This window comes from Lacinutrix chionoecetis (assembly GCF_053604665.1).
On sequence record NZ_JBSHNQ010000084.1, the window covers coordinates 57,672 to 173,014 of the forward strand.

At 33.4% G+C, this 115,343-nt stretch carries 105 protein-coding genes (2 of these 105 cut by a window edge); 38 read left to right on the forward strand and 67 right to left on the reverse strand.

What is annotated here, in order from left to right; translation table 11 throughout:
* From ACVC43_RS10165 to ACVC43_RS10175, 3 genes are all read right to left on the reverse strand, one after another.
* Window positions 1-1,539, reverse strand: partial view of a DNA topoisomerase 3 gene (locus tag ACVC43_RS10165; RefSeq protein ID WP_452224639.1) — the 5' portion only. The gene continues 756 nt to the left of window position 1, outside the view; 1,539 of the gene's 2,295 nt are visible here — the first part of the coding sequence; it begins with the start codon at window positions 1,537-1,539; the stop codon falls past the left edge of the window.
* A gap of 93 nt (window positions 1,540-1,632) precedes the next feature.
* A complete protein-coding gene (locus tag ACVC43_RS10170) occupies window positions 1,633-2,364 on the reverse strand; it encodes a DUF6928 family protein (protein WP_452224407.1) in 732 nt (243 codons plus the stop codon).
* Window positions 2,365-2,456: 92 nt separating this feature from the next.
* On the reverse strand, window positions 2,457-3,269 hold the full coding sequence (locus tag ACVC43_RS10175) for a DUF1853 family protein (RefSeq protein ID WP_452224408.1): 813 nt from the start codon (window positions 3,267-3,269) through the stop codon (window positions 2,457-2,459).
* Window positions 3,270-3,371: 102 nt separating this feature from the next.
* Between ACVC43_RS10175 and ACVC43_RS10180 the strand changes: the two genes are divergently transcribed.
* The 3 genes from ACVC43_RS10180 (at window position 3,372) to ACVC43_RS10190 (ending at window position 7,383) form a co-directional block, all read left to right on the forward strand.
* On the forward strand, window positions 3,372-4,925 hold the full coding sequence (locus ACVC43_RS10180) for a DEAD/DEAH box helicase (protein ID WP_452224409.1): 1,554 nt from the start codon (window positions 3,372-3,374) through the stop codon (window positions 4,923-4,925).
* Window positions 4,926-5,024: 99 nt separating this feature from the next.
* Window positions 5,025-6,146, forward strand: coding sequence for a DEAD/DEAH box helicase (locus tag ACVC43_RS10185; RefSeq protein WP_452224410.1), 1,122 nt, complete (start codon window positions 5,025-5,027; stop codon window positions 6,144-6,146).
* Window positions 6,147-6,150: 4 nt separating this feature from the next.
* A complete protein-coding gene (locus ACVC43_RS10190) occupies window positions 6,151-7,383 on the forward strand; it encodes a class I SAM-dependent rRNA methyltransferase (protein WP_452224411.1) in 1,233 nt (410 codons plus the stop codon).
* A 69-nt stretch (window positions 7,384-7,452) separates the two neighbouring features.
* Here ACVC43_RS10190 and ACVC43_RS10195 read toward each other — a convergent pair whose 3' ends face one another.
* On the reverse strand, window positions 7,453-7,755 hold the full coding sequence (locus tag ACVC43_RS10195; protein ID WP_452224412.1) for an HPF/RaiA family ribosome-associated protein: 303 nt from the start codon (window positions 7,753-7,755) through the stop codon (window positions 7,453-7,455).
* Window positions 7,756-7,839: 84 nt separating this feature from the next.
* Window positions 7,840-8,166 carry a hypothetical protein gene (locus ACVC43_RS10200; RefSeq protein WP_452224413.1) on the reverse strand — a complete coding sequence of 109 codons (327 nt, stop codon included), beginning with the start codon at window positions 8,164-8,166 and terminating at the stop codon, window positions 7,840-7,842.
* 106 nt (window positions 8,167-8,272) lie between these two features.
* Between ACVC43_RS10200 and ACVC43_RS10205 the strand changes: the two genes are divergently transcribed.
* The 5 genes from ACVC43_RS10205 to ACVC43_RS10225 are packed head-to-tail and all read left to right on the forward strand — an operon-like array spanning window position 8,273 to window position 14,438.
* The gene (locus ACVC43_RS10205) at window positions 8,273-10,072 is read left to right on the forward strand and encodes an SLC13 family permease (RefSeq protein ID WP_452224414.1); all 1,800 of its coding nucleotides are present in this window, start codon (window positions 8,273-8,275) and stop codon (window positions 10,070-10,072) included.
* A gap of 3 nt (window positions 10,073-10,075) precedes the next feature.
* Window positions 10,076-10,942 carry a mechanosensitive ion channel family protein gene (locus ACVC43_RS10210; RefSeq protein ID WP_452224415.1) on the forward strand — a complete coding sequence of 289 codons (867 nt, stop codon included), beginning with the start codon at window positions 10,076-10,078 and terminating at the stop codon, window positions 10,940-10,942.
* Between the two features lie 49 nt (window positions 10,943-10,991).
* A complete protein-coding gene (locus ACVC43_RS10215) occupies window positions 10,992-12,743 on the forward strand; it encodes a hypothetical protein (RefSeq protein WP_452224416.1) in 1,752 nt (583 codons plus the stop codon).
* A 1-nt stretch (window position 12,744) separates the two neighbouring features.
* Window positions 12,745-13,704 (forward strand): hypothetical protein, encoded by a 960-nt coding sequence (locus ACVC43_RS10220; protein WP_452224417.1) that lies wholly within the window; start codon window positions 12,745-12,747, stop codon window positions 13,702-13,704.
* A gap of 5 nt (window positions 13,705-13,709) precedes the next feature.
* Window positions 13,710-14,438, forward strand: coding sequence for a hypothetical protein (locus ACVC43_RS10225; protein WP_452224418.1), 729 nt, complete (start codon window positions 13,710-13,712; stop codon window positions 14,436-14,438).
* Window positions 14,439-15,438: 1,000 nt separating this feature from the next.
* On the opposite strand, the gene ACVC43_RS10230 is transcribed toward ACVC43_RS10225, so the two are convergent.
* The 5 genes from ACVC43_RS10230 to ACVC43_RS10250 form a co-directional block, all read right to left on the reverse strand.
* Entirely contained in the window at window positions 15,439-15,579 is a 141-nt protein-coding gene (locus tag ACVC43_RS10230) for a hypothetical protein (protein WP_452224419.1), read from the reverse strand.
* A 95-nt stretch (window positions 15,580-15,674) separates the two neighbouring features.
* Window positions 15,675-17,456, reverse strand: a complete 1,782-nt coding sequence (locus ACVC43_RS10235; RefSeq protein WP_452224420.1) for an SAVED domain-containing protein — start codon at window positions 17,454-17,456, stop codon at window positions 15,675-15,677.
* 2 nt (window positions 17,457-17,458) lie between these two features.
* On the reverse strand, window positions 17,459-18,331 hold the full coding sequence (locus ACVC43_RS10240; RefSeq protein ID WP_452224421.1) for an AAA family ATPase: 873 nt from the start codon (window positions 18,329-18,331) through the stop codon (window positions 17,459-17,461).
* Complete coding sequence (locus ACVC43_RS10245; protein WP_452224422.1) at window positions 18,325-18,816, reverse strand: HORMA-1 domain-containing protein; 492 nt, start codon at window positions 18,814-18,816, stop codon at window positions 18,325-18,327. Before ACVC43_RS10245 ends, ACVC43_RS10240 begins: the two co-directional genes overlap by 7 nt.
* Window positions 18,817-18,819: 3 nt before the next feature.
* On the reverse strand, window positions 18,820-19,842 hold the full coding sequence (locus ACVC43_RS10250) for a CBASS oligonucleotide cyclase (protein ID WP_452224423.1): 1,023 nt from the start codon (window positions 19,840-19,842) through the stop codon (window positions 18,820-18,822).
* 206 nt (window positions 19,843-20,048) lie between these two features.
* Between ACVC43_RS10250 and ACVC43_RS10255 the strand changes: the two genes are divergently transcribed.
* The 7 genes from ACVC43_RS10255 to ACVC43_RS10285 all read left to right on the forward strand — a co-directional run bounded on the left by ACVC43_RS10255 (window position 20,049) and on the right by ACVC43_RS10285 (window position 23,941).
* Window positions 20,049-21,329 carry an AAA family ATPase gene (locus ACVC43_RS10255; RefSeq protein WP_452224424.1) on the forward strand — a complete coding sequence of 427 codons (1,281 nt, stop codon included), beginning with the start codon at window positions 20,049-20,051 and terminating at the stop codon, window positions 21,327-21,329.
* 16 nt (window positions 21,330-21,345) lie between these two features.
* Window positions 21,346-21,558: a hypothetical protein gene (locus ACVC43_RS10260; protein WP_452224425.1), complete on the forward strand. Its 213-nt coding sequence runs from the start codon at window positions 21,346-21,348 to the stop codon at window positions 21,556-21,558.
* 398 nt (window positions 21,559-21,956) lie between these two features.
* Window positions 21,957-22,517 (forward strand): helix-turn-helix domain-containing protein, encoded by a 561-nt coding sequence (locus tag ACVC43_RS10265; protein ID WP_452224426.1) that lies wholly within the window; start codon window positions 21,957-21,959, stop codon window positions 22,515-22,517.
* A gap of 96 nt (window positions 22,518-22,613) precedes the next feature.
* Entirely contained in the window at window positions 22,614-22,739 is a 126-nt protein-coding gene (locus ACVC43_RS10270; RefSeq protein ID WP_452224427.1) for a hypothetical protein, read from the forward strand.
* A 273-nt stretch (window positions 22,740-23,012) separates the two neighbouring features.
* Window positions 23,013-23,354 (forward strand): cupin domain-containing protein, encoded by a 342-nt coding sequence (locus tag ACVC43_RS10275; protein WP_452224428.1) that lies wholly within the window; start codon window positions 23,013-23,015, stop codon window positions 23,352-23,354.
* A 10-nt stretch (window positions 23,355-23,364) separates the two neighbouring features.
* Window positions 23,365-23,514 (forward strand): hypothetical protein, encoded by a 150-nt coding sequence (locus ACVC43_RS10280; protein WP_452224429.1) that lies wholly within the window; start codon window positions 23,365-23,367, stop codon window positions 23,512-23,514.
* A gap of 103 nt (window positions 23,515-23,617) precedes the next feature.
* Window positions 23,618-23,941, forward strand: coding sequence for a phosphoribosylpyrophosphate synthetase (locus tag ACVC43_RS10285; RefSeq protein ID WP_452224430.1), 324 nt, complete (start codon window positions 23,618-23,620; stop codon window positions 23,939-23,941).
* A gap of 243 nt (window positions 23,942-24,184) precedes the next feature.
* On the opposite strand, the gene ACVC43_RS10290 is transcribed toward ACVC43_RS10285, so the two are convergent.
* The 3 genes from ACVC43_RS10290 to ACVC43_RS10300 all read right to left on the reverse strand — a co-directional run bounded on the left by ACVC43_RS10290 (window position 24,185) and on the right by ACVC43_RS10300 (window position 29,450).
* Complete coding sequence (locus tag ACVC43_RS10290; RefSeq protein ID WP_452224431.1) at window positions 24,185-25,615, reverse strand: hypothetical protein; 1,431 nt, start codon at window positions 25,613-25,615, stop codon at window positions 24,185-24,187.
* 220 nt (window positions 25,616-25,835) lie between these two features.
* A complete protein-coding gene (locus tag ACVC43_RS10295; RefSeq protein ID WP_452224432.1) occupies window positions 25,836-28,127 on the reverse strand; it encodes a TonB-dependent receptor family protein in 2,292 nt (763 codons plus the stop codon).
* Between the two features lie 39 nt (window positions 28,128-28,166).
* The gene (locus ACVC43_RS10300) at window positions 28,167-29,450 is read right to left on the reverse strand and encodes a PQQ-dependent sugar dehydrogenase (protein ID WP_452224433.1); all 1,284 of its coding nucleotides are present in this window, start codon (window positions 29,448-29,450) and stop codon (window positions 28,167-28,169) included.
* A 156-nt stretch (window positions 29,451-29,606) separates the two neighbouring features.
* Here ACVC43_RS10300 and ACVC43_RS10305 point away from each other — a divergent pair, with 156 nt between their 5' ends.
* Window positions 29,607-30,731: a peptidoglycan DD-metalloendopeptidase family protein gene (locus ACVC43_RS10305; protein ID WP_452224434.1), complete on the forward strand. Its 1,125-nt coding sequence runs from the start codon at window positions 29,607-29,609 to the stop codon at window positions 30,729-30,731.
* Between the two features lie 120 nt (window positions 30,732-30,851).
* Here the strand turns inward: ACVC43_RS10305 and ACVC43_RS10310 are convergent, their stop codons facing one another.
* A complete protein-coding gene (locus ACVC43_RS10310) occupies window positions 30,852-31,700 on the reverse strand; it encodes an NAD(P)H-binding protein (protein ID WP_452224435.1) in 849 nt (282 codons plus the stop codon).
* Between the two features lie 332 nt (window positions 31,701-32,032).
* Between ACVC43_RS10310 and ACVC43_RS10315 the strand changes: the two genes are divergently transcribed.
* Window positions 32,033-33,874 carry a beta strand repeat-containing protein gene (locus tag ACVC43_RS10315; protein WP_452224436.1) on the forward strand — a complete coding sequence of 614 codons (1,842 nt, stop codon included), beginning with the start codon at window positions 32,033-32,035 and terminating at the stop codon, window positions 33,872-33,874.
* Between the two features lie 75 nt (window positions 33,875-33,949).
* Here ACVC43_RS10315 and ACVC43_RS10320 read toward each other — a convergent pair whose 3' ends face one another.
* Together ACVC43_RS10320 and ACVC43_RS10325 are read right to left on the reverse strand one after the other, a co-directional pair.
* Complete coding sequence (locus ACVC43_RS10320) at window positions 33,950-34,450, reverse strand: hypothetical protein (RefSeq protein ID WP_452224437.1); 501 nt, start codon at window positions 34,448-34,450, stop codon at window positions 33,950-33,952.
* A 2-nt stretch (window positions 34,451-34,452) separates the two neighbouring features.
* Entirely contained in the window at window positions 34,453-35,055 is a 603-nt protein-coding gene (locus tag ACVC43_RS10325) for a hypothetical protein (RefSeq protein WP_452224438.1), read from the reverse strand.
* Window positions 35,056-35,268: 213 nt separating this feature from the next.
* Between ACVC43_RS10325 and ACVC43_RS10330 the strand changes: the two genes are divergently transcribed.
* A complete protein-coding gene (locus ACVC43_RS10330) occupies window positions 35,269-36,090 on the forward strand; it encodes an SDR family oxidoreductase (protein ID WP_452224439.1) in 822 nt (273 codons plus the stop codon).
* Window positions 36,091-36,136: 46 nt separating this feature from the next.
* Here ACVC43_RS10330 and ACVC43_RS10335 read toward each other — a convergent pair whose 3' ends face one another.
* The 7 genes from ACVC43_RS10335 to ACVC43_RS10365 are packed head-to-tail and all read right to left on the reverse strand — an operon-like array spanning window position 36,137 to window position 41,995.
* A complete protein-coding gene (locus ACVC43_RS10335) occupies window positions 36,137-37,618 on the reverse strand; it encodes a geranylgeranyl reductase family protein (RefSeq protein WP_452224440.1) in 1,482 nt (493 codons plus the stop codon).
* A 4-nt stretch (window positions 37,619-37,622) separates the two neighbouring features.
* On the reverse strand, window positions 37,623-38,651 hold the full coding sequence (locus ACVC43_RS10340; protein ID WP_452224441.1) for a polyprenyl synthetase family protein: 1,029 nt from the start codon (window positions 38,649-38,651) through the stop codon (window positions 37,623-37,625).
* A gap of 4 nt (window positions 38,652-38,655) precedes the next feature.
* A complete protein-coding gene (locus tag ACVC43_RS10345) occupies window positions 38,656-39,330 on the reverse strand; it encodes a hypothetical protein (RefSeq protein WP_452224442.1) in 675 nt (224 codons plus the stop codon).
* Window positions 39,320-40,000, reverse strand: a complete 681-nt coding sequence (locus tag ACVC43_RS10350) for a COG1470 family protein (protein ID WP_452224443.1) — start codon at window positions 39,998-40,000, stop codon at window positions 39,320-39,322. The genes ACVC43_RS10345 and ACVC43_RS10350 overlap by 11 nt, the downstream gene beginning before the upstream one ends.
* A 12-nt stretch (window positions 40,001-40,012) precedes the next feature.
* Window positions 40,013-40,696: a hypothetical protein gene (locus tag ACVC43_RS10355; RefSeq protein WP_452224444.1), complete on the reverse strand. Its 684-nt coding sequence runs from the start codon at window positions 40,694-40,696 to the stop codon at window positions 40,013-40,015.
* On the reverse strand, window positions 40,680-41,483 hold the full coding sequence (locus tag ACVC43_RS10360) for a COG1470 family protein (RefSeq protein WP_452224445.1): 804 nt from the start codon (window positions 41,481-41,483) through the stop codon (window positions 40,680-40,682). The genes ACVC43_RS10355 and ACVC43_RS10360 overlap by 17 nt, the downstream gene beginning before the upstream one ends.
* Before the next feature lie 23 nt (window positions 41,484-41,506).
* Window positions 41,507-41,995 carry a hypothetical protein gene (locus tag ACVC43_RS10365; RefSeq protein ID WP_452224446.1) on the reverse strand — a complete coding sequence of 163 codons (489 nt, stop codon included), beginning with the start codon at window positions 41,993-41,995 and terminating at the stop codon, window positions 41,507-41,509.
* Window positions 41,996-42,231: 236 nt separating this feature from the next.
* Between ACVC43_RS10365 and ACVC43_RS10370 the strand changes: the two genes are divergently transcribed.
* Together ACVC43_RS10370 and ACVC43_RS10375 are read left to right on the forward strand one after the other, a co-directional pair.
* Window positions 42,232-43,230 (forward strand): NADP-dependent oxidoreductase, encoded by a 999-nt coding sequence (locus tag ACVC43_RS10370; RefSeq protein ID WP_452224447.1) that lies wholly within the window; start codon window positions 42,232-42,234, stop codon window positions 43,228-43,230.
* Between the two features lie 2 nt (window positions 43,231-43,232).
* Window positions 43,233-44,039, forward strand: coding sequence for a type 1 glutamine amidotransferase domain-containing protein (locus tag ACVC43_RS10375; protein WP_452224448.1), 807 nt, complete (start codon window positions 43,233-43,235; stop codon window positions 44,037-44,039).
* A 205-nt stretch (window positions 44,040-44,244) separates the two neighbouring features.
* On the opposite strand, the gene ACVC43_RS10380 is transcribed toward ACVC43_RS10375, so the two are convergent.
* Complete coding sequence (locus ACVC43_RS10380) at window positions 44,245-45,441, reverse strand: acyl-CoA dehydrogenase family protein (RefSeq protein WP_452224449.1); 1,197 nt, start codon at window positions 45,439-45,441, stop codon at window positions 44,245-44,247.
* A 181-nt stretch (window positions 45,442-45,622) separates the two neighbouring features.
* Here ACVC43_RS10380 and ACVC43_RS10385 point away from each other — a divergent pair, with 181 nt between their 5' ends.
* Window positions 45,623-46,543, forward strand: a complete 921-nt coding sequence (locus tag ACVC43_RS10385; protein ID WP_452224450.1) for a glutaminase — start codon at window positions 45,623-45,625, stop codon at window positions 46,541-46,543.
* Window positions 46,544-46,969: 426 nt separating this feature from the next.
* Here the strand turns inward: ACVC43_RS10385 and ACVC43_RS10390 are convergent, their stop codons facing one another.
* On the reverse strand, window positions 46,970-47,161 hold the full coding sequence (locus ACVC43_RS10390; RefSeq protein ID WP_028282170.1) for a cold-shock protein: 192 nt from the start codon (window positions 47,159-47,161) through the stop codon (window positions 46,970-46,972).
* Between the two features lie 356 nt (window positions 47,162-47,517).
* Here ACVC43_RS10390 and ACVC43_RS10395 point away from each other — a divergent pair, with 356 nt between their 5' ends.
* Window positions 47,518-47,796 carry a hypothetical protein gene (locus tag ACVC43_RS10395; protein ID WP_452224451.1) on the forward strand — a complete coding sequence of 93 codons (279 nt, stop codon included), beginning with the start codon at window positions 47,518-47,520 and terminating at the stop codon, window positions 47,794-47,796.
* Between the two features lie 87 nt (window positions 47,797-47,883).
* On the opposite strand, the gene ACVC43_RS10400 is transcribed toward ACVC43_RS10395, so the two are convergent.
* The 3 genes from ACVC43_RS10400 to ACVC43_RS10410 all read right to left on the reverse strand — a co-directional run bounded on the left by ACVC43_RS10400 (window position 47,884) and on the right by ACVC43_RS10410 (window position 51,386).
* Window positions 47,884-48,807, reverse strand: coding sequence for a mechanosensitive ion channel family protein (locus tag ACVC43_RS10400; RefSeq protein ID WP_452224452.1), 924 nt, complete (start codon window positions 48,805-48,807; stop codon window positions 47,884-47,886).
* A 96-nt stretch (window positions 48,808-48,903) separates the two neighbouring features.
* The gene (locus tag ACVC43_RS10405) at window positions 48,904-50,301 is read right to left on the reverse strand and encodes an NAD-dependent succinate-semialdehyde dehydrogenase (protein WP_452224453.1); all 1,398 of its coding nucleotides are present in this window, start codon (window positions 50,299-50,301) and stop codon (window positions 48,904-48,906) included.
* Window positions 50,302-50,318: 17 nt separating this feature from the next.
* Window positions 50,319-51,386 (reverse strand): alkene reductase, encoded by a 1,068-nt coding sequence (locus ACVC43_RS10410; protein ID WP_452224454.1) that lies wholly within the window; start codon window positions 51,384-51,386, stop codon window positions 50,319-50,321.
* A gap of 274 nt (window positions 51,387-51,660) precedes the next feature.
* Between ACVC43_RS10410 and ACVC43_RS10415 the strand changes: the two genes are divergently transcribed.
* Window positions 51,661-52,593: a DUF302 domain-containing protein gene (locus ACVC43_RS10415; protein ID WP_452224455.1), complete on the forward strand. Its 933-nt coding sequence runs from the start codon at window positions 51,661-51,663 to the stop codon at window positions 52,591-52,593.
* Between the two features lie 60 nt (window positions 52,594-52,653).
* Here the strand turns inward: ACVC43_RS10415 and ACVC43_RS10420 are convergent, their stop codons facing one another.
* From ACVC43_RS10420 to ACVC43_RS10445, 6 genes are all read right to left on the reverse strand, one after another.
* Window positions 52,654-53,967 (reverse strand): DEAD/DEAH box helicase, encoded by a 1,314-nt coding sequence (locus ACVC43_RS10420; protein WP_452224456.1) that lies wholly within the window; start codon window positions 53,965-53,967, stop codon window positions 52,654-52,656.
* Between the two features lie 65 nt (window positions 53,968-54,032).
* On the reverse strand, window positions 54,033-54,953 hold the full coding sequence (locus ACVC43_RS10425) for a YihY/virulence factor BrkB family protein (RefSeq protein WP_452224457.1): 921 nt from the start codon (window positions 54,951-54,953) through the stop codon (window positions 54,033-54,035).
* 87 nt (window positions 54,954-55,040) lie between these two features.
* Window positions 55,041-55,439, reverse strand: coding sequence for a GlcG/HbpS family heme-binding protein (locus tag ACVC43_RS10430; protein ID WP_452224458.1), 399 nt, complete (start codon window positions 55,437-55,439; stop codon window positions 55,041-55,043).
* 22 nt (window positions 55,440-55,461) lie between these two features.
* Entirely contained in the window at window positions 55,462-56,511 is a 1,050-nt protein-coding gene (locus tag ACVC43_RS10435) for an NAD(P)-dependent alcohol dehydrogenase (protein ID WP_452224459.1), read from the reverse strand.
* A gap of 24 nt (window positions 56,512-56,535) precedes the next feature.
* Complete coding sequence (locus ACVC43_RS10440) at window positions 56,536-57,042, reverse strand: redoxin domain-containing protein (RefSeq protein ID WP_452224460.1); 507 nt, start codon at window positions 57,040-57,042, stop codon at window positions 56,536-56,538.
* Window positions 57,043-57,053: 11 nt separating this feature from the next.
* Window positions 57,054-57,554, reverse strand: a complete 501-nt coding sequence (locus ACVC43_RS10445) for a pyridoxamine 5'-phosphate oxidase family protein (protein WP_452224461.1) — start codon at window positions 57,552-57,554, stop codon at window positions 57,054-57,056.
* A gap of 227 nt (window positions 57,555-57,781) precedes the next feature.
* Here ACVC43_RS10445 and ACVC43_RS10450 point away from each other — a divergent pair, with 227 nt between their 5' ends.
* Complete coding sequence (locus tag ACVC43_RS10450) at window positions 57,782-57,937, forward strand: YqaE/Pmp3 family membrane protein (RefSeq protein WP_452224462.1); 156 nt, start codon at window positions 57,782-57,784, stop codon at window positions 57,935-57,937.
* A 67-nt stretch (window positions 57,938-58,004) separates the two neighbouring features.
* On the opposite strand, the gene ACVC43_RS10455 is transcribed toward ACVC43_RS10450, so the two are convergent.
* The gene (locus tag ACVC43_RS10455) at window positions 58,005-58,433 is read right to left on the reverse strand and encodes a PepSY-like domain-containing protein (RefSeq protein ID WP_452224463.1); all 429 of its coding nucleotides are present in this window, start codon (window positions 58,431-58,433) and stop codon (window positions 58,005-58,007) included.
* Window positions 58,434-58,647: 214 nt separating this feature from the next.
* On the opposite strand from ACVC43_RS10455, the gene ACVC43_RS10460 reads away from it, so the two are divergent.
* Both ACVC43_RS10460 and ACVC43_RS10465 read left to right on the forward strand, forming a co-directional pair.
* Window positions 58,648-61,551 (forward strand): PEP/pyruvate-binding domain-containing protein, encoded by a 2,904-nt coding sequence (locus ACVC43_RS10460; protein ID WP_452224464.1) that lies wholly within the window; start codon window positions 58,648-58,650, stop codon window positions 61,549-61,551.
* Window position 61,552: 1 nt separating this feature from the next.
* The gene (locus ACVC43_RS10465; protein WP_452224465.1) at window positions 61,553-62,878 is read left to right on the forward strand and encodes a serine hydrolase; all 1,326 of its coding nucleotides are present in this window, start codon (window positions 61,553-61,555) and stop codon (window positions 62,876-62,878) included.
* On the opposite strand, the gene ACVC43_RS10470 is transcribed toward ACVC43_RS10465, so the two are convergent.
* Window positions 62,875-65,640, reverse strand: a complete 2,766-nt coding sequence (locus ACVC43_RS10470) for an Npt1/Npt2 family nucleotide transporter (protein ID WP_452224466.1) — start codon at window positions 65,638-65,640, stop codon at window positions 62,875-62,877. The two genes, ACVC43_RS10465 and ACVC43_RS10470, sit on opposite strands and share 4 nt — an antisense overlap.
* A gap of 83 nt (window positions 65,641-65,723) precedes the next feature.
* Complete coding sequence (locus tag ACVC43_RS10475) at window positions 65,724-66,638, reverse strand: serine hydrolase (protein ID WP_452224467.1); 915 nt, start codon at window positions 66,636-66,638, stop codon at window positions 65,724-65,726.
* A 334-nt stretch (window positions 66,639-66,972) separates the two neighbouring features.
* On the opposite strand from ACVC43_RS10475, the gene ACVC43_RS10480 reads away from it, so the two are divergent.
* Window positions 66,973-67,254 (forward strand): DUF3817 domain-containing protein, encoded by a 282-nt coding sequence (locus ACVC43_RS10480; protein ID WP_452224468.1) that lies wholly within the window; start codon window positions 66,973-66,975, stop codon window positions 67,252-67,254.
* Between the two features lie 21 nt (window positions 67,255-67,275).
* Here the strand turns inward: ACVC43_RS10480 and ACVC43_RS10485 are convergent, their stop codons facing one another.
* Entirely contained in the window at window positions 67,276-67,866 is a 591-nt protein-coding gene (locus tag ACVC43_RS10485) for a hypothetical protein (protein WP_452224469.1), read from the reverse strand.
* 481 nt (window positions 67,867-68,347) lie between these two features.
* Between ACVC43_RS10485 and ACVC43_RS10490 the strand changes: the two genes are divergently transcribed.
* From ACVC43_RS10490 to ACVC43_RS10520, 7 genes are all read left to right on the forward strand, one after another.
* Window positions 68,348-68,800, forward strand: coding sequence for a hypothetical protein (locus ACVC43_RS10490; RefSeq protein ID WP_452224470.1), 453 nt, complete (start codon window positions 68,348-68,350; stop codon window positions 68,798-68,800).
* Between the two features lie 225 nt (window positions 68,801-69,025).
* On the forward strand, window positions 69,026-70,324 hold the full coding sequence (locus tag ACVC43_RS10495) for a hypothetical protein (protein WP_452224471.1): 1,299 nt from the start codon (window positions 69,026-69,028) through the stop codon (window positions 70,322-70,324).
* Window positions 70,325-70,411: 87 nt separating this feature from the next.
* On the forward strand, window positions 70,412-71,875 hold the full coding sequence (locus ACVC43_RS10500) for a T9SS type B sorting domain-containing protein (RefSeq protein ID WP_452224472.1): 1,464 nt from the start codon (window positions 70,412-70,414) through the stop codon (window positions 71,873-71,875).
* Between the two features lies 1 nt (window position 71,876).
* Window positions 71,877-74,405 (forward strand): PorP/SprF family type IX secretion system membrane protein, encoded by a 2,529-nt coding sequence (locus ACVC43_RS10505; protein ID WP_452224473.1) that lies wholly within the window; start codon window positions 71,877-71,879, stop codon window positions 74,403-74,405.
* 64 nt (window positions 74,406-74,469) lie between these two features.
* Entirely contained in the window at window positions 74,470-82,689 is an 8,220-nt protein-coding gene (locus ACVC43_RS10510) for a T9SS type B sorting domain-containing protein (RefSeq protein WP_452224474.1), read from the forward strand.
* A 25-nt stretch (window positions 82,690-82,714) separates the two neighbouring features.
* Window positions 82,715-83,722 (forward strand): PorP/SprF family type IX secretion system membrane protein, encoded by a 1,008-nt coding sequence (locus tag ACVC43_RS10515; protein ID WP_452224475.1) that lies wholly within the window; start codon window positions 82,715-82,717, stop codon window positions 83,720-83,722.
* Between the two features lie 98 nt (window positions 83,723-83,820).
* Window positions 83,821-85,032, forward strand: a complete 1,212-nt coding sequence (locus ACVC43_RS10520) for a thioredoxin-like domain-containing protein (protein ID WP_452224476.1) — start codon at window positions 83,821-83,823, stop codon at window positions 85,030-85,032.
* A gap of 2 nt (window positions 85,033-85,034) precedes the next feature.
* Here ACVC43_RS10520 and ACVC43_RS10525 read toward each other — a convergent pair whose 3' ends face one another.
* Both ACVC43_RS10525 and ACVC43_RS10530 read right to left on the reverse strand, forming a co-directional pair.
* The gene (locus tag ACVC43_RS10525) at window positions 85,035-85,424 is read right to left on the reverse strand and encodes an acyl-CoA thioesterase (protein ID WP_452224477.1); all 390 of its coding nucleotides are present in this window, start codon (window positions 85,422-85,424) and stop codon (window positions 85,035-85,037) included.
* A gap of 3 nt (window positions 85,425-85,427) precedes the next feature.
* On the reverse strand, window positions 85,428-86,315 hold the full coding sequence (locus ACVC43_RS10530; protein WP_452224478.1) for a DUF72 domain-containing protein: 888 nt from the start codon (window positions 86,313-86,315) through the stop codon (window positions 85,428-85,430).
* Window positions 86,316-86,471: 156 nt separating this feature from the next.
* On the opposite strand from ACVC43_RS10530, the gene ACVC43_RS10535 reads away from it, so the two are divergent.
* From ACVC43_RS10535 to ACVC43_RS10545, 3 genes are all read left to right on the forward strand, one after another.
* Window positions 86,472-86,912 carry a hypothetical protein gene (locus ACVC43_RS10535; RefSeq protein ID WP_452224479.1) on the forward strand — a complete coding sequence of 147 codons (441 nt, stop codon included), beginning with the start codon at window positions 86,472-86,474 and terminating at the stop codon, window positions 86,910-86,912.
* A gap of 13 nt (window positions 86,913-86,925) precedes the next feature.
* Window positions 86,926-90,534: a fibronectin type III domain-containing protein gene (locus ACVC43_RS10540; RefSeq protein WP_452224480.1), complete on the forward strand. Its 3,609-nt coding sequence runs from the start codon at window positions 86,926-86,928 to the stop codon at window positions 90,532-90,534.
* A gap of 95 nt (window positions 90,535-90,629) precedes the next feature.
* On the forward strand, window positions 90,630-91,046 hold the full coding sequence (locus ACVC43_RS10545) for a glyoxalase (RefSeq protein ID WP_452224481.1): 417 nt from the start codon (window positions 90,630-90,632) through the stop codon (window positions 91,044-91,046).
* Here ACVC43_RS10545 and ACVC43_RS10550 read toward each other — a convergent pair.
* The 6 genes from ACVC43_RS10550 to ACVC43_RS10575 form a co-directional block, all read right to left on the reverse strand.
* A complete protein-coding gene (locus ACVC43_RS10550) occupies window positions 91,043-91,717 on the reverse strand; it encodes a DUF2461 domain-containing protein (RefSeq protein WP_452224482.1) in 675 nt (224 codons plus the stop codon). The two genes, ACVC43_RS10545 and ACVC43_RS10550, sit on opposite strands and share 4 nt — an antisense overlap.
* A gap of 92 nt (window positions 91,718-91,809) precedes the next feature.
* Window positions 91,810-91,941: a hypothetical protein gene (locus tag ACVC43_RS10555; protein WP_452224483.1), complete on the reverse strand. Its 132-nt coding sequence runs from the start codon at window positions 91,939-91,941 to the stop codon at window positions 91,810-91,812.
* 119 nt (window positions 91,942-92,060) lie between these two features.
* Entirely contained in the window at window positions 92,061-92,216 is a 156-nt protein-coding gene (locus tag ACVC43_RS10560) for a DUF1328 family protein (RefSeq protein WP_452224484.1), read from the reverse strand.
* A 41-nt stretch (window positions 92,217-92,257) separates the two neighbouring features.
* Entirely contained in the window at window positions 92,258-93,172 is a 915-nt protein-coding gene (locus ACVC43_RS10565; RefSeq protein WP_452224485.1) for a mechanosensitive ion channel family protein, read from the reverse strand.
* A gap of 55 nt (window positions 93,173-93,227) precedes the next feature.
* Entirely contained in the window at window positions 93,228-93,731 is a 504-nt protein-coding gene (locus ACVC43_RS10570; RefSeq protein ID WP_452224486.1) for a Dps family protein, read from the reverse strand.
* 146 nt (window positions 93,732-93,877) lie between these two features.
* Window positions 93,878-94,654 carry a tRNA pseudouridine synthase A gene (locus ACVC43_RS10575; RefSeq protein WP_452224487.1) on the reverse strand — a complete coding sequence of 259 codons (777 nt, stop codon included), beginning with the start codon at window positions 94,652-94,654 and terminating at the stop codon, window positions 93,878-93,880.
* A gap of 99 nt (window positions 94,655-94,753) precedes the next feature.
* On the opposite strand from ACVC43_RS10575, the gene ACVC43_RS10580 reads away from it, so the two are divergent.
* A complete protein-coding gene (locus tag ACVC43_RS10580; RefSeq protein ID WP_452224488.1) occupies window positions 94,754-95,173 on the forward strand; it encodes a hypothetical protein in 420 nt (139 codons plus the stop codon).
* A 49-nt stretch (window positions 95,174-95,222) separates the two neighbouring features.
* Here ACVC43_RS10580 and hisIE read toward each other — a convergent pair whose 3' ends face one another.
* The 21 genes from hisIE to ACVC43_RS10685 all read right to left on the reverse strand — a co-directional run.
* A complete protein-coding gene (gene hisIE, locus ACVC43_RS10585) occupies window positions 95,223-95,822 on the reverse strand; it encodes a bifunctional phosphoribosyl-AMP cyclohydrolase/phosphoribosyl-ATP diphosphatase HisIE (RefSeq protein ID WP_452224489.1) in 600 nt (199 codons plus the stop codon).
* Window positions 95,823-95,948: 126 nt separating this feature from the next.
* Window positions 95,949-96,704 carry an imidazole glycerol phosphate synthase subunit HisF gene (gene hisF / locus ACVC43_RS10590; protein ID WP_452224490.1) on the reverse strand — a complete coding sequence of 252 codons (756 nt, stop codon included), beginning with the start codon at window positions 96,702-96,704 and terminating at the stop codon, window positions 95,949-95,951.
* A 96-nt stretch (window positions 96,705-96,800) separates the two neighbouring features.
* On the reverse strand, window positions 96,801-97,535 hold the full coding sequence (hisA, locus tag ACVC43_RS10595) for a 1-(5-phosphoribosyl)-5-[(5-phosphoribosylamino)methylideneamino]imidazole-4-carboxamide isomerase (RefSeq protein ID WP_452224491.1): 735 nt from the start codon (window positions 97,533-97,535) through the stop codon (window positions 96,801-96,803).
* Window positions 97,536-97,648: 113 nt separating this feature from the next.
* Entirely contained in the window at window positions 97,649-98,236 is a 588-nt protein-coding gene (gene hisH / locus ACVC43_RS10600; RefSeq protein ID WP_452224492.1) for an imidazole glycerol phosphate synthase subunit HisH, read from the reverse strand.
* A gap of 26 nt (window positions 98,237-98,262) precedes the next feature.
* Window positions 98,263-99,396 carry a bifunctional histidinol-phosphatase/imidazoleglycerol-phosphate dehydratase HisB gene (hisB, locus tag ACVC43_RS10605; RefSeq protein ID WP_452224493.1) on the reverse strand — a complete coding sequence of 378 codons (1,134 nt, stop codon included), beginning with the start codon at window positions 99,394-99,396 and terminating at the stop codon, window positions 98,263-98,265.
* 29 nt (window positions 99,397-99,425) lie between these two features.
* A complete protein-coding gene (gene hisC, locus ACVC43_RS10610) occupies window positions 99,426-100,481 on the reverse strand; it encodes a histidinol-phosphate transaminase (protein WP_452224494.1) in 1,056 nt (351 codons plus the stop codon).
* Between the two features lie 111 nt (window positions 100,482-100,592).
* The gene (gene hisD / locus ACVC43_RS10615) at window positions 100,593-101,876 is read right to left on the reverse strand and encodes a histidinol dehydrogenase (protein WP_452224495.1); all 1,284 of its coding nucleotides are present in this window, start codon (window positions 101,874-101,876) and stop codon (window positions 100,593-100,595) included.
* 90 nt (window positions 101,877-101,966) lie between these two features.
* Window positions 101,967-102,824, reverse strand: coding sequence for an ATP phosphoribosyltransferase (gene hisG, locus ACVC43_RS10620; RefSeq protein ID WP_452224496.1), 858 nt, complete (start codon window positions 102,822-102,824; stop codon window positions 101,967-101,969).
* Window positions 102,825-103,113: 289 nt separating this feature from the next.
* Complete coding sequence (locus ACVC43_RS10625; protein WP_452224497.1) at window positions 103,114-103,929, reverse strand: prohibitin family protein; 816 nt, start codon at window positions 103,927-103,929, stop codon at window positions 103,114-103,116.
* A gap of 13 nt (window positions 103,930-103,942) precedes the next feature.
* The gene (locus tag ACVC43_RS10630; RefSeq protein ID WP_452224498.1) at window positions 103,943-105,976 is read right to left on the reverse strand and encodes a VWA domain-containing protein; all 2,034 of its coding nucleotides are present in this window, start codon (window positions 105,974-105,976) and stop codon (window positions 103,943-103,945) included.
* 8 nt (window positions 105,977-105,984) lie between these two features.
* A complete protein-coding gene (locus ACVC43_RS10635) occupies window positions 105,985-106,512 on the reverse strand; it encodes a hypothetical protein (RefSeq protein WP_452224499.1) in 528 nt (175 codons plus the stop codon).
* Window positions 106,513-106,543: 31 nt separating this feature from the next.
* Window positions 106,544-107,503: a hypothetical protein gene (locus ACVC43_RS10640; protein WP_452224500.1), complete on the reverse strand. Its 960-nt coding sequence runs from the start codon at window positions 107,501-107,503 to the stop codon at window positions 106,544-106,546.
* A 28-nt stretch (window positions 107,504-107,531) separates the two neighbouring features.
* Complete coding sequence (gene fabG / locus ACVC43_RS10645; protein WP_452224501.1) at window positions 107,532-108,278, reverse strand: 3-oxoacyl-[acyl-carrier-protein] reductase; 747 nt, start codon at window positions 108,276-108,278, stop codon at window positions 107,532-107,534.
* A gap of 181 nt (window positions 108,279-108,459) precedes the next feature.
* On the reverse strand, window positions 108,460-109,332 hold the full coding sequence (sucD, locus tag ACVC43_RS10650; protein WP_452224502.1) for a succinate--CoA ligase subunit alpha: 873 nt from the start codon (window positions 109,330-109,332) through the stop codon (window positions 108,460-108,462).
* A 117-nt stretch (window positions 109,333-109,449) separates the two neighbouring features.
* Window positions 109,450-109,854: a nuclear transport factor 2 family protein gene (locus tag ACVC43_RS10655; protein ID WP_452224503.1), complete on the reverse strand. Its 405-nt coding sequence runs from the start codon at window positions 109,852-109,854 to the stop codon at window positions 109,450-109,452.
* On the reverse strand, window positions 109,855-110,790 hold the full coding sequence (locus ACVC43_RS10660; protein WP_452224504.1) for a UDP-3-O-(3-hydroxymyristoyl)glucosamine N-acyltransferase: 936 nt from the start codon (window positions 110,788-110,790) through the stop codon (window positions 109,855-109,857).
* Window positions 110,791-110,863: 73 nt separating this feature from the next.
* Window positions 110,864-111,430: an elongation factor P gene (efp, locus tag ACVC43_RS10665; RefSeq protein ID WP_452224505.1), complete on the reverse strand. Its 567-nt coding sequence runs from the start codon at window positions 111,428-111,430 to the stop codon at window positions 110,864-110,866.
* A 77-nt stretch (window positions 111,431-111,507) separates the two neighbouring features.
* Window positions 111,508-112,293: an acyl-ACP--UDP-N-acetylglucosamine O-acyltransferase gene (gene lpxA / locus ACVC43_RS10670; RefSeq protein WP_452224506.1), complete on the reverse strand. Its 786-nt coding sequence runs from the start codon at window positions 112,291-112,293 to the stop codon at window positions 111,508-111,510.
* Window positions 112,294-112,314: 21 nt separating this feature from the next.
* Complete coding sequence (locus ACVC43_RS10675; protein WP_452224507.1) at window positions 112,315-113,721, reverse strand: bifunctional UDP-3-O-[3-hydroxymyristoyl] N-acetylglucosamine deacetylase/3-hydroxyacyl-ACP dehydratase; 1,407 nt, start codon at window positions 113,719-113,721, stop codon at window positions 112,315-112,317.
* Window positions 113,708-114,736 (reverse strand): UDP-3-O-(3-hydroxymyristoyl)glucosamine N-acyltransferase, encoded by a 1,029-nt coding sequence (gene lpxD / locus ACVC43_RS10680; protein ID WP_452224508.1) that lies wholly within the window; start codon window positions 114,734-114,736, stop codon window positions 113,708-113,710. The genes ACVC43_RS10675 and lpxD overlap by 14 nt, the downstream gene beginning before the upstream one ends.
* A gap of 22 nt (window positions 114,737-114,758) precedes the next feature.
* Window positions 114,759-115,343, reverse strand: partial view of an HD domain-containing protein gene (locus tag ACVC43_RS10685; protein WP_452224509.1) — the end only. It continues 645 nt past the right edge of the window; the window shows 585 of its 1,230 coding nt (coding positions 646-1,230); the start codon falls outside the window, past its right edge; it ends in the stop codon at window positions 114,759-114,761.

The following is a 115,343-nucleotide window of genomic DNA, read 5'->3' on the forward strand; positions in this document are numbered from 1 at the left end:
TATGTATTTTCTTCTAAAAAGGGTTTCAATAATGTTTGCACGCGTAGATGGACGACCAATACCGTTTTCCTTCATGATCTCTCTTAACTCATCGTCATCTACCTGTTTACCTGCAGTTTCCATGGCGCGTAGGAGGGAAGCCTCGGTAAATTGCTTTGGTGGTTTGGTTTGTTTTTCTAAAAACGAAGGTTCGTGTGGACCTTTTTCGCCTTTTTCAAAAGTGGGTAAAATACCAGTCTCCTTGGTTGGTTTTTCGGGCGTTTCAAAAACCACTCTCCAGCCTTTTTCTAAAATTTCTTTTCCTGTGGTTTTAAACTTTACTTTTTCGGCTTTACCAATAACAGTGGTGTTAGACACTTTACAATCCGGATAAAACACAGCAATAAAGCGACGCACGATAATATCGTAAACCTGTTGTTGATTGTATTGCAAATTTATTTGCACACCTGTTGGGATGATGGCGTGGTGATCTGTAACCTTAGCATCATCAAAAACCTTTTTTGTTTTCTTTAGTTTTTTACCATGAAGTGGTTGGGTTAATGTAGCATACTTTGTTAAGTTTTTTAAAATCCCTGGCACTTTTGGGTAGACATCGTTTGGTAAAAACGTGGTATCTACTCTTGGGTAGGTGACTACTTTTTGCTCGTATAATTTCTGAACAATTTTCAAGGTTTCGTCTGCACTAAATCCAAATTTAGTGTTACAATACACTTGTAAACCCGTTAAATCGAATAATTTAGGTGCATATTCGTTTCCTGCTTTTTTCTTAACAGATACAATTTCGAAATCGTGTTTCTTAACAATATTGGCCAGTTTTTCGCCATCTTCAACTTTTAAAAAACGACCCTCCTCGTAACTAAACAACGTGTCGCGATATAGTGTTTGTAATTCCCAATACGGTTGTGGTTTAAAGTTTTCAATCTCTTTAAAACGATTGACTAACATCGCCAGCGTTGGTGTTTGCACACGACCAACAGAAAGCACTTGCTTGTAACCACCATGTTTTACGGTGTATAATCGTGTAGCATTCATGCCCAGTAACCAATCGCCAATGGCACGAGAAAACCCTGCATAGTATAAGTTGTCGTAATTGCTGGCTGGTTTTAAGTTATTAAAACCTTCTTTTATGGCTTCGGTTGTTAAAGAAGATATCCAAAGTCTTTCTACCTTTCCTTTATAATTTGCCTGATTTAATACCCAGCGTTGTATAAGTTCTCCTTCCTGTCCTGCATCACCACAGTTTATTACCACATCTGCCTTATCAAACAAACTTTTTACAATATTAAACTGCTTTTTAATACCTGAATCTTTAGACACTTTGGTCTCAAAACGTTCTGGTAACATGGGTAAATTATTTAAATCCCAGCTTTTCCAATACGGTTTATAATCGTTTGGTTCTTTAAGTGTACAAAGATGCCCAAAAGTATAAGTTACTGCATAGCCATTACCTTCGTAGTAACCATCACGTTTGGTGTTGGCTCCAAGAACAGCAGCAATTTCTCTTGCTACAGACGGTTTTTCGGCAATACAGACTTTCAACAATTTTTCTATTTTTTGGAATTGCAAAGTAGGGATTTTGATTGTAGTTTTAAAAGGAAGTTTTTGGGAGTTATTAACCAATACTTTTATTAATTATAAATCGAAAATATATTTAACTATAAACCTAATAATAAAGAATAACACAATGTAGATAACATATTTAAGCCATTGTGTTCTTTTCTTTATTTTTTTAGTTTCTTTAATTTGCGCTTCAGTATCTGTATAACTATAACCTCTAAATGTTGTTTCGAATAGTAAATCTTCTGCCGAATCTAAAGTCTCACCAATGTAGCGTTCACTTAATTCAAACACAAAATTTTCACCTAATTGATCTTCTGTAAAATCTTCATCTGGATAATCGTCTAACCTATAAATCCGATCGCCATCTGCATTAAGTTTAGATTTTTTAAGTATTGCTATTTCTTCTTGTAAAGGCGGACCAAAATCTACAACAACACCATCATCGGCTGAACCTCCTTTTACTCTTATTTTTTCACCATTTTTAATTAGCGTATAGCCATAGAAGTTAACCACACTATGCAACATCAAACCTGATATTTCAGTGTCGGGAAACGCATTTACCAGAACAACCTCTTCTTGCTTTAAACCTTCTTCTAAAAAGGAATAGGGAAGTGCTGGTATACATAAAATAGTAGTGCCTTTATAACTGCCAATATATAATTCGCCTTCAACTGGATTTAAAATTTCTTCGAAAGCTTTAGAGGCTATTGGCTTAACGTTCTCAAAACCTAAATTTTGAAATAATTCGATTTCATCAATTTGCTTATTTGTATTTATAAATATTGCAGACAGTTTCCAACCCATATGTTGATCGTTTTATACTGCAAAATAGGAAATTCAAGTCTCTATATACAGTGAAGTTATGTAGAGTTATTAACTAAAACACGAATTAAAACCTACCAAGCCACCACAAAACACTTAGTAATCTCTCCATTTTCAAACTTTAGCCATAATATAGGCGCATACTTTTCAGCTTCAAAAACTTTCAGTTCGGGTAAGATAGCATTGTAGGTTTTCCAACTTACATTTGGCGAAACATCTAGTAACCAATCTGTTTTTTTCGGTCTGAAAAATTTACACTTCTTAAAAAAGGGCAACTCAGAATACTTAAAATAAAAACCATAAATACAGTCTGGATTTAATGCTTTAAGTTGAATAGTATGACCATATGCCACAAAAATTTGTGCTTTAAAATAAATTTTCTGAATACACTCTTCGGCTTTAATATTACAATTCTTTAATAACGCTTTGGTTTCACTGGCATAGAGTAGTGGTAATTGCTTCTCTTTTAGTTTGGTTAATTTTTCTAATAAACTATCACGACGCATGGGACCAATACAACAGTCTATTTCGGTATTACCAAGCGTTTTATCAAACAAATAAAATTTAAACTGAATTTCTAAATGCACAGCCTGTTCGCCATCTAAATACAAACAATCCAATTCACCAATTGTGTGTTTCTCTTGGGTTTGTATTTGAGGGTTTTCGCATAGCATATTTATGTTTTTATTTTGAAGCAACTCTGTAGTAACAAAACGTTCCACGCGCTGTCCAAGCCGTATGCGTTCTAATCCAAGACCATTAAAAACTGGTGTTTTCTGCTTGTGTGTTAGTAATGGTTGCATGCCCATAACAGGCTCTAAAAACAAATGTGGTGTATTGTAGAATCCACTAAATTGAGCTTGTAAGTTATCTGAGTTATCTGCCATAAGAAGCATCAAAAATAGTCAATTAAAAATTTTTTTAATATTATTCGTCAAAAGCCTTTAATTCGTTGTATTTTTGCACATCGCAAATTTCAAAAAAAATTAATGAAGGTTACAGCTTTAGAATTAGAAGAAAGACAGGAAGGCAAGAGCTTATACAGCTATCAAAAAGGCGCCATTAGCAAGATTTTCAGGTGTTTTGAAGAAGCTCCAGAAGATTATCACTTATTATACCAACTACCAACTGGAGGTGGAAAAACCGTTATTTTCTCTGAAATTGTACGTCAATACTTAAAGCATCACAAAAAACAGGTTTTAGTGATGACTCACAGAATTGAGTTGTGCAAACAAACCTCTAACATGTTGTCTGAATTTGGTGTTACCAATAAAATTGTAGACTCTAAAGCCGATTTAAGCGACCAAGGCGATTATAATTGCTTTGTTGCCATGGTAGAAACACTTAACAATCGTTTAAACGACGATAAACTTGATATTAGCGATATAGGTTTAGTAATTATTGACGAAGCACACTATAACTCGTTTACCAAATTATTTAAGTTTTTTGAAAAGTCTTTCATTTTAGGTGTTACAGCAACACCTTTAAGTAGTAATATTAATCTACCAATGAAAGACAATTACAATGAGTTAATAGTTGGTGAAACCATTCACTCGTTAATTGAAAACGAATTTTTAGCACGTGCAGAAGTCTATTCTTACAATGTAGGTTTAACTTCTTTAATTGTTGGTGCCAATGGTGACTACACCGTAAAATCTTCAGAAGATTTATACACCAACACAGATATGCTTACCAAGCTTATACAGGCTTACGAGGAGCGTTGTAAAGGCAAGAAAACATTAATATTTAACAATGGTATTAACACGTCTCTACATGTGTACGATACCTTTAGGCGCGCAGGTTATCCAGTAGCGCATTTAGATAATAATAACACCAAAAAAGAGCGTAGAGCCATTTTAAAGTGGTTTAAAGAAACACCAGACGCTATTTTAACTTCGGTTAGTATATTAACCACTGGTTTCGATGAACCAACTGTAGATTGTATTATACTTAACAGAGCGACTAAGTCCTTAACCTTATATTACCAGATGATTGGTCGTGGTTCGCGTATTCTTAAAAATAAAAATACGTTTACAGTGGTGGATTTAGGGAATAATTTACACCGTTTTGGACCTTGGGGAAGCGACCTGGATTGGCATAAAATATTTAGATCTCCAAACTTCTATTTAGATGGTATTTTAAGCGATGAAGATTTAGAGGAAAACTTTAGATATGAAATGCCAGACGAGCTTCGTGCGGAGTTTGCAAAATCTAAAGATGTTTATTTCGACATTAAAGCCATGTACATACAATCGGTTAGAGAAGGTGATTCTTCTAAAGTAATTTTAGAGCGTTCAATTAAGCATCATGCTAAAATTTGTATTGAAAACAGTGAAGATTTATGGGATGCATTAGCCTTGGCTAAATTATTAAAAGACGATATCGATTACCGTATTCAGCGTTATACCAAATGTATTAGTAAAAGTACATTTAACTTTGTAGAATGGCTTAAAGACGACTACAAAAAGAAGTTAAACGCTTATTTACGCAAGAATTTCGATGAGGTTTTTGAAGAAATTCATGGGTTCCCACCTGAGGATTAATTAGTTTACAGTATTCAGTCTTAGTTGGCAGTATTTACGTGAATAGCTAACGTTTTAGTGTTACCAACTCCACAAAAAACAACTTAACAACAAAAACCAATGAGTACTTTTAGAGATTTAGGCATCACAAAAAACTATATAAAATCGCTTAAAGAATTAGGCATTAAAACACCTACCGAAATTCAAGCGCAAGCCATTCCCGTTTTAATAAATTCTAAAGTCGATTTTGTTGGTTTAGCCCAAACAGGAACAGGAAAGACTGCCGCTTACGGCTTGCCTGTATTACATAAAATAAATCCTGGTAAAAATGCTGTTCAAGGTCTTATAATTGCTCCCACTCGGGAATTGGTACAGCAAATAAAAAAGCAGCTTTTTAAATTCACTAAATACAACGACAAAAAAATTTTTGTTGAAGGTGTTTATGGTGGCGAAAAAATAGACATTCAAATTAGTAATTTAAAACGCCCAACGCATGTTATTGTTGCAACGCCAGGACGTTTAGTCGATTTGTTGGATAAGAATATTATCGATTTAAAACATATTAACACCTTAGTATTAGACGAGGCAGACGAGATGTTGAGTATGGGCTTTAAAAAAGATTTAAACACCATTTTAGATGCCACTACTAAGAGTGCCAGAAATACATGGTTGTTTTCTGCAACCATGCCTAACGATTTAAAAACTATAGTTAACCGTTACATTTCTAAAGATGCTGTTCGCGTGGAAATTAACAGAAATAGTATTGTTAATGCTAATATTTCGCATCATTTTGTGCAAACAACTATTGTAGATAAAGCGCATACCATTATGCGTTTATTGGACGATAGGGCAGATGAGCGTGGTATAATATTCTGCAGGACCAAAGCTGGTACACAGGCTTTAAAACAACATTTACAAAAGGAAGGTTTTAATGTCGATGCCTTAGAAGGTGATATGACGCAAAAAGAGCGCGACAAGGTTATGCGTGCTTTTAAGAATACGAATTTGCAGATATTAATTTCAACAGATGTTTCTGCACGTGGTATAGACGTAAATAATTTAGCATTTATCATTCACCACCAACTACCAGAACATTTAGAGTATTATACACACCGAAGCGGACGAACAGCAAGGGCCGGAAAAAAAGGTGAATCTATTGCATTAGTATTACCAACAGAACTTAAAAGGGTTGCCGAAGTAGAAAAAGCTTTAGGCATAAAAATTAAGGAATTGACACTTTAAAAACATGTCTTTATTTTCTGAAAGTATCACTTCATGTTACAAGCCTAAGCGGTTAGCAATCAAACTAAATGCTAAAGGTGAGCAATTTGTATTGCAAGGTCATCCTTGGGTATTTAGCGATAACATTGTTAAAGTTAATAACGATGCAAAAAACGGTGATTTAGCTATTGTTTTTAGTAAAAATAAAAATAGGGTTATTGGACTTGGATTATACGATGCTAATTCGCCTATTCGTATTAAAATGCTGCATAGCGGAAATACACCTGCGACTATTAACGCTGAGTTTTTCGACAACAACATCCAAGAAGCCTTTGCCAAACGTAGCGGATTACTGCAAACAAACACCAACAGTTACAGGCTACTTTTTGGTGAAAACGATGGGTTTCCGGGATTAATTGCAGATGTTTATGCCCATGTGCTGGTGGTTAAAATCTATTCTGAAATATGGCTACCGTATTTAGAAACCTTATTAAAAAGTCTGCAATCGGTTTCCAAGGCGCAAACCATTGTTATTCGCCTAAGTAGAAGTTTGGAGCAATCTAAACTTAATAAGCTTAAAAATGGCGAAGTCGTTTATGGTGTTTTAGAAGATGAGGTCGTGCAGTTTGTAGAGCATGGTGTTCAATTTTCTGCAAATGTTATTAAGGGTCATAAAACCGGCTATTTTTTAGACCATAGAGCCAACAGAAAGCAAGTAGGTGAGTGGAGCAAGAATAAAACGGTGTTAGATGTATTTAGTTACGCTGGAGGATTTTCGGTACATGCCTTGGCTAATGGTGCAAAGGAAGTTACAAGTCTGGATATTAGCAAGCAAGCTTTGGACATCGCCATTGAAAACGGAAAACTAAATACCTATTCTGGTACACATAAAACGATTGCAGAAGATGCCTTTGTTGCTATGAAACGCCTGATTAATAATAAACAAACTTTCGATGTTGTAGTTATCGATCCTCCAAGTTTTGCAAAACAACAAAGTGAAATAGAATTGGCAAAAAAGAAATATGCTCAACTCGCCACATTAGGCATACAACTTACTTCTAAAAAGGGATTGCTGGTTTTAGCCTCATGTTCTTCACGCGTTTTGGCACAGACTTTCTTCGATATAAACGCTCAGGTGTTAAGAGAAAGCAGTAGAACTTCAGACTGTATTTTAAAGACCTTTCATGACAGCGACCATCCTATTGGTTTTCCTGAAGGTGCTTATTTAAAGTGTGGGTTTTACAGATTAGACAGTTGATTTTTTATCTGTATCTATTAAAAAAAGCCACTCGTGAGAGTAGCTTTTGTATACACTAAATTATAATTCTTAATGCGTTTGCATAGCACCTTTTCGTTTGTCCAGTTGTCGCTCTAAAGCACTTACCGAATCGGATGCACTTTTATGAAAAGAATCGGTTGCGGTTTCTGCAAATAATCTTGGTCCCGGAGCGCTTAGTCTTATAGATGTTTTCATTTTAGAGTTTCTGTTGCTTGTGTTCTCTGTCTTAAAAAAAACGTCTGCACGCACAACAAATTCATATTTATTAAATAATTTCTCTAATTTTCCGTTTACGTAACCTTCTAGTTCTGGGCTCGCAGTTACGCCATCATATTCATAATTCACTGTCATATATTTTCGTTTTTTAGTTCATTTATAAATATACAAAACTTAATGCGCTAATTTTCAGTTTTAGTATAAATTTAATATTTGCCTTTATTGCTTTTTAAAATCGTTAAGCCAATGCCTGTGTTCTATCTTTAAGGCATTATAAATAGAATCTGATTCAAGAATTTCTCGACGGATAGAATGATCTTTCTCTAATGTTCCAATGGCATCGTAAACCTTTGATTTCAGTTCATTATGGCGCTTTTCTATAGTCTGTAAATTTTTATTAAAAACTGAACGTTCAAGTTTAGAAATAGAATCTACATAAAACTTATAATAATCAGATTTTTGCTTTATTTCCAAAAGATTATCATAATTACAAGCCACAACAGTTAAGCAAACAATTAATATGAGAATAGGTTTCTTTAAGTGCATCTTTTTTTATACTTTTCTTAAAGTAAATATATCGATATTTATCATTAGAATAAAAACTAAAATCCAAAAAGCGCACTTTAACTAAGTATCAAAATTATATTTAATTATGGATATTCAAATTTTGTTAGTATTTATAATTATTGCTGTCACTGTAGTCATGTTTATTACAGAGATTATGCCTGTTGATAAAATTTCGTTTATCATTATTGTTGCGCTGGTATTGTTGGGTTTAACCACACCTGAAGAAGCCGTAAGCGGCTTTTCTAACGCGGCAACAATTACTGTGCTCATGCTTATGATTATTGCCATAGGTTTAGAGGATAACGGTGTGATAACATTACTAAGTAATGGTATTAAAAAACTGAATGTTCTTCCGCTTATTTTAATGGTTCCTGTGTTTATGCTTGTCTCGGCTGGAATTTCTTCGGTTATAAGTACCACAGCTGTGGTGGTTATTTTTTTAAAGGTGATGTCGCAATTGTCTTCAAAATTTAATTTTTCAGAATCTAAATTACTCATGCCTATTTCTTTTGCAGGTATTTTAGGTGGTAGTTGTACACTTATGGGAACCTCTACCAACTTATTGGTAAATGCCGTTGCTAAAAACAGAGGAGCAGAGGCCATAGGCTTTTTCGAGTTTTCTCTTTACGGATTAATATTTCTTGCTATAGGTGTGGTTTTTATGACGATTGCCAGTAGGTGGTTACCAAAAGGAACAGAACGAAAGCTAAATAACTACAACGAATCTTCGGAGTTTATTTTTACACTGTCGGCTAAGGAAGATTCCGAATTTATAGGCAAACCTTTTTCATCGTTGTCTTTTTACGATAAGTCTGGTATTAAAATTCTTAAACTGCTAAGAGATGGCAATGTACACACCGCTCCAGGAAAAAACACAACCTTACGTGCTGGTGACGAGATTGTTTTACTTAGTGATTTAGAAGATTTTTCTCTTATTTCTGAAGAACATTTCGAATTGTCCTTAAAAAAAGATAATATTGTTGTGGATGAAAACGACGAAAAAAATATAAAAACCTATTTTATTGAAATGCTGGTTTTACCAGGATCGGAATTTATTGGGAAGACCTTAAACGAATTAAAATGGAAACTTGCTGGCGATGGTGTGCCTATGGGCATTCAAAAAAGTAAAATGCTCACCAACAAAAACCTGTATTTACCAAAAGCTTTTAATAAAATGCACGTAAAATCTGGTGATCGTATTCTGGTTAAGGTAAATGAGGCCAACTTAGGCAGGTTTTACGGGTTAGAAAATGTGGTGGTTTTAAGAAGCCATGAAGATAATTTTGAGGTCGATAACAGAAAAAAAATCTGGTGTATTGTAACCATCCTTTGCGTTATAGGTTTAGCAGCAAGTGGTACTTTATCTATTTTAGCCAGCTCTATTGCAGGCGTTGGCGCTTTATTACTTGGTAATTGCATAAACCTATCTAAAATATACAAACGTGTAAACTGGCAAATTATCTTTCTATTGGCAGGGATGATTCCTTTAGGTATTGCTATGAGTAATTCTGGCACAGATACTTGGGTATCTACAAAATTAATTGCACTCTTACACGGACAAAACCAAATGCTTGTTTTAGGCGCCACCTTTGGAATTACCATGCTGTTTAGTGGTTTTATTTCTAACAATGCTACTGCTGTTATTATGACGCCTATTGCGATAGCGCTTGCCAGCGGACTCAATTTACCTCTAAAACCATTTATTTTTGCGGTAATGTTTGGCGCCAATTTTAGCTTTTTTACTCCAATGGGCTACCAAACCAATGCCTTAATTTATGGTACTGGTGCCTACAGGTTTAAGCATTTTTTAATTATTGGAGGTTTGCTGTCTTTTATATTACTTATCGCAGGAACACTTATTTTATCTACACTATTTAAAACGTAAATTATGCTATTATTCATTCAGGAAACAGACAAAGCTGTAAGCAAATTATGGGATAAATTAAATGGGTGGTATGAGGCCATTATTTTAAGATTACCCAATCTCTTAATTGCCATTTTAGTAATGGTTGCGTTTTATTTTATAGCGCGTATTTTATCCTCTCTATTGCGTAAAGTTTTACGAAAAAAATTAAGTAATCAATCGGTTAGGCGCATTATAGTTAAACTTATTTATCTGGTACTGTTATCGGTTGGTTTTTTTATCGCGTTAGGTGTTTTAGATTTAGACAAAGCCTTAACCTCAATATTAGCAGGTGCTGGAGTAGTGGCATTAGCTATTGGTTTGGCACTACAAGGCACTTTAAATAACACCTTTTCCGGTGTTTTACTATCTTTTTTACCAAGAATAAGAATTAATGATTATGTGGAAACTTCAAGCCATAGTGGGTTTGTAGAAGAAATTAGTTTAAGAAATGTGGTGTTGCGTCGTCCGGACAATCATATTGTAGTTATGCCAAACTCTTTGTTTATAGAAGAGCCTTTTGTTAACTACTCGTACACCAGCAGAGGTCGTATTACCATATCTTGTGGTGTTGGGTACGAATCTAATTTAAGAGCTGTAAAACAGCTTGTTTTAGAGGTGATTGAAAAAAACTTTCCGCAGAAAAACAACGAAAAAATTGAGTTTTACTTTACCGAGTTTGGTGACAGTTCCATTAATTTTATTACGCGTTTTTATATCGATTATATAAAGAAAAGCCAGATGTACACCAATCAAAGTGAAGCTATTATGCTTATTAAAGAGGCATTCGATGCTAATGATATAAACATTCCTTTCCCAATTCGTACAGTAAAAATGGAGAAAGAGGAGTAGTTTGTTAGTTATTTTGTAAATTTCAGAAACAACCTGAAATAGCCAGCATATGGACAACAAACCAATTTCCGATTTACATAACCATCCCAGTTTAAAACCCTATGGCAATCCTGCTGATATAAAAAACATATGGGATTTTTTCACCAATAAAAAGCCCAAAGATTATTTTAAAGATATTAGTCCGCGAAAATGGATAATAAATATCGTGTTAAAAAAGATGGCAACCTATTCTCAGTCTAATTTAGACAGTTGCTTTCAAGGCCATAACAGATTAGTGTTTTGCTCGGTTTATCCTATAGAAAAACCCTTTTTAAAACCTGTTAGACCTTTTAAAAAAAGTAAAGGTATTCACCGGTTTATTTTAGGCTTAATTTTCGGGAAAAAAATTACGATAAGTAATATCAATGTCGATAAAAAAATTGTCTCGCTTCTGTCGGGTATTTCAATTAAAACCGCAAGCAGATTAATAGATCCTATTCATGACGACACTGTTGACACCATCGATTATTTTAACGATTATATTTTAGAATATCAGTTTCTACTCAATGCTAATAAAAGTCTTTCAGATAAATTAATACACGGCAAACAGCCAAAATTTCAATTGGTTAAAAATTATGAGCATTTTTTAGAAACCCAAGCCGAAGATACCATTTGTGGCATCATGACTATAGAAGGTATGCATGCTTTAGGTGTTTACAACAAACAGGATTTGTTTGAAAATGCTAAAATTGAAAACCTGCCTTTAGAGCGCCAAAGCAAATTAAAGTTATCGTTTATAGAAAATATAAAAGCACTTAAAGAAGAAGAGTTTCCGCCGTTTTTTATCACCTATGCGCATCATTTCAATAATTTATTAGTTGGGCACGCTAAAAGTTTTATGGATGCCAAAGGGACTTTCGATCCTGGTTTTGCCGATATTTTCGACCAAACCATTGGTCAGGATTTGGGTATTTCAACCTTTGGAATGCTATTGATAATAGACCATTTATTAACTCGTGAAAATGGTCAGCGTATTTTAATAGACGTTAAACACATGTCGGTTTTAGCGCGAAAAAGTTATTACCAGTTACTGGAAAGTATGCGAAGCGAAAGCGATGCACAACAAGATAATGTACCAGTAATTGTTAGCCATGCAGCAGTAAGTGGTCTTGCTACTTTAGACCAGGCTTTAGCCACCAAAGACAGTTTTAACCTCGATAAAAACTCGTATGTGAGTATTTGGGATATTAATTTAACAGACGAGGATATCGTTGAGGTATTTAAGTCGGACGGTTTAATTGGTATCTGTATGCACGATGGCAGGATGCCTGGCAATAAGTTTAGAAAACAACTCAAGAAAGCCGATGATGAAACCACCAGAAAACTGCACGTACAGATGTTTTTAACCAACGTGTTCCATATTGTAAAAGTGAATTTGGCTTATATAAGAAAAGAGAACCAAACACGTACCACCTCAAAAATACCCGAAATCGATGCCTGGAAAACGGTTTGTTTAGGTAGCGATAATGATGGTATTGTAGATCCATTCGATCATTATAAAACGTCTGCCGATTTACCTGCATTTAGAGCAAAAATAACCGAAGCGCTAAACAACTACGTCTTTCTGGAATACCAAGGCTATAATGTGGTAAATTTACCAAGTGAAACGCAATTTACGCTTAAAGAATTAGACGATTTAATGATGAAACAACCCTTTGTAGAGGTTATAGACAAAGTGTTTTACAACAATACAGATGCTTTTTTAAAGAAATATTTTAGTAAAGCATATTTAGCACAACGCGAAGATGATTTAATTGTGTAATATGAAAAAAATCGTGTTAATATTAATAGTATTTGGTTTGCAGATTGGAAGTGCACAATCCGGAACTATCGATGATTTAAGATTAGGTTTTGGTGTCATGCTTTCTGCCGAAGTGCAAAATGGATATCATCTAAAATTTAGAGCGAGTGCCACTGGAGGTATAGGGCATTATCTCGCCATAAATAACAACGGCTTTGGTGCATTGCCCACAGCGCACTTAGGTGTTATGGTTTATAATCGTGGTATTTTAGGGAGCAATTTAAGTGAGGATTATAAAAACTGTGTGTTTTTAGATTTTTTTACCAATGCGACAGTTAATGTTGGTGGTAAGCATATTAATGCTGTAAACAGGATAGAGGAGCGGTTAGTACCTTTATACCATTTTGCAGACTTTACCGCGAATCCGTTGCAGAATACCTTTAAACATTCGGTAGGGATAGGCTCGAATTTAATTTTAAATCCGGATAAAAACCGAAGCACGCAGCTGGTTGGTTTCTTTAATTTTAATATTGCGCGAACGGTTCAAATCTCGTATTATAATGATGGTGGACCCGTTTTAAATGTCTTTGGCGATAAGAAAGACCGTTATTACACAGGTGGTGTCGTGCTTTCCACACATTTTAAAACAAAGGCGTATGTAAACCAAGTAGAGCTGAGTTTCCATAAATTTACAGGCTGGCAACCGTTTGCTTTCGATGCGTCTGATAAATTACAATTAGACCATATTCCTTATAAAAATAAAGAGGTGTTTGGCTTTAACCAACAACAGTGGAAATTAGCTGCAAGAAGTTTTGCTCATAGCTATTCGGCATACCTAACGGCTTACGATGTTAATGTTTGGGACGTACAGGATATTTTGCATTTTTCGCGTGATAATCCGTATCATCCCGATTATTTTTATGGGTATCGTATTGCGTTTGGTGGTGCTTTCGAGCAGTTTAACTATAAAAATAATTTATGAAATTCATGCGTTATATACTCGTTGTTGGCATAGGTGTTTTTCTACTTGCTGCCTGTTCCAATCGTTATAAAATTTCGACGGTAGCCTCTGTAAATGTAGCCGATTATAACATGTATGTGTTCCGGTTATGCGAAAAAATTAAAGTAGAAGGTACCACGCGTTTTATATTATGCGACCAAGGTTGCGAGCCAGACGATATTTTGGCAAATAAGGATATTCAGGTGCGTGAAGAGTTGTATGTACTTGTAGCAAAACAAGGCAACAGCGTTATTTACTTAACCACAAAAACCGATAGGAGTTTCGATTTAACGCCAGATATTTTTAATACCGAAGCGCATAAAGATTATATTTTTGCCAGTGATATCGAGAATATTTATTTTGGGGTTGTAGCTAACAACAACATGGTGTTCACCAATAAGAACGAAACACTAACATTCGACTTACTACCACAAAGCGCCACAGCCTGCGATTTTGTAATTGCGACGTTACTAAGTAAAACCAAAGACGACACACCAATAAACAACCGTTTGGTTACTTTAGATGCTGTGTATAGCGAACCAATACGGTTTGTAGCTTCAAAACGCAATTTGGTAATGCACGTTAAAAAAGCAGATACTTTAGAAACAATAAAAACCATAGACTTAACTGGTAAACAAGTACTTTTTAATACAGGTACAAATTATATAAGCCGTTCGCAACGCAGACGCTTAAAATACCATCCAGAGTTTGATTGATTAGTAGCAAGTTTTTTTTTTAAATGAATAACTACTTATTTAAAAGAGTGCAAGTATTAATTATTAGTAGCGACGTATAATAGAGGTAATATGTTTTGGATAACAATAAATCCTATTTTACATAATATTAATTATAGTACATTTTACAACAATTAGCGAAATAGCGCTTTTGGGCGATATTTGACATAATTACAGATATAATGGCTGCCAGACTTATATCGAGTAATTATGTAAAGTTAATTGTGGCTTTTAATTTGAGAATGATTAAATAGAAATACAATTTGAAAAAAATTTCATCCTGTATAGTTTTTATATCCTGTACAAACCTTCTTAAATTTAAAATACGCGATTCGAATTAATATAGCTGTATTTCATCATTATTTTATTTATTTTTAGTTCTACTACTCTATAAATTGCTTAATTGATCGCTTATTTCGGCTTTATTTTTTTTAACATAGTTGAATGATAAACAAATTTTATCAACCAGTAAGGGAAATAAACTATTTTATCAAATACACTCATTTTCTTTAAAACTTCAAATCTGTATGTGTAGTATAAACATTTATTTTCATGATAAGTTTTATCTTTATCCTCTTCGTAATAATCTATTCCATTTTGATAAGACATGTTTTCGTTTATTTATACTCTTGATTATTCCTAATAAAGCTCTTATATTAAATAAAGGGAGAGTTTAAATATAGTGAATTTTGCAGGAATATATTTGTGGGTAAAACGTAAAGATTTAAACAATTACGGCTCGTTACGCTATATTTTAGACTATTTAGCGTTAAAAAAATGTACCCAAAGTACATTTTTAGCTAAATACAATTTAAAACGAGCTTTTAGTAAAGTGTTGTATCCAAATACAATCATCCGCAGGATAATTGCATTTGTATAGCCTAAAATATTTACGCTCCACTCTCCTATTGTTTTACCAAAATTTTATGAGGTCGTTTTGCCAACGCTTCATCTGGGTAAAAAATACTATTCTATATGATTATTAATCGCCAGGTTTGTGTTTGTGAGGTTTTAATTTTTTATGTTTTGGCTTATTTTCAGGGTTAACCCTTTGCCTCTTGTCTGGTTTACCATTTTCATTTTTTCTTTTAGGACCAGGTTTAATTGCTTCAATTGTAATCATAATATTCTATTTTACTTTATTAATTTTTAATAAATTCTATGGTAACAAATTTAAAAACCAGTTTAAAATTCGTTTAGAAATTCATTTTATTATTTTTAATTAGTAACCATTGCCAGAAAACTTCGTAAACCTTCTTTAATTTTATCGCTATCCATTTTTCTGAATCCTTCCACAATATCATCAATACCTGTTGGTGTTCCTCTTACAATTTTATTATTGTGAAAAATTGCTAATTCATAACGATAATAATTACTCGTTTTTAATTTAATAGCAACTCGTCTACGATTTAAAATAAATGGTGGTGGACCAGCAAACTCTATAACTGGTTTATCAAACAAAATTTCAATTATTTCCTCGAGAGTTCCCGTGTTTGAAAGTTGTTCTATCCTTACCCATTGCCAGTACCAATTAAGGAAACGATTTATTGATCTTATATTCAGCTCATTTAATTCTACACCATTATCAACGAAAGACCACATTGTCTCTGTTGCAGTATCTATAGCTGTCAAAAAGAATTTTTTTAGGTTATTTTCAATACTTTTGTTTTTCTCTATACTGAATTTATATTCATACAATAATCCATATACATCAGCCTGATAATCAGCTTCCTCAATTACTTTTGGAAATTGCCCAATACCATTAGCTACAGAGCCAATTAAATTATGAGCTTCAGGACAATAGTGTAAACCTTCATGAAAAAGGAATAGTCTACCAGCCTGTAAAATATTGGAGCCTTCAATTTTTCCTAATCTGTTGTTCAAACTAACAAACATTCCATCGTCAATTTTCCATTTTAAGTCGGTTTTATTATATTCAAATCCATCACTAACTATATTTTCATCTAAATCAATGAAATCATTTTTAAGTGACGTAGTTTTAAGCTGTGGTAATTTTAGCCAAAGTCCTTGTGCATAGTCTTTTAGTTTAGGATTTTTTTGAGTTATATGTTCATACCAATTATCAAAAAGACCTTCGCTATTTCCTATAAACGTTTTGATATCAATTTGTAGTTGTTTTTCCCAAGAATTTCTAATATCTGATGCAATTTTTCTATCACTTTCAGTAAAAGCGATAGCATCATCAGAACTTTTATCTATTAATATAGCTTCTCTATATTTTGGAGTTTCATCTCTATTGAACTGATAGGTCTGAACGTATGGATAGATATTTGGGTTTATTCTAGTTCCAATAGCAAAAGCAACTGCTGTTGTTGAAGAAACAAACAAATGAATTTTAGTTTTATCAGGAAGGTAATTACTACAAGCTGAAAGAATGTTTTGAAAAGCATCAATAACATCATTCATTTCTTCTTGGTTGGATATTCCATCGATATGAGGCTCTTTTAATAATAAATCAAATTCATTTGTTGGATTTGATAATACTTCTTGTGAATGTTGTGGCTCAATTCTATATGATGTACCAACTCTAATAAAAATTTCCCCTACACCTTTCTGGACATCAGTTGGTAAATTAGTCTCTTTAATTTCAAAATTATAGTCTTTTGGTTTTTCAGTTTGCAAATACCACTCATTGTTTTTATGATGGAGTTGGAAAAGTAAAAACTTATTGTAATTACTGCATAGGAAACCAAGATGGATAGCTAATGGGATTGGAGCTAAACCAAAATAAGCTATACTAGATTCAGGATTTGCTTTAAATATAGGCTCTATTTCATCTTTAAACCTTCTCTGTTGTTCTAGAGCTAATTGTTCATAAGGTAAATCGTATAAATCAGATAGTTTAGCGTCAGCAATTTCAAAGTCTATAAAAATAATTTCTTTGTCAATTGCTATTTCAGAAAGCGCTTTAATACATTCTTCTTTAGTTATTTTTTTTTCTAATCCGGAATGAGCAATAATAATAATAGTTTCATTCATATTTAATCAATTAATGGAGATGGTTTTGTAGTTTCTAATGTTGTCTTAAATATTTCAATCGTAAAAGGTGTGTCAATTTCAATAGCTTTATAAATTGCTTGTTTAGCAACTCTATGTATTAAATCAGAAAAACTATATGGTATTTCTTGAGCTTGGATATAATTAATAATATCTTCAAATAAAGGTTTGTCATAATCAATATCCTTGAAAATATATTCAACGACTTCATTTATCTTTTCTCCAGAAGGCCGTTCAAAAATTAAGTTTAACGATGTTCTCCTTCTGACAGCTGGATCTAGTGCCTCTAATCTATTTGTAATTAATATTACCGCTAGATTAACATTCTCTTTTCTAATGAGGTCAATTTGTTTAATTAGAACATTTAGACCAGCTCTGTCTTCATGATGCGCTTGATTTTGAGATCTACTAGTTGCTATATCATCTGCTTCATCAATAATAAGTACACCTAAATCGGTTTTTCCAAGTTTTCTCTTCGCCTGTTCGAATGCTTCTGTTATTCTATTTGAAATCTCTCCTACTAAACCACTTCCTCTTATATTTGAGGGTGTTTCGAATACAGTAATTTTTTTATCCAGTTTAATAGATAACGGAGTTGCAATAGATTGAGCTAATGCAGTTTTGCCACAACCAACATCTCCTGACAAAATCACCAAAGGAGTCCCAGAGTATATCTGATTAACAATAGATATTTCTTTTTTATGATGTTTAGTCTGCCAATCTTTAATTTTATCATTATCCAATAATAGGCTTAATGATGAAAGTAAATTTGATTTATTTTCATCAATACCAATAAGTTCAGCATATTGTTTTTCAGCTATTTTATTTGGGTGCTCAATATTATATAAATTTACCATGCTCCAATTTTGCTTTGAGTTACTCCATATCCATCTTTGGAATATGATTTTAAAACCTCGCGAGTTCCTGTCAAAGCTGAACCATTTCCCCAACCCCAATTTTCTAATTGCCTATCAACTTCATCAATGTTTTTACTCTCTCTATCCAATTGAACTAATAAATTTACTTTGATATCACTTGAAAGCAACCAATAATTTATTTTTCCTGAATCTTCATCAGAATATATCTGCCCATTGGCCTTAACTTCATAATGCAAGCCACCAACTTCTTTACCATCTGGTGTTTTAAATTGTAATTGAAAATACTTTAAAGCTTCCTTATTTAATAAATAAAGAACATCGCTTTTAATACTTTTAACTCTGTCCAAACTTATTAGATTTCTACTCATTAGGCCTAATAAATCTTCCTGTACTTTATTCATGACATATCTTGCTCTAGCTTCTGAATATGTTGATGATTCTGATCTTGTATAACTTGTACTCATATTCTATTCTGTATGATTTTTAAATGAATTCCCAAATATTTTAATTAATTCTTCTATAGATTTAGCATCTTCTCCTTCTAAATCGTGACCAATAATTCTACTCCAACTATCTCTTCCATTTTCAAGCCAACTAGCCAGTTCATCAATTTTAGAAGAGCTCCAATTTTTTACGATGTTATTATCAGGATTAACAGGATCTATAACTGACCATGTGTAATAATCTTTAGTAGGATTATTATAATCGCTAAATAGAATAGGCTCTTTGTTTTTAACTAAATGCGCCAAATAACCAAACCAATTTGCTAGCGTTTCAGCATATGTTTTTCTAACCGATAATTCATCAAAAGCTTTAGCTGTTAACAAATTTATCAAAAAACTGGGTGGACTATCATCTCCACTTAACCAATAAGAGTTATTTGCCTGTGTATCTCGCCACCATTTAAACAATCGCAAGCATTCATTATATTTAACTCTTCCAACTTCACTATTGCTTGTATTTGTTCTTTTTTTTATAAAATCTACATGCTTTTTTACCGATGTATTTATTTTTTCACCAGTAGACCTTATTAATATTTGCTCATCAATACTTGTACCTTCTAACATTGGAACTATATCCAAATTCACTTTATCTGGAAACTTAAGTTTAATTGAACTTTTTGTTTTCTCCTTATCAACATTTGGGTAGCAATCATCAACAATTTTATAGAAAACATTTAGTAAATTAAATAATGCGTAGCCATCTTGATTATCTTGAATTACGAAGGGCAAATCTACATCAAGTCCTTCTACTTCTGCATCTCCTCTATAATGTCTTCTCAATCCTGTTTTAGTAGTAAAAGATCCAGCATTTGGTGTAGAAACAACAACTAAATTGTATTCATCTGATTCAGCCTTGGCTTTAATATTTTCTCTCGCTTTGTTTGATCTCTCTTTAATCTCGTCTCGTTTTGCTGCTTCAGGTTTTATCCAATCAACAAAAGTTGTAATCCTTTTATGCAAAACGGAATGTGTTGTTAATTCACTCATATTTATTTTACTTTATAATATTATACGTATAACTCTCATTTTTGGCTTAAAATATTCATAAATACGTATTAATATTCAAGTATTATGAGTTTATTTCTCACAAATATACAAAAAATAATTTAATCAAACAAATAAAATTCATAATATATGAGAATATCTCTCATTTTTTTATTACTTTTACGGAAATCCTCAATAAAACATTCAACATGCTCGTAAAATTCACGGTAGGAAACTTTCTTTCTTTCAAAGAAAAAGTAGCTATTGACCTTAATGCTAGTTCTTTAACTGAATTAAGAAATGATAATATTCTATCTACAACAGTTTCTAATGTAAGTTTACTTAAAAGTTTAGTTGCTTATGGTGCTAACTCAAGTGGTAAGAGTAATTTATTTAAAGCTATTAAGTTTGTTAAAAAGTTTATACAAAACTCATCTAAAGATTCACAAGCGGATGAAGAGATTAATATAGAGCCCTTTCGTTTATCAACAGAAACATTGAATAAACCTAGTTATTTTGAAATTGAGATTGTATTTGATGGTGCCAAATATCGCTATGGATTTCAAGTAGACAAAAAAAGAGTTCATAAAGAATGGTTATATTTTAGCAAAAAATCAAAAGAATATCTTTTATTCAAAAGGGATCTACAATCAATAGAAATTGGTAAGAAATATGATGTTACAAGTGAACATTTTATTAGTAACACAAGAGAAAACTCACTTTTCTTATCATTATGTGCACAGTTAAATATTAAAATAGCTATTAATATTATTAAAGACCTTGGCAACATAAAATATATATCTGGCACTAATGATAGTGAAGCAATTAATTTTACAGTCAAATTATTAAATGATCCTGAATATAAAGTAACAATCAACAATTTTATAAAAGGAGCAAATCTTGGATTTAACCAAGTGAAAACAGAAAACATTGAACTTACAGCTGAATTACTTGAAAAAAGTGGATTACCGAAAGAATTGCATAAAATATTATTGGAGAGAAATAAAGAAAATGTTGCAATTATGACAGAGCATATTGTATATGATAGTAATCTCGAACCTAAAAGAAGCACATATTTTGATTTAATAAGGAATGAATCTTTAGGAACTAGAAAGTTATTTTCTTTAGCAGGTCCAATTGTTGATGCCTTTGTAAATGGAAAAACTTTAATAATTGATGAATTTGATGCTAGACTTCATCCTTTATTAGGCAAAGCAATAATAAAATTATTTAATTCGGATGAAAACAATAAAGCTCAATTATTACTTGCATCACATAATTCCCATTATATAAACTCTAGTTCAAAATTATTTAGAAGAGATCAAATAATGATTTTTGAAAAAGATGTTTACGGACAAACTACTTTTGAAACATTAAATGATAAAAAAATAAGGAAAGATGCATCTTTTGAAAAGGATTATTTATCTGGTAAATATGATGGTATTCCTATAAAATTAGAAATAAACAGTCAACTTAATTTATTTGAATAAACAAACCTCAAGTATTATGTTCAAAATAACAGAATTAACACATTTGGCAGCTGGCGATAAAATTTATGCTCCTAAATTGGATAAATATTTTAAAATTGTTGATTATAGTTATAGTCGTGTTTTCAAGGAAATGCTTGCTAATTTGGCTCCATCTACTGAAAATCCTAATGAAAGTGGTTTTACAGCTACTTTATCAACAATCATTGAATTAGATTATTATAAGTGTTAATTTCTCATTACACACACATTCCACTTCACTCCTATCGTCGCTTCGTAAAAAGAGTGTTCCATTAACATCGCAGAGAAAAATTATAGAAGAAAAAAATAAGAAAAAGCAGTAATTTAACTTCGCTTTTACCAAAGCAAAGTTACATAACGCAGAACATTATAATACAGATTTGAAATTATAATCAGTCATTATGTAAAATGTCTTTGTAACATTAAAAGCATCAGTTTTATTGTTATCATTCAAAAATATATCGTGTATTCCAAATAGCTATATTTTCGCTTTTACCCAATAAAAATCACCTTAGGCAAAACTATTGTAAATTTTATTACAATTGGCTTAACAGTGTTATTGAATATATTTTCTGATATCACTTATTTAAAACATATCTTTAAGTCATTATGAAACTCTATATAAAATTTATGGTAAGTTTAAGGTGTAAGCTCATGGTAAAACTTGAACTAGAAAAATTAGGCTTGCATTATACAAGTGTTGAATTAGGTTTAATTGAAATAAAGGAAGACATTTCTGTTGAAATAAAACAAAAATTAAAATCAAATTTAGCGGTTTCTGGATTAGAACTATTAGATGATAAAAAAAGTATCCTTATTGATGAGATAAAAACGGCTATCATTGAAATGATTCACTATTCAGATGATTTTCCAAAATATACTTTTTCAGATTTTATTAGTGAAAAATTAGGGTTAGAATACGCCTACTTATCAAACTTATTTTCAGAAGTTAAGGGAATAACCATTCAGCATTTTATTATAAAACATAAAATTGAAAGAGCAAAAGAATTGATATTGTACGATGAGCTTAATCTCACAGAAATAGCATACAAATTAAACTACAGTAGTGTTGCTCACTTGTCTAACCAGTTTAAAAAGGTTACAGGCCAAAGCCCATCCTTTTATAAAATAATAGGTGCAAAACGTAAAAGCAACTTAGAAAATCTATAACTTATGTAACTCTATTCCATAAGTATGTAACATAAGCCATAGTATAAATTGTTTATTTACATAAGTATAATTAAGTACTTGTAAAAGCAATGTATTATGGACGACAAGAAAAAAGACCAAGATCAAAAAAAAAGAACTGAAACCACTGCTAAACACGGAAGCGATTCTAAAAGCAAAGTAGAGTCTAATAAAAAGGATTCTGATAAAAAAAAGAACCTATAACATAATTTTTTTTTACCGCTATTAATCAATTATATGTTTAGGAAGATTCAAATAAATTTTTATTTGATACTATAAAGCAGATCATCATGGTCTGCTTTTTTTATGCAGTACAAATATTAAATACATTATAATTATTTCAATTTAACTGTTAGGTCATAATTAATGTTTACTGGATTTACTTACCAATTGAAAAGTAAATTGTCAACTTACTTTTTTTTACATCTATAAAAGATAAAATGGTTTGTATAAATTTTATAAAAAAAATTAAACATTATGAATAAAGCATCACTACTCGATACTATTGAATATCAAGAGGACGATAAACCTACAGTTACAATACTGCTAAAAACAGCCAGTTCCAAAGAGGTACGCATTGTCATGAAAAAAGGTCAATTTATGAAAGAACATAAAGCACCATTTCCGATAATAATTGAAATTTTTGAAGGAGAAATTGATTTTGGTATAAACGGAAAAAAACAAATTCTAACAAAAGGAGATTTAATTGCCTTGGAAGCCAACATCCCTCATAACCTTACTTGTACTGCAGATTGTATCGTTCGTTTATCAATTTCTGTACTCGACAACGTAGAACGCGTTAACAAAATTTCACAATAAAAATTTACATATGAAAAAAATATGGATTGCCTTTACCAGTGTTGTAGTACTCTCATTCATTGTGCTTATTTGGGTTGGAACTGAAGTGTATCAAAAACAACCACCAATACCAGATTTCATTTTAGTAAAGGATACGGGAGAAACTGTATATACGAAGTAAGATTATTTTGATAGGAGACACAATTTCTCCTTAGGCATATTTTATTTCTGTTGGTTTACCATTCCAGAAACTATTTATGTTTTTAAAAGTAAAAAATAAAACTATGAAACGAAAAAGTTATGACACCGTTACTGAAGCAATGGCTGACCTAAGAAAACGTGGTTACACTATTGATTTTTCCATATTAACCACAAATGAAAGTCTCATTTCTCATCAAACTGCAACTGAATTGTCGCCAGCTGATTTTGAAATTGACCATTTTTACAGATTTGAAGGTAATAGCGATCCTGGAGATGCCATGATTGTTTATGCCATTTCCTCGAATAAAAACAATAGCAAAGGAATTGTTGTAAACGCTTATGGAATATATGCGGATAAAGAAATGTCTAAAATTGTAAAAAAATTAAGTACGCATCCAATAAATTGAATTTGGATATAATTGTTTTTATTAAAGATATCAAGAATGTTAAACTATTGTTAGGCAATATTCCATTTTACGCACATTATGCTTATATCTTATAGTTCGACTCCGCTCAACACAGGCTAGTCGCAAAAAAAGTGTTTACTCGCTCTATTCTATTTAAGAAATAAGAGCTCGTACATCTCGTAAACTCGATTTCATTAATATTGCAGAAGAAATTTTAAAAACATTTTTTTTGAAAGTTTCATCTTACTTTTTAATCACCCGACCTTGCCAACTATTATAGCCTATTTTAAATAAAATACTATTATAGGCGTGTAATCCAGACGCATCATACTCGTAACCCACAGCAAAACGTTTGGTGCGTTTTCTGTTATTATCGCGCCCTAAGTTAAAAGCAATATCAAAACCGCTTATTACACCAGCATTTAAATTGGTTTTATAAAACGGTGTTATACCATAGCCAACTCTGGGTTCTAACACCAGATTTCTTAAAGGCAAATAGATGGCCACTTTTGCAGCAGCCTTAAGTTGCAGCGATTCAAAAAAAGAAGCCTCCTTTAAAATGCCTGTATTTTCGTTTATGGCAAGCGTAAAACCGTATGGTAAGCGTTGCAAAAAAGAGGTTGAAGAGAATGCTGCTCTTGGCGTTACATGATAGCCTACTTCGTACCCAAAAGCGTTTAACTGCGTGTTATCGAGTCCGTTTTGGTAGTACAGCATGTGCGAGAATAGTGGGTAACGGTCCAGTTTTAATACGTTAGCATTATTAGCATAGCCTGCATGGTAACTTAATTTTAACTTGGTAGTATCGCCAGAGAATACAAAGTGCTCCTTTTCTACCGTTGCTATTTGTGGTTTAAAATGTTTGGCGATGTAGGCTGTAATTAAACGCTCTGTCTCTTCGGGAGCGTTTATTGCCCTGTAGGTGGTTACCAACAACTCTTTTAAGGCATTAGCGGCTGCTAAGGCTTCTGGTCTTAGTGCTCCGTTTTCGTATTCCCACTCCTCGTCTGCCATACCTGTTGTAGTATGAAGAAATATCATGGTATCTACACTCCCATCGCGCATTGTTTCTAATTGTTTAGCTGCTTTTGGCCAAAACAAGCGTGATAATTGCCAGCTTTTAATGTTAATAAGCTCAAAGGTGGTGGTATCTCTTATGGTGTGTTCTCTGGAATACGAGTCGGTAATGGCATGCATAAGCACATAAATACCTCTGCCAGCTTCACTGGCACCAACAGGATTATCTATGGTTTCCCGTAATAAAGTGTACACCATATTTATACAATCTGGTAATGCTTTTTTAAGAATATGTGCCTGCTGTGTATTAATAGCTTCGTACTGCCTAAGTGCCTGCATTACATAATGGCTGTTTGCCATAAAGTGGAAGATTTGCCTATCGGACAGAAATTGTCTGCCAAGGTCTAAATCGGGATAAGCACTATTAGCATCGTCACTGTCTTTAATAATACCATTGGTTACCAAAAAGTTAAATATGGTGGTGCCATCGGGTAAATTGTCCTGCGCTAATTGGGCTTTAAGCAATGCATAGGCTTTTTTTTCTATTTTAACGTGACCACCTGGAATATGTGCATTGACATAGCTAAACGAAAACAGACAAAGAAAAAGTAAAACAGAACGGATTTTAAAACAAGGGTATTTTGATGGGTTTTTCACGAAAAATGATATAGTTAGTGATGTAATGTAATAATACCATTTTGCAATTGCCGAAAAATTTTAAGAAAATTTGAGAGTGTTCGTTCTAATTATAATCATTCTGCGTGCAATGTCCTACTCTCCTATCCTGCTATAAACATAAGCAAGATGCATGTCTTAAATCTTTACATTTGGTTTAACATAGGGTTTAAAATGCATGATGAATTTAAATTAAAGCATCCTATAAAGTATACGCCAATTTAAATCCACCAAACCAATTGCGTGGTGCGCCAGGATAATAATAGCGTGGCTCTGCATTACCAAACCCTGTGGCATTAATAAGAATGGATGAGGCATATTTTTCATCTAAAATATTATTGATACCTGCCTTAAGCGCAACGGATAGTTGTGCTGTTAGTTGCGTATTGTACGTAATGTTTGAGTTAAATACAGTGTAGGCGTCTGAAAATAAGGTATTGGCATCATCCAACGGCATATCGCCAACATGGAGGAAATTGGTATTTAAATGCAACTGTTTAAAGCCAAAACGGATGCCTCCATTTAGCTTTGTGCTTGGCACACCTGTAAGCTGGTTACCTGAATAATCTGTATCACCATCCACAAAATCGATAAATTTATTATCGGATATTTCAGTATTTAAATAAGGTGCTAAAGAGAAGCCATTGCTAAATGCCTTGCGATATAAAATAGATAATTCTATTCCTTTATGCTGAGTTTTACCTGCATTACGTCCAATAAATTGATCATCACCAATACGGTCTGCAACAAGCAAGTTATCGATATCGAGCAGATAAGCAGATAGCTGAATTTTAAGTGCTCTCGCTAATGCGAACCATTCGCTACCAATTTCATAATTATAACCTGTTTCTGGGCCTAATTCAGTATTAATTAGTCCGTCTGGCGTAAGTGTTTCTTCTATAGACGGATAATTAAATCCTCTACTCACATTCGCGTAGGCGTTTATATCTGGCGTAAATTGATACACGAGATTAAAATTTGGCGCTAAAATAGGATCGAAATTACGATCTGCATTTTTATTGTCTTCACCAACATTAAATGCGTCCAGAAAGCTATAGTTGGTTGTGTTAACGTTTAAACCTATTTGTGCTTTTAATTTTTTACTAAATGGCAAAGTGACTGTTGCAAAAACGTTTAAATTGTTCCGTTTTTCTATGTTATCGCTTAGCAGTTGTCCTTCCAAACTGCCATTACCATTATTATCTTGATATAGGTTTTCTATGGTTTGCCAATTGTACTGGTCCTTGTAAAGTTCTCCACCAAAACTTAAAATAGCTTTTTTGTCTAAAAACTGAAAGTCTTTGGCAAATAAGGTTCTTAAGCCATAACCATTAGTGTATTCATCTAATATATTAAAAGGTCGTGGCTCGTAATGATCCAGATAGGTATAAAAGACAGACGTGGTATTACTGAAGCGTTCAGAAAAACGGTGCGTATAATGAAGTCCGACTAAAATCTGCTCATTATCTTCATAACCTTGCGCTGCATTCCAAGTAAAAGCTGCCTGAGTTGGGTCTTCCATAAATGCTGTACTATCAATCGAGCTTGCAATCTGGGCAACGTAATTAGTATAATTAATTAAAATACCTAACTCATTTTTTTTATTAAAGTTGTAATTTGAAGTTAATAACACAGCATTTCGATTGTAGCGACTATTTTCACGAAACCCATCGAATTCTAAATGGTCGTAATTGAGGTTTAATGATAATTTTTCGTTCGATGTGGCTACAGAAATATTATTTTTTAACATCCCAAAGCTACCCAAGGTAAGATTACTTTTAGCATAGGTTTCGCCTGCTTTAACTTGTATGGAGTTAAGTAGTAATGTACCACCCAAATTCGTTCCATATTGCGTGGCTTTTGGGCCTTTTACAATTTCGAGACTTTCTATATTTTCAGGATTAAAGGCGTCAATAGCTGTATCGCCTGTGCCATTGGTTATTGGTATACCATTAAAATAGGCTCGAATTTTATTGGTACCATAAAGTGTTCTGGAACCTACGCCACGAATAACAATTCTATTAGTGTTTAGTGCACCACTTTGAATGTAAACACCTGGTGTTTCGTTAATGGCAGAAACCATATCCACCGGACTATAAGCGTCGAACTTTTGTGCTGTAATTCTTGAAGTGGGTACAATTACTTTACTTTCTTTTTGATAGGCTGAAGAAAGAATAACCTCTTCAAGATCATTAGTATTTTTTAAAGCAGTAAGTTTAAAGATGGTGTGTTCTTTAGAAAGCGTGACCGTTTGCATATAATAATCTGGATGCTTAAGCGTGATTTCGATTGGTAATTGATACGTTTCTGGAAGTGTAAAAAAACCTTCGGTATCAGTTTTAGAAATCGCGTTAGTATTAACAAGAATTAAAACACCCGAAACATTAGCCTCTGTGTGGTCAATAACACGTCCACTAATGGTTTGAGCAAAACATAAATTTGTAATAGCGGTTAAGCCTATAACCATTATTAAGCTGAGTGATGTAAATTTCATGAAGTTTGTTAAGGCAGTGAATTCTGAATTATAAAGGTGTTATTTGTTGTAACTCACTTTCCATATAACATTACCAGAATCGTCATTAACTAATACATCTCCTGCTGGTGTAACAGCAACGCAAACTGGTCTTCCATATACATTTCTATCGTTATCCTCTGCAATAAAGCCAGTAAGAAAATCTTGCGGTTCACCTGTAGGTTTACCGTCTTTAAAAGGAATAAATTTTACAGCGTACCCTGAAAGTACAGAACGGTTCCAAGACCCATGCTGTCCAACCAACAGCCCATTTTTGTAGCTTTCAGGAAAACTATCATGTGTGTAAAATGTTAGTCCTAATGATGCGGTGTGTGGTCCTACGGAAACGTCTGGCACTATGGTTTTAGCCACCAATTCTGGAGCTTTACCTTTTAATCTTGGATCTTCTATGGCTCCAAAATAAGCATAAGGCCATCCATAAAAACCACCTTCTTGCACGCTTGTAACATAATCTGGCACTAAATTATCGCCAAGTTTATCGCGCTCGTTAACGGCTGTCCATAATTCACCATTAATAGGATTCCAATCCATACCAACAGGATTTCTAAGTCCGCTGGCATAAATTCTTTCATTTTCGCCATTAAGGTCGACTTCAAGTATGTTAGCACGACGAATTTCTTCCTCCATACCATGCTCTGCAACATTACTTGCCGAACCTACCGAAATATAAATTTTATCCTGTGCTTTGTTAGTAATAATATTACGTGTCCAATGGTTATTGTAACCACCAGCCGGAAGATCAACAATTTTAATACCCTTAGAATCCATTAAAGAGGTTTGTCCTGTTTTATAAGGATATTTGTACAAACCATCTGTATTGGCAACATAAAAATGATTGTTAACAATTAGCATCCCAAAAGGTTGGTTTAGGTCTTCCAGAAAAGCTTGACGTAGCTCTATGGTACCATCATTATCTTTATCGCGTAAAATAGTAATACGGTTGGCACTGTTTCTTGTATTAGATTCACAAACAAAAAAATCTCCATTTGGGCCAATATAGGTCCAACGTGGGTTTTCAAAACCATCAGCAAATTTGGTAACAATAAAGCCTTCCGGAGCCACTGGCATTTTACCTTCTGGCCAATCCACAAGTTTATTTGGGTTTCTTACAGATTCTGTAGCATACGGTTTTGGTAATATTAATTGGCCAATGGTTGTTTGTACGGTATCTGCGGTATTTTCAGAGGCCATTGGTTTTTCAGTTTTATTTGGATGCTGTTCACTTTTACATGAGTACATAAAAATGGTAAGGAGAACGACTGAGAGTAAATTATATCTTTTCATAAATAATGGTTTTCTTAAAAATAATGAATTCGGCTTTAAATAATTACTGCTATCCATTCGTTAGTATAACTTTAACATGTAACTTGTATAATCCTATCTAATAATTATTAAGCTTTCTGTAACAGTTTATGGAATGATTTGTGTATAATCGATGGTATGAAATGGAACTTTAAAATCATCTTCTTTTTATGTCTTCTAATAGCATCTTGTAAACAAGTTGTAAAAGTTACCGATGCTATTACAAAGCCATCAGCAAGAGAAGTTATTGAGCGTGATATAAAAGACAATGATAGTCTTTTTAAATGGTATCAAAACCGATATCGCTTTGCAAAAACCAATAAACTAACGCTTGAATTACCGTCTGCACTTAATTCATATGCTGATAGTTTAGATATTCAGGTTTTAGCTTATAAAGTGTCTTTAAAGCGTGGCGAACGTTTTAAAGTTGAATCTAATATAACAGCGGATAGCCTACAGTTGGCATTGGATATTTATAGGTTTGAAAACGATTCTACAATTGCAGCAAAACCAATTGTGTCTAATCAACCTGAAATCAATCAATTAGATTTTAATGTAGAAAAAACTGGTGATTATAAAATAACAATTTTATCTGAGCAAAAGTTACCAACTAAATTTGGTCTGAAATTATATACAGAGCCTACGTTAACTTTTCCGGTTAGCGGAAAAGGAAATGCAGCCATACAGAGTTTTTGGGGAGCACAGAGAGGTGGCGGAACACGTTTACATAAAGGTATAGATATTTTTGCAAAGCGAGGAACTCCGGTTGTGGCTGCCACAGATGGTTTTGTTTCTAATACCGGAAACAGAGGTTTGGGAGGCAAACAGGTTTGGTTACGTGACGGGCTGTTTGGCCAGTCGTTGTATTATGCCCATTTGGATAGTATTGCGGTTTCTGGTGGCAATCGTGTAAATGTTGGAGATACGTTGGGTTTTGTAGGTAATACTGGCAACGCTAAGACTACAGCTCCTCATTTACATTTTGGCATCTATACAAGAGGTGGTGCAGTAGATCCTTTACCTTTTGTGAAAACATACAATACATTTGAATTTGAGAATTCTGAATTGTATACAAAAGGCATAACCCGATTAAAAGTAAACGAACTGCGCTTGGGTGCTGGTGTTAAAAATGAAAAAATAGAGGATTTAAAGGCTAATGAGGAAGTAAAAATATTAGGAAAAACCAACCGTTGGCTACATCTTAGAGTAAACGACAGTATTGAAGGGTTTATGCACGAAACTTTGGTAAAGGAAGTTCAATAAATTTCGTTTGTTTCATTATAAGTTTCTCTCTCAAACCTCTCATTCTTTATTGATTTAAAAAACTTGATAAGTAAAAAATAAACGTATCAAATGGTAAACAAGGCTGTGGATAACTTAAAATCATGAATTTTTATAGGCCTTAATTATGTCTAAGGCAGATTTATGTGGTCTTCCTGCTGCACGCTCAAAATCAGACTTTACATGGTAAGCTCCATTTAAAATGCCTTCATAAATACCAGCAATAACAGTTCCCATAAAATCCCCTAATTCTGTTTTTCTTTCTTTGGCATAGGCTTCAACTGAAACCGAATTAAAAGCAAAATTGGTATTATAAACTGCATTCATATATTTTGCTAATTGTGCTTGTGTAATAGGTTCGCCAACTAAATTGTAAACCTTTCGGTTATGCTTATTTTCTGTTAACATCTTTGCATACGCCAGACTTAGTTCTGTTCTACTGGTATAAGCACATTTACCTTCACCTGCACAGTTTTTAATTTCTCCTTCTTTTTTATAGGTATCTATATATTCTAAATCGGGTTCTATGTAAATACCATTTCTACCAATAACCCAATCCAGACCAGAGTTTTGAACGTCTTTTTCTGTTTGGCGATTGCTTTGTACAATTGGACTAAATGCTGTATTTTCTACATCACCAACAATACTGGTATATACTATTTTCCTTACACCATTGGCCTTTGCGGCCTCAATGACGTTTTTATGTTGCTGAATACGCTTTTGTGGTTTATCCATTCCCGAAACTAATAAGACCACCTCTACTCCAACTAAAGCGACATCAAATTGTTCGCGACTATTATAATCTCCTTTTCTAACGTCTATACCAAGATGTTTTGCTTTTTCAGGTGTTCTGGCAATGCCAATAACATTTTCCTTTCCTATTTCTTGGATTAAATGCTTAGCTATTGCTGAACCTAATTGTCCGCTGACTGATGTGACTGCTATTTTCATAACTCCTAAAGTTTATTTTATTTTAAAGATACATTTTATTCCAAATCTTAGTGTTTAGATTTTCTACTATCATATAAGGAAAAGAACGAATAGATTAAAATACCACTACACCTTATGTGCTTTATTACACTTAAATCTATCTTTATGTGTTATGTTTTATGTAGTTAAACGAAGTTTATCCAGATTCATCGAATAATCATTCATTTTTAAAACCCTTGCAATATAACCTGCGTAAGTATGAGTGTTCCAAATTATTACACGCTAATCAACCTGTTGGTGTGTTTTTCTTAACCTGCATAACAATTAATTAATTCTAATTAAACTAAGAAATTATGAAAAAATTTATTTTAAGTGCAAGTTTACTATTTTTTGGAACGTGCTTATTCGCACAATCTAACAATAGTAACGTTTTACAAAATGGAAACAGTAACGGTTCTGCGGTTTCACAAACTGGTATTACCAACGAAAGCGATGTTCTACAACAAGGTAACGGCAATCTTTCCAGTGTCACGCAAACTGGAAACAGTAATGATGCCAACATGAATCAAGGCGATGCTGCCACAACATCTGCAAACTCTAACAATAATGATACTACCATTATTCAAGATGGTACTGATAACGAAGCCAATGCAAATACTGTAGGTAACGATAATACGGTGTCGCAAGACCAGACTGGTGTTGGGAATGTTGCGAATGCAAAACAAGGAAAGGTAAACGAGCTTTTTCCTGGTTTTTTTATTACTACAAAAAGTACAAATAACACAATTAACCAAACTCAGGATGGTATTTTAAATGAGGCTAATGGTACTCAAGGCGGAAGCTTTGGAACTGGTAATTTAATAGATCAAGATCAAATGGGTAACGAAAATCTTGCTAATGCAGACCAGCAAACAGGAGCTTCTAACAATGTTATTTCGCAAACACAAGACGGAAATAATAATGACGCTTTTGGACAACAAGGTTCTGGTGGTGGTATTAGTACTTTTAATAACGAAATTACCCAAACACAAACAGGAAACGATAACGAAGCCGTTTCTAACCAGTTAATTACTACAAAAAATTCGACTGCGATTCAAACTCAGGTTGGAAATGACAACTTTGCCGATTCTCGTCAACAGGGAGACAACAATGCTGTTTCTCAAAGTCAGGATGGTAATTTAAACACTGCAAATGCAGAACAACTTGGTACTTTTGCCGGAACAAGTTTCGATAATGTATTAAACCAAACACAAACGGGAGATAATAACATTGCGAATGCTGAGCAAAAAGGTGCTACAAACACCTCTTCTGAAACTCAGGATGGAACGATGAATGTTTCTAATATTATTCAAACTGGAGATGGTAATATATCTACAATTAGCCAGACTGGAAATGATAATGATTCGAACGTTACAGAAACTGGTATGTTAAACAGTAATGACTCTAATCAACAAGGTGATTTAAATGATTACGATTTACTGCAGAATGGTATGTCTAACAGTTCAGGAGTATTAACCATTGGAGATTCTAACACTGTTTTAGTTGACCAAGATGGAGATAATAATGCTTCAGAAGTTGCTCAGGGCTTTTCTGTTTCAACACCTATAGGACAAGTAACTTTTGGTGGTAATGATAATAATACAGCTACTGTTGATCAAGAAGGAAACGACAACAGTTCTGTAATTAGACAATACCAACTTGGTGGATCTGATAATAATGATGCTGATGTTTTTCAGTTTGGAGATGCTAACGAAAGTTTTGCAAATCAGCAAGGAAATTCAAATTCATTATCTCTAAATCAAATAGGAGATTTTAATGAATCTGATGCAGCAAGTTTAGGTAGTTTTAACACGATAAATACCGTGCAAACAGGAAATTCGAACGTTGCAGATACTTTTCAGCAAAGAGATTCTAATAACGCTACTACTACGCAAACAGGTAATAGTAACAACGATGCAACAAGCCAAAGAGGGTTTGATAATAACTCGATGGTTACACAAATGGGAGACAATAACACTTCTACTGTAACACAAGGTAGTAATGTATTTTTTAATCAAGGCGTAGATAATACGAGTACTGTTTTACAACAAGGTGACTTTAATACAAGTTCGGTTTTACAAAATGGAAATAACCAAAATAGCCAGGTTAACCAAATAGGAAACTCTAATACTTCTACAGTATCTCAACAAAACTAAAACAGGAAAGTGTTTTATAATTAATTTAAAAAAGGCCAAAACAAATGTGTTTTGGCCTTTTCCTTTTTAGGCATGCTAAAACCCTCTTATCTCCAGTTTGTGCAATACCTTCGGGTTTTTTTTACTAAAATTAATTATGGTTTGTAAATGCGATAGGCTTGTGCTTTTATTTTCAAGGATTGGGTTAATATTGTTCTCGTGCATGGTTTTAATACAGCCTAATAAAAAATCTGGATCTCGAAAGGAAAGTTCGTCTTCAAATGTATCATCTGTAAGTACTTTATACACATATCTATACCCAGCAACTTCCCCAACTATTCTATGATAAAACCTACTAATTTTATAACAATCTTCATCAATTAAATCTTGCCAGTTAGGTTTCCCATGATAATAGATTTTTTCTAAGTAGCAAAAATGAAAAAAAAGCTCATCGCACCACAAATCGAACTCTGGATACTGCCATTGCTCTTGATTAAATAGTGTGTTAAAAGCTTCTCTATAGTCTAACATCACCGGAAAAAGCGCTGTAATAATTTTTTCATTTATTATATGTGCATTTTTCAAAGTATCAACCATAACTAAGTGTTTAATACGGATTTAACCTCTCCGGAAATTTCAGAAAATTTTAGTTCTGTATCCTTATTACCCTCAATAATTTTGGCGATGCTTTGGTTAATGTCGTCTATAGATTTTTTATTATTAACCTCTAACTTTAGGTTGTTTAAATTAAGCTCAAGTTGCTTAACATGGTTTTTAAAATCATGAACACGTTCTTGAATTTCGGGTGACAAATGCGCTTTCGTTTTGTATAGTAATTCTTCCAAATCATCTACTTTGTTAGTTAATAAATTGAGATTAAGTGTATTAAAATCTTGTGCATTATACAGGTTGTTTGTGCTGTTATTTTTTATAGTTGCTAACTGCTGTGTAACGTTTCGTATTTCGTTTCTTAAACGATAAGTAGTTTCAAGTACCTTTGGATAAAGTATTCCCGTTTGCCTTATTTTTTCGAGTTCCTTCTCTTTCTTTAATTCGATCTCCAGTTTCCGTTTTGCTAATTTTTCGTCCACTTTAAGGTTTATAATTCCGGTTAATGACTGTTTTAAAATATAAGTGGCAATACCAATTAGGATGGTTGTTAGACCTAAGTTTACAAGAATTGAGTTTAAGATATCGTTCATTATTATTGTTATTATGAAGAAATGTACTGGTTAATAGCTTAATACATTTAATTTACAAAAAATATTTATAGTTACCCTTTTTACACTGTGGGTTTTAACTTGTATAGTAAACAGACTCATTTTTTTTAACGTTATTTAACGTGCTCCTAAAGTTTTATTAAAAGCCATGAACATGCTTAACATTTACTATATCTTGTAGGAAAACAAAACTATATGACTAATAAAACAATTTTAATTACAGGTGCTGGATCTGGACTTGGTAAAGGTACAGCGCTTGGACTTGCTGCAAAAGGACACCGTGTAATAGCAGGTGTACACAAATGGGAACAAAAATCAAGATTACTCGAAGACTCAAAAAAAGCAGGCGTTCAAGATAATCTCGAAATAATTAAATTAAATATTTTAGATTTAATGGATTGCCAGAAAGCCTGGGAATACGATATTGATATTTTAGTAAATAATGCAGGGATTGGACATTCTGGTCCAGTTTCTGAAATGCCAGTAGGACTTCTACGTGAAGTTATGGAAACTAATGTGTTTTCTAATCTCGAGTTTGCACAACCATTTATTAGAAAAATGGTAAAAAAAGGTAGCGGAAAACTGGTATTTGTATCTTCTGTGGCAGGCTTATCTACTGCACCATATCTAGGTGCCTACAACGCTTCTAAATTTGCGCTTGAAGCTATTGTACAATCACTGCGTGATGAACTAACACCTATGGGTCTTAGCGTAGCAACTATTAATCCTGGACCTTACGATACTGGATTTAATGATAGAATGTACGATAATTATGCTCAATGGTTTAATGAGGATACTCATTTTACACCTTTAAAAAATATTGAAGCAGCTGCAAAATCAATGGCGGAGAATCAATTCGATCCTAAAGCTATGATTGATAAAATGATAGAAGTCATCCCTCAGGATTCTCATGATTTTAGAACCATTTTACCAAAAGAATTCGTGGATATGTGTAAAAAATATCAAGACACACAATATAGCATACAATCTAATGCTGTAGATCCCTCGAAAAAATAATACTTAATAATGCTCCCGAAAGCTTTTAGTTTTCGGGATTTTTATTTTAAACTTTCCTCTTTAAATCTTTTAAATCTATAGATTTAGCAACATGTGTTGCCACTGTAAATAATTTCGAAGCCGTGTTACTTGCCCAATTTAAATGCATTTTAGGGTGCGCTTTTAAATCTTCGATAAGTTTAAATAATTGTTGCGTGGCTTCTAAACTATTATCTATTGAAGCTTCAGGTTTTTTTAAACTGTTGGTTAATGATTTACCTATTTCTATTCCTCCTTGTTTTAAAGATTTTAATATAAATGATGGTGTAAGTGCTTTGTAGGAAGGATACGTGCCTTCAAAAACACCAGCAATAATATCTGCATAGTCTTTATCTTCTTTGGCACGTTCTATCATAACGGTTAAAATGGTCATCCAAACTTTAGTAAACGATTTGTTTCTTGGAAATTGAACTAACAAGTTCGATAAGGCAAAGTCATAGCCAATCTCTTTGTTTACCTTTTTTGTAAAGGCAGATAACGCAATAGACGAGAAATTGTCCGCTTTGCAACAATCTTCAATGGTTTTAGAAGCCCATCGCGCACTCAATAATGCATATTGTATACCATCACCACTCAAAGGATTAATTAAACCTGCTGCCTCACCTACCATTAATAACCTGTTATGCGTGATTTTTTGTTCGGAATTAAAAAATGTAATTGGCCAACCATCAATGCGCCCTTCTATTTCTCCATTTCCTATACGTTTTAAAATATCTGGATTATTATTAATATGATTTGTTAAAAGGTCTTTAATGTGTGGCGGTTTTTCTGGTAACGTTTTAGAAATCATAGCTATTCCAATATTTGCACCATGCGCTCCTTTAGGAAACATCCAAAAAATGCCAGGAAATCCACCTTCATCAAAATAAATATCCACACGATCTGTGGGACCATTTACGTTATTATAATAGGCACGTAAGCCAAGTAGTTGATAATCGTCTTTAGGTTTTCGTTGATGTAATTGCCTTGCTATGGTGGAGTTACTACCATCTGCGCCAACAATAAGTTTTGCTTTAAGTGAAAAGGTTTTATTATCATCTTTTAACTTTATAACCGCAGCTGTAGATGTAATGGTATAACTTACAACACGTGTGCCTTGTAAGTAAGATGCTCCTGCTTTTTGTGCGGCTTCGAAAATCAAGTTATCAAGTTCTATACGCGGAATAATTCTGGCATGAAATGGCAGGTGATCTGGTTTAGAAAGGTTAATAAACGCTTTACTGTCCTTTAAAAATAAACCTACGTTGGTTATTTCGTTTGCTTTTTTAAATGTCTTGGTTTTAGTAATGCCCATTGCTTTTAACTCTGCCAATGCTATTGGGCTAACACCATCACCACAAATTTTATCTCTTGGAAAGATACAGGCTTCTGCAACAATCACTTTAATACCTTTTGAAGCTAAATGAAAGGCTAATCCACTTCCTGCTGGTCCTCCACCAACAATTAGCACATCGCAATCATAGTCTATTTTAGGCGTAACCGTTATCATTTATTTAATACTCTCTGTTAATCATGTATAGTATAATACTCTCAATTAGTGATTTATCTTTAGATTCTGGTACTCTGGAAAAAATAGAATAGAACTCTTTTAATGCGCCTCCAGCCAAATATTTTGATGTTTTTTTAGCAAACTCTATAGAGTTATAATATTTCATTAATTGTAGTATCTGCAGCGCATCGTCGTGTTTTCTTTTCTTAATAGGAATGGCTAAAAATTCTTTCACCATTTTTAATTCTTCAGCATTACAATGTTCTAACAAATGAATAAGCATGAGTGTTCTTTTGCCTTCAATAATATCACCACAAATTTCTTTACCATACTTATCCTGGTTTGCCACAAGGTTTAACACATCATCTTGAATTTGAAAAGAAGTTCCCATAAAATAACCTAATCTGTTAAATATGTCTGGGTTAATTTTTCCTTTTGTTCCTATTATTGCTCCAATTCTAATTGGGTGAATACAAGTGTACCAACATGTTTTTTTTAGTATCATTTGTAAATAATCCTTCTCTTTTAAGTTACAAACGTTGTCTTTTCGCCAACCCAGTTCCATTGCCTGGCCTTCTACAGATTCTAATACCAAATGCTGAATTTCAGAATAAATTTTGAGCGCTACTTTATCGCCTAAGGTTTCTCTGTTGTTTATTAACGGCTGTAATGCCAAAGCTTGCATAGCATCACCAATGTTAATGGCTATAGCGTTGGTAGTCATTTCATGAAGCGTGGGCTTGCCACGTCTAAAATAGCTCTCGTCTTCACAATCGTCGTGGACAAGGAAAGCATTATGTAATAACTCTAAGCAAACGGCAGAATTACTGGCATCTTCTCTTTTTCCGCCATACGCCATGCACGTTGCAATACACAATCCTGGTCTAAAGCCTTTTCCACCTCGATTTGGATAGTCGGCAATAAGATTATAAAGATATTTTTTGGGCTCCTTATCTGGAATATAATCATGAATACCTTTTAAAGTTTCTGCACCATAACCGGCAAGCATAGATTTAATAAAAAAATCTTCCATGGTGTTATTCTATTTCTATTTTAAGCAGTACGTTAATTATTGTATTATTTGCATCAGATATAAATGCTGAATAATTTCCAGGTAAGGCTTTTTTAGGAAGCTTTAATGTTATAGTAATTTCTGTTTCTTCTTGTGGTTTTAAAGTGAAATTATCAGGTTTTATTTTTAGTGCTCGCGCGTTTACAATTAAATTATTAGGCCCTAATAAATGTGTTTTTTGGAACTTTATTTTAGTAGACGCTTCTGAATCTTCAAAAAGTGTGAATTTAAAAACTTCTGTTTGTCCAGGTTTTAGAGGTGTAGCTGTTTCTAAAAGTGTAACCGTACTTTCCTTTTTTGTTTTTTCAACTGGCTCTTCATTTTCAACCGCGTTTGCAAGACTTCCTACTTGCTTTGAAATGGCTGTAAGTGCATCTAAAAAAAGATCAACAGCTTCATGAGTATCTCTCCTTATACGATTCATTAAATCGTCTGGATTACTCCTTATATCCTCAACATCTAAAATTTTTCTTTCAATTTTTTTAGCTGCTAAAATGCCTGCTGCAATTTCTTCTTCAAGAACATTAACGGCAGAATTTATTACTTTTTGAGCACCATTTAGGAGTTCTTCATTTTTTATAGCATTAAAAAAATCGTTGTTTAGTGTTTTTCTAAACGGCTCTTTTTTTTTATTGGCCATTTGCGGAATTTTTAGTTGGTTTCTTGGGTTTGGTTGGTTTTTTTTGCACGCTTAAATGCACTAGAAAGTGAGCAGGCTCAAAGCCCAGTACCTGAACTTTACTTTGGTAGTCTCCTGGTTTTACCTTCGCTCCTATCTTTACCTCTATTTTTATAGTTTGAGATTCGGCTGGTTTTAAACTAAACGATTGCGGTGTAAATGTCGTTTTAAAATTTTGTACACTACTGTTGTCCACATTAATAAAGTCCTCGTTTTTAAGAGTACAAACGGCCTCCTCTTTTTTGGTGTTATCTAAAACAAACTGCAATATTGCGGTATTGCCAGCAACAACAGTCTCTGTTAAAACAAATGCTGCAGTGTTCTTGTTATCCTGAGTATTAGACTCATTACCATTACTTGGCTCCTGATTGCTATTTATAAGTTTTTTAGACAATTCGAACCCTAAATCCACCATATTTTTGTAGTGATCAAGATTTAATTTGGTAAACGCAGTAAAAGCGCCAACCATAAGATCAGGTTGAAAAGGATTAATTGTTTTTTTCTGGCTTCGTGAGTTGGATAAATCACTCACCAAATTAGCGCCTTGTTTAAGGTACTGCGAATTAATTTCTATTGTTTTTTTAACAATACTTTCAAAATCCTTTGCAATATTATCACGCTCCTGACTCATGTTTTAAGTTTGTTAAGATTTGTTTTGAGCAGTGCCTGGTGTTGTAGAGTCACTTTTTTTGCGTGGTTCACAATAAAAATGAGATTGCCAGTTTAGCCATTTTTGCTTGTATTTACTTTCGTCGTAAGGAGAAACTTCTGTAATGGTAGCATTTGTTATATACAGTGAAAAACAAATGTTTTGATTAATATCTTTTTCTCTTATTACAACTTCAGTGGTATAGGTATTTCCTGCATTATAATTCGCTAAATCTAAGCCCATTAGCACGCGTTCGCTTCGTCCAGGCTGCAACGTTACAGAAGTTTTATTTAAAACCGGTTGACTTGGTGCAGTACTACCATTATTATCTGTTAATTCACGAACACCAACACGGTATGTTTTTATTGTTGAGCAGGTGTTTTTTATAGAGAAAGGGACAATAATTCGCTCGTTGCTAACTGCTTGCCGATGTATCGTAGCAATACAATGTGGTGGGCATTCTTGTTTTGGCGGACAACAATTACTATGTTTATTATTTATAAAAGAAGATAAATTTATAGTGAGTAGTTCTCCCTTTAAAATGCTGTTGTTTATACCTGAAGCGGTTTCAAACATGTTATCCATTAATGGTTTCATCGTCTCTAAAGACAATCTTGACATTTTCTCAAAATTGTCTGTTAGTGTTCGCTGTATAGAAGGTTCATTTTGCTGTTTCATTGCCACGTGTTTTAATTGGTTTGGTATGTGATTTAATGACTACATATATTTCTTTATTCCAGAATCTGAAAGTGCCATCATAATCGATTTTAGAATCTGCATTTTTCGGAATTGTAAAATGCACATGAATGATTACGCTATTACCTGGTTGTACCACATCTCCAAATTCATCTACAGAAACTGAAACCCAATCAATAAGATTGGCTTTTATGTTTTTAGAAACATCGTCTAACGTAGATTCCAGACTATCATTACCTTTATCTCTAAAACTAATTCCAAAAGCACGACACAATAAATCCATATCTAACAAAGCACCATGCTTTAAATTAGGAATTTGAAACGGAAGATTTCCAGTGTTTGTTAGTGTAATAACAGCGGTATGTTTTTTACCAGGTGACGTATCTAAAAACGTAAATTCGCTGGGATGTATATCTATATCTACTGTAGGTTGCACTATCATTTTTACTTTATGCATTTCCTTGCCTAACATGATATAATTTTCATAAGTTCCAGGAGGAGTTGTGGATGGCAACTTATGATTTAGATTGATTAACTTCTGTTCTCCGGGATTCAATCGTATTGAAAGTCTCATAAAATCGGCTGCTGAGTTACTAATTTTCTTTTTGTTTTTATCTATAAGTGCTAACGATTTTATGCGTAATTTATCTTTTTCCTTATTCACAAATTGTACATGTCCTTTAAGATCATTAGGCGAACCATTAAGTATAATCTCTTTTTCTACAATTTTTATTTTTTCTTGATAATTTTCAGAAGTTATAGTAATCATAAAGCATAGATTTTAGCACTGTATTATTTTTTAGAGGTACTTTTCGTTTTTTTTCCTTCAGGGAAAGGCCTTGTATCTGGTTCACAACAATCGGTTTCACATCGCTCTGCTGCATTTGGAACGTAAGGCTCGGTAATAACCTGGCTTTCTCCTCCCATACAAACGCTCATTAATTCTACGCCAAGCACTTTAAAACACACGTTAGAATAATTAGGTATCCTTACACGTACTTTCATAAAGTCCTTAATGTCTTCTAAAGTAAAACGAGGTAGATTTAAAATTTCTATTTTACTGTCTGTACTCACTGGCGCATTAGAATCTCCTGTTAGTTTTAGCACATTATCTGTGGCTAAATTTCCGCTCACTTGTGTGCCTATTGTGCCTCCATGAACTGCGTTGAAAGCACCAGATAAGCGCGTGTCTAACCCTCCATCTATAAAGGAATCGACATCAAAAGGACTTGTTGGGTTTATATCGTGAGTAAATTTCGTTGGAATTTTTGGTACACTCATAATAAGAAGTATTGGTTTAGATTAAAGTTACAAAAAAAATGAATACCATTTTGTAATTTTTTGTTTTAATTATATGACTATTAGAATGTTACGTGCTATTTATCTTTTTGAAGCATCAAGATGTTATAAAAAAAAATTTACGTTTTTAAACCTATTAATTATAAAAACATTAAGACAATTATATAATTATTTCATTAAGTTTATTCACTTATAAAAACGTTAGAAAGAAAATAATTATGATAAAAACCATAACATTAAAACACAGACCCGAAGGCAGACCTAAAATTTCAGATTTCGAATTTGAAGAAGATAATTCAACATTACAAGTTAATGATGGAGAATTGCTTTTAGAAACTCTTTATGTATCTGTAGACCCTTATTTACGAGGACGTATGAGCGACGCTAAATCGTACGTCCCTCCTTTCGAGCTTAACAAACCCATACACTCTGGTGTTATTGCTAAGGTTACAACCTCAAAACACGACAACTTTAAAGAAGGTGATTTTGTAACCGGAATGTTAGACTGGAAAACCAAACAAATTTCTAATGGAGAAGGACTTAAAAAAGTTGACCCTAACAGAGCAGATTTAAGTGCTTACTTAGGTATTTTAGGCATGACAGGCTTAACAGCCTATTTGGGTTTAACACAAATAGGAAAACCTAAAAAAGGTGAAACTTTAGTTGTTTCTGGTGCTGCAGGTGCTGTTGGAAGTGTGGTTGGACAAATAGGAAAAATTTTAGGCCTAACAGTAATTGGCATTGCAGGAACAGATGAAAAAATAGAATTACTAAAAACCAAATTTGGTTTCGATGTTGGTATTAATTACAACACAACCAAAGACATGAAAGCCGCAATTGCTAAAGCTGCTCCAAATGGTGTGGATATTTATTTTGATAATGTAGGCGGACCAATTTCTGATGCTGTATTATTTAATATTAATAAGTTTGCGAGAATGGTAATTTGTGGTGCAATTTCGGTTTATAATAATGAAAAACTGCCAATGAGCGTTAGCGTCCAACCGTTTTTAATTAAAAACAGTGCTTTAATGCAGGGCTTTATTGTTTCTAACTTTGAAGCCGAATTTTCTAATGCTATAAAAACATTAGCAACTTGGTTAGCAGAAGGTAAATTAACCTACTCTGAAACTATAGTTGAAGGATTTGATAACATTCCAAAAGCCTTCATCGATTTATTCGATGGTAAAAATAAGGGGAAAATGATTGTAAAAATTTAAAGATGAAAACCATAAAAACCGTAGCCTTAGCGCTCACCATTATAACAGCAATTAGCTGTAAAGACAGTAAAAAGGAAACACCTTCTGAAAGGGTTTCAGAAGAAAAAACAGCATTAAAAAAAGATAAAACGATGAATATATTATTTGTATTAACCTCACACGACAAATTAGGAGATACAGGAGAGAAAACAGGATTTTGGGTTGAAGAATTCGCAAACCCTTATTACACATTAATAGACAAAGGAGCTATTATTACTATTGCCACACCAAAAGGCGGCATAGCACCAATAGATCCAAGAAGTGATGACCCAGACGCTGCAACAGATGCAACACGACGTTTCGATAAGGATGAGGAAGCTAAAACCCGTATTGCAAACACTAAAGTTTTGGCAGATATGAATCCGGATGATTTTGATGCGGTTTTTTATCCTGGTGGACATGGTCCATTATGGGACTTAGCTAACGATGAGACTTCTATTGCTTTAATTGAAAAATTCTACGCGCAAGAAAAACCAATAGGTTTTGTTTGCCACGCACCTGCTGCCTTAAAAGATGTTAAAGATGCTCATGGTAATGCATTGGTAAAAGGCAAAAAAGTAACTGGTTTTACAAACTCTGAAGAAAAGGCAGTAGGCCTAACAGAAGTTGTACCATTTTTAGTAGAAGATATGCTAAAAGAACATGGAGGCATCTATTCTAAAAAAGAGGATTGGGCTGCTTATGCTATACAAGATGGATTGCTTATTACTGGTCAGAATCCAGCCTCGTCGGAGTTAGTGGCAGAAAAAATTTATAATAGTTTAAAATAGAGTAGTTATATTCTATTTCTGAAAAAGGTTGCCTTTAATTAGGCAACCTTTTTTATTAATAAACTCTATCCTGTCTGGATCTTAATAAGAATGATTTTATAGAATATGATTAGGTTTTAGATAAAATCAGTCATTATTTTTATTATGGTTAAAATATAAATGAAATTCTAAAGCAAGCCTTAAAACTATATTATTAATAGTTAGATTACTTACTACCCTTCTCTCTAATTCGTTGAAATAACTCTTTAAACAAACCACGAGATATCAACACTTTCATTATTTCATTGGTACCTGCATAAATTCTCGCAACTCTATTATCTGCATACATTCGAGCAATGGGGTAATCCCACATATAGCCATACCCACCAAATAACTGTAAACATTCATCTACTACTTTACCATGCATTTCGGTTGCTGCGTATTTTGCTATCGAGGCGTTTTCTGCAGTAAGTTTATGGTTAGAGACCAATAGCGTGCAACGGTCAATAAAAGCCTGATGAAGCTGCAATTGCGTAGCACACTCGGCAAGTTTAAATTGTGTATTTTGGAATTGGGCAATAGCTTTTTTAAAAGCTGTTCTGGTAGAGGTATATGCTATGGTTTTTTCTATAGCACCTTCTGCTCCACCAATAGCGCCAAGAGCAACTGTTAAACGCTCGCGTGCCAGTTCCTGCATCATAATTTTAAAGCCAGCACCTTCTTCTCCTAACAAATTTTCTTTTGGGACTTTAACATTATCAAAAAACAATTCGCAGGTATCTTGTGCTTTCAAGCCTATTTTTTTAAAAGGAACGCCTTTTGTAAAACCATCGAAGCTACTTTCTATAATTAATAATGAAACACCTTCGTTTTCAGTTCCAGAATTGGTTTTTACGGCAACTATAGACATATCACACATAAAACCGTTTGTTATAAACGTTTTTTGTCCGTTAACTAAATAATAATCTCCTTTATCTGTTGCTGTAGTTCTTATCGCTTTGAGGTCGCTCCCACAGTTAGGTTCTGTCATCCCGATGGAAGTAATTAGCGCTCCTGTGGCCATTTTTGGAAGGTGTTTTTGCTTTTGTGCTTCGCTACCATATTTTAAAAGATAGGGTGCCACGATGTCTGAATGTAATGAAAAACCAGGCCCAGTAATACCTTCTTTATTCATTTCCTCTATAAATAAGGCACTAAAACTAAAATCTAATCCGCTACCACCATACTGTTCTGGAATATCTATACAAAGTAAACCCAATGCACCCGCACGTTCCCAAATGTCTCGACTAACCATGCCATCTTTTTCCCATGCATCTATTTTATCAATCATTTCATTTTTAATGAAATCCTGAATCATTTTTTGCATCATTTTATGTTCTTCTGATGCATAAACTTCTCGTTCTAAAAGGACATTTTTTAGCATATTCAACAAGTATGGTATTTGAAACTTATCTAAAGATAACACCTTTTGTGCTTCATTTCTATAAAAATATAATCTTTTATAACGTTGTTATTTATTGGTTAAATAAAAAACTAAAAAAGGAAATATCTAAATGCAAATTAAAAAGTAACTTGGCTTTTTTAATTTATAACATATTTAAGTAATGCATCCAGATTATAAGAACATTATTAAAAACGCTTATGAGCAAACTGTTTTACTTCCCGACAGCGGAAAACTTGCAACCTATATTCCTGAGCTTGCCAATGTAGACGCAACTAAGTTTGGCGTTCATATTACGCCACTGGATGGAGCATGTTATGGCATGGGTAATAATTTAGATAAATTCTCGATCCAGAGTATTGCTAAAGTGTTGTCTCTTACGTTAGCTTACAAAATACTTGGAGAGAAAATATGGTCGAGAATAGACGTTGAGCCTTCCGGAACGAAGTTCGATTCTCTTCTATTACTGGAAAGTTATGAAGGTATACCAAGAAATCCATTTATAAACTCTGGTGCTATTGTGGTTTGCGATATCCTGATTTCTGTTTTAGGAAATGCAAAAGAAGAATTCCTTGATTTTGTTAGAGACTTAAGCGGCTTGCCAGATTTAACTTACTCTGATGATATTGCCGATTCTGAAAAAGCCAATGGCTACCGCAATACTGCCTTATGTAATTTTATAAAATCTTTAGATAATATTAAAAATGACCCAATTGAGGTACTGGATTTTTATTTCGATATGTGTTCTCTTGAAATGAATTGCCAGCAGCTTTCACATACCTTTACTTTTTTGGCTAATAGTGGAATAAAATTAGCCGATGGCAAAAAAATAATTTCGAAAAGTAAGTGTAAACGAATTAATGCACTCATGCTAACCTGTGGCTTTTATGATGAGTCTGGCGAATTTGCTTTTAAAGTAGGTTTACCTGGAAAAAGTGGTGTTGGTGGTGGTATAGTTGCATTGTATCCAGGAAATTACGCCATTGCTGTTTGGAGCCCTAAATTAAACCCTAATGGAAATTCTTACAAGGGCATGAAAATACTGGAAGAAATAACCACACACTCCGAACTGAGCATTTTTTAGTGTTTAAATGAATCAATAAAGACCTACTGAATTTGTCTAAAACATTATACAGCCTTTAAAACATTAATTTAGTTTGTTTTATTGTGAAAGTAATGAGCCTTTTATTTTGAATCTAAGTATTTATTCCCTATATTAGTTAAATCGTAATTGGGGTGCTTAAGTTAAACAGCTGAAATTATACCCATTGTACTTCGTCGGGTAATGCCAACTGAAGGAATTATGAAGTTAAAGGGAATTAAGATGTAAAAATCTTTTAATTCCCTTTATTTTTTTTGACTTCGATTTTAATCATAATCTTCTACCAAGCGCTTGTTTTAATTACAAAAAGCTACAGTAATCACCAATAAAACCCTATTCAATTCAGTTATAAGCAAAAAAAAAGCCCATCTAAAAGATGAGCTTTACTTGAAAATATATGAATATATCTTAGATAACTTTTACGTTAACTGCGTTTAATCCTTTGTTTCCTTCTTGTAAATCAAATTCAACTTCATCACCTTCTCTAATCTCGTCGATTAATCCAGAAATGTGTACAAAATGATCTTTATCTACACCTTCTTCTGTGATGAATCCAAATCCTTTTGTGTCGTTGAAAAATTTAACTGTTCCTTTACTCATTGTAATGTAATTTAATTTATTAATATTTAATACTTTGCAAAGATAGTGCCATTACTTGACAAACCTATTAAATACTTTATATATTAATTAATTGAGTCTTTTAAATGGTATCATTAGTGACTCAAATATCAAAATTAAACCTGATTTTAAAGGCTTAAGGTGGTATCAATCAGATTTCAATTTTTTATTAATAATTACGTATCTCAATTAAAAGAGTTAACATTTTCTGTTAAAACTTAGGTTAAATAATCTTAATTCTTGAAATAGACATCACTTTTTGTTTAACTTATATACGTGAAGTGAAAGCATAATGCTTTTTCACTCAACATATTATTAATACTTAAAAATCAACTATTATGAAAAATGAAGACAAAAAATATAATTCAAATATTACAAAAGAAGATAAAAAAGCATTAGGCGAAGAAACGCAGAACAAAAGAACCAATAATTTAGGAGACGATTCACAGTTAAGCAACCGTGAGAAACCAGTTGATTTCGCTGGTAAAGATTTAGATATACCTGGTCGTAATGCCGTTAAGAAACATAATTCTACAACATTAAGGGATGAGGAAAACCAGCATCACAGCCAAGGCAGTGGACATAACGACCATCTTGAGGATGCAGAGAACCACTAATAAATTATTTTTAACATAGTAAAAAACGCTTGAAATTTTAGTTTTAAGCGTTTTTTAGGTTGTCATAATACGGAAAAACTTGCGTTATTATTCCTTATTTGATTTATCTTCATTTTTATCAGTAATTACGCGTAAAGGTATATCCTCTTCGTTACCATAAAGCTTAAGCTCTTTGATGTCTGCTGGAAGATTAAAGCCTTCCGTTTCAAGTTTTTGTTTTACTTCTCTAATAATATTACCACGCACGACGATAGCAGATTTTCTATAGTCTAAGGTATCTACCCAAAAATAGACTTTTAGATTTACTGTACTGGCAGCAAGCTCATCTTCGAAAACAAAGTTCTCATGTGCCTCGTCGTGGACAATGTCCTTATTATTGGCTAAAATAGAATTGATAATTGCTTTTGCACTATCGATATCATCTTCGTAACCTATACCAACAATAAAATCGTTTCTAAAAAAGCCATCTGCTGTATAATTTTCTACGGGTTTGGTAAGTACATCGCTGTTAGGAATGTAAATATCACGTCCATCGAAGGTTTTCATGTGAATATATCTAAAACTTAAAGCTTTAACCTTCCCAAATAAATCTGCAACTTTTATAGTATCGTTAATATTAAATGGTCTGTTAAATGCCAAAATAATACCTGCTAAAAAGTTTTTTCCTATATCTTGAAATGCAAAACCCAGCACAATTGCTGCACCACCTGCAGCTGTTAAAATTCCTGTTGCGACACCGCTTAAACCTGCAATTTGCAGTGCCAAGAGAATGGCAATAAGTGTTAGCACTATTTTTATTGCCTGAGCTAAAAATTTTGCCATTAAGGGATCTTCGGCCTTTTTAAGAATACGCCTTCTATAGATACCAGTTAATAATTTTGCTATAAGAACACCAACGATAATTACAAGAATACCTAATGCTATTCGAGGTAATACTTCAATAAAACGGTTGTAGTAGTTTTCAAGTGAGTTAGTAAGTGTTTCTGTAGTTGTTTGCTGTGAGTTTTGCATATCACTTTAATTTTCTGTTAATGTATTAATTACGTTTCACTACATAAGCCTGTAAACAATTAAATTTACAGGCTTAATTATTTAATAGATGTTTTATTATTTACTATTATTAAGCAGAATTGATTTAGAATTTACAAATTCTCTAATTCCAAAACCACCATGTTCTCTCCCATATCCAGAGTCTTTAACACCTCCAAATGGCATATTTGGATGTGCCAAGCCAAAGGAATTAATATTTACCATTCCTGTATCGAAATGGTTTTTAGCTAAGGCTATTGCTTTGTCTTCATCTTTACTAAAAATACCTCCACCTAAACCGAAACGACTGTCGTTAGCAATACGCATGGCATCGTCATTATCTTTGGCTTTAATAAGTGATGCAACAGGTCCAAAAAGTTCATCATCGTAAGCAGGTTGGCCTGGCTTAACATTATCGAGAACAGTTGCAGGATAAAAGTAACCTGTTTCTTTTGGTATTTCTCCACCACAAAGAATATTGGCGCCTTTCTTAACGCTTTTTTCCACTTGCTCGTGTATTGTTTCTCTTAAGTCCTTACGAGCCAATGGTCCCATTTTAGACTTCGAATCCATTGGATCACCATACTTAATTTTTTTCATACCTTCTACAAAGGCAGTTTTAAATTCGTCGTAAACTTTATCTACAACTATAAAGCGCTTAGCTGCAACACATGTTTCTCCATTGTTGTAAATACGACCAGAAATACAAGTTTTAACAGCTAACTCAATATCTGCATCATCAAGAACAAGATACGCATCATTACTACCTAATTCTAAAACAGTTTTCTTTAACACTTTTCCTGCTTTCGCTGCTATCTCTTTACCCGCCTTAGAGCTTCCTGTTAAGGTAACACCTCTTACTAATTCGTTATTAATAATCTCATCGGAAGTTTCGTGATCGATAATTAACACTGTAAACAAATTTTTAGGCAAGCCAGCTTTCTCAACAATCTCTTTAAGTTTTAAAGCAGATCCTGTTACATTTTTAGCATGTTTTAGTAGTACTCCATTTCCAGCCATAAGATTTACAATGGTATATCTTGCGGCCTGATATAATGGAAAATTCCATGGCTGAATGCCATAAATAACACCAATTGGTGCTTGTTGTATTATTCCTCTACCTCCATTTGGCAACGCTCTTGTTTCATCTTGTAATTGTTTTATACCTTCGGTTGCAGTGTATTCGCATATACCAATACATAATTCTATTTCCTGATGGCTTTGCTTAACTAACTTACCCATTTCTTCGGTCATTAATTTTGCATACTCATCTTTAGCATTTTCAAGTTCTTTTCCTATTGCTTTAATTATTTTGGCGCGTTCTTCTAAAGCGACTAATCGCCATTCTACATAAGCTTGATGACATGATTCTACTGCAGATTTGGCTTCAGCAGAAGTCATATAATTATATTGTTTAATCGTTTTCTCTGTTGAAGGATTAATGGTTTCAAATCCTTTATCTTTTTTCGGTTTCATATTTTTTGGTTTTAAAATTAATAATCGGTATAACCTTCTTTTCCAGCTGTATAAAACAACTCTTGTTTTGGCTCTGTTAATTTTTTATCGTCTTTAAGTTTATTTAGTAAATCTGGATTACTTATAAACTGTCGTCCTATGTAAGCTAAATCGAAGCCATTGTCCAAAACTTGTTGAGCCTTTTCTTTAGAATCGATATCGCCTCCTGTGATTACAGGTCCTGTAAATGCTCCTTTAATAGTTTCTTTTATCTCTGTCTTAAATTTTGGCGCTCCCATAGAACCTCTATGGTCCACCAAGTGTATGTAAGCAACTCCTGATTTCTTTAATTCGGTGGCTAAATAGACGTATAATTCTACAAGGTCATCGTAATTAGATTGTACATCATTCATTTCGCCATATGGTGAAAAACGGATACCCACTTTGTCGCTACCAACTGCTGCAACTACTTTCTCTACCGTTTCAAGCACAAATCTTGCTCTATTTTGAAAAGTGCCACCATAACCATCTTCCCTTAAATTAGATTTGGGATTTAAAAACTGATCCATTAAGTAGCCATTTGCAGAGTGTAGTTCTACACCATCCACTCCTGCTTGCACTAATTTAGTGGCAGATTCCACATACTCTAATTGCGTGGCTATAATATCTGTTAACGTCATCTCACGCGGCGTTTCGTGTTCTACCAAACCTTTAGCATCTGTCATCATCTTTCCAGAAGCTTTTACTGCACTTGGTGCAATGGTCTCTCCTGCCTCTGGTAAATTTTCGCTCGCTGTAATACGTCCGCAATGCATTAATTGAACAAATATTAAGCCTCCTTCTTTGTGTACACCTTGTGCAATTGCTTTCCATCCTTCAATTTGTGCAGGACTAAAAGCACCAGGAATCCTAGGGTATCCTAAGCCGTTTACAGATGGAGACGTGCCCTCAGATATTATTAAACCGGCACCAGCTCTTTCGCTGTAATAGGTTTGCATTAAGTCGTTAGGTACGTTATCGATAGCTCTGGACCTCGTCATTGGTGCCATAACTATTCTATTTTTTAGATTTAAAGTATTAAGTTTATAAGATTCAAAAATTTTCATAAAATAAGATTTGATTGTATTAGTTGTCTATCTTTTAAAGTTAGCTAATGAAATAAACAATACCTATCGCTTTAAGAGTATCTTATGATAGAAATAACTTCTACGTTAAAATTGATAGTAATTACACACATTAAAAACATCCGATTATTCTCCGAGCCTACTTATTAACAAAATTTTAGTATTATTCCGTGTATTGAGTTAAGACTTAAGGGATACGAGTTAATCTATAATTAACTAAAGTGTTAACTTTGAGAAACCGAAAATTTTAAAGATTATGAAAAAGACAATAACTACTACTATTTTATTATTTATGATGGTATTAATTTCATCATGTAATAGTGATGACGATACTGCAATTATACCACAGCAAGAAAACAACCCTAATACAGAAGGTATTGGCTATTCAAAAACCGATGTATCTGCCAGTACTGTGTATGATAATATTATTGAAAGTTTAAACGCCAATGGTGATATTTCTATTGTAGCGGAGGTTAATCATTCAGCTAATGCTCAAAATGCGAATTTAAACTTAGATTATACGAGAACGGTTTATTTTGGAAATCCTGCGTTAGGGACTCCTATAATGGAGGAAAACATTAAAGCAGATTTGGATTTACCACAGCGTATAACAGTTTACACAGATACAGAAGGCAAAACTATTGCAGCCTATAACTCTGTCGATTATTTAATAAACAGACACTTAGTGGAAAATGCTTCTGCAACTAACATGATAGCTACTGCTCTTTCGAATATAGTTAGCTCTTCTACTGGTAATGACATCGTATTAAATACTGGTAATACTCAGGTTACAGATGGAATTATAACTGTATTAAGTGATAATGATTTTAACACGACTTACGATAATATTATTGCCAATTTAAATGCGCTCGAAAATGTTTCTATAATTGCAGAAGTTGACCACAAAGCAAATGCTCAAAGCGTTGGTATGGATTTAAATCCAACTAAACTTATTATTTTTGGGAACCCTGCCTTAGGTACACCTTTAATGCAAGAATCTAAAACTACTGCTTTAGATTTACCGCAAAAAATGCTAATCTATCAAAACAGCATTGGTGCTGTAAATATTATTTATAATGATCCTTATTATATAGCTGCAAGACATGGTATATTAAATAATGACGATAACTTATTACTTATTTCTGATGCCTTACAGGAAATTTCAGAATCTGGTGCTGCGACTAATTAGTCGTTCCAAAAAAAACAAGTAAAATAATTAGCTGATAATTTAAAGATTATCAGCTTTTTTTTATTCGATTAAACTCACCCTAACCTTTTTTTTCTTTAATCTTGTATTATTCGTCTTTTCTATAACAGACTGAATCTTCTCCTTAGGCACCGCAACAAAGGCACAGTCTTGTTTTAATTCAATAACACCAAGTTCATTACGCTCTAAATTGCCTTGCTTAAAAAACAGACCTGCAATATCTCCTTTAGATATTTTATCTTTTCTACCGCCAGAGATAAATAGCGTGCTCCATTCGCTTTCCATTTTTGTTTGCTTACCTCCTACTTTTTCTATTTGCGAAGTGTTTATAAATTCTGGCAAATACTCATTTTCCCATTGTAAAACATAGGCTGTACCTTGTGCATTCATTCTGGCTGTTCTTCCATTTCTATGTGTGAATTCTTCAGCTTTTAACGGCAATTGATAATGAATAATAAAATTAAGCTCTGGAATATCTAAACCACGAGCGGCCAGATCTGTAGCAATTATAATCTGGTGTGTTCCGTTTCTAAATTTTATTAAAGCACGTTCCCTATCTATTTGCTCCAAACCACCATAAAATGTACCGTGTGGAATATTATTTTTTTCAAGAAAATCGCTTACATATTGTATGGTATCTTTAAAATTACAAAATATAATTCCAGGTTTATTACCTATATGGTGGAGTAAATCTACAAGTGTCTGTAGTTTGTTTTTATCTGGTGAGAGTACTTTTTTAATTTCTAAATTTGAAATTTTTGAGTCTAAATAATCAATAACTATTTCATTTTCTAAGCCAACAAATTTTGGAATTTCCATATCCTGAGTTGCCGATGTTAGTACACGTCTTTTAATATTTGGTAAACCGGCTATAATTTCACTCATTTCTTTTTCAAAACCAATTTCAAGAGATTTATCGAATTCATCTAAAACCAAAGTTTCAATGCCTTCAACTATAACCGTTTCTCGTCTTAGATGGTCTGCCACGCGACCAGGCGTACCAATTAAAATTGCGGGTGCATGTGCTAATTCAATTTTATCTTTAGAAAATGGTCTGCCACCATATACGGCGTTAGCCTTGAATCCAGTTCCCATTTCACGTATAACCTGTTCTATTTGTATGGCTAATTCTCTGGATGGTACTAAAATTAGCAATTGTACATTTTCGCAATTAGCATTTAAATTTTCGAGCGTTGGCAATAAAAAAGCAACCGTTTTTCCTGTTCCTGTTGGTGATAATAATACAGTGTTAGGAGTAGAATTTATAGACAAAAGCGCTTCCTCCTGCATAGGGTTTAGAGCTTCAATATTCAATTTCGCTAAAATAGCTTGTTGGGATTTTATGTTTTTAGACATTTAAAATTTAGACTTTAGAGTACAAAGATAATAACAGTCTAAGCATTTTGCAGTACATACTTTAGTTATAATGATTTGTCTATTTTATTGTACTCTGCTTCATCATCTATTTGAGGCGCTTCAGAAACAATCTTTTTATTAACATATTTATCTGAATACACTTTGGTAAAATGAGCACCAAACAATAAAATTATACACGAATAAGAAACCCAAAGCATGATTAAGATAACAGATCCAGCAGCACCATAGGTAGAACCTGGTTGCATTTCGCTAAAATATATAGCGAGTAAATACTTTCCTATTAAAAACAGAAATGTGGTTAATAAAGCGCCAACTCTAACTGATTTCCAAGGGATAGAGGCAGAAGGTAAAAATCTAAACATGGCGGCAAAGAGTACGTAAATAAATCCTATAGAAATTAGCAAATCGAAAACGTAGAGGTATTCAAACAGGTGCTCTGGTAATAAGCGTTCCAAACGCTTACTAAACGTACTTAATATAGAGGTAAGAACAAAACTTGTAAGGAGTAAAAAACCTATAATTAATATAAACCCAAAACTTTTTAAACGACTAACCAGTGTTGCGATGACACTGTTTTTGTATTTTGGTTTTTGCTCCCAGATTTTATCTAAAGCAGATTGTAATTGAAAAAAAACTCCTGTCGAGCCATAAATCAAGGTACCTACACCAACCACAGTTGCAAATATTGAAGTCGCTTCACTACCTCTATCCACCATCATTAGTCTAATAGATTCTGCTGTGTCTGGACCTAATGCTTTTGTAATTTCGTCTAATAATTCGCCTTGCACAATTTCTCTACCCCAAACACCACCCACTACATTTAAAATAATTATAATTAATGCAGGTAACGATAGTATAGCATAATACGCCACAATGGCGCTACGCTCAAAAGGTTCACCATCAAACCAAGAACTACCAGCTTTCGCCAGTAGTTTTGGTAAATGTTTTATTTTAAATTCTGCCATATTGAGTTTAAACTATTTAAGAGAACTCCAATATAATTACGTTACATCTCGAAATAAATTAAATAGAATAATTGTTTAGTAACTTATTTATAAGGCCTTTAAACCTGCTTCTGCTACTGCATGATCTTCTTCCACAGTACCTCCGCTCACACCTATAGCACCAATAACTTTATCGTTAGCATCTTTAATTGGTAGGCCTCCAGGAAAAGTAATTAATCCATTGTTACTGTGCTCTATATTCCATAGCGATTTTCCTGGCTGAGATAATTTTCCTATTTCTCCAGTAGGCATATCGAAAAAACGTGCTGTTTTAGCTTTTTTTAATGCAATATCTGCACTACCAAGCCACGCACCATCCATACGTATAAATGCTACTTGATTTGCACCTTCATCGACAACTGAGATATTCATTTTTGTATCTGTATCAATTGCCTTTTCTTTTGCTTTGTTAATTATATTTTCTGCTTGTTTAAGTGTTATACTCATAGTTTTATATTTTAATTGGTTATTATTTTTTTAAAGTTTCCATATCGATAACAAAACGATATTTTACATCGCTGTCTTGAACGCGCTTAAAAGCTGTGTTAATATCTTTCATATCTATCATTTCTACATCACAAGTAATATTATTTTCGCCACAAAAGTCTAACATTTCTTGAGTTTCTTTTATGCCTCCAATCAATGATCCTGCTACTCTTTTTCTTCCCATGATAATGTTACCACCGTGCATTGGCTCCAAAGGTTCTATTGCACCTACCATTACCATAGTAGAATCGCGCTTTAATAACTGTAAATAAGGATTGATATCATGTTTTACTGGAACGGTGTTTAAAAGAAAATCGAATGTACCTCTGTGTTTTTTCATCTCTTCTTCATCTTTAGAAATCAATACAGCATCTGCTCCTAATTTCTTTGCATCGTCTGCTTTTTCTAGTGATGTAGTAATCATATAAGTTTCGGCACCCATGGCATGAGCAAATTTAATACCCATATGGCCCAATCCTCCAAGTCCAATAACACCAACCTTATCTCCTTTTTTAATTTTCCAGTGATTAAGTGGTGAATAGGTAGTAATTCCGGCGCACAATAATGGCGCCACTGCCTTGATATCTAAATTTTCTGGTACACTTACCACAAACTCTTCTCGTACTGTAATACTTGTAGAATAACCGCCAAATGTTTGTTTGCCAGTGTGTTTGTTTTTTCCATTATAAGTGCCAACCATTCCTTTTTCGCAAAATTGCTCCAAATCGTCTTCGCAGGCACTACATTCCTGGCAAGAATCTACCATACAGCCAACACCTACCAAATCGCCTTTCTTGAAGTTCTTAACTTTATCACCCACATTTACTACTTTACCTACAATCTCATGTCCTGGTACTAGTGTGTAAGTTGTGTTTCCCCAGTCATTTTTTGCTGCATGAATATCGCTATGGCAAACACCACAGTATAAAATATTAATTTCGACATCGTTTTCGAGAATGTCGCGCCTTTCTACAGTTATTTCTTTTAAATCTTTTTCTTTACTTTCGGTACCGTATGCTTTTACTTCTGTCATTTATTTTGGTTTAATTAATTCTGTTTATGCTTCTCCTCTTGCAGGATAATCTTCTTTTAAAATATAGTCTATGCCACCTAAAACATCATTAAATGATGGTCTACCAAAAGGCATGGATTGTATAGCTTCCCAATACATGGTCTGGTCTGGTTTTAAAAGGAACAGTCCTGGTTCTGTGAAATATTCTGGCTCTTTTTTAATACCCGAAGAAATAAATAGTCCCCATTTTCTAGCTTCTTCAATTGGGAAACCATATCCTATTGGAATATTGGCAATATCCCATTCCTCATAAGTTTCTTTTGCCACTTTTTCGGTATCGGAACTGATAGCAATTACATTTATACCGCGTTCTGTAAATTTATCTAATTTCTTGTTAAGTTCTTCTAACTGTTTTTTACATACAGGACAATGTTTGCCTCTGTACACTAAAATTAAGATGAAATTCTCTGGTGATTGCTCACTCAGTTTCCACGTGGTATCGTTTACTAAGTTTATTTCTAAGTCTGGTGTTTTTGTTCTTGGTTTTATCATGTTCTTTTTTTTTATAAATTTAAATCGCCTTCATTTCCAATTTTTGGCTGTTCTCCTTTTATTGCTCCCATTCCCATTTTAAATAGTGTCACTAACTTATTGTGTTTTGGTTCCCAATAATGTGCTTCAATGGGTTTTATTTGTAAAGCTGTTAAGTTTGGGTCGTCCAGTCCTTTAAACCACATATCGTCACTCTTACCATATAATTCTTTTAAAATAGAATGTTCGGTAGTAATATTGGCACTACCGTAAACAATCATAAAACTCATATCACCTGGTTTTGAGTAAATTAATTGAACCTTATCATCTTTAATAATATGTTTATTGTGTTCGCTATCCCTTCCGCTTAAAAACCAGATTACTCCATTTTCATCTACTTTTTTTGTACTCATAGGTATTGCAGAAAACGGTTTGTAATCAAGATTAGTTGCAAGCATTGCAAAATCAATACCTTCAGCTAATTCCTTAACCTTTTCTTTTGCTTCGTTATTGTATAAATTTTTATCGCTCATTTTAACTTTGTTTTGTTTATTTAAAGTTATAAATTGATGGTTATCTTTCGTATCTCTTTTACTTAAAATAAAGGTTTAAAAGAACATAATGCGTTAAACATATCTTAAATAAAAAAGGTATCAATTTTTTTTTAATGAATTATATTATTAAATTATCGTATTACGTCAAATAGAAACAGATATTTAGAATATACTTGAACTCATTATTTTTAATTAAAACAAGCAACATGTCTTTAATAACAATTATCTTAAATTTAATTTTACCTCCATTATCTGTTGCAATGCAACATGGCATTGGAAGTAAATTTATTATTAACTTATTACTTACTATTTTGGGTTGGTTACCTGGTGTAATTCATGCCTTTTATGTTAGCAAGGAATAACTTGAAAAGAAGGATAGTTCGTTGACTATCCTTTTTTTTTTTTTTACGAGATATCACTATTCTTACATCACAGTTCTTCTCCAGATGCTCTAAATTCTACGTCTTTGTTTTTGCCTTTTTGTTTAAACTCTACATCGTAAAATTCTCCTTTAGTAGCGGAATCTACCTTTTCAATTTCAGTAATTTCTTCGCTTCCGTAGTTTTTTTTAATTGCTTCTTTAATTGCTTTTGGCAGATCTTTTTTATCAATACTGGTTTCGGTTTCTACCCAATCGCCATTTGGTGAAAAATCGGCTCTGTATTTAATACCATCTATCTTAAAATGCGATTCGTAATTGCCGTTAGAATCCATTTCCCAATCTGGATCATTTTCTCCAGGATATTTAGTTTGAAATGCTGTTTTTACAGCCTCTGGTGTCTGGCTTTCTACTTTTTGATTACAACTTAACAATGCGATTATACATGTGGTTATTAATAGTATTGATTTGTTTTTCATATTATTTTTTGTTTTTTTAAACTAAAGCCTAAACATAACTAATAAAGAATATGTTTTTAATAAATTTATCATAAAACTATTCGCTTTAACATGTACTTAACTTAAACAACAAAGACCTAATGCGATTGCATTAAATTTATTTAATAAATTACTTGAAAATTTATTTTAAACCGTTACAAATAAGATACTTTTGTAGTATTAATAATAACAACTAATGATAAGAAAAATTATCCCTTTAATTATACTTCTGTTTATTTTTAATAGTAACACTGAAGCACAAGAATTATCTACCAAGCAAATACAAAATTTAATCGAAGCCTATAAAAAAGATCCTCGTGGTCCATTTCATCGTATTAAATGGTTTTGTAAAGATGGTACAGAACGTGAACCAAAAGATCCTTGTCCTGATGCTATAGGAGGAGGTATTCAACATGCCAGTTTTAAGGAAAGTGCCATTAGATTAAGAAAAACAAATCAGCTTTATTTTGCAGATATTATCGCCGCAGTAAAGCAAAGTGATTTTTTAGACAAAGACAATGATTTTAGCCGATTAAAACAGTACCAATTGGGTAAATATTTGGCTAGTATTAACGATGGTTGGGTATTGCAAAAAGCACAGTACTACAGAGGTGCTTTGCAAAGTGAAGATGAAGAGGCCTGGGGAAAAGACTTTTTTGAATCCATCCTAAAAAACGATCAGTTAATTAATGCTCACTACTATTTAGTAAGGCAGGCTTTAAAAGATGTACCTCACAATGGTGACGATAATATCGCCCAATTAATGCGTAGCCAGAGTAAAACCATTTCAGAAGAAATGAAATCTTTTATGGATATTAGAATTAAAATTCATGGACAACCTGAAGTTACAGATATTAATCTGGTTAAAGATTTTATAACTGAAAAAACCATTCCTGCGAAATTAAAAAAAGATTTCGATGAGTTAATTGAAACAATGAATACGTTTTATGCGCCTATAGATTTTGAAAGGCTGGAAAAGGAAATGCAATCTTTACCATCATCTAATCCCACCACTAAAAAGATTCAGGATTTTATAGCTTCAAATAAAAAAAATAAAACACCAGCGTCTTTTGTATCGGAAATCGCCAATACCCTATTGGAAATTCGTGAAAACATTCTTAGCTATAAAAGCAGTAAAAATCGTTTACAATTATTAGACTTATCTAATAAATTAGAACATACGTTGTTAACCGAGACTCAAAATTGGGAAACTACAACAATTGGCGAAAGCTTAGATAAAATCAATATTTTATCGTGTGCAGCTTCTGGGACAGGTTTAATTGAACAATGGGAATACAATGCCATTGAAACTTCAATTAACGAGAAACTATCTAAAAATGAACTTAGCATTAATGAGCTAAATCAGTTACTCACTACCAGCAGAAGTATTGTGGAATGGAGTGCCTCTATGGTAAAAGCCAATTATCAAGACATTGTAGATAAATACACAGCTTTCGAGCCGCTTACTTATGGCTTTATAGACGATCGTGTAAGAAGTAGTGTTGCATTAAGTTTAGGCGAAACTGTTGGCGATTTAGGAGCCTTTGTAGCTAAAACTTCAAACATTAATAACGAGGTTATGACTATTAAAAACCAAAGCACCATTCGCGGTTTAAACCCAGGTTATGCTTTTGGAGAATTGGTTGTAGTAGATGGAAACCCAGATAAGGTTGAAGTTAATACAAATAACATCTATATCTTCGAAAAGCCTCCTCACGACTTAAAACCAGTGGCAGGAATTATGACGGTTTCTGAAGGTAATTTAGTTTCTCACGTGCAGCTTTTAGCACGTAATTTAGGTATTCCAAATGCAGCATTATCTTACGATAACTTAAAGGCAATGAAAAAATACAGTGGTAAAAATGTGTTTTATGCAGTATCTAATAAAGGTAATGTGATATTGAAAGCTGAAGACGATATGACATCAACCGAAAAAGAACTTTTTAGTAAAAAAGAACGAAGTAAAAATGTAATTGCCGTTCCTGTAGACCAGATTCGTTTAGATGTTTCTAAAGTTATTAATATGCGTGATGTAGATGCCAGCGATTCTGGAAAATTATGCGGACCGAAAGCAGCTAATTTAGGAGAACTTAAAAAATTATTTCCAGAACAAGTGGTGGAAGGTGTCATTATTCCATTCGGAATTTTTAGAACCCACATGAACCAGCAAATGCCAAACCAAGACAAAACCTATTGGCAATATTTAAACAATACTTTTGAAAGAGCTGCTATTTTACGTTCACAAAACAAAAGTGAAGCAGATGTAGAAAAATTTCAGTTAGATGCTTTAGATGTGCTACACAAAGCCATCATTAACATGCCATTAGAAGATAATTTTGTTAATGACATGAAAGCGAATTTTAAATCGGCCTTCGGGAATAGTATTGGTAATGTACCTGTCTTTTTACGCAGCGATACCAATATGGAAGATTTAAAAGAATTTACTGGAGCCGGATTAAATTTAACGTTGTTTAATATTAAGGCAGAAGACGAAATTATTAAAGGTATTAAACGTGTTTGGGCAAGTGCTTATACAGAGCGTAGCTTTAAATGGAGACAAAAATATTTAAGTAATCCGGAAAACGTGTTTCCTTCAATTTTAATAATTCCAAGTGTGGATGTGGATTATTCTGGTGTTATGATTACCAAAGGAATTAATTCTGGAAATGATAACGATTTAACCGTCGCCTTTAGTCGTGGTGCTGGAGGCGCTGTAGACGGACAAAGTGCAGAGACACGTTTAATTACTTCAGAAAATAATATATTATTGGCGCCAGCAAGACAAAGCGATTACATACGGTTGCCAGATTATGGAGGTACAAAACAATATGTCACCTCTTTTGAAGCCCCAATTCTTAACGCTAAAAATATTGCCGAAATAAGAAAAATGGCTGGTAAAATTAGAAAAACAATGGCCAAACATCAAGATGGTTCAAACCAGGCTTACGATGTGGAATTTGGTTTTAAAGACGATAAGTTGTGGTTGTTTCAAATTCGTCCGTTTGTAGAGAACAAGCAGGCGAAAAGTTCAGAATACCTTTCTTCAATTTCTCCAAAAATAGAAGCAGATAAAATGATTAATCTTTCAGAAAAATTATAAGATGAAAAATATATTTTACATATCAATTGGCCTATGCATATTACTCTCTTTTGGGTTTATATCTTACCCAATAGATGGTTACGAGCGTACAGGAATTAAGCGCTTGTACCAAATACAAAAAATGCAGATAGACAGTGTACCATACAACCGTATACCTTTTGGAGCCTATAAAAAATTGGCAGATATTAAATTAAATTTAACGTCGAAAACAGAAGATAGTATTAACGACTTGTTAGTTGACGACCCAGAATTTTCAGCAAAAATAAAGCGACTAATACCAAGTGGGAATTATTCTATTGCTGTAATGGATATGACAAATCCAGACGAATTAAAATATGCATCTCATAGAGAAAATGTAGGTTACCAACCTGGTAGTGTAGGTAAAATTGCTGTTTTAAATGCTGTATTTACACAAATGGCTAATGTTTGTGAGAATTGGGAAGATCGCATTATGTACTTAAAGGACATTAAAGTATCTTCTCGTTATTGGGGAACAGGAGATCACCACACCATTCCTATTTACGATATTGAAAAGGATAAATTGGTAAAGCGACAAGTTGTTGCCAGCGATACCTTCTCCCTATTCGAGTGGTTAGACCATATGGTTTCAGTTAGTAATAATGGTGCTGCAAGTGTTATGTACCGTGAGGCGATGCTTATGGCAGCATTTGGTTCGGATTATGTGAATTTAACAGAGGAGCAAAGTGAAAACTATTTTAAAGATACACCAAGAGATAGTTTAACTAATTTAGCAAATACTGTTGTAAATCAACCCTTAAGAGATTTGGGAATTACAGAGGACGATTGGCGTCTTGGCGGTATGTTTACGCGTCCAGCTGGAAAATATGTTGGTAGAAAAGGTGGCAGTATTGGTACACCTAAAGGCTTGATGAAATGGCTGGTAAAATTAGAACAAGGTAAAATTGTAGACGAAAAAACAAGTCTTGAAATGAAACGCCTGCTCTACTCTACAGACAGACGTATTCGTTATGCAAAATCTAATAGATTAGATAGTGCTGCTGTTTATTTTAAATCGGGTAGCTTCTACAAGTGCGATAGAACAAAAAATCCTGATTGTAGAAATTATGCAGGGAACGTATTTAATTATATGAATTCTGTAATAATTGTAGAACATCCAGATAATGGCTCGAAATACATTGTTTGTTTAATGTCTAATGTACTAAACAAAAACTCTGCAGGTGCTCACATGTATTTAGCAAGTAAAATCGATGATTTAATAGCCAAGAACAACGAGAATTCTGATGCTAAATTAGATGAAAATTTTAAAGATAAAGATGATGAAGGTGGAGATAATGGCGCTAATTAAGGCCTAATATTTGTTAGACTTTCTATAGTGGAATAAGCGAAAAACTTCACGTCTTTATTTTGATGCTTTTTTAAAGGAGTTACTATTGGCACATAATATTTGTCATCCAATACTTTAATAAGATGAAGCACTTCTAACTTTACGCGTTTGCCTCGTCTTTTTATAAGCATTTTAATGTAAGCCTTTTCAGGGATAAGATTGATTTTAAGGACCTTAGAATCGAAGTTATCCTCCTCTATTATAGTATGCTCAATTAAAGGAAAAACACGTTGTTTTAGTTGAGCGTTTAATAAGTTGTCTAAAAACTCTAAGGCATTAACACGCGCTTCTTTTATATCACTAAATAGTCCTGAATATGTAACATCAATATCTGCCTCATCGTAAACCAGACTTAATAATTTAAAGATGCATTTTAAACTGCTGTTAAGTTGTTCTTCCAAGACCTCTATTAAACTTTGTCTTGCAATAAAAACTTCGGTATCACTGTCATTTTTAGGCTCTAAAAGCGAATTGTTAATAGTATTTTGTAAAGAAGCGATCGCATCAATAGTGTTTTTATAATATTTGCTTTCTCTAAGAATGGCTCTTTTAAAAACGCGCTTGTTATAAAATAAAGATGGATTACGCTGTCTTAATTTTAGCAACGATTTGGACGATTCTAATCTAATAATCACATCATTACTTTTAAGTAAACTCAATAAAATTTTAACCGAATTCTGTGAATTAAATGCACCTATTACTTTAGGTAAATGCTGTTTAATGCTGTCTTGTAAATCTTCTCTTTTGTCTAAATCAAGAATGGTTTTAGTAATGCCTGTTCCGTAGCTTTTTAAAGCTTTAACAGCCGATTTTCTATGCGCTTTAATTGTTAAATATTCTAACAAATCATCTATAAAACGAGGGTCGGAAGAAATCCCTGCAGCTTCAATTGCATGATTAACAATATATGGATCACGGTTGTTTAAATGCACGGTGATAAAAGGATAGAATTTAGAAATGCCAGAATAGGCAATGGTAATTAATAACTCGGAAACGGCTTCTTTACTACTAAACCCCTCTGGAGAGTTTAATAGCCTTATTCGATCTGAAATTCTGGAATGTAGATTATACTTAACAGAAAGCTTGTTATTGTTTCTACCTTCTTTTGCAAGACACAACAATGCGACATTAGAAATATACTTACTTTCATGATTTAAATACTTATCGAAAAATGTATTGGTATTAATATACGAATGGTGAATAATATAATCTAACGCTGTGTAGACTACATTATCACTCCCTTCTACCACTAAAGATTCTACTTTACTTATAGCTGTACCCTTATCGTATTGAAATAACTGATTGATTGCAGCTGTTTTAACAAGACTTGAAGGATGATCTAACAAACTTATTATACTGTCTTTTAAGGCAATTAGTCTATAAGACGATAACTGCTCTAACAGGCTTAAAATTTCAGCTTCACCTCCAGAATTTAATATGCGTCTTGAAGCGACTAAAGTGGTTTCGTATTTTTTTCGTTCTTTTCGTTTTTCTTTAACCACTAAAGTCTTCTGGATATTAGTTCTGAACGAATTAAAATACGCTTCTCTCAATCTGTAAATTAATAGAATCCATATAAAAACAAATAACAGAATAATCACCGTAATATACGATGTGCTTAAATCTAATTTTTTAATTAAAAAAATAAGTAAAAACCCAGCAATACCAGTGGCAACACTATCTACAGCAACATCGATAAAAGATTTAGCCTGATTTTTAATATTAAGAGGAATTGGCATGATGGACAATTCTAACGCTGCTTTATTAAGAGATTGTTTAAAACTACCGTCGATTCCCTTAATAATAACCAATACCCATAATTCTGGAAAAGTTAAAAATAATAAACTCCCTAATGCAATACCTAATGGCAGAATTAACAAGGTTGAAGACACGCCTAAACGACTAAGAAAACGGTTAGTTACAAATAGTTGAAGCGTTAAGGCAATAACATTAAATGTTGAAAACCAAAACCCGAAAAATGAAGCTAACTCGTCAGAGTCAGTTATGGCTTTATTAGCAAAATCGCTAAATTGAAAATCCACAAGTTTAGCCACAATAACACTTATTCCTGTAATAAGTGCTAAATACGTTAAATGTTTAGACTTTGAAATGAGTTTTAAGGACGATGCCTGAGCATTAGCATCGTTGTATTTACGTTGCTTTCTAACATAGGTTGTCATTTTCTGAATTCTTAATTTCCAAATTTTCTGAATAATTGGAATACAACACAAAATCAAAATTGCTGCCAGAAATATTGCAAATTTATTGCCGTAAGAAGAAACAATAATACTTGTTAAATAGCCACCAAACACGCCACCAGCAATAGCTCCTGCTCCTATAAAGCCAAATAACCGCTTCGCTTCTCTTGCATTAAATACCATGTTTGCTAAAATCCAAAACTGAGAGGTAGCAACTACAGCGAATAAGGATATACTTAAATAATAAAAATAGAGAATCCAATTATGAAGAATCCCAAAGTGCAAAATCAAACTTAAGGCTATAAACCCTAAACTAAATACAACTAGTGAGACAATTGTAACTTTTAAAAGCGAAAATTCTGTAATGGCCCTATTGTAGAACGTAGCGGTTATCACTGCTACCAAAGCCACCAAGAGATAACCGTAAGGTAAACTATCTGCTCCTAACTCATTAACAAATAATGCGTTAACAGTTGGTTTAACAATTAATAAAACAGTTATAATTAAAAAGATATATAACTGCATTAAAAAAGAGATGTATATTTCACCATCTCTTAGTCCAAATGTTTTATTAAAAATTTTTTTTAGCAAGGGCAACTAAATGTTTTTTATTTCTTTGCTAAAGAACGTGATTTTTTTAGAACTTTCTCTATAGGCACCACTAAATTCCTGATAATTTGTTCACCAAAATCATTATCTATTAGTGCTACAATAATATATTTACGTTTAGGTCCCCAAACCAAAGCAGAATCTGCATGGTAATTTTTCCATGAACCAGACTTTCTATAAATAGTCGCTTTTGGAGCTATTCTATCTAATGTGTTTACAAATTTATGGTGTAACGCTGGATCCTTCATAATATCTAACATTTCTTTAGAACGTTCAGTACTTACTAAATTCCCTAATGCTAACTGATAGTAAAAACTACAAACCTGCTTCGTGGTCGCAGCATGACTTAGACCTTTAATAGGTTCTGGATAACGTCTTCCTCCAGAAGCATACCTTTTTCCTACCCATAGTCCACCTCCTACTTCCTCATCGTAGAGTTTGGTTTTAGGCGCTCTAAGTACCTCTTCTATTTTTTCGTAACCCACTCGGTCAATCATTCGTGTAGACGCTGCGTTGTTCGATTTGCTTATCATCAACCGCATATCTTTTCGCACTTCTTTACTGTCTATTAATTCTCCTTTATCAATAGCATCCATAGCTGCTAAAAGAATGGCGATTTTAGGCAGACTTGCAGCATACATCATATGCTCATCATTAAGACCAGCATATTTAATGTTACTCTCATCTGTTAAATCGACAATACCAATAGACATTTTTTTATTTCTTATAAGCTGTTTCCACGCAGAATTTGCGTTAATTTCAGTTTCTAACAGCCGTTGTAATTCAACACTTTCTAATGTTGCAATAGGACTTATAACTTTTTTAGACACAAGAGGTAATTCACCTTGAGCAAATGTAAACGAACCGATAAACATGATAAATGCTATCGCTAAGTACTTAAATGTTTTATTCATAAATTGGTTTTAAATTTTAAAGTTATATATAGTATACAATTAATGTACCAAAGATGCGAAATAATTTTCACAATTTAATGTTAATAATCATATTATAAATTACTGGTTATCAGAAATGTAAAAACCATAAAGATAAAAAGATTTAATAATCCTGAAATTGAATAAAGTAATCGCTTACTCAATTAAACGCCATAAATTGTAATTTGTTATAACTTAGTTAATTAAAAAAAGATAACACATTTTACGCCCTTTTTTTTTATAATCTTTTTTAGCATAGGCATAGCTTAAAACATGGTTTTCATTAAATTTGCACTTTAATTACGACTATATTATTATGCTTAAAATCTTTAGAATTGTAGCCTTTTTAGAAGGTATTTCTTATTTACTATTAATGTTGGCTGCAATTTATAAGCGCATGCCAAACGGAAATGATGAGTATGTGAAATTATTGGGCATGCCTCATGGCCTCTTGTTTGTTGGGTATGTTGCATTAGCAATTTTTTTACGCTCAACTTACAAATGGGATACAAAAACGTTTATTATTATTTTAATGGGTTCGCTTATACCTTTTGGAACGTTTTACGTAGATAGCAAGTATCTAAAGCCTTTGGCATAAAAATTATTTAGAACGATAATATTATTGAGAAAGTTCGTTATAGCGTTTTAAAACAAAATCTTTATTCACTACAAAAATTCCATCTGTAAGCTTTGGTGTAAGTATCCTGCTTGGGTCTCCCTTTTTTATTAAACGTTTACGGCAGAGTTTTGTTAGTAAAGGATCATCTTCAAAGAGTAAACTCTCTAATTCATATTCAGCTTGAGATGGCGCTTTAATAATAGGAAATATTTGCTTTAATTGATTGTAACGTCTGTCGTTTCCAGGAATAAAAGTAAAAAAAGTATAGCGACCGTTAGAGTCTGTTTTTATCCATCCTCTATGGTGTACATAGCGTTTTTCGTTTTTCTTTTTTAATTCAAAGTCACCATTTTCATTGGCTTGTTCTATATAAAAAAGCACATTATCTGCAGGTGTAACTCCATCATTTTTATATATAACTCCAGTTATTTTTAGTTTGTTCTCCTTTAAAACATACTCTGGAATTGTATCTCTGTTATTTAAATTTGATGTTGTATAATCATAAATAGGACTACGTTCTAAAAAATCTGCTTCTTGTGCAAAACTTAATGAGCAGAAGAGAAATAAGGTAAAAGTGAGTAACAATTTCATAATAATAGCGATTTACAATATTTAAAAATGGCTGTTATATTTTAAAATGTCACTAAAAATCGTATCACTTTCATAATTACACGTTTAAATGTTTTATAAAGTCAATAATTTCGATGAACCGCAAATGGAACTGTAGTGAATAGAGAAGACATTTTTATTATAATTAAAATGCATTCGAGACTCTAAAAGTATTTTAAAAAGAATCCATCTAAAGGAAAAACAAGACTTGTTTTGGAAGTTTTTTTGTGATTAATAAGGTCTTCTTAAATGAAAAAATCTCTTTTTTAAAGGAGAGATTTGCAGTAATTCACTACCAAGTAATTCGTCGTAAAAATATGCGTTTTATCTAATGTTTACACCGTTTATCCGATAAAAGAAACATTTACACGATAAAAAAATCTTAAAAAAAATCTTGAAATCAGTTGTTTTTTTCTATAATTTATATAGATTTGTTTAATTCAAATAAAATATATCTCCCAAAATGAAAGCAAAAACGTCCCTACTTACCGTTATCTTTTTTATGTTAATAAGTATCGGTTTCGCACAAAAACAAAAAGATCAAATTAAATTAATAAGTGGCAAAGTAAGTATTTCTAAATACCATAACTTAGAAGAGCTTAATAAACTATCTAAAGGCGAATTACTAAAATTATATGTAGAGCGTATAGAAGTTATAGTAAATATATTACCTAATATTGCTTTTGCAACCAAACCAAATGTTACAATGTATAGTTTAGGAATTCCTGAAACTAAAGAAAACAAAAAAGCATTGGAAGCAAACCAAGAAGCATCTGTTGAGTATTTTGACAGCACTGTGACCTTTCAAAAATCAATATTGCCCTACTCCGATACTAAAGATTTAATAGCTGCTATATTATTTTATGAAGAAACCTTAAAATCGCTTCATACCTATAATGATTTTAAAATAGATTAACATGTTTTTTAATAAAGCTGAAACACGTTATTTCTATTTACAACTTCTGCAATGACACTTAATTGTACATTGATAATAAGCAAATAGAACTATTTTTGTAAGAAAAAAACTATAAAATATTAAATTACATGCATTTTATCGATATAATTTGCATTTCATGTGAATAATATTTATGTTTGATAAGTATTTTAGCCCCAAATAATACATAAAACAAACTTAACCACTATGAAAAATATCACCCAATTAACACTTCTCCTTTTATTTACGTGTTTTAATGTGTTTGCTCAACAAGAAAAAGGAATTACTGGATTTGATAACTGGTTGAACCCTTGGACAGAATTTAAGCCTAATAAAATTGAACATGGTAAACCCACACAAATACTTAGTGGTGATATAACAAAGGATACAAAATTGTATAAGAAAGATATTTATCTTTTATTAGGTGATGTTTTTGTAACAGACAGCACCACATTAATAATTGAACCTGGCACATTAATAATAGGCGATTTTAAAACCAAAGGCTCTCTTACAATTAGCAATGGTAGTACCATAATCGCTCATGGCACAAATACAGATCCAATAGTATTTACTTCCAGCCGAAGTGTAAAAAAACCAGGCGATTGGGGAGGACTATTTATTTTGGGTGATGCTCCTACAAACAAAATTGAAAGCCAAACCTCTTTAAATTATGGGTTAAATACCAAAAATCCTAAAAACATTATCTATGGTGGTGAGAATACAGAAAGTAATTCTGGTGTCTTAAACTATGTTAGAATTGAATATGCTGGAAAGAGAACTAAAAACTACGGTTATTACAACGGCCTTACTTTAGCTGGCGTTGGTAACGAGACTACACTTAATAACATCATGGTAAGTTATTGTGCTGGTAATTCGTTCGGCATTTTAGGTGGTGCTGTTAATTTAGATAAATTAGTCTCTTACAAATCGAGCAGTAATGATTATAAAATAAATTATGGTGCCCAATGTACTATAACCAATTCTTTAGCTGTAAAGTCGCCTTATGTTTCTGGAGCTGAAGCTTCAAGATGCTTATATATTTTAAATCATGATGCAGAAGGCGATGGAGATGCTACTAAAAATCATACCATTGTAAATGCAGAAAATCTAACGTTACTTAACCTTAGTAACGACTTAGACTACGATATTAAGGTTGGTTTAGTTAACGAAGCCATATACATTGCAAACAATGCTTCTTGCAATATTGACAGAAGTGTTATCTCTGGTTTTAATCCTGCAGTTATTTTAGATAGAACGATTAAAATTAATAATGACAGTTTAGAAAAAATAGTATTTACGCAAACTTATTTTAATAATTGTAACGGTAACATTTTTATTAAAAATAATGAGAATAATGAGGATTTAGAGAATTGGTACGGTAGTAGTGCTTTTAATAATGTGTACTCAAAAGGACCAGATTCTGAAACCTTTATTGATGCTAAAAATTCAAAACATCCAGATTACAGACTAAGAATAAATAGAATTGTCGCTTCCAGAAACGACTAAAAATAATATGAAAACAAATTAATTAAAACAATTAATAATACCTACAAACACCATAATAGCCTATAGACAGAATTACAAATCACACCAATGTATACCTTCCCAAAAAAATACAACCTGTATGTATTAATATGTCTTTTTGTTTGTATTATACAATTAAAAAGCCATGCACAAATAGTTATAGGAACACCAAGTTTAGGATTTAGTCAGGCATGTGCCAATGCTAATTTTAATACCTACTCTACTACATTTGTTTTTTCGCCAGAAAATGGATTAAGCGCAACTAATCAATTTTCGATCGAGCTATCCAGTCCTGATGGAGATTTTTCTAATGCTATTACAATATTCACATCTAATCCTGGAGCTATTACCACCTCTCCAGCTACTGTAGATTTTTCACTACCAACCACCGCTAATGGTGAGAATTATAGAATTCGAATTAAAAGTAGCGCACCTGTAGCCACTAGTTCTGGGTCGGCTTCATTTGCTGCTTACTACAAAATTCAAGATGCACCATTTTCAATAAATAATTTAGTAGAGACAGGAGCTTATTGCTCTGGCGGAAGTTACCTCCTAACTATAGACAATCCTGGCTCAGGAAATAACGACTCACCATTAAATTATCCTTCACTTAATTATAAATGGTATAAAGAAACAGGGCCAACAACTTCAGTCTTTGTCGCAGATGGCGCCTCTCTTACTGTAAGTCAAGAAGGAACATATTTTGTAGAAACAAATTACGGTACCTGTACCTCTAACTCCTTTTCAAATAGAGTAACCATTACAGAGGTTATATCTGGAGAGGCAAATGCCGGGATTTCTTCAAGTTTAGGCAACCCATTTTGTCCAGATCAAGGTGCAACAACACTTAGCACAATTGGAGGAAACAGCTACCAATGGTACAAAGATGGTGTAAGCATTCCAGAAGCCACAAACCAAATGTACGAAACAACAGAGTCTGGCACTTATGCTGTACAAGTAAACTTAGGAAACTGTTCCGCTTCTGGAGCTATTGTTTTGGTAAGTGAATTGTTTGAAGGCTCTTTAAATGTAGAAGAAATAAACACTATTGAAGAAGGTGAATCTCTGTTAGTAATGGTAACTACAACAGCAAATAATCCGCAATTCGAATGGTATTTAAATGGCAATTTAATTTCTAATGCTACTGAAGATAATTTTGAAGCCACAGCTTTTGGTAACTACGAAGTTGTTGTTTCTGAAACCTCAGGCTGTACAGGTTCAAAAAGTTTCTTCTTCGAAATTAATGAAGCCTTAGATCTTTTTCCAGACGTAGAAGACATCCCTAATCTTATCAGTCCAAATGGAGATAATATAAACGATACTTGGGTGATACCTACAAAGTATGTAACAGGTACAAATACGCAAGTTGTAATCATGTCTAATCGTGGCGAAGTTGTATTAAGCACAGATAACTATCTTAACAATTGGCCAACAGAAAATGTAAAAACCACAAGCATTAATCAAGTCTTTTATTATGTGATTACCACATCAGATAATACTACTAAAAAAGGCTCAATAACCATTATTAAATAATATGAAAACACAACTTCTGTTAATAGTATTATGCTTCTGTTCTATACAGCTGTTCTATTCTCAAGAAGATAATGGTGTTGTTGCGTTTAATTTGCCGTTAAGAAACTCTTTAACCTTTAATCGATTTACTATAAACCCAACCTTTAGTTTTGTAAGAGAACAAAACAAATACATTAGTGTATCTAATAAAAGAGAGTGGGTTCAATTTAATGATGCTCCACTAACCTATTTGGCTAGCTATTCTGGAAGAATTGGCGAAAATATTGGTGCTGGTATTGGAGTATTTCAACAAAATTATGGTGTTTTAACGACCTTTGGTGGTATTTTAAATTTCGCATATAATGTAAGATTAGAAAGAGATAGTAACCTTACGTTTGGTCTTAATATTGGCGCATACAAAAGCGGATTAAATACAGGAAAAGTAATTACCAACTTCAATGATCCATCAGTAGAAAATATTCCGGAAAACTTCTTGATTAATGCAAATCCAGCCATTAACTATGGAACAGGGTTTTTCGATTTTGGTATAACACTTAAAAACATCATAGCATACAATTTAGAATCATCGATGATGCTTGAGGAAGATCCAGAAAAAAGTTTTCAAGGACATATTATGTATACAGGGTATATTAATACAAGAGGATTTTTTGATGAAAGTAAGTTTACTGGCTTAATACAATCTGAATTTAGAAAAGATAACACTACACTTTCTGGAATTGCTATGTTAACCGTACCTAAAGGAATTTGGGCACAAGTTGGTTACAACAACATTTATGGTGTTTCTGGTGGTTTAGGTATTAATATTTCACCTCAAATAGCTATTGAATATAATTTCGAGAAAGCAATAGGTGATTTAACCGCATTTGGTTCCTCACATGAAATTTCACTTGCCTATAGATTTAAAAATACCCAAAGATATGAATACAGCAGTGGTGATGATGTAAGCGGTTTATTTTCAACCGATAATAAAAAACGTAAAAAGGCTAAAACTACACGCTCTAAAACAAATCAAAACGTAGTTGTAGCAAGAAAAGCCAAAGCAGAAGCCAATGCAAAAGCAAAACTGTTAGCAGAACAACAGGCAAAAGCTGAAGCTGATGCGCAAGCAAAACTCTTAGCAGAACAACAAGCTAAAGCAGAAGCCGATGAGCAAGTAAAACCGTTAGCAGAACAACAGGCAAAAGCTGAAGCTGATGCACAAGCAAAATTATTAGCAGAACAACGAGCAAAAGCAGAAACCGATGCTCAAGCAAAACTATTAGCAAAACAACAAGCAGAAGCAGAAGCCAATGCACAAGCAAAATTATTAGCAGAACAACAAGCAAAAACTGAAGCCGATGCACAAGCAAAATTATTAGCAGAACAACAAGCGAAAGCTGAAGCTGATGCACAAGCGAAACTATTAGCAGAACAACAAGCAAAAGCTGAAGCCGTTGCACAAGCAAAACTATTAGCAGAACAACAGGCAAAAGCTGAAGCTGATGCACAAGCAAAACTATTAGCAGAACAACAAGCAAAAACTGAAGCCGATGCACAAGTAAAACGGTTAGCAGAACAACAAGCAAAAGCTGAAGCTGATGCACAAGCGAAACTTTTAGCAGAACAAGATAAAGTTGAAACTGATGCCCAAACCGAAGAGGAAATCATCATAGAACCTTCCAGTGCAATTGAAAGATCTATGCTCGCATTGACACAGCAAACCGAGGCATCGAAAGCGTCTCAAAGCCAGCTATTAAAGCGTTTGGAATCATTGGTTGAAACTAAAAATCAAGATCTTAAGGATTTAAAAGAAGAAAATGATTTAAGTGAACAAGGTATTGCTGTTGAACAAAAACCTTTTAAAAGTATCTCTGAAGAAAATAAAAAGTTGAATGCAATAAAAACTGACTTAGAAAATATTATTACGGTAAGAAACGAAGAAATAAACACTTTAAAAAAGTTATACGAAGACACTTCGGAGGAAAGAATTATACTATTAGATAACGTTGATCTTTACTACAGAAAAACAATAAAAAGATTAGAGTTAGAACAACAAGAGGCTACAAAATCTAAAAATAAGTTAGATGAAAGATTAAAAAACATTAAAATATCTACAGAATTTGAACGTAGAAGAAGAATTAAACGTGCTGCGTTTGATAATGATGATGAGCGCTACACACAAGATAGACGCACCTTACAAAACTTAAAAGATAATAGTATTACAAACACCACTTCACTTACATTAAATGATTTTGACTTTGGAGAAAAACCGAGTGAAAATATTCAAATTTTAAAAAATGTATCTCGTGAAGAAAGTGGATTTTACTTAGTAATTGCAATACACAGTGATATTGCAAAACGTGATGCCTTTTTAACTAAGGTCATTCAATCTGGTCAGGCAGATGTAAACTTCTTCTATGACCTCAACTCAAGTAAATATTACATATACTATAATAAATTCGATAATATTCAAGCTGCTAACCAATCCTTAAACGCTAAAGGAAACAAATTATATAACACTAATATGACTATAGTAAAAATAGAAAATTAACAATCCCAATTCTGTTGTCAGCGTCGCCCAAGTTGTAGACAGGAAAGTAATAAAATTTAATATCATGAAAAGCCCTACTTATGTTAGAATAACCCTCGTTATTTCATTGCTATTTTTCTGCCTGCTATCCTACGCCCAAAACTACGAACCTTTTACACCACGATTCGATCAAGATTTAAAAGGAGATATTGTCCTTATTGGAAATAATATTCTTGGGCCAAATAATAATGCTTTTAATAATAATTCCACATACAACCATAATGTAGATATGCAATATATCGACATTGATGGAGATACCTCTACATTTAGCTCTTCAAGTTCAGATTTAGAAATACCAAATCCAAACTGTTATAGAATAATATATGCAGGGCTGTATTGGGGAGCTGTAAATCCTGGAAATGAACCAATAGACAGTGTAAAGTTTAAAGGCCCTGTAGGTGGGTATAACGATATTCAAGGTACAATTATCTACGATGCAAATGGTAACTCTGTGGATGGTGGTAATAGCTTTTCATACGCTTGTTTTGCAGATGTTACAGCTATCGTTACAGGCTTTGGATCTGGTGTAGACTTAGGCACTTATACTGTTGCAAATGTGTCTTCAGGGTTGGGTGAAACTGCAACATTTAATCCTTATAATGGTACAGGCCAATCTGCTGGATGGTCACTTTTTGTTGTCTACGAAGATCCTACACTACCTGGTAAATCTATTACAAGTTTTGATGGCTTTACTGCCATTAGTTTAGCAAATAATCAATCGTTAGATATTCCTATCGATGGCTTTAGAACTGTACCTGCTCCTGCTCCAGTAAGAGCTAATTTTGCTTTTGCTACTTTAGAAGGAGATAGTCCAATACTGGGAGACCAAATGTTACTTAACGGTATTAACTTGTCTGCCGTTGATCGCCCAGTAAATAATTTTTTTAATAGTTCTGTCACACAGTTAAGTGCATTCCCTGTTAATAATAGAGTGCCTAATAGCACCAATACTTTGGGTTTCGATACAGGCGTTATGGCAATACCAAATCCAGGCAATTCGGTTATTGCAAATGATGCAACATCGGCCACAGTTACTTTAGAGACCGATGGTGACACCTACTTTCAATATTTTTTCGCATTTGCTGTAGATATTATTGAACCAGATATTGTTTTAACAAAAATTGTAGAAGATGATTCCGGTAACGATATTGGTGGCCAAGTAGTAGATTTAGGTTCTTCTTTAAATTATGTTATTGGTTTTCAAAATACAGGAAATGACCATGCAACTAACTTTCAAATTAGAGATATTTTACCAGTAAATATCATTTTTAATTACCCAACCGATTTAGTTTTACCTCCTGGCGTTACCGTAGTTAGTTATGACCCTACAACGAGAGAAATTATTTTTGCTATTGAAGACTATTTAGTTGAAGAAAATGATCCAGTGTACGAGATTCGTATAGAAGCTCAAGTGGTTGACAACTGTAATCAACTCGCTGATGCTTGTTCTAATATTATAAATAATCAAGCTTTTGCAACTTACAACGGATTTTATAATCCAACTTTTCAAATTACGGACGATCCAAGTTTAAGCAGTAATACTGGATGTTTGCTAACACCACAGGCAACTAATTTCCTTGCAGATCTTGATTGCGAATTCAGTGAAAATATTATTCTATGTGGTAACAGCGTTGAGTTAACTGCTGCCAATGGCTACGACTCCTATTCATGGTCTACGAATGCGAGTGGTACTCCTGTAATTGGAACTAACCAAAATATAACTGTAACGCAAACAGGTACTTATTACGTTTTTAATACTGCAATTGCTCCTTGTCAATCTATTGAGCAAGAATTTGTAGTAGAACTTTTTGGTGGTACTATTGAAAACCCTGTTATTCCTTATGCAGATGAAGTTGTTACCTGTCCTAACGATGGTAAACTGTTACCAAATATCTTTTTATGCGGTGCTAATGATTCTAGAGATATAGAAACAAATATTTCTGGTGCAACATCCATTATTTGGGAGCAATTAGATGAATCAAGTTGTACAGCGGTCTCAAATCAAGATTGTGCTAATGAGGATAGTGCTTGTGTTTGGAACCAAGTAGGTACAGGTCCTAATTTTTTAGCAAATGCTGCAGGACAATTTAGGTTAACCATCAATTACTCTGGAGGCTGTTTTGTACAATTCTATTTTAATGTCTATAAAAATGTATTAAACCCTACCGTAGTTGCTACAGATATTATTTGTACAACACCAGGAAGCATTACTGTTAACGATGTGCCTTCAGGTTACGAATATAGTCTTGACGATATTACCTATCAAAATAGCAATGTGTTTACAATTACTACACCAGGAATTTATACTGTTTATATCAGACAAATTGGTGTACCAACCAATCCTTGTGTCTTTACAGTGCCAGATGTTCAAATTAGGGATCGAGATTTTACTGTATCATCTGTTATTACACAGCCTCTTTGTCATGGAGACAAAGGCAGTATTCAACTGGCTGCCAATGATGTAGATCCACAATACTCATATGACATATACGAAAATGGAAACTTGGTTAATAGTGTTGGACCAATTTTAGAAAATACTTATATTTTCGAAAATCTAAACCCAGGAACATACACTGCTACTGTAGAAACCGAAAATGGTTGTACTTATTCTGAAGACATAACAATTATAGAACCACCATTATTAACAGTTACAGCAGCAGTAACTATACCTTTAACCTGTACAGATGGTGAAATTACGGTTTATCCTATAGGAGGAACACCTCCTTATTTTTACTTTGTTAACAGCACAACCACGTTTCAAACTGTACCAGAAATTGTAGTTACAGCCGCAGGAGATTATAATATTATGGTAGTAGATTCTAATAACTGTAGCGCAAGTACAACCGTTACAGTAGACGCCACTTTAGAACCTATTTTTAATATTGTATCTACAGATATTGCCTGTGCTGGAGCAGCTACAGGATCAATAAACATAAACGTAACTGCAGCAAATGGTAACAGTATTGAATATAGTGTGGATGGTGGCAACTCCTTTTTTAATTCGCCTGTATTTACTGGACTATCGGCTGGTGATTACGATGTTGTGCTTCAATACTCAATGGGTTCTTCAGTATGTATTACCGATCCGCAAACAGTTAGTATACTAGAAAGTAATCCTATTATTGGTACTGCAACATTAACTTCTCCATATACTTGTAATACAAATGGAACTATTACAGTTACTGGAGTATCAGGAGGTACTGTACCATACCAATATAGTATTGATGGTATTACCTTTCAAACCAGTAATATCTTTTCAGGTTTAACAGCAGGAACCTATACAATAATTGTCCAAGATGCAAGCAATTGTACGATAGCAACTAACGATATTACTATTGAACCGTTAAACCCACCTACAGATTTAGATTTTGATAGTACACCAATAACATGCCCTTTAAACACATCTACTGTAACTATAACTGGAACTACAGGTGGAACTGGAGTTTTAGAATATCAAATAATAGCGCCAGCTTCAAGTGCAACACCATATCAAACATCTAATATTTTTTCAGGTTTAACACCAGATACCTATACGTTTCAAGTAAGTGATGAAAACGATTGTATTTATTACGAATCCATAACCATAAACCCTATTACAGCACCAACCGTAAATGTGGTTTTAACCGAGGATTTAGATTGTACATCAACTCCAGACGCTGTAATTTCTGGAACACTTACAGGTGTCGCTCCATTTACTAATTCAGTATCTATAAACGGAGGCACTTATACATCGTTGGGAGCAACTGGAACTACATTTAATTACTCAACTTCCAATGCAGGCACGTATCAATTTCAGATTACAGATGCTAATAATTGTACTGCAGAGTCAAACATAATAACAATTAATCCAATAACACCTCCTACTTTAAGTGCAATCGTAGAGACACAAAACATTTTATGTCATGGAGATTCTAATGGCGCAATAGCTATTACAATAGACACCACTGTTGGTACTGCTCCTTTTACTATAAATGTTAATAATGATACAACTGGAACAGATTACGGTACTCAAACCTCTGGATTAGAAGCTGGTACTTACACCATTACTATTACAGATGCCAACTCTTGTTTTACAACTGATACAGTAATAATAAATCAACCAGATCCAATGGTAATGAATTATGACACAGTAGATATTACTTGTACTTCTACTGGTGTTTCACAGGGCTCTGTAATTGTAACCTCTGTTACTGGTGGAACTGCACCTTATAATTATTTTGTTACCGGAACTAATGGGTATTCTAATTCTGAATTAAATACAAGTGGTTCAACCTCTGTTAGTTTTGATGTTGTGGATTTTGGCTTGTATGAAATTAATGTAGTTGATGCTAATGGCTGTTCTATCTTAGCTCAAAATGTATTAGTTGCATCACCTCCAACAGACTTAGATATAAATATAACGACTACTGTAGATTGTGCTGCAGGTGGTGAAGCTGTGGTTAGTGTAGGCTCTACATTAAGTAGTATGGGTCCATTCTTTTTTAGTATTTACCAAGGCCCAGGAACAGCATATCCTACAGGAACGTGGTTAGCCGAAGATAGTCCAGGAAGCCAATCTGCTACATTTACAGGTTTAACTTCTGGTGTTACTTATACTTTTATTGTTTATGACGCCTCTACTTTATGTAGCTATTACGAGCCTGCAACTACTCCTATTCCTACTAATTCAACACTTACAGTAAATGCGTTAAGCGCTAATAATATTACTTGTACTGGTAGTGACGATGGCAATGTATCTTTTACAATTAATAGCATCTATAATGTAGGAACTACAGTTTCTTATGAAATTTTCGATTCCTTGTCTCTTTCTTCTACTTCTATTACAGGAACAGGTACAGTAAATGCTAATGGCTCACTAACGGTATCGAATTTGGGACCTTTACCATTTGGGAATTATTTTGTTGCTATTACAGAAACGTCTGGTCCAAACGCTGGATGTGGTGTGACTACAGCTCCTTTTAATATTACTGAATCTGCTATATTATTAGAATTAGCTGTGTCAGTTGATCAAAATGCAAATTGTAATCCTAATTCCGGAGCAATAAGTGCTGTGGCACAGAATGGAACCGCTCCTTATTTGTACCAAATAACTACAACAGCTACTGCTCCATTAGCCTCAGATACGGCTTGGGCTAATGCAAGCACATTTAATGTTAATTCCGGTAACTATTATGTTCATGTTTTAGATGCCTATGGCTGTATAATTTCAAGTCCAGTAGTTGTGGTGCCACTTGACGATGCTCCTGTAATTTCTGCAGCAGTTGGAGATGTATGTACAACTTCCGAAGGTAATTATGAAATAAATGTCGCTTTAGATTCTGCTGGTATCGCACCCTATAGTTTTAGTATTAATGGTGGTGCTTTTCAGTCTCAAACAACACCATTTATAATCTCCAATTTATTTTCAGGAACGCATACCATAGAAATACAAGATGCTAATGGTTGCGGTAACAGCATAACCGTAGATATTCCTGCACCATTAAATATAACACCTAATGTTACAGCCTTACCAACATGTAATGACAATGATGGTGAGATTACAGTTAGTGGCTCAAATGGCTCAGGAATGTATAGCTACAGTATCAATCCAAATCCAGCCTCAATAACCTTAACTGGATCTGTTTTTTCTGGAGTCCCATCTGGCATTTATGTAGTTACTATTTTGGATACAGTGACTTCATGTACTGAAGACGTTATCGTTTCTTTACCAGCTGCTATAGCTCCAACAATTACTATTACTAATGCAGTACCAGTAACTTGCTTTGGAGATAATTCTGGAAGCTTCGAAATTAACATCAATAATTATTCTGGTGCTTACACTTACGAGGTTTTTGATAGTCCTGGAACGACCGTAACAGGAGTGGTTAATGCAAACACAAGTACAAATCCACTTACCGTAAACGGTATGCAGGCTGGCAATTACAATGTAGTGATTACAGAAACAGAAAGTCCTTTCTGTTCAGCGAATGCCACAGTAATTATTAATTCTCCCACAGAAGCTTTAACGCTTACAGCGAATGAAACCTCCAATGTAACATGTAACGATGGCTTAGGAACAATTACCGCTATTGGTTCTGGTGGTTGGGGAAGTTTAGAATACGAATTAACAGGAACTTCAACCGTTCCTTATTCTTCGAACAACTCATTTACCAATTTAGTGGCTGGAAATTATACCGTTAATGTTAGAGATGCCGAAGGTTGTATTGTTTCAGTTGATGTCGTATTGTCGTTACCAAATCCAATTACTGCAACTTTTACTCCAAGTACAAACTCGGTATTATGTTTTGGAGATCAATATGCTTCTATTACAATCGATAATGTACTTGGAGGCCAAGGCTCAAATTACACATATACATTAAATACTATTTTACCAACGCCAAGTTCATCTGGTCCGCAAACTGCAAACGTATTTAATAATTTAGGTGCAGGAACCTATTCTGTAACAATAAACGATGGTTACAATTGTGAATTAACTTCAGTAGATATTATAATTAATGAACCTACACCAATACAAGCTAATTTAATAAACACGAGTTCTCAATCTTGTCCTGTATTGTACGAACTAACGTTATCTGCAACAGGAGGAACAGGCTCATACACGTATAGTGACAGCAGTAATTTTGCTAACATATTAGGAACATTTAATACGTCGACAACAATTTCTGTAACATCAGGAACATACCAGTATTATGTTAGAGATGCTAATAATTGTATTGCCACTGTTTCTAATGAAATAACAATAGATCAATTACCACAATTAACCATCAATTTACAATCTGCTAATCCTACTATTAATTGTGCAGGAGATAATAATGCAACCATTATGGCTACTGCTCAAGGAGGTTTGGGTAATTATAATTATTCTTTAGAGGATGCCAATGGTAATACCGTTGCTACTACTCAAGATAGTCCAGCTATATTTACAGGGTTAGCTGCAGGCACATATCAAGTTAACGTAACTAGCGACAACTGTCTTACAGAGTCGGCTAACGTAACCATAACAGAACCAAGCGCACCTTTACATGTAGAATTTGAAGTTAACGACGTTACATGCAGCGGGAGCAATAATGGTAGTTTACTAATAACTGCAAGTGGTGGAACAGGTATAATTAAATATGCTATTTCACCACAGTTAAATCAGTTTTTCGATGCTAATCTATTCGAGAATCTCGCTCCAGGCAATTATAGCTTTATTGTTCAAGATGTTTTAGGGTGTTATTACACAGATACTTTTACAATAACAGATCCTGTTCCTGTAATTCTTGAAATTGTAGCAGATTCTACAGTTGAAGAAACCTGTGACGGTGAAGCTGATGGTGCTTTTAGCATAAATGTTTCTGGTGGAAGCTTGCCATACAGTTGGAGCATGGACGACTATAATGGAACATATACAGATGGTGGCCCATTACAAACAGGCTTTGATTTTACTAATTTAACTGGTGGCGATCACACAGTCTATATTCGTGATGCAGAAGGTTGTGAGTCTGAATGGAATATCTCGTTCCCAGATGGCGTATCTATAAACCCAACCTTGAATATTGAATATATATGTGATGACAATACGCTGTTAAACACCGTGACAGTTATTGTAGACGAAAGCATTACAGATCTTAGCGCGTTAACGTTCTCTTTAGATGGCGGTACGCCTCAGGAAAGTAACGTCTTTACAAATGTGGATCCTGCAAACGGTGCAGAACATTATATTGAAGTAGAACATATAAATGGATGTATTCAATATTCAGAATTCTTTACTATTCAAGATTATCAACCTTTAGCATTAAACTTAGAGTTAGGTGAGGAACCTGGCGAAATTATAGCTAATACAGCTGGAGGTAATGGCGATTATACTTACACACTTAATAATGAAAATTACGGTAGTACAAATGTATTTGAAGTAACAGAAACAGGTACATACACTGTTATTGTTACCGATAGTTTAGGCTGCCAGGCAGAAGCCGTTATAAATATAGAAATTTTTGGACCATGTATTCCTAATTATTTTACGCCTAATAACGATGGTGTAGTAGATACTTGGGCTCCTGGTTGTGTAGAGGATTTCCCAGATTTAACATTCGATATTTTCGATCGCTACGGGAGAATGGTTGCCACCTTAAGAGTAGGTGAATATTGGGATGGAAGATATAATGGCGCAGAGCTACCAACAGGAGACTATTGGTATGTTGTGCAAACAAATAGCTCTCTATTAGACAAGGAATACGTTGGACACTTTACACTTTACAGATAATTAAGAATTATAAAAAATTATTCAAATGAAAAAATTAACATTATATGTCGTTCTTATTGTCTGTTCTTTTAACTACGGACAAGAATTAAATTTGCCCGTATGGACACAATACTTAGCAGATAATGATTTTATTATCTCTCCTACCTACGCAGGTATAGGTGATAATTTAAGAATTAGAGCCAACGGATTAACGCAATGGGTAGGCATTAAAAACGCACCAGACAATCAAGCATTGTATGCAGATTTTAGAATAGCAAATCAGTCTGGCGTTGGTGTATCTATGTACAACGATAAAAATGGTAACACACGACAAAAAGGAATTAAATTCTCTTTCGCACACCATATTATTTTAGATTATAAATGGAAACAATATTTATCTTTTGGTCTATCATACAACATTAATAGTTTTAGAATTAATATTGAAGACTTCGAAGGCACAGAAGAAATGCCCATTGTAGATCCCAGTATTACAGACGATAGAGGAATTTCGAACAATAATTTTGACGTTGGTATATTATATCGTTTTAACCGCTTTTATTTAAGTTTAAATGCTAACAACATTTTAGACAAGAAAATTGATGCTTTTACAGGTATAGAACCAAGTAAATTATTGAATTTTCAAGGTTATGCAGGTTACGTCATTAGCAGTAAAAACAGTAGAAATACAGAGTTTGAACCTTCAGTTTTTTATCAACGCTACAATAGCGATGGACGCTCCAGTACGGACATTAATTTTAAATATAGAAAATTTAATCGTGCTGGCGATTATTATTGGATAGGTGCATCGTATCGTTTTTTAAACGACCAAATTTTAAAACCGTTAAATATTGGGCCAATGGCTGGTATTATGAAACGTGGTTTTTACTTAGCTTATTCTTACCAGATTACAATAAACGATTTGTCTGGATTTAACTCCGGAACACACGCAGTCACTATAGGTTTAGATTTTTTACAAGGCATTAGTAATTGTGCCTGTACAAGAGGGACAAGCTATAGAAAGTACAAAAATAACGGTAATAACCGTAATAATTAAATAACCAAATATTATGTTTATTTCCTGTTGACAAAAAAAATAAGGTTCTTGATTATACGCAATTTTTTATTGTATCATTACGCTGTAAAACTCAGTGTATGAATAGGTTCCCTCATTTTTCTATATTTTTTATTTGTTTAATTTTTTTTAATTGTAAACAAAATAACAAATCCGAAACGCTCATTACCAATGAAATAATTGAAGAAGAAGATTCGCTTTTATCAGAAAATTCCTTTAAAATTAAAGGCATAACCTTCTCTCCTAATGATACTTACATTTATCTTTTTAAAGCTCAAGATGACACCTTTGATTTGGTGGATTCAACAACAGTTAATAATAACACGTTTCAGTTCTTAGGTGTGGCCGAAACACCTTCGATGTATCGTATCTCTGAAATTAGAAATAAAAACAAAGGTTTTTCTCTTTTAATTGATGCTTCAAATATTGAAGTTTTTTTAAATAAACGTATAGATTTTTCTTCTGCCCACTCCTCTTCCACAATTCAAAAGGAATATGAAGTTTATAACACTCAAATGACTGCCTTTAAAGATAAAGGCATGGGATTATACTATAATTTAAAAGGTAATTTTTCAACTGACAATATTAAAAAATTAAGAGCAGAACGCACGGCTTTATTTACCGAACAAAACGAATTTGTTCAGTCTTTTATCGAGAAACATCCTAACTCCTATTTCGCAGCAATGTTATTGAACAATAATATTGAAACCTATAATTCTAAAACGCTAAGAAGTCTTCATAATGGCCTTTCGCAAGACATTAAAGATTTGGCTTTTACAAAGTCTTTAGATTCTGTAATAATTGAAAAAGAAAAAAATGTAAGTGATCGTTTACCAGTTGTTGCCGTTAAAAAAATTGAAGAAGATTTTACAGAAGACTACAGACCTAAAGCTTATAAAATTAGCGGTTTAAACCCTTATGGGCAGTCCATTTCATTAAATTCCATTCCCAAAGGAAAAGTAATCTTAGTCGATTTTTGGGCAAGCTGGTGTGCGCCATGTCGTGCTACAAACCCAACACTGGTTGCCTTGCATAAAAAATATAAAAATCAAGGTTTCGAAATATTAAGCGTAAGCGAAGATAAAGGTGAAGCAGAGTGGCTTAACGCTATTGCAATAGATGGCTTAACATGGGATTATCATGTTATTGATAAAAATAAAAGCATAGCCTTTCGTTATGGAGTAGAATCCATTCCGTTTAAACTTTTAATCGATAAACAAGGTCGCATTGCCAGCGAGAAAATATCTGGTGTTGCTTTAGAGCGTAGAATACAGCAATTATTAGAAGAATAACTTCAATCCTTAAGTCTGTCTTTAACGTATTCTATTTCCGTTTTACCGTGTACTTTTGGCTTACCATCTTTTCCTAAATTCACCATTACAATATCTTCAACGGTAATAATGGTTTCCCTTGTCATCATGTTTCTAACTTCACATTTTAAAGTAATAGACGTACGCCCAAAGTGCTTAACTTCCATCCCAATTTCAACTATATCACCTTCTATTGCTTTACTATTAAAACTAATTTCGCTCATATATTTAGTTACAATTTTTGGGTTGTTTAGTTGAACAACAGTGTATAACGCTGCTTCTTCATCAATCCAGGCAAGTAAGCGTCCTCCAAATAATGTTCCGTTAGGGTTTAAATCTTCTGGTTTTACCCATTTTCTTGTATGAAATCTCATAGTTTAAAGTAAATTTTGTTGATTTTTATCTTCATTAGGAATTACCAAATTGTAGCCTAATTCAGCGTTTAATTTTTTTATAAAATAAGCCGAAAGTAAAGGAGATTCCTTTTCAATATTTTGGTGAATAAAAAAGTCTATTTCCTCTATACCTTGCTCTTTCCACGCTTTTAAACGTTGCACCCAATCGTCTAAACGCGTATAGTCACTTGCATGATTTGCGCCCACATAACGCACAAATGCAGTACCATTTGTTAACCGCATATGCATTAAATCTCTGCGTCCAGCAGTATCTACAATAATATTAGAAATATTATTTGTCTCTAAAAGCTGGTATAGCTGTTCGCTAATTTCAGAGTTATACCAGTCTGTATGCCTAAACTCAATTGCCAGAGGGATTTCTTTAGGCCAACTTTCTACAAAACTGACTACACGATCAAAATCCTTTGGTGCGAAATTATTATGCATTTGAAGAAATATGGTACCCAACTTTTCTTTTAAATTAGATGCATTGTATAAATAGTTTTCCACTACACTTTCTGTATCTTGTAAGCGTTTCCAATGGCTTATTTCTTGATTTAACTTAGGAAAAAACTTAAAATTTGAAGGTGTTTTCTCGTGCCATTTGGCAAACTGCTCTGCGGGAAAAATACGATAAAAAGTTGCATTAAGTTCAATAGCATTAAATTGAGAGGAATAATAACCTAATTCATCTTTAGTGCCTCGTGGATAGAAACCTTTTAAATCTGCTCGATTCCATTTCGCGCAACCTACATAAATATCTGGTAATGTATTGTGTGTTAAAGACTTAAGCATTCGCTTGGTTTCAACGTGGTCTTTTGGTAATGTGAAATCGATGCTTTCGGGATTATCTACGCTTCCAAATTTCATATAATATAGTTTTTTGATTAAAGATAATAATACCAAGTTGTAAATAATACGTTCATAAGCTATTTCTTACCATTCGTAGAGAAAAAGAGGTCAATACTTTTTTTAAACATATTTTAACCGCGTTAAAATTTAAAACTAAACTTAATATTCCTAAATATGAAATTACCCATTACCTTACTCTTCTTTCTCAGCATAACACTTGCATTTTCGCAAAAAGAAATGACCGCAAAAAGCGATTGGTCTGTTGTACATGATGAAGAAAGCAATTTTACAATAAGTAAACGCTCTGTTGATATAGATGATATGCAAAACGGTCTTTTTAAGGCCTATTATCAATATAAATTTGAAAATAAAACTAACAAACAACTGTTTTTAAGTTGGCATTTTATTACAGATTATAAAAACTTTTCTAATACAAAATCGGCTAACGATGAAAACTACCGTGTGCTGTTGTTAGAACCTAATGCAACTTACATTCCGGATTTTTCTAAAATTAAAGACAAATCGTTTTTTGTATTTACGCACTTTAATAAAAGACAATCTAACATAAAACTGAACACAGTAGAATTCAGTAATCTGAAATTTAAATCGCTATAAATTCTTCCTCCTAATGAAAACATTTTCACTTTCGCTATTATTATCTTTCTTTATATATACTGCTCAAGCACAATGCCCAGAGCCAACCAACTTAGCTTTTTTTAATATAACTGAAACCACTGTCGATATTTCTTGGACAGAAAATGGCACAGCGACCACTTGGGAGATTGAAACCGTTTTGGGTGGAGCTACTCCGTCCGGAACTGGAATAAGTGTTACAAACAATCCTTTTACGGTAAGCAGTTTGGTTTCTGGAGAAAATTACGACTTTTATATTCGTTCCAATTGTGGAGCAAATGGTTTTAGCGCCTGGGTTGGCCCATTAAATGTAACCACTTTATCTTGTATTTTTTCTATAGATGCTGTCGAGAATCCAGGCGCGTGCTTGGAATATTGTTTCTACGCTAATGGTGCTCAATTTGGTACGTTTTTCGACTTTAATTCTGGTGTGCTTCCTGCAGGATGGAACTCCTCTCCCTTTACTGTTGGCTCGCCTTGTTTAACAGATATGATTGACAACTCGCCATACTTCTGGGCTGGTGTAACAGACAGCAACGGAGAACGACAAGTAACCACTAATCCGTTAGATGTAACTTTGGGTGGAATTATTCAATTTTACATGCGTTACGGTGCAGATGATCCAGATCCTGGTTGCGAAACCGCAGATTTACCAGAAGAGGGAATAAATCTTCAATATTCTATAGACAATGGTGCTACTTGGGTAAATATAAATTACTGGCAACCAACAGATATTTTAACCGATCCGCTTTACAGCTGGACCCAATACACAGAAACTATACCTGCAGCTGCTCAAACCAACAGTTCTATGTTTAGATGGTATCAATCTGATAATAGTGGGCCTCAATTCGATAATTGGGGATTAGACAATGTTTTAGTTTCGGCGAACACAAATGCTAATTTTCTTTGGGATTTTGGAGATGGGAACTCTTCAACTTTAAGTGCTCCTTGTCACACGTATGCATCAGAAGGTCCATTTACGGTTACATTAATGGTCGATGCACCAAACTGTAATAATACTGTATCTACAAATATCGTTGTAGAAGATAGTGTACCTCCAACAGCTGTTTGTCAAAACATAACTATAGATTTAGATATTAATGGTAATGCAACTATTGCAGCAACAGATATTGACAATGGGAGTACGGATAATTGTGGCATACAAGCCATAACTTTATCTCAAACTAACTTTAGTTGTAATGATGTAGGACAAAACAATGTAACAATGACGGTTACAGATCCCTATGGAAATATAGATAGCTGTGTAGCCATTGTAACTGTTAACCCAACTATTTCGGCACCTACAGCCGTAACAATAATACCACTTTCACCAACCTCTGCCGAAATAACATGGACACCTGGAGGTACAGAAACCTCTTGGGAAATAGAAATAGTCCCAGCAGGAACACCTCCAACAGGAACAGGTATTATAACATCCACTATCCCGTATTTAGCCACGCCATTAACAGAAGACACAGATTACGATGTGTATATTCAGGGCATTTCGGGCACAGGATGTTCAGAATGGGCTGGACCAAATACGTTTAGCACTCCATGTACGGTATTAGCTGTTCCGTACGTAGAGCCCGTTGAAACTCAAATTACAGGAAGTGCAGACGCAATTGATAATTGCTGGAATGCAGAAAGCACCGTGTTTAGCTGGAGAGCGAATTCGTTTGGAACGAATTCTACTGGTACAGGACCTGATGCTGCGGCAAATGGTACTAACTATTTTTACACAGAAGCTACTGGTGCCAATACTGGTGATGTTGCAATATTGTTATCTCCATTTTTTGACTTAACAACATCCTCTAATACCTATTTACATTTCTTTTATCACATGTATGGTAGCAATATGGGAGAATTACACGTCGATTTGTTTAATGGTGCAACATGGGTGGATGATGTTTTTGTAATTACTGGTCAACAGCAATCTTCAAACAGTGCTGCATGGGTGCAAGAATTTATAGATATTAGCGCTTACGAGACTGTTGCGAACTTTCAGGTGCGTTTTAGAGGTATTAGAGGAGACGGATTTAGATCAGACATGGCCATAGACGACATAACAATAGAAAGTATTTTAGCGTGTCCAGAGCCAACAAATTTTATGGCCTCTAACCCAACAGCTACCACAATAGATTTAAGCTGGACAAGTCCTGCAACCGTATCACAGTGGCAAATTGAGGCTGTAGAAACAGGCAATACGCCTACTGGTGCTGGAATTACTGTTACTACAAATCCATTTACTTTTACTGGTTTAAATCCTAACGTTACTTACGATTTTTACATTATAGCAAATTGTAACGATGGTACAAACAGTAATTGGGTTGGCCCAGTAACATTAGCCACCATTTGCAATGATATTAGTTTTAACTTTTGTCCAAACGATTTAACTATTGATACTGATGCTGCGCAATGCTTTGGCACTCCAAATTACAATTTACCAACCATTATTGATAATTGTGATGCCACCAACACCACGGTAACCTTAACCGCTGGTTTAGCACCTGACGGAGAGTTTCCTATAGGAACAACAACTGTAACCTACAGTGCATCAAATGCTGCCGGAACAACAGTAACCTGTACTTTTGATGTTACAGTAAATGATCCTTTTAGCGGATTAAACCTGCAAGCTTCCGAAACAATAAATGCCAATACGGTAACTCTTTGTAACGATAACACGGTAGATTTATCTGCTACAGGAGGTGATTTTGATGGAAGCGAAACATACCAATGGCAATTAAATGGAACTACAATAAATGGTGAAAATTCAAGTATTTTATCTGCAGTTAATACAACAGGAGATTATACAGCCATTGTTTCATTAGGAACCTGTTCAATGTCTTTTACTATTTCTATCAATCAAATTGATGCCGATGCGAGTTTTACTTATAATGCACCACAATGTGATAGTGCAACAGTAACGCTTTCAGGAACGGCTGGAGGGACATTTCAATTTGAAATACTTCCAACAGACAACGCCATTTTAGATACCACCACAGGAATGATTAGTAACGGTGAATATGGAGAAACCTACAGTGTAACTTACACTACTCAACCTGGTCCATGCCAGACGAGTGAAACACAAAATGTAACATTATTAGAATTAGACGATGCTGGTTTCTATATTGAAGATGAGAGTATTACCTGTTATTCTGCAAATATTATTGTTACAGGAACATCAATTGGAGTGTTTACTTTCGACCCTATCCCTTTCGATAATGCTACAATAAATCAAACTACAGGAGAAATAACAAATACAACACCAAACACAACATATACCATTGTTTATACCACGAATGCTGTTTGTAGTAATACAGAATCTGTTACCTACACTACTCCTATTAATTGTATTATTCCACAAGGCATTTCACCTAACGACGATGATTTTAATGATTATTTTGATATCTCATGGTTAAGAGCAGAGCATCTGTATATTTATAATAGGTATGGAAATCAGGTATACGATAAAAAAGACTATAGAAAAGAATGGAATGGCTTCTCTAACAAAGAAGAAATCTTACCAACTGGTACTTATTTTTATGTAATTAATACAGAAGACAGTAAACCCATAACAGGATGGGTCTATATCAACAGAGGCTAAGTATTAACTATTGTTGATAAGACGGTTAACAAGAAATATCAATAATGAAACTTTATGGCTTCATTATTGATATTTTTATAAAAACCCGTAAAGTTATGACAGTTAGAGATCAACAATTATTAGCCATTAGACCTACAATTGCTTCTATTAGAATTACTGATAACATGAGCAGAGACGAGCGCTTTCAAAATCTAACGCTACGTCCAATAATTAAATTACAAAACGATTTGTTTATTGAGGTCTTTAGAAATTACATTGCAAAACATAAGAACGTTTTTTACGAATTAACTACGGAGCGGAGATTGCATTTTATAGATAATGCTATCCACAAGGATATAAAATTTAGAAACAGTTTAAAAGGTATGGTAATTGGTCAATTTACTACCGAAGAATATCTTAATTATATCGAAAACTCATCGGCTTTAAATAAGCGTATGATGAATATAGTTATACAGCGACTACAAAGTAATATTCAGCTATTTGAAAATCCCCGAGTACTTTTGGCGGTCTAATCACTAATTAATGAGACACCATTTAAATCGGTAGTTAAAACATCGCTCATATAATTGAAAAATGGTCGAATGCTTTTGTATGCCTCGTCTATAGTATGAAGTAGGTCTTCGCTTTGCACCTCTTTATCTGTAAGTTTTTTAGTAAACACAAATTGTTTTTTTCTAATTAAATCTATTGCAGGATGTGCTTTATCAAACCCCTTTGGTGCGGTTTTTAGCTCATCGCCTTGTATATCTCCCCAAACAGATTGAAAGGTGTTGCTATTTATTATTTTTCTTACTTCATTATCGTCCATTTCAAATTCTTTTCTAATTCGCAATAGATCTTCCTTAGCAGGATCCCAAAAACCTGTAGCTATAAAACTTTCGTTATTGGGTTGGATATGAAAATAATAACCACCACGCAATCTTGGTTTAACTCTGTGAAACGATCCACCAAAATGGGTTTTGTAAGGCTGTTTGTTTTTTGAAAATCTGACGTCTCTATAAATCCTGAAAATTTTTACTTTATCGGTTTCATCATGCATATTTAATCTATCATTTATCGCATTGTAAAAGGATTTTACTTCCTTTTCTAATGTTTTAAATTCTGATTTGTTTTCATTGAACCATTCACGATTATTATTTTTTTCTAATTTTTTAAGGAAATCGAATACTTTTTTAGAAATCATTTATCAATCTTAATAATATTATAGTTAAATGTATAAAAAAAGCCTCAGTAAATAATTTATAAACTAAGGCTTTATACTTTGTATGTGTTGATTTAATCTACAGCATCTTCCATATCATCTGCAACGTCTTCTACTGCATCTTCAACTTTAGATTCTTCTCTACAGCTTGTAAGCGCAATAGACATTGCAAATAATAATACAAATAAATAAGGTAGTTTTTTCATTTTAAGTGTGTTTTAAGGTTAATTGATTATATAAATATAGTGATTAATCATTTAAATTTTTGCTTCTAAACTTTATTTACTGTGATTAATCACTATTATTTTAAATTTCTAAATGATAGTTATGCTCTTCCTCTTATTAAAGATAGAATAAATAGCACAATAAATATAAAGAAACATATTTTGGCTATTCCTGCTGCTCCTCCTGCAATGCCACCAAATCCTAAGATTCCTGCGATAATTGCAATAATTATAAATGTGATTGTCCAACGTAACATAATTTTTTGTTTTTAATGGTTAATAAATAATTTTATTTTTATTAGGCATCTGCCTTTTGTGATTCTTCTTCTTTTTCTGATTCTTCTTTCTCCAAGCTCAACTTATTATCAAACTGTAGCGTTCGTATTGGGAATGGGATGTTAATATTCTCTTTATCAAAGGCTTTTTTGATAGCTATAATAGCATCACTTTGTCCGGTAATTTTATCCTTTGCTTTATTTCCCGTAATCCAGAACCTGGTAATAAAGTTAATTGAACTATCTCCAAATTCCTGATAATAAAATTCTACATCATCTTCACTTTCAACTGTACCAAATTGATTGGCTATCGCTGTTTTTGTTAATTGTTTTACTTGTTCTAAATCAGATTCGTAACCAACTCCGCAACTCACTATTATTCGCATTTTTTTGGTTAACGAATAATTTTTCACCGGATTCTCTAAAATAGACTTATTAGGAATCATTACCAGTTTATTATCTGCCTCTTTAACTACGAAGTTTTTAAGGCTAATTTCTACAACTTCTCCAGCAAATCCATTAGTTTCTACCCAATGACCTAATTCTATACTTTTTCTAAAACTTAATACAATACCAGCAAACGTATTACTTAATGTGCCTTGCAATGCCAAACCTATAACTAAACCAGACACTCCTGCTGCCCCAATTAAGGTTTCTAATGTTTTGCTTAAGTTTAATATGCCTAATGCTAAGAATAGACCAGCTGCTATAATTACAATCGCCACAATTTTAGTTATTATGTTAACTAAAGAGTCTTGATTTACTTTCTTCGAAACCAACCTTCCTATAATTCGGGAAACGTATTTGGCTATGTAATAAAACACAACTAATACAATAATTGCAATAATTAAGTTTGGTATGTTTTTTACGATGGCATTAAACCATCCTATTAATTTATCTGATAACAGCTCGTATGCTTTATTTAATTCATCGGTCATAAGTATTCTTGTTTAAATTTAATTTATCTTTTGTTTAAATTATATCCTTAAACAATTAACTTTTAATGTCATCACGTTTTAATTGATCATTAGTACTTTTAGACCATGCGTTTAACATCCAACTAGATTTTTCTAATTCTCTAATGTAAGCGCCAATTAAATCTATGGTACCCTCATCTCCTGCTTTATCTGCTTTTTCAATAACCGTAGTCATTTGTGCTAATATGAGTTTATGATCTTCTAACAGTGTCTTCACCATTTCCTGATCTGTAGACATACCTGAAACTTCTACAAGCGTAGATGTTTTTAAATAATCGCTGAACTTACTCATAGGATGATGCCTGAGCGTTAAAATACGCTCTGCTATTTCATCGATTTTAAGTTGGGCATCATTATACATTTCTTCGAATTTAATATGCAAATCGAAGAAGTTTTTACCCAAAATGTTCCAATGAAAAGTTCTTAGTTTTTGATAGTAAATGTGGTAATCCGCCAAAAGAGTGTTTAATTCCATAACGACAGGAATTAATTTTTGGTCTTGTATATTTAAGTAACTCATAATTTGATGGTTATTTTGGTTTCCATTTAAGATATGAGTAATAACATAAGGAAGGGAATATTTTAACGCCCTTTAACCATATAGGGAATTTATTAACTTAAATTATGTTAAAGAAAGTAATGCTATGTTAATGAAATTAACAGAAGTTATTCAAACTGTAAACGCTTTAAAATTAAACCAGAAGCAGGAGCTATATACTCCATTTTAACAGTGTTTCCAGGGATTAGTGAGTTCTCAATATCGTTTAGTGTAAGTTTTCCTTTGCCTAAATCTATTAGAGTACCCATCATTAATCGAATTTGGTTTCGCATAAATCCTTTACCTCTTACTCGCAACAAATAGCTTTGCTTAGGAAAAAAATTTGCTGTGTAAATATTGTTTTCAACAATTTCACAGGTTAGTATTTCACGATTGTAAATACCGTTGTCTGATGGCTTATAACAGTACGTTTTTAGATAATGTTGTCCTTCAAATAATTTCGCGCCTTGTTTCATAATTTCAATATCCAAATCATCTAAAATGGTAGTGAGAATAGGTGCGCAAAAAGGATGGAACTTATCGCCAAATGCAAACACATAAAGGTATTCTTTAACTTTAGAACTGTTAATAATATTAAATTCCGCATCAACTTCCGTTATTGTTAATGCTCGAATATCTTGTGGCAAATTTGTATTAAATAGTTTTAAAAACGCTTCATGATTCGAAATAGGTTCGAAAAGAAATAATTCAATCGCTGTTTCTTCTGCCGAAACCATAGCATCGGTTCTACCAGACGCCAAGCTCTTAAAACGCTTACCTTCTAAAATAAAGTTTAAGGTTCTATCTACCATGAGGTGTAATGTTTTAACATCTGGCTGTTTTTGCCAACCGTGAAAACGATAGCCTAAATATTGAATGGTAATTAAATAGTAGTATTTTTTCAAAAGATGCTAAACATTTATTTGCCCGAAATTAACTATAAATAGACATTAAAAAAAATTTTATAAATTGTAACATATATAACTAACCAACACTTTTTAATTATGAATTTAGACACCACACACAAACCGCCTATTTGGTTCTGGATTGTAGCCATTATTGGTCTTATCTGGAACGGAATGGGAGTAAATGCCTACCTACAGCAAGCATTTAACACAGAAAGTTTTAGAAACATGTATAGCGAAGAACAATTAAATATTGTTGCAAGTACGCCTGTTTGGGTAACTGCGGCTTTTGCTGTTGCCGTTTTTTCAGGATTTTTTGCTTTTGTTTTTATGCTACTTAGAAAAAAATTAAGTTATACCTTAATGCTAATTTCTTTATTCGCAGTACTTGTGCAAATGAGTTATTTGTTGATTAATGGTTACACGAGTAGTATGGTCATGACGATTATGATAATTGTTTTTGCAATTATTTTCGTCCTTCTGGCAAGATACTTTAGCAAAAAAGGATGGATAAAATAATGTAGGACTTTAAGTAAAAAAGCTGTTACAATATTTAGTAACGGCTTTTTTATTTTTCTCTACTTCTTAAAACATTTACAATATCCTTTAATTTATAGCCTTTAGCTTGTAACAACATTAAATAATGAAACAACAAATCGGCGCTTTCATTTAAAAATAAATTGTCGTTATTATCCATTGCTTCAATAACCACTTCTACAGCTTCCTCTCCTACTTTTTGAGCCACTTTATTTATACCTGAAGCAAATAATGATGCTACATAAGAATTTTTAGCATCTCCTGTGTTAACACGGTCTTCAATGGTATTTTCTAAATTTGATATAAAACCAAATCTTTCTTCGTTTGCTTCATTCCAACAGGTATCACTTCCTTTATGGCATGTTGGACCTTCAGGATGAACTTGTATTAACAATGTATCGTTATCGCAATCTAATTTAATATCGACTAAGTTTAAAACGTTTCCGCTTTCTTCTCCTTTGGTCCATAAACGGTTTTTGGTTCTGCTAAAAAAGGTCACTTTTTTAGTGGCGTTGGTTACATTAAATGCTTCCACATTCATATAGCCCAACATTAGTACATTTTTAGTTGTTGCATCCTGAATAATTGCTGGTACTAATCCGTCGTTATTTTTATTGAAATTTATATTCATATTATTCTAATTTTTATCAGTTCGAGTGACATTGGTTTTTCTACTATTCTGTGTCGAAAACTGTTCAAGACTTCTTAATACAATTTGCTCATACTTAGCAAATCACTCGAAGTGACATCTATTTTTTTAAATTCTTACAGGTATATTTTCGTTTTTTAAAGCTTCTTTTAAATCTTTTATAGGAATTTCTCCAAAATGAAAAACGCTCGCAGCCAATGCAGCATCCGCTTTTCCTATTTTAAATGTATCTATAAAATGCTGAATAGTTCCTGCTCCACCTGATGCAATAATTGGAATATTTAAACTCTGCGATAATTTAGCCAAAGCGTCATTTGCAAATCCTGCTTTTGTGCCATCGTTATTCATAGAAGTAAACAAGATTTCTCCAGCGCCACGTTGCTCTACCTCTTTCGCCCAATCGAATAAATTTAATTTGGTTGGAATGCTCCCGCCAGCCAAATGTACTATCCATTCACCATTAATTTGTTTAGCATCTATAGCAACGGTTATACACTGACTTCCAAATTTTTTTGATAATTCATTTATTAATTCTGGTCTTTTAATTGCTGAAGAATTAATGGAAACCTTATCTGCTCCAGCTTTTAAAAGCCTGTCTACATCTTCTACAGACGAAATTCCGCCACCAACAGTAAACGGTATATTTACATGCTCTGCAACTTTTAAAACCATTTCTAATGTAGTATTTCTACCCTCTAAAGTTGCAGAAATATCTAAAAAAACGAGCTCGTCTGCTCCTTTTAGTGCGTACTGCTTGGCAAGTTCCACAGGATCACCAGCATCTATTAAATTAACGAAATTAACACCTTTTACGGTGCGTCCGTTTTTAATATCTAAACATGGTACTATTCTTTTGGTTAACATAGATATTTTCCACTAAAGTGGATGTTTTTAATTAAAAATACATTTATAACACTTCGACAAGCTCAGTGTGACATTTAGGAATTAATAAGGTAATTATTATAGAAATCGTTCTAATTGTTTTAAACCGATTCTGTTTTCGTAAATGGCTTTACCAATAATAACACCTTCGCAACCCATTGCTTTTAGTTTAGGTAATTCTTCAAACGTTGAAATACCACCAGATGCAATAAGCTTAATCGATTGACCTTTACTGTGATTGCTACATTCTGAAATGATATTTTTATACAATTCAAATGAAGGCCCTTCTAACATACCATCTTTAGCAATATCTGTACAAATTACATATTGAACACCTTGTTTCTGATAATCTTTTATAAACGGAATAACTTTTAAATCGCTTTCTTCCTGCCAGCCACTAATAGCAATTTTCTCGTTATTACAATCGGCTCCTAAAATAATTTTTTGAGCGCCATATTTTGCAACCCAACCTTCAAAAACTGCTCTATCTTTAACAGCAATACTTCCTCCAGTAATTTGTCTGGCACCAGAATTAAAGGCAATATGCAAATCTTCGTCGGTTTTTAAGCCACCTCCAAAATCAATTTTCAAATTGGTTTTACTTGCTATTTGCTCTAATACTCTATGGTTTACAATATGTTTGGCTTTTGCACCATCCAAATCTACTAAATGAAGATATTGTATGCCTGCATTCTCAAAGGCTTTCGCTACTTCCAACGGGTTCTCGTTGTATATTTTTTTTGTGTCGTAATCGCCTTTTGTGAGTCTTACACACTTTCCGTCTATAATGTCTATTGCTGGAATTATTCTCATGTTCACATCCCACGAAAGTGGGAATCTTTTTAGTTATTAATTAATACTTGCCAGGTTTAACAAACCTTACAGGGTCTTTATTCAAAATTTTTTATTTATACCTACAAGGTTTTTTAAACTTCTAACTTTAAAAAATTCTTCAAAATTCGTTCTCCTGCTACACTACTCTTTTCTGGATGAAATTGTACGCCATAAAAATTATCTTTTTGTAATGCTGACGCATAATTTAATCCGTAATTAGTGGTTGCAATGCTTTGACTGTTCTCTTCGGCATAATAACTGTGAATTAAATACATAAAGGCATTTTCGTCTATACCATTAAACAAATCGGACTTTAAATTGGTTATGGTATTCCATCCCATTTGCGGCACTTTAACAGTGTTATTAAAACGCTTAACATCTACGTTAAAAATCCCTAATCCTTTAGTATTGCCTTCTTCAGTTTTTTTGCACAACAATTGCATACCTAAGCAAATGCCTAAAACTGGCTGTTTTAAATTAGGAATTAAAGTGTCTAATCCGCTTTCTTTTAGCTTATGCATTGCAGAACTTGCTTCGCCAACACCTGGAAATATAACTTTATCAGCGTTCTTGATTTCTATAGGATCGCTTGAAAGTATCGCATCCACACCCAGTCTTTTAAAAGCAAATTGAATGCTTTTTATGTTTCCTGCTCCGTAATCTATTATTACTAATTTCATTTTTCAGCTTTTGGCTTTTTGCTATTTTACAACATACCTTTTGTACTTGGCAAAATCATTTTTTCTACATCACGCTTTACTGCCATTTTTATTGCTTTTGCAAAAGCTTTAAAAATAGCTTCAATTTTGTGGTGTTCATTTGTGCCTTCTGCTTTAATGTTTAAATTACATTTTGCACCATCGGTAAAAGATTTAAAGAAATGAAAAAACATTTCAGTTGGCATTTTTCCTACCATTTCACGTTTAAAATCGGCTTCCCAAACCAACCAATTTCTGCCGCCAAAATCTATGGCTGCCTGCGCTAAACAATCGTCCATTGGTAAGCAAAAACCATAACGTTCTATGCCTAATTTATTCCCTAAAGTTTCAGCAAAAACTTCGCCTAAAGCAATGGCTGTGTCTTCGATGGTGTGGTGCTCATCCACTTCCAAATCGCCAACCACTTTTATATTTAAATCTAATTGGCCGTGACGTGCAATCTGATCTAACATATGGTCGAAAAACGCAATGCCAGTTTCAATATTACTTTTTCCGGTTCCGTCGAGATTTAAATCTATTTTAATTTTGGTTTCATTGGTGTTTCTTTCAATGCTTCCAGTACGTTCTTCGGCTTTTAAAAAAGTGTAAATTTCTTCCCAATCGTTACTTTCTAAACCAATAAATGAATCTAAAGCTTCTCGCTTTACAGTAATTTCGTTGGTACCTAAATTAGTTTCATCATTAATAAAAATCCCTTTGGCTCCCAAATTTTTAGCCAATTCAATATCTGTTAAACGGTCACCAATGACGAAAGAATGAGCTAAATCATAATCTTCTGAATAATATTGCATTAACAAACCTGTGTTTGGTTTACGCGTTGGCGCATTGTCTTTGGCAAAAGTTCTGTCTATAAACTGCTCTTTAAATTCAATACCTTCAGCCTTAAACGTCTCCAATATAAAGTTATGGACTGGCCAGAAAGTCTCTTCTGGATACACTTCTGTTCCCAAGCCGTCTTGGTTGGTAATCATTACAATCTCGTAATTTAACTCTTTTGCAATACGCCCTAAATATTGAAATACTTTTGGGTAAAACACCAGTTTTTCAAACGAATCGATTTGCTCATCTGCTGGTTCTTTAATTATTGTGCCGTCTCTGTCTATAAATAGTATGCGCTTCATAGTGTTTTATAATTAAGATCTAACAGATTTTAAAAACCTGTGAGGTCTTTTAATGCTTTAATTAATTTCTTATTTTCAATCGATGTACCAACGGTTAATCGCAAGGTATTCTCACATAATGGTTGCGTTGTTCTATTTCTAATCACTATACCTTTGTTTATAAGCTGGTTATATCGTTTTGTTGCATCGTCAACTTTTACCAAAACAAAATTAGCATCGGTTGGATAGATTTCCTCAACAAAGTCTATAGTTTTTAAAGCTGATATCAATGCCGAACGTTCTTTAATTATAGTTTTTATTTCCTTCTGAATGACTTCTGGTTTCGAGAGTCTTTCAATGGCTTTAACTTGCGTTAATTCGTTAACGTTATATGGTGGTTTAATTTTATTTAAAACAGTAATAATAGCTTCTGAAGCATAACAAATACCTAAACGAATGCCTGCCATACCATAAGCTTTTGATAAGGTTTGTGTAATGATTAGATTTGGAAATTCATTTAACCTATTGAGCCAGCTTGCTTCATTTGAAAAATCTATATACGCTTCATCAATAACTACTAAACCTTGAAATTTGTTTAATAATGATTCAACTTCATTAACATCAAAACTGTTTCCTGTTGGGTTGTTTGGCGAACATAAAAACAAGATTTTAGATTCGCTGTTTGATGTGTTTAAAATCGTGTTTACATTAGGTTGAAATGCTTTTGAAAGCTCAATTTCTATGTTTTCAACATTATTAATATTTGCCAAAACATCGTACATACCATATGTTGGTGGCAATGTTATGATATTATCTTCTTTTGGTTCGCAAAAGGTTCTAAAAATAAGATCTAACACTTCGTCGCTTCCATTACCTAATAAAATGTTCTTAATTGAAACACCTTTTAACTTTGAAAGCAAGTTTTTTACTTTAGATTGCTGCGGATCTGGATAACGATTGACGCCGTTTTCAAATGGGTTCTCATTTGCATCTAAAAACACCATATCTTCCACTACACCTTTAAATTCATCTCTTGCCGATGAATACGGTTTTAGGTTCTTTATGTTATCTCTTATGAGATTGTTCAGGTTGAAGTTTGAATTCATTTATATCTGTATGTCAATTCGAGTGAAATTTAAATTTTTTATCGAGAACTTGTTATAGCTTCTCGATACAATTTCTCATACTTAGAAATCACTCGAAGTGACATTTATTAGTTAATCTATATCTTTTAATCTAATTGAGACCGCATTTTTGTGTGCCTGTAAACCTTCGGCTGCTGCCATTAATTCTATGGTGTTTCCAATGGTTTTAAGTCCTTCTTTTGTTATTTTTTGAAATGTTATCGCTTTTGTAAAACTGTCTAAATTTACTCCAGAATACGCTTTACTAAAACCGTTTGTTGGTAATGTATGGTTTGTGCCCGAAGCATAATCGCCAGCGCTTTCTGGCGTGTAATTACCAATAAATACAGAGCCTGCGTTGCTTATTCTGTTTATGTATAAGTCTTCATTCTTACAGCAAATAATAAAATGTTCTGGTCCGTATTCGTTAATTAATTCTAAAGCGGTGTTATCATCTTCAACAAAAATTAACTTAGAATTTTCAATCGCTTTTTCCGCAATGTCTTTTCTTGGTAATACTGCCAATTGCAAATCGATTTCTTTTGAAACGGCATTTATAAATTCCTGAGAAGTAGATATTAAAACCACCTGGCTATCTGTACCGTGTTCTGCTTGGCTTAACAAATCTGAAGCCACATAACTCGCCTTTGCGGTATCGTCTGCAACTACTAATAACTCACTTGGTCCAGCAGGCATATCGATAGCGACACCAAACTTTGTTGCCAATTGCTTAGCAACGGTTACAAACTGATTTCCTGGTCCGAAAATTTTATACACTTGTGGCATTGTTTCCGTGCCAAACGTTAATCCTGCAATAGCCTGAATGCCACCAACTTTAATGATTTTTGTGACACCGCATAATTGTGCTGCATATAAAATTTCGTTAGCTATTTTACCCTGTTTATTTGGTGGAGAACATAAAACCAATTCTTTGCAACCTGCAATATTTGCTGGAATCGCCAGCATTAAAACTGTAGAAAATAATGGTGCTGTACCGCCAGGAATGTATAATCCTACTTTTTCAATAGGTCTTTTCTCTTGCCAACAAGTAACACCTTTTGCAGTTTCTACCGAAACTTTATCGGTTTTTTGTGCACTATGAAATTTTTCTATGTTAGCTTTTGCTTGTTGTATTGCAGTTTTTAATTCTGAAGATACGTCGTTTAAGGCTTGTTCTATTTCTTCAGCTGAAACAACTGATGATTTTAAATTTACACCATCGAATAATTGGGTGTACTTTGAAATGGCTGTATCACCATTTCGTTTTACGTCTTCAAAAATCTGAATGACTGTTGTTTCAATATCATCCACCGTTTGTGTTGGCCTTTGGAGGATTTGTTTCCAGTCTTCTTTTTTTGGGTTGTTTATGATTTTCATAATTATTTTCCGCGAAAGCGGGAATCTTATTAAATTACTTCTCGATACAATTTTTCGTACCTCCAAATCACTCGAAGTGACAAAACTTTATTAAAGTACCATTTTTTCTATTGGACAAACCAAAATACCTTGTGCGCCTTTGGCTTTTAACTCATCGATAACTTCCCAAAACTGGTTTTTATCGATTACTGAGTGTACGCTACTCCATCCTGCTTCGGCTAAAGGTAAAACGGTTGGACTTTTCATACCTGGTAAAATGGATATAATTTCCTCAAGCTTATCATTTGGTGCGTTTAATAAAACGTATTTTGAATTCTGTCCTTTTAAAACTGATTGAATCCTGAATTGTATTTTTTGTAATAAAATTTCGTTTTCTGCAGATAATTTTGGTGATTTTGCTAAAACAGCTTCAGAGGTTAAAAGCACTTCAATTTCTTTTAAACCATTTTTAAATAAAGTGCTTCCGCTGGAAACGATGTCGCAAATACCATCAGCTAAACCAATATTAGGCGCTATTTCAACTGAGCCATTAATAATATGTAGATTGGCTTCGATATTATTCTTATCTAAAAACTGGTTAACCGTATTTGGGTACGATGTAGCAATGCGTTTATCTTTTAAATCTTTTAAAGTTTCTGCTTCAGAATCTTTTGGTACAGCAATAGAAACACGACATTTAGAAAACCCTAAACGTTCTACAATTGGTAAATCGTTTCCTTTTTCTACTAAAACATTTTCGCCAATAATAGCAACATCTACAACACCATCTCTTAAATATTGTGGAATATCTCCATTACGTAAATAGAAAACCTCCAAAGGAAAATCACTGGATTCTGCCTTGAGCTGGTCTTTCCCATTGTTTATAGAAATACCAATGTCTTTAAGAAGCTTCATTGAATCTTCGTTAAGTCTTCCCGATTTTTGTACTGCAATTTTTAGTTTATTCATAATATTTCCTGAGAAAGCAGGAATCTTGTTTTTTAGATTTGGGCAAAATCAAAATAGATTTAAATAAAAAAATCCGCTTGATTTGCTCAAACGGATTATAAAAATATGTTGGTTTTATTCAATACATCTTTAGCTCGCTTGATTGCAAGTATAAAAATGATGGTGATGTGATTGAATAAAATTCATGTTTCCTGTTGTTATATACAAATATTGTAAAAATATGTTTAAATATCCTAATTAATTTATATTAAAAAATTAGAAAATAATATTATATTATATTTTCACGATGCTATTGATTACCTAATATTATAGGCATGCCGCTATCTCCAGAACCAATAACAATGACCTTGCTATTTGAAGATTCTGATAATTTAACTGTAGCTTCAATCCCTTTATCTTGCAAAATTTTATCTGTTAAAGACGCACTTAAAATTTTATTTGCTTCAGCTTTTCCTTTAGCATCAATAATTACTTTTTCTGCCTCTTTTTGAGCTGTAACTAATCTAAATTCATATTCTAAAGATTCTTGTTCTTGCTTCAATTTACGCTCAATAGCCTCCTTAATAGTTGGTGGAAGTGTAACGTCTCTAATTAAGATATCATTAATTTGAATGTACTGAGGCTCTACTATTTTTTTTGTTTCTTCTAAAATTTCATCTTGTATGGCATCTCTTTTACTAGAATATAATTGCTCTGGTGTGTAACGCCCTACAACGCTTCGCGCTGCACTTCTAATAGCTGGCTGTAAAACTCTGCTTTTATATTCTATTCCTTTTTGGTTATGTAATCTACCCAAATTTTTAAAATCTGGCTCGTATAACACAGAGGCGTCCAACTTAATATCTAATCCATTAGAAGATAGCACAGACATTTTTTCTGGCATTTCCTGTTGTCGTGTTTCATAATCTATAACTCGGTTCCAAGGTGCTATAATATGAAAACCTGGTCCTAACGCAGCTACATCTGGATCTACACCATCACCAAGCGTTTCGTGCACCACGCCTGCATGACCAGAATCGATGGTTACTGCCGATTTAAATAACACTATTAAAACTATTATTATTCCAATAATTATTGGTATTCCTATTTTTGGTAATCTTTCCATATTATATTTTTAATTAAATTAATCCGTTATATTTTCTCATAAACCACTCAATGGCTAAGGCTAAAGCGATCAATGCTAATAAGAATTTCCAATCGATTAAAGGTACAATTTTTTTAGTGCTTTTTTGAATTGGCTTAAACCGCTCATCTTTAGCTAAATCGTCTATTATCGTTTGGTAATTAGTTGTAAAATAGTCTGCACCATTGCTAGTTGCAGCGATGTTTTTTAATTGTGAGCCATTTGCATTTAAAAACTGCTGCTCTACGTTATATTCTAAAATTTTAAAATTGCCAGATTTTGAAATATTTTCACTTGTTGCCTTAACAGTAAAGGCATAATCTGAAGCTGGTAAGCTACTTAAATCTACCTGATAATTATTATTTTTTAAAATAAAAGGAATGGTTTTAGAGGTGTTGTTAACCTTGTCTGTAACAATAATTCTAAGACTTTCATTGGCATCGAACTCGTAATTTTTGTTAAAAAATTGAGCAGACATTACAATATTGTTGTTGCCTTGGTAAAACGATTCGTATTCTAAATTCAATCTATTCTTACGTTTATTGGATGATAAAAATTGCACGAGTTTACCTATAAAATTATCGAAACCGTTAAAATTATTGGTATTAACAAAACTTTGTGCTCTCCACTTCCAAATATTTTCACCAAACAAAACAGCTTCTCTTCTCCCATTAGTTTCAAAAGTTGCCAATAATGGTTCTTCTGTATCTATAGCGCCAACTTTTTTAAACAAAATGCTTTCGAAAGGGATAGAAAATGTAGGTTCGCCAAAGTTAGAAAGCAAAGGCGGAAAGGATTTAAAATCTAAATCCTCGATTATAAACGCACTATAATTCGTGTTTAAAGTAGATTGATATTCTTCGGTTTGTGAGGTGATATCGTGCTGGTAATTTTCACTTTCTGTATTAAGAAAATTATAGTCCGTTTTTGTTCCAGTAATTACTAACTTATTTTTATTTTGAAGCTTTAAAGCCTCAAATAGCCCTTTAAACGTATTGTTTGGCTGGTATAAGATAACCAACTGCAAATCATTTAATTGACTTATTGCTTCCTGTGGTTTCAAAAAGACAGCTTTGCGCTGCTCATTCGTTTCTATACTCTTTTTTAGCATACCTAAATCTGGATGTAAAATAGTACTAACGATAGCTACTTTTGTTTTTTCATCGACGACCTCTACAGCAAAATTTTTGCTATTATTGGCTTTGTTTTTTTCGTTAGCTACAGGAATTAAATTAGCGGTATAACTCTTAACACCAACACTATTTGCTGGTAACGTAAAATTTAAAATTTTAGAATTATTGTCTTTTGTAAAGGTTATATTTTGAGAATATACCGTGCTTTTTCCAGAGTTAACCACAAACCGTGTGTTTACATTCTCTTCTCCCGAATATACTAAAATAGCCTCGACAGGAAATTTATTCTTTAAAAAAGCATACTTATTAACACTCAGCTGCTTTAATTGCAAATCCTGATACTGTGTGGTATCTCCAACGACAATGCTATATATAGGCTGGTTGAATTTTTTAGCTGAATATTTGTAGTCGTTACCATAAGTTTGATTGCCATCTGAAATTAAAACAGTTGGTGAAACCGTGTTTTTATAGATTTGATTTAACTCGCTAAAAGTTTTATCAAGATTGGTTTGTGTTTCGGCAAAAGTTAGAGAGTCTGTGGTGTTGAGCGTCCTTCCGAAAGAAAACACATCTATATTAAATTTGTTTTTTAATGTAGTATTGTTCTTTAATTCCTCTGTAATTTTTAAAACATTTTCTTCTTGATTTAAATGTGCAATGGAATTTGAATTATCAACAGCTAAAACCAAATTTGGTTTTTCGTTATATATTTTTACCTGCTCGAATTTTGGATTGATAAGTAATAACAATACTCCAAAAATGCTTAAAAAGCGTAAAAAAGCAAATAGTGCATTCTTTTTAGGCGCTCCTTTAGCTTTATATTTATATTGGAAAAGCGCTAATAAAAGCGCCACTATTCCTGCAAGGATAATATATAAAATGTTTTCTGTTGACAATGTTAAAATTAGTCTTTAAAATTAAATGAACTAAAAAACTTCTCTAAATTTTTATTACCATCTTTCTCTATCATACAGATGGCTTGAATAGCATAGAGTGTTTTTTCTTTTAAATACATTTGCATATGTATAAATGCACCTTGAACTTCAATTTTCGCTTTTCTACCATGAAATCCATCTTTTACAACTTTTTCTACTGATACTAATTTACCACGAACATTTGCTACTGCTCCATCTACAGAACCATCAAGCATTTTTTGAACGCCTGCGTCGTCTAATATATCTTGATTTATAGGGTAATCTGTGTGAATAACCATATAAATTAAATTATTAGCTGTTGTATTGCCTGATTGATCTACCACAAACATATTCATAGTGAGCTCTCCAACTTCGGTAGGCACTTTTTGATCCATTGTTTCGGGCTCTGTTGGTAAATCTACACTGAAATTAAATTCATCGTTTTTATAAGTTACCCAATCCTGAGCAATAACAGATGACGAAATAAGTAATGCAAATACTATTAGAGTGTGTTTCATAATTTATTTTTAAAAGTTAATTTGTAATTGCCTAATTGGCTTTTTCAATTGTTTTTGAAAGTTTCTTCAAGTCTTTTGGCTTTAAAGTAAAAGACATTTTGTTGTATTCCTGTAAAATAACTTCTCCAGTATTGCTTTCGATAACATTTAAAATTTTGTTAGAGTTTATTTGATGGTATAGCAAATAGTAGAAAGACTCCTTGTTTTCAACAATCATTTTGTTAAGTTCTTGGTTGCTAATTACTTTGTAATCGTAATTATAATCTTCGAAAATTTCTTCTACTGTTTTTGCGTCTTTTTTATCAACAAAACCAGCATCGTAACCGTATATTAGTTCTTCTGAAAAATATAGGGTATTTTTTTTAAGTGTCTTAACTTTAGAATCATTAGAGAAATCTTCATAAATATCTACAGCTTCTCTATTTATTAATTTTGAATTAATATTTTGAAATGCATTTTTTAAGTATCCTGTTCTATAATTAAAAATGTCTCCTGTAATTTTCTTTTTTTGTGCCACTACTTCTTTTCTACCATCTACATCTAAGGTAAAATATAGTGCTCCTAAACGTTTGCGCTTAAATTTATACTCTCCATTACGTTTTTTCTTGATTTTTTCTGGCATAAAAATGTCGAAAACAGTGAAAGAATGTACAGATACTTGAACAAAATCTTTTTCTTTAGTAATGGTAAAACTATCAAAATAAACCAATGAGTTGCCTTCTGTTAAATATCGGGATGTCTCCTTAGACGTAACGACTTCAAAAGGTGTTACTGTCCATATTTCCTCAAGTATTTCCTCAAAATCTTTTGTTGTTAGCGCTAAATTATCGTTAATTACAAAATAAGTTTTGGAGTTTTTAAAATCTTCTAATAACGACTTAGAAACATTGCTGTGAGAATATTGGGCAACATTAAAATCGCCAATTCTAACTTGTGCAGTAACTGCGATATAAAAGCATAAATAGACAACAAATAATAACTGCTTTTTCATAATATACACAAATTTAGGGTATAATTTATTAGGTTAACATGCCTCCATCAACATTTAATGTTTGTCCTGTTACATATGCAGACATATCGCTTGCTAAAAACACGCAAACATTTGCAATGTCTTCTGGAGTTCCTCCTCGTTTTAATGGAATAGCATTTCTCCAGCTTTTAACGGTTTCTTCGTCTAATTTACCTGTCATTTCAGTTTCTATAAAACCCGGAGCAATAACGTTACTTCTTATGTTTCTTGAGCCTAACTCTAAAGCTACAGATTTAGAAAAACCTATAATACCAGCTTTTGAAGCTGCATAATTAGTTTGTCCTGCATTGCCTTTAACACCAACCACAGAACTCATATTAATAATTGAACCTTTACGTTGTTTTAGCATGGTACGCTGTACAGCTTTGGTCATATTGAAAACAGATTTTAGGTTAACTTCTATTACCTTGTCGAAGTCCTCTTCTCCCATTCGCATTAATAAATTGTCTTTTGTTATTCCTGCGTTGTTTACCAAGATGTCGATACTGCCAAATGCTGCCAGCACGTCTTCTGCTAATTTTTGAGATTCATCAAAATTTGCTGCATTACTTTTATAACCTTTTGCTTTAACACCTAAAGCATTTAATTCCTTTTCCAATTCGTTGGCTGCCTCTACAGACGAACTGTAAGTAAAGGCTACATTTGCACCTTGTTGTGCAAATACCTCTGCAATACCTTTTCCAATACCACGACTTGCTCCTGTAATAATAGCTGTTTTACCTTCTAAAAGTTTCATTTTTATAATATTTTATTTAGTTGATAGTGTTTTAAAACGCTTGTTTAATTTACAATTACCAAAGTGAAAAATAACCAAACGTTAGTATTCAAATATAGTCATTAGTATGTGTATTGTACAATAAAAAACCTCACAAATTATGCAATTTGTGAGGTTTTTATATATGAGTTTAAGCTTAGTTCTATCCTAAAACTTCTTTTACTTTTTTTCCAATTTCAGCTGGAGATTCTACGACGTGAATACCACAATCTCTCATTATTGCTTTTTTAGCTTGTGCAGTATCATCACTTCCTCCTACAATAGCGCCAGCATGCCCCATTGTACGACCTGCAGGAGCTGTTTCTCCAGCTATAAAGCCTACAATTGGTTTCTTGCTTTTACTTGCTTTGTACCAGTTTGCAGCGTCTGCTTCCAGTTGCCCTCCAATTTCACCAATCATAACCACACATTCTGTAGCTGGATCGTTAATTAAAAGTTCTACAGCTTCTTTTGTAGTTGTCCCAATTATAGGATCTCCACCAATACCAATTGCTGTAGTTATACCTAAACCTTGTTTTACAACTTGGTCTGCGGCTTCGTATGTTAACGTACCAGATTTTGATACTATACCAACTTTACCTTGCTTAAAAACAAATCCTGGCATAATACCAACTTTAGCCTCCCCAGGAGTAATTACTCCAGGACAGTTAGGCCCGATTAATCTACAATCTTTTCCTTTAATGTAGTCTGATGCTTTAATCATATCAGCCACTGGGATACCTTCTGTAATACAAATAATCACTTTAATTCCAGCATCTGCAGCCTCCATAATTGCATCTGCTGCGAACGCTGGTGGTACAAAAATTATGGTTGTGTCTGCTCCAGCTTTTTCTACAGCTTCTTCCACTGTATTAAAAACAGGCTTATCTAAATGAGTTTGACCTCCTTTTCCTGGAGTAACTCCACCAACAACATTTGTTCCATACTCAATCATTTGTCCAGCGTGAAAGGTACCTTCACTACCAGTAAATCCTTGAACTATAATTTTTGAATCTTTGTTTACTAAAACGCTCATGTTTATGTTTTTTGTCCCATTGTCTTTTTAAAAATTTCCTAAAAGGAAACAATAATGGATTTGTTTTTAATTATTTGCCACAAAAGTAAGTTTTTAACAGCTAATTCTTAAATGTATTTATAAATTTATTTCAGAAAAAGAAGTTAAGTTTTCTATACTGTCATCCAGCAGCTGACTAATTTCATAACCTCTGTAAAGTTTTTTGTCTTTTACTTCCCAAATGGAAATAAAATGTGCCAATGGCTCTTCTTTCAAGGGTCTTTCGATCACCGTGCAATACACTGTGTATCTAGCTGTTATTGTGTTTTCGTTTTCTAATAAGTGGCTTAATCTATAGGTAAAGGATAAATAAGATTTTCTTATAGCAGCCAGTCGGCCTACAATGTCTTCTTTATCTAAAGAAGAAAAGCCTTTACTACTGTTCCAATTTAAAACGCAATCTTTATGAAACATGTCTATTACATTCTCATCTGTAGCTAGGTTAGAATCATAAAAAGCTTTAACAATTGTTTTTGCTGACATCTATTTGTTTTTTAATTGATCTATAATATTTGGAATTTGCTTGACATAAGCTAATTCTTTTAATTTGACTCTGGATTCTTCGATTGGCGTTCCAAAATAACTTTTTCCTCCTTCAACAGATTTTGTAACACCTGTTTGACCAAGAATAACCGCTTTTTTGCCTATAGTAATACCACTATTTGTGCCTACTTGTCCCCAAATTGTTACTTCGTCTTCTATAACACAACAACCTGCAATACCAACCTGCGAGGCTATTAAGCATTTTTTACCTATTATGGTGTCATGTCCTACTTGTATCTGGTTATCTAATTTAGAACCAGCTCCAATAGTTGTATCCCCTGTAACACCTCTATCTATACTACATAGTGCTCCAATATCTACATTATCTTCTATTACCACACGACCTCCAGAGACCAATTGATCGAATCCTTCGGGTCTGTTTTTATAGTAAAAAGCACTTGCTCCTAAAACGGTGCCAGAATGTATAGTTACATTGTTACCTATAACGGCATTGTCATAAATAATTACATTCGCATGTAAAATACAGTTATTACCAATTAACACATTGTGCCCAATAAAGCAGTTGGGCTGAACAATAGTGTTCTCTCCAATTTTTGCCGATGGCGAAATACTTACATTCGCAGCTTGAAAAGGTATAAAATGCTGTGTGAGTTTATTAAAATCACGAAATGGATCGTCGCTTATAAGTAGCGCCTTACCTTCCGGACAGGTTACATCTTTATTGATTAAAATTATTGTTGCTGCAGATTGTAGTGCTTTATCGTAATACTTTGGATGATCTACAAATACAATGTCTCCTGGTGTTACCACATGAATTTCGTTCATACCTAAAACCTGAAAATCATCTGCACCAATATAATCACAATCAATTATCTTGGCTATTTGTTTTAACGTGTGTGGCTTTGGAAACTTCATTGTTCTGGATCAGTAATCAATTAGCATGTATCAATTATTGACAACTGTTAAATGATAATTTTTTTTTATAAATTTACTCTTTTACACGTTCTTTATAGGTTCCTTTTTCGGTTTCAATCTTTATTTTGTCGCCTTCGTTTATAAATAATGGTACGTTAACTTCTGCTCCTGTCTCCACTGTTGCAGGCTTTGTTGCATTAGTAGCGGTATTTCCTTTAACTCCCGGCTCTGTTGCTGTTACCTCCAATATCACTGTTGCAGGCATATCTACAGAAAGAGGCATGTTGTCTTCTGTATTTATCTGAATTGTTACAACCTCACCTTCTTTCATTAAACCCGGGTTGTCTAATGCCGCTTCCAAAAGACGGATTTGAGTATAATCTGCTTCATTCATAAAATGATAAAATTCACCATCGTTATATAAATATTGAAATTTGTGCGTTTCTACACGTACGTCTTCTAATTTGTGTCCTGCAGAAAAAGTATTGTCTAATACTTTACCATTGGTTACACTTTTCATTTTAGTTCGTACAAAAGCAGGTCCTTTTCCTGGTTTTACGTGTAAAAATTCAATAATTTTATAAATGTCGTTATTGTATTTAATACACAATCCGTTTCTTATATCTGAAGTAGTAGCCATTATTGTCTGTTGTTATATTGTTTGTTATTGAGTTGTTTTACCCAAATGCTGTTTATGTTTTTTATTTCTGAAGCAGATTAATTAGACTTAAAATATCCTTTCATTATTCCACGATGCGAATTTTTAATAAATTGAAGAATCTCGTCTCGCTCGGTCGTTGCCTCCATTTCTGCTTCAATAATACCAGCAGCTTGCGTATTGTTATAATTTTTTTGATATAATATTCTAAAAATATCCTGAATTTCTCTAATTTTTTCGGTAGTATAACCTCTTCGTCTTAATCCAACCGAATTAATACCAACGTAAGATAAAGGTTCTCTACCTGCTTTAACAAAAGGTGGTACATCTTTTCTTACCAATGAACCTCCTGTAACAAAGGCATGACTACCAACAGAACAAAATTGATGTACAGCCGTCATTCCTGCTAAAATAACATAATCTCCAATAGTTATGTGTCCTGCTAACGTACTATTGTTTGAAAAAATACAGTTGTTACCAACAATACAATCGTGTGCGATATGGCAATAAGCCATTATTAAACAATTATCGCCAACTACTGTTTTCATTTTATCTGTCGTCCCTCTGTTTATAGTAACGCATTCTCTAATAGTAACATTGTTACCAATAATAGTTAAGGTGTCCTCGTCATTATATTTTAGATCCTGAGGTATTGCTGAGATAACCGAGCCAGGAAAAATATTACAATTTTTACCTATTCGCGCTCCTTCCATAATGGTAACATTACTTCCTATCCACGTCCCTTCCTCTATCACTACATTATTGTAAATTGTTGTAAAAGGTTCAATAACTACATTTTTTGCAATTTTTGCTCCTGGATGTACGTATGCTAAGGGTTGGTTCATTATTATATTATTATTGTAATATTATTTAACTTTAGATATCTGTGCCATTAATTCTGCTTCTGCACATAGTTTGCCATTTGCGTAAGCATAACCTTGCATATGGCAAATACCTCTTCTGATTGGTGATATTAATTCGCATTTAAAAATTAACGTGTCGCCAGGTACTACTTTTTGCTTAAATTTTACATTATCCATTTTCATAAAAAATGTAAGATAGTTTTCTGGATCTGGCACAGTACTTAAAACTAAAATACCTCCTGTTTGCGCCATGGCTTCTACAATTAAAACACCTGGCATAACTGGTGCTCCGGGAAAATGACCTTTAAAGAACTCCTCGTTCATGGTCACATTTTTAAGACCAATAACCTTACTGTCTGTAAGCTCGAACACTTTATCGAGTAATAAAAAAGGCTGCCTGTGTGGTAACATATCCATTATTTGATGAATATCCATTAAAGGCGGCTTATTTAAATCTATTTTAGGTACATTATTACGTCTTTCATTTTTTATTAGCTTAGACATTTTTTTTGCAAACTGAGTGTTTACATAATGTCCAGGTTTGTTAGCAATTACTTTTCCTCGAATTCGAGTACCAATTAACGCTAAATCTCCTAACACGTCCAATAACTTATGTCTTGCTGCTTCATTAGGATGATGCAACGTTAAATTATCAAGAATCCCGTTAGCATTTACTGCAATATTTTCTTTGTTGAATGCTACTTTAAGTTTTTTCATGGTTTCTGGAGATAATTCTTTATCTACATAAACTATTGCATTATTTAAATCTCCTCCTTTAATTAATCCATGCTCTAATAGCGATTCTAATTCGTGTAGAAAACTAAATGTTCGTGCATTGGAAATCTCATTTTTAAAATCTGATAAATGATTTAATGTTGCATTTTGGGTGCCTAAAACCTTAGTGCCGAAGTCTACCATAGTAGTAACCTGATATTCTTTCGCTGGCATAATTAAAATTTCGCTACCTGTTTCCTCGTCAACATAAGAAATAACGTCTTCTACAACATACTCTTCTCGAGCAGTATCTAACGCTACAACACCTGCTTTTTCTATAGCTTCTACAAAGAATTTTGAAGAACCATCCATAATTGGAGGCTCAGAATTATCTAATTCTATTATCGCATTATCGATATCTAAACCAGTTAATGCTGCTAACACATGCTCACAGGTTTGAATAGTGACACCGTTTTTTTCTAAACAGGTACCACGTTGGGTGTTGGTAACATAATTTGCATCGGCTTCTATAACAGGACTCCCTTCCAAATCTATACGTTTAAAAGCAAATCCTGAATTGGCTGGTGCCGGCTTAAAGGTAATGGTTACGTCTTTTCCTGTATGTAAACCAACCCCTTTTAATGAGACTTCTTTGTCTATTGTTTTTTGTTTAATTTCCGAATTAACTATTGCCATTTCCTTTTTTTTCTAATTCGTTAATAGTTTTAACAAGTTTAGGTAAATTTTTAAAATATACATAGGATTTATTGTAGTCGCCATAAGATAAGGCTGGCGAACCTTGCAATACTTCGTTATCCTTAACATTTCTACCTATTCCTGACTGCGCTTGTATTTTTACTCCATTACCTATAGTAATATGTCCTACGATACCTACCTGACCACCAATTTGGCAGTTTTTACCAATTTTGGTTGATCCAGCAACACCTGTTTGCGCAGCGATTACCGTGTTTTCGCCAATTTCTACATTATGAGCAATTTGAATTTGATTATCTAATTTTGCTCCCTTTCTTATAATTGTTGAGCCTAAAGTAGCTCTGTCAATGGTGGTTGCTGCTCCAATATCTACAAAATCCTCCAATATTACATTTCCAATTTGAGGAACCTTATCATATTCTCCAGCCTCATTTGGCGCAAAACCGAAACCATCTGCTCCTATAATTGCTCCAGAATTGATAACACAGTTTTTACCTATAATACAATCTGAATAAATTTTAGCACCTGCAAACAGCACGGTGTCATTATCAATTTTAACATTATCACCTATGTAACATCCAGGGAAAATTTTAACGTTATTTCCTATACTTACATGATTACCAATGTACGAAAAAGCACCCACATAAACATCGCTTCCTAACGTTGCATTATCCGCAATTGAAGACGGCTCTTCAATACCAAATTTATTTAATTTAACCTGATTATAATATTCAAGCAATTTAGAGAACGATTTATATGCATCGTCTACCTTAATTAAGGTAGCCGTAACAACTTGTTCTGGTTCAAAATCTTTATTTACAATCGCAATAGATGCTTTTGTACTATATATATAAGGCGTATATTTTGGGTTTGCCAAAAAGGTTAACGCACCTTCTACACCTTCTTCTATTTTCGATAATTTAGAAACTTCAGTTTGTGGATCTCCCACTACCTCACCTTCTAAAATACCAGCTATTTGTTCTGCTGTAAATTTCATCTCTCGCAAAAATAGAAAATTATTACAACTTTTGTTTTGGATAACAGATATAATATTTAGTCACCGACTTCGAGAGCGCTTTAAGGTTTAATTGGTCGCTTGCCTTGACGACGTCTTCAATTTTTCCGTTTTTATGTAAAATATTAATACTTTGCGCTTCTCTTGTATAAGCCTGATTGGAAATTTCTCCACTAAACACAAAGTACTCTGCTTCGGTTTCAGAGATTGAGTACTGCTCCATTAAGTCTTTTTTATATGCTGATATCAAGGCGTCTTTAATGGGCTTTTTCTTGATTTTAACCTTCAGTAAATTTCTATTAATAATCATTTCACAAAGGTTTTTCAATATAAAATCTTCTTCATATTGCCATGCTTTCATTGCAGAAACAATATCGAAGTCGTCTAATTTTGAAAACGTCTCAAGACTTTCAGCATTAAAATTTTTAAGCGAAATTTCATGATTTAAAAAATACAATAACGGTTTACTCGCTGGCAACTTTACGCCAGCCTTGGTCAACTCTTTTGCTCGCTTAAGCACCCGAATAAGCAATTGCTCTGCTGCCAAACTTGTTTTGTGCAAATACACCTGCCAATACATTAAGCGTCG

What these genes read in the sequence shown, in the direction of transcription:
- ACVC43_RS10280 (WP_452224429.1), top strand. Translation starts at nt 23,365, where the DNA reads ATGAAAAAAATATGGATTGCCTTTACCAGTGTTGTAGTACTCTCATTC.
- ACVC43_RS10410 (WP_452224454.1), bottom strand. Translation starts at nt 51,386, where the DNA reads ATGAAAATTTTTGAATCTTATAAACTTAATACTTTAAATCTAAAAAAT.
- ACVC43_RS10285 (WP_452224430.1), top strand. Translation starts at nt 23,618, where the DNA reads ATGAAACGAAAAAGTTATGACACCGTTACTGAAGCAATGGCTGACCTA.
- ACVC43_RS10570 (WP_452224486.1), bottom strand. Translation starts at nt 93,731, where the DNA reads ATGAGTTACTTAAATATACAAGACCAAAAATTAATTCCTGTCGTTATG.
- ACVC43_RS10195 (WP_452224412.1), bottom strand. Translation starts at nt 7,755, where the DNA reads ATGACAGTGAATTATGAATATGATGGCGTAACTGCGAGCCCAGAACTA.
- ACVC43_RS10545 (WP_452224481.1), top strand. Translation starts at nt 90,630, where the DNA reads ATGACAGTTAGAGATCAACAATTATTAGCCATTAGACCTACAATTGCT.
- ACVC43_RS10495 (WP_452224471.1), top strand. Translation starts at nt 69,026, where the DNA reads ATGAAAAATATCACCCAATTAACACTTCTCCTTTTATTTACGTGTTTT.
- sucD (WP_452224502.1), bottom strand. Translation starts at nt 109,332, where the DNA reads ATGAGCGTTTTAGTAAACAAAGATTCAAAAATTATAGTTCAAGGATTT.
- ACVC43_RS10425 (WP_452224457.1), bottom strand. Translation starts at nt 54,953, where the DNA reads ATGGCAGAATTTAAAATAAAACATTTACCAAAACTACTGGCGAAAGCT.
- ACVC43_RS10360 (WP_452224445.1), bottom strand. Translation starts at nt 41,483, where the DNA reads ATGATTACTATAACTTCTGAAAATTATCAAGAAAAAATAAAAATTGTA.
- ACVC43_RS10370 (WP_452224447.1), top strand. Translation starts at nt 42,232, where the DNA reads ATGATAAAAACCATAACATTAAAACACAGACCCGAAGGCAGACCTAAA.
- ACVC43_RS10565 (WP_452224485.1), bottom strand. Translation starts at nt 93,172, where the DNA reads ATGACCGATGAATTAAATAAAGCATACGAGCTGTTATCAGATAAATTA.
- ACVC43_RS10330 (WP_452224439.1), top strand. Translation starts at nt 35,269, where the DNA reads ATGACTAATAAAACAATTTTAATTACAGGTGCTGGATCTGGACTTGGT.
- ACVC43_RS10320 (WP_452224437.1), bottom strand. Translation starts at nt 34,450, where the DNA reads ATGGTTGATACTTTGAAAAATGCACATATAATAAATGAAAAAATTATT.
- ACVC43_RS10235 (WP_452224420.1), bottom strand. Translation starts at nt 17,456, where the DNA reads ATGAATGAAACTATTATTATTATTGCTCATTCCGGATTAGAAAAAAAA.
- ACVC43_RS10555 (WP_452224483.1), bottom strand. Translation starts at nt 91,941, where the DNA reads ATGAAAAAACTACCTTATTTATTTGTATTATTATTTGCAATGTCTATT.
- ACVC43_RS10420 (WP_452224456.1), bottom strand. Translation starts at nt 53,967, where the DNA reads ATGTCTAAAAACATAAAATCCCAACAAGCTATTTTAGCGAAATTGAAT.
- ACVC43_RS10455 (WP_452224463.1), bottom strand. Translation starts at nt 58,433, where the DNA reads ATGAAAAACAAATCAATACTATTAATAACCACATGTATAATCGCATTG.
- ACVC43_RS10465 (WP_452224465.1), top strand. Translation starts at nt 61,553, where the DNA reads ATGAAAAATATATTTTACATATCAATTGGCCTATGCATATTACTCTCT.
- ACVC43_RS10510 (WP_452224474.1), top strand. Translation starts at nt 74,470, where the DNA reads ATGAAAAGCCCTACTTATGTTAGAATAACCCTCGTTATTTCATTGCTA.
- ACVC43_RS10190 (WP_452224411.1), top strand. Translation starts at nt 6,151, where the DNA reads ATGTCTTTATTTTCTGAAAGTATCACTTCATGTTACAAGCCTAAGCGG.
- ACVC43_RS10245 (WP_452224422.1), bottom strand. Translation starts at nt 18,816, where the DNA reads ATGAGTACAAGTTATACAAGATCAGAATCATCAACATATTCAGAAGCT.
- ACVC43_RS10490 (WP_452224470.1), top strand. Translation starts at nt 68,348, where the DNA reads ATGAAAGCAAAAACGTCCCTACTTACCGTTATCTTTTTTATGTTAATA.
- ACVC43_RS10640 (WP_452224500.1), bottom strand. Translation starts at nt 107,503, where the DNA reads ATGAAAAAGCAGTTATTATTTGTTGTCTATTTATGCTTTTATATCGCA.
- ACVC43_RS10395 (WP_452224451.1), top strand. Translation starts at nt 47,518, where the DNA reads ATGAAAAATGAAGACAAAAAATATAATTCAAATATTACAAAAGAAGAT.
- hisH (WP_452224492.1), bottom strand. Translation starts at nt 98,236, where the DNA reads ATGAAATTAGTAATAATAGATTACGGAGCAGGAAACATAAAAAGCATT.
- ACVC43_RS10180 (WP_452224409.1), top strand. Translation starts at nt 3,372, where the DNA reads ATGAAGGTTACAGCTTTAGAATTAGAAGAAAGACAGGAAGGCAAGAGC.
- ACVC43_RS10475 (WP_452224467.1), bottom strand. Translation starts at nt 66,638, where the DNA reads ATGAATAAAACATTTAAGTACTTAGCGATAGCATTTATCATGTTTATC.
- ACVC43_RS10470 (WP_452224466.1), bottom strand. Translation starts at nt 65,640, where the DNA reads ATGCAGTTATATATCTTTTTAATTATAACTGTTTTATTAATTGTTAAA.
- ACVC43_RS10170 (WP_452224407.1), bottom strand. Translation starts at nt 2,364, where the DNA reads ATGGGTTGGAAACTGTCTGCAATATTTATAAATACAAATAAGCAAATT.
- ACVC43_RS10400 (WP_452224452.1), bottom strand. Translation starts at nt 48,807, where the DNA reads ATGCAAAACTCACAGCAAACAACTACAGAAACACTTACTAACTCACTT.
- ACVC43_RS10660 (WP_452224504.1), bottom strand. Translation starts at nt 110,790, where the DNA reads ATGAAGTTTCCAAAGCCACACACGTTAAAACAAATAGCCAAGATAATT.
- ACVC43_RS10445 (WP_452224461.1), bottom strand. Translation starts at nt 57,554, where the DNA reads ATGAGCGATAAAAATTTATACAATAACGAAGCAAAAGAAAAGGTTAAG.
- ACVC43_RS10350 (WP_452224443.1), bottom strand. Translation starts at nt 40,000, where the DNA reads ATGAGTCAGGAGCGTGATAATATTGCAAAGGATTTTGAAAGTATTGTT.
- ACVC43_RS10200 (WP_452224413.1), bottom strand. Translation starts at nt 8,166, where the DNA reads ATGCACTTAAAGAAACCTATTCTCATATTAATTGTTTGCTTAACTGTT.
- ACVC43_RS10310 (WP_452224435.1), bottom strand. Translation starts at nt 31,700, where the DNA reads ATGAAAATAGCAGTCACATCAGTCAGCGGACAATTAGGTTCAGCAATA.
- hisF (WP_452224490.1), bottom strand. Translation starts at nt 96,704, where the DNA reads ATGTTAACCAAAAGAATAGTACCATGTTTAGATATTAAAAACGGACGC.
- ACVC43_RS10515 (WP_452224475.1), top strand. Translation starts at nt 82,715, where the DNA reads ATGAAAAAATTAACATTATATGTCGTTCTTATTGTCTGTTCTTTTAAC.
- ACVC43_RS10295 (WP_452224432.1), bottom strand. Translation starts at nt 28,127, where the DNA reads ATGAAATTTACATCACTCAGCTTAATAATGGTTATAGGCTTAACCGCT.
- ACVC43_RS10525 (WP_452224477.1), bottom strand. Translation starts at nt 85,424, where the DNA reads ATGAGATTTCATACAAGAAAATGGGTAAAACCAGAAGATTTAAACCCT.
- ACVC43_RS10220 (WP_452224417.1), top strand. Translation starts at nt 12,745, where the DNA reads ATGAAAAAAATCGTGTTAATATTAATAGTATTTGGTTTGCAGATTGGA.
- ACVC43_RS10460 (WP_452224464.1), top strand. Translation starts at nt 58,648, where the DNA reads ATGATAAGAAAAATTATCCCTTTAATTATACTTCTGTTTATTTTTAAT.
- ACVC43_RS10325 (WP_452224438.1), bottom strand. Translation starts at nt 35,055, where the DNA reads ATGAACGATATCTTAAACTCAATTCTTGTAAACTTAGGTCTAACAACC.
- ACVC43_RS10415 (WP_452224455.1), top strand. Translation starts at nt 51,661, where the DNA reads ATGAAAAAGACAATAACTACTACTATTTTATTATTTATGATGGTATTA.
- ACVC43_RS10500 (WP_452224472.1), top strand. Translation starts at nt 70,412, where the DNA reads ATGTATACCTTCCCAAAAAAATACAACCTGTATGTATTAATATGTCTT.
- ACVC43_RS10385 (WP_452224450.1), top strand. Translation starts at nt 45,623, where the DNA reads ATGCATCCAGATTATAAGAACATTATTAAAAACGCTTATGAGCAAACT.
- ACVC43_RS10485 (WP_452224469.1), bottom strand. Translation starts at nt 67,866, where the DNA reads ATGAAATTGTTACTCACTTTTACCTTATTTCTCTTCTGCTCATTAAGT.
- hisC (WP_452224494.1), bottom strand. Translation starts at nt 100,481, where the DNA reads ATGAATTCAAACTTCAACCTGAACAATCTCATAAGAGATAACATAAAG.
- fabG (WP_452224501.1), bottom strand. Translation starts at nt 108,278, where the DNA reads ATGAAACTTTTAGAAGGTAAAACAGCTATTATTACAGGAGCAAGTCGT.
- hisB (WP_452224493.1), bottom strand. Translation starts at nt 99,396, where the DNA reads ATGAAGCGCATACTATTTATAGACAGAGACGGCACAATAATTAAAGAA.
- hisA (WP_452224491.1), bottom strand. Translation starts at nt 97,535, where the DNA reads ATGAGAATAATTCCAGCAATAGACATTATAGACGGAAAGTGTGTAAGA.
- ACVC43_RS10300 (WP_452224433.1), bottom strand. Translation starts at nt 29,450, where the DNA reads ATGAAAAGATATAATTTACTCTCAGTCGTTCTCCTTACCATTTTTATG.
- ACVC43_RS10260 (WP_452224425.1), top strand. Translation starts at nt 21,346, where the DNA reads ATGTTCAAAATAACAGAATTAACACATTTGGCAGCTGGCGATAAAATT.
- ACVC43_RS10215 (WP_452224416.1), top strand. Translation starts at nt 10,992, where the DNA reads ATGGACAACAAACCAATTTCCGATTTACATAACCATCCCAGTTTAAAA.
- ACVC43_RS10335 (WP_452224440.1), bottom strand. Translation starts at nt 37,618, where the DNA reads ATGATAACGGTTACGCCTAAAATAGACTATGATTGCGATGTGCTAATT.
- ACVC43_RS10270 (WP_452224427.1), top strand. Translation starts at nt 22,614, where the DNA reads ATGGACGACAAGAAAAAAGACCAAGATCAAAAAAAAAGAACTGAAACC.
- ACVC43_RS10505 (WP_452224473.1), top strand. Translation starts at nt 71,877, where the DNA reads ATGAAAACACAACTTCTGTTAATAGTATTATGCTTCTGTTCTATACAG.
- hisIE (WP_452224489.1), bottom strand. Translation starts at nt 95,822, where the DNA reads ATGAATATAAATTTCAATAAAAATAACGACGGATTAGTACCAGCAATT.
- ACVC43_RS10675 (WP_452224507.1), bottom strand. Translation starts at nt 113,721, where the DNA reads ATGGCAATAGTTAATTCGGAAATTAAACAAAAAACAATAGACAAAGAA.
- ACVC43_RS10480 (WP_452224468.1), top strand. Translation starts at nt 66,973, where the DNA reads ATGCTTAAAATCTTTAGAATTGTAGCCTTTTTAGAAGGTATTTCTTAT.
- ACVC43_RS10265 (WP_452224426.1), top strand. Translation starts at nt 21,957, where the DNA reads ATGAAACTCTATATAAAATTTATGGTAAGTTTAAGGTGTAAGCTCATG.
- ACVC43_RS10230 (WP_452224419.1), bottom strand. Translation starts at nt 15,579, where the DNA reads ATGATTACAATTGAAGCAATTAAACCTGGTCCTAAAAGAAAAAATGAA.
- ACVC43_RS10315 (WP_452224436.1), top strand. Translation starts at nt 32,033, where the DNA reads ATGAAAAAATTTATTTTAAGTGCAAGTTTACTATTTTTTGGAACGTGC.
- ACVC43_RS10355 (WP_452224444.1), bottom strand. Translation starts at nt 40,696, where the DNA reads ATGAAACAGCAAAATGAACCTTCTATACAGCGAACACTAACAGACAAT.
- ACVC43_RS10345 (WP_452224442.1), bottom strand. Translation starts at nt 39,330, where the DNA reads ATGGCCAATAAAAAAAAAGAGCCGTTTAGAAAAACACTAAACAACGAT.
- ACVC43_RS10535 (WP_452224479.1), top strand. Translation starts at nt 86,472, where the DNA reads ATGAAATTACCCATTACCTTACTCTTCTTTCTCAGCATAACACTTGCA.
- ACVC43_RS10210 (WP_452224415.1), top strand. Translation starts at nt 10,076, where the DNA reads ATGCTATTATTCATTCAGGAAACAGACAAAGCTGTAAGCAAATTATGG.
- ACVC43_RS10405 (WP_452224453.1), bottom strand. Translation starts at nt 50,301, where the DNA reads ATGAAACCGAAAAAAGATAAAGGATTTGAAACCATTAATCCTTCAACA.
- ACVC43_RS10450 (WP_452224462.1), top strand. Translation starts at nt 57,782, where the DNA reads ATGTCTTTAATAACAATTATCTTAAATTTAATTTTACCTCCATTATCT.
- ACVC43_RS10305 (WP_452224434.1), top strand. Translation starts at nt 29,607, where the DNA reads ATGAAATGGAACTTTAAAATCATCTTCTTTTTATGTCTTCTAATAGCA.
- efp (WP_452224505.1), bottom strand. Translation starts at nt 111,430, where the DNA reads ATGGCTACTACTTCAGATATAAGAAACGGATTGTGTATTAAATACAAT.
- ACVC43_RS10435 (WP_452224459.1), bottom strand. Translation starts at nt 56,511, where the DNA reads ATGACAGAAGTAAAAGCATACGGTACCGAAAGTAAAGAAAAAGATTTA.
- ACVC43_RS10520 (WP_452224476.1), top strand. Translation starts at nt 83,821, where the DNA reads ATGAATAGGTTCCCTCATTTTTCTATATTTTTTATTTGTTTAATTTTT.
- ACVC43_RS10205 (WP_452224414.1), top strand. Translation starts at nt 8,273, where the DNA reads ATGGATATTCAAATTTTGTTAGTATTTATAATTATTGCTGTCACTGTA.
- ACVC43_RS10430 (WP_452224458.1), bottom strand. Translation starts at nt 55,439, where the DNA reads ATGAGTATAACACTTAAACAAGCAGAAAATATAATTAACAAAGCAAAA.
- hisD (WP_452224495.1), bottom strand. Translation starts at nt 101,876, where the DNA reads ATGAAAATCATAAACAACCCAAAAAAAGAAGACTGGAAACAAATCCTC.
- ACVC43_RS10440 (WP_452224460.1), bottom strand. Translation starts at nt 57,042, where the DNA reads ATGATAAAACCAAGAACAAAAACACCAGACTTAGAAATAAACTTAGTA.
- ACVC43_RS10560 (WP_452224484.1), bottom strand. Translation starts at nt 92,216, where the DNA reads ATGTTACGTTGGACAATCACATTTATAATTATTGCAATTATCGCAGGA.
- ACVC43_RS10225 (WP_452224418.1), top strand. Translation starts at nt 13,710, where the DNA reads ATGCGTTATATACTCGTTGTTGGCATAGGTGTTTTTCTACTTGCTGCC.
- lpxA (WP_452224506.1), bottom strand. Translation starts at nt 112,293, where the DNA reads ATGAACCAACCCTTAGCATACGTACATCCAGGAGCAAAAATTGCAAAA.
- ACVC43_RS10375 (WP_452224448.1), top strand. Translation starts at nt 43,233, where the DNA reads ATGAAAACCATAAAAACCGTAGCCTTAGCGCTCACCATTATAACAGCA.
- ACVC43_RS10340 (WP_452224441.1), bottom strand. Translation starts at nt 38,651, where the DNA reads ATGGAAGATTTTTTTATTAAATCTATGCTTGCCGGTTATGGTGCAGAA.
- ACVC43_RS10655 (WP_452224503.1), bottom strand. Translation starts at nt 109,854, where the DNA reads ATGTCAGCAAAAACAATTGTTAAAGCTTTTTATGATTCTAACCTAGCT.
- hisG (WP_452224496.1), bottom strand. Translation starts at nt 102,824, where the DNA reads ATGAATAAACTAAAAATTGCAGTACAAAAATCGGGAAGACTTAACGAA.
- ACVC43_RS10550 (WP_452224482.1), bottom strand. Translation starts at nt 91,717, where the DNA reads ATGATTTCTAAAAAAGTATTCGATTTCCTTAAAAAATTAGAAAAAAAT.
- ACVC43_RS10580 (WP_452224488.1), top strand. Translation starts at nt 94,754, where the DNA reads ATGAATTTAGACACCACACACAAACCGCCTATTTGGTTCTGGATTGTA.
- ACVC43_RS10380 (WP_452224449.1), bottom strand. Translation starts at nt 45,441, where the DNA reads ATGCTAAAAAATGTCCTTTTAGAACGAGAAGTTTATGCATCAGAAGAA.
- ACVC43_RS10255 (WP_452224424.1), top strand. Translation starts at nt 20,049, where the DNA reads ATGCTCGTAAAATTCACGGTAGGAAACTTTCTTTCTTTCAAAGAAAAA.
- ACVC43_RS10530 (WP_452224478.1), bottom strand. Translation starts at nt 86,315, where the DNA reads ATGAAATTTGGAAGCGTAGATAATCCCGAAAGCATCGATTTCACATTA.
- ACVC43_RS10240 (WP_452224421.1), bottom strand. Translation starts at nt 18,331, where the DNA reads ATGGTAAATTTATATAATATTGAGCACCCAAATAAAATAGCTGAAAAA.
- ACVC43_RS10390 (WP_028282170.1), bottom strand. Translation starts at nt 47,161, where the DNA reads ATGAGTAAAGGAACAGTTAAATTTTTCAACGACACAAAAGGATTTGGA.
- ACVC43_RS10175 (WP_452224408.1), bottom strand. Translation starts at nt 3,269, where the DNA reads ATGGCAGATAACTCAGATAACTTACAAGCTCAATTTAGTGGATTCTAC.
- ACVC43_RS10365 (WP_452224446.1), bottom strand. Translation starts at nt 41,995, where the DNA reads ATGAGTGTACCAAAAATTCCAACGAAATTTACTCACGATATAAACCCA.
- ACVC43_RS10635 (WP_452224499.1), bottom strand. Translation starts at nt 106,512, where the DNA reads ATGAAACACACTCTAATAGTATTTGCATTACTTATTTCGTCATCTGTT.
- ACVC43_RS10250 (WP_452224423.1), bottom strand. Translation starts at nt 19,842, where the DNA reads ATGAGTGAATTAACAACACATTCCGTTTTGCATAAAAGGATTACAACT.
- ACVC43_RS10625 (WP_452224497.1), bottom strand. Translation starts at nt 103,929, where the DNA reads ATGGAAAGATTACCAAAAATAGGAATACCAATAATTATTGGAATAATA.
- lpxD (WP_452224508.1), bottom strand. Translation starts at nt 114,736, where the DNA reads ATGAAATTTACAGCAGAACAAATAGCTGGTATTTTAGAAGGTGAGGTA.
- ACVC43_RS10185 (WP_452224410.1), top strand. Translation starts at nt 5,025, where the DNA reads ATGAGTACTTTTAGAGATTTAGGCATCACAAAAAACTATATAAAATCG.
- ACVC43_RS10540 (WP_452224480.1), top strand. Translation starts at nt 86,926, where the DNA reads ATGAAAACATTTTCACTTTCGCTATTATTATCTTTCTTTATATATACT.
- ACVC43_RS10275 (WP_452224428.1), top strand. Translation starts at nt 23,013, where the DNA reads ATGAATAAAGCATCACTACTCGATACTATTGAATATCAAGAGGACGAT.